We start from the raw sequence: 115,343 nt of genomic DNA, 5'->3' as shown, positions 1-115,343 counted from the left end.
TCATCGGCTCGCAGATGACTGCAGTGCTTGACGAGCTCGAGAAAAAAGGAAATGTGAAGATCGAAAAAGGCGACAACATGTACATGAAGCTCGGTATCGACCAGATCCCCGAGATCATTCTGGACGCCACCGATCGTAACCGTACTTCTCCTTTCGCCTTTACCGGAAATAAATTCGAGTTCAGGGCAGTAGGTGGCAGCGACAACTGCGCCACACCGATGACTGCACTGAATGCGATCGTAGCAGAACAGCTTACACACTTCTACAATGCCGTAAACAAGGAGATCGAAAAAGGCGAAGAAAAACGCCTGGCCATTGTGAACGTGCTGCGTCAATACATTAAAGAATCGAAGGCCATCCGCTTCGAAGGCGATGGATATTCAGAAGAGTGGGTACAGGAAGCTGCCAAGCGTGGGCTGAACAACATCAAGACCACACCGAATGCGCTGAATGCTTACACCACGAAGAAGTCGCTTGATCTTTTCGAAAAGCATGGCATCATGTCGCACAAAGAGACTGAAGCACGCACCGAGATCAGGCTGGAAGCTTACATCAAGCGTGTGCAGATCGAAGCGCGCGTGATGGGCGACCTTGCCATGAACCACATCGTGCCTACGGCCATTGCGTACCAGAACAAGCTGATCACCAACGCCAACGGTCTGAACGGACTGGGCATCGACAACAAAGCGGTGATCCAGACCATCAAGGAGATCTCAGGATACATCGAGATCATCAAAGTGGGGGTACGTGAGATGATCGAAGAACGCAAGCGCATCAACAAGATCACCGACACTCATAAGCGTGCCGTTGCTTACTGCGACGATATCAAGGAGAAGTATTTCGATGCTATCCGCGATGCCGTAGACAAGCTCGAGCTGCTGGTGGACGACGAAGACTGGCCGCTGGTAAAATACCGCGAGCTGCTCTTCCTGCGCTAATTATTGTTTGAACCTAAGTTTTTTTTCTTTAACCTAAACCTGTGACTTAAGCGGTACCTTCCCGGTATCGCTTTTGTTTTTTTAATAGATATGAGACGTGAGATATGAGATTCGAAACTGAGAGCAAAGGTTGGTTCTGGGTCTCCTATCTCAGGTCTCATGTCTCAAATCTAAAGGGAACTAGGAAAGCTCGCTAAATTCCTCTTATTTCAGCGTTCCAAATCTAAATCGTATGCAAAAATGGATTTTTTGCCTCGTGGTTGCCGGGGCGCTGGCCGGCGAAAGGGGATATGCGCAGAAAAAAGGTAATGCCGATCTCAATGAGATGATTACCCGGCCGGAGATCGAAGCGCACCTGTCGTTTCTGGCGGCCGATGAAATGAAAGGAAGAAACGCCGGTTCACCCGAGCTCGACATCGCGGCCAACTATATCCGCACCATGTTCAAGATCCAGGGACTGAGGCCTGCACCAGGAACGAACAATTATTTTCAGCCTGTAGAACAGATCAAGAATTATCCTCCCACAAAAGCTACCGCTCAGGTGGGCAATCAAAGTTTTGCTTTCAAAGACAACCTCCTGGTGTTGGATGGCGATAGCATACAATGGACCGGTGAGATGATCTATGTGGGCTATGGTTCTGTTGAAGACCTTAAGAAGTACGACATCAAAGGCAAAATGGTACTTGCCCTCGCAGGTTCAAAGGACTCCGATAACCTGAACAAGGTCTTTTCAGCGAGCAGCGAAAAAAACAAGTATATGAAACAGGCAGGGGTGCTGGGACTGGTGGAGATCCTCGTGCTGCCGCAGGCACCGTGGCCGGCATTGGTGAATTTTCTTTCACAACCCGTGTGGAGCATCAAGAAAGAAGGGCCGAGCATACCGCACGTGTTGCTGAAACCCGCCGACATCGCTTCGCTGAAATTCCAGGAAGCAGAAAAAGTAAACGGTTCGCTGACCATCGAAGGCAAAAAGAAGATCTTTGTACCCGGTAAAAATGTGGCGGCGATCATTGATGGTACAGATCCCAAGCTGAAGGAAGAATACATTGTTATTACCGCACACTATGACCATGTGGGCGTGCAGCGGTCGAAAGACGGCCAGGACTCCATCTTTAACGGCGCGCGTGACAATGCCATCGGCACTGTGGCGCTGCTGGAGACTGCCAAATACCTGAGCAAAAATCCGCCGAAACATTCCGTGATCCTTGTGGCCCTGACCAGTGAGGAAAAAGGACTGCTGGGCAGCCAGTGGTACACCGAGCATCCGCTGGTGCCGTTGAACAAACACATTCTGAGCATCAACTGCGATGGTGTAGGATACAACGATAAAACGATCATCACCAGCATCAGCTTTGGCAGAACGAGCACCGATGAAACCGTGACCAAAGCAGCGAAGGCATTCGGGCTTGGTGTTGGGGGAGATCCGGATCCGAAGGAAAATTTCTTCGAGCGCTCAGACCAGGTTTCGTTTGCCCGCAAAGGTATCCCCGCCATCAAACTGCAACCCGGCCTTGCGCGTATGGATGACGAGATCAGAAAATATTATCACCGCCAGGCCGATGAGGTTGCCTCCCTGGATCTTGAATACCTGACGCGGTTTTATAAAACATTTGTCTACGCTGTTCAACTGCTTGCCAACGAAAGCAAACGTCCATCCTGGAATGCGGGAGATAAGTTCGAGGAAGCGTCGAAGAAGCTTTATTCGGGATCCTGAGCCCCGTTCGTTTCCCGCAGTCCCGATAGCTATCGGGATCGCGGATTAGCGCAGATAAAACGAGACAAAAAAAATCTGCGTTTATCTGCGTGATCTGCGGGACAATTTATGCCCTTTCTGATTTTGTAACACGCTCCTGGTGAGTGTAATTCCTATCACTTCAATGTGATTTAGAAACCTTCTCAAATCCGGGTTTTAGTCTTTGAACCGTGCCCCGTGCTGGGGGATTTTAAGCTGTTTGGCGCCAATTTTTTCGAACTATTTTTAATAATAGTGTCATAACAACAATTCTTTTTTTTCACGCAAAATGCACGGTTTTTGTCATTATCGGCCAATATTTCGTGTACGTACACAGTGCGTCCGTGTACGTACACGATTTGTTTTTCATCAACCTTGTTTATAACTTCATGTAAAATTAAACGAGGTGATTTGGAAACATCTCGTCCGCTTGTTTTAAACATTTTATGAAAACCCAAAATGCCTATGAAAAAACACTTACGAGTCTTAATGACTTTCCTGTTGCTGGCCTGTTGCAGTTTTGCGATGGCTCAAACCGTGACGGGGAAGGTTACATCATCTGTTGACGGAGCTGGGTTGCCAGGTGTGTCTGTTCTTCTGAAGGGAACCACGGTCGGAACGGCAACGGATGCTGATGGAAATTTCAGCCTGAGTGGTCCCCAGGTTTCCAATGGTACGCTGGTAATTTCCTTTATCGGATATGCGTCGCAGGAAATTCCGGTGCAGAACCAAACTGTAATTAATGTGAGCCTGCAGGAGGATGTCACCACGTTGAATGAAGTTGTGGTTACGGCCTTGAACATTGAAAAAGAGAAGAAGGCCCTGAGCTCGAGCGTTGCCGTAGTGAATGGAGAAGACCTGATGCAGGCAAGGACCAACAACTTCGTGAACGGTCTTGTTGGCCGTGTTGCAGGTTTGAACGTGACAAGCACTGCCACAGGTGCAGCGGGCTCATCGCGGGTGATCATCCGTGGTAACACTTCTATTTCGTCTTCTGACAAGAGCAATAACCAGCCCCTGTATATCGTGGATGGTATTCCCATCGACAACCAGGTTCGCGCTAATGCAGGTGAGTGGGGTGGACGTGATGCCGGCGATGGTATCCAGATGTTGAACCCTGATGAAATTGAAACCATCACCGTTTTGAAAGGTGCCAACGCAGCCGCGCTGTATGGATCACGCGCTTCCAATGGTGTGATCCTGGTTACGACCAAGAAGGGTAAGAAACGCAGTGGTATTGGAATTGAGATCAACTCCAACCTTGTGTTTGAGCAACCCCTTCAGCTTGCCGACTGGCAAACAAAATATGGCCATGGCTCGCTGGGCAACCCGCCTACTACAACTGATCAAGCAGCAACCGGACTTAATTTGAACAGCTGGGGTGGACTGCTGGATGGCCGTATGGTTCCGCAGTTTGATGGTGTTTCACGTCCCTATGTGGCACACCCGGACAACCTGAAAAATTTCTATAACACCGGTACCAATTTCACCAACTCCATTTCCCTGAGTGGAGGTACCGACCAGGTTACTTATAATTTTTCGATGTCTGATCTCGATAATAAGAGCATCGTTCCTAACTCAACCTTACGCAGAAACAGCTTTTCGCTGAACACAGTGCTCAAGCCCATGCCAAAGTTATCTGTGAATGTGAGTGTGCGATACCTGCGCGAGAGAGTGAAGAACCGTCCGAGACTGTCGGATTCACCTGGTAACGCGAACTTTACGATGAACCTGCTTCCCAACAGCATCGATGTGCGCACGTTGAAAGAAAGCATGACCGATGCGCTTGGAAATGAAAGGCCATTCAATGCCAACGTGTTTGTGACGAACCCTTATTGGGCAACTGAAATGTTCAATCAGCACGATGAACGCGACCGTGTGGTTGGCGGCGTTATTGCTAAATATGACCTGACCAAATGGTTATATGTGCGTGGAAAGATCGGTGTGGATGCATATACGCGAACCAATTTTGAATATACGCCGTTCGGAACACGCTACGCGCAGGCCGGCGAGATCAACGATCAGTCTACAAACAAATTCAGTGAGTTCAATGGTGAGTGGTTGGTTGGTGCAAACAAAGAGTTCGGTGCCATAAACCTTGACGCATTTGTTGGTGGCAACATGATGATCCAGCGAGACCAGACGATGAAGTGGTGGGGAAATACGTTCTTCGGCCCTGGATTCTATGATATCACCAACTTACAGAATAAGAACAATGAATTCGCGGTGTACAGACAAAAGATCAATTCAGTTTTCGGTTCTGCTGAATTGTCCTACAAGCGTGTTCTGTACCTGACCGCTACGGCAAGAAATGACTGGTTCTCAACCTTATCACCCGACAACTGGTCCATTCTTTATCCTTCTATTGGTACAAGCTTTATTCTTTCTGATGCCGTTGAGCTTCCGTCTGTTTTCTCATTCGCCAAGATCCTTGGATCGTACGCAAAAGTGGGTGGCAGCCGTGAGCCTTATGGCCTGAGGTTGCCGTACCTGTACAGATTACCGCACGGATCTTCACCGGTCGCTGACATTGACGATGACCCTAACCGGATCCCGAACGCAGAGCTGAAGCCATACCAGACTACAAACTGGGAGGCCGGATTTGAAACAAGATTGCTCGAGAACCGGATCGGTGTGGAGTTCTCCTATTATAAAAGAACTACTACTGACGATATCATCGGTAGCCAGATCTCGAACACCACCGGTTATAAAGAAGTATTGTTGAACGTTGGTGAAGTAACCAATGATGGTATCGAGCTCCTGATCAATGCAACGCCGATCAAATCGAATAATTTTAGCTGGGACGTGTCTTTCAACATGGCCAACAATAAAAACAAGGTTGTGAAGATCTCTGAAGAGCTCAAAACATTCCGTGTTGCTACAGCTGCCGGGTCCAGAAGGGCTTTTGTCGATCACCTCGTAGGAAAACCTTTCGGACAAGTGATGGGCTATGAACCGTTGCGTGATGCCAACGGCCAGTATATACTGAACGCAGGTGTCCTGCAGACTTCGCCTAACCTGACTGCCTACGGAACAGGTGTTCCGCCGTTGACCATGGGTATCATGAATGATTTCCGCTACAAGGGATTTGGCCTGAGCGTGCTCATCGATGGTAAATTCGGAGCCGTGATGTACTCAGGTACCAATGACTTTGCTAAATACAGAGGTGCCCACAAAGAAACCCTTCGTGGAAGAGAGGAAGGCATTATCGAGAACGGTGTTAACGCCGATGGTACGCCGAATACTACTTCTGTTACAAGTCAGACCTACTTCCAGTCAGCGCACTTGAATATTACAGGATTGGACATTTATGATGCTGACTTCATCAAGCTGCGCCAGATCATCCTGAGCTACAGCCTGCCTCAGAACATCATTGCCAAGACGCCGTTCAAGGGAGTATCGCTTTCAGTGGTAGGCCGTAACCTCGGCATCCTGATGAAGCATGTTCCTAACGTTGATCCTGAATCGAGCTATAACAATGGCAGTGGACAGGGCCTGGAGTACTTTGGCGCTCCCACTGTTCGCTCGTACGGGTTTAATGTCAATCTCAAATTATAATTGAACCGGGTTAATAAAAATTTATGAATATGATAAGAAGATATATAAGACTGTATAGCATTACCCTGGTGCTCTTTCTTTTGGCAACTGTAAGCTGTACCAATGGATTCGAGGAGCTCAACGTCAATCCGACAGCCGAGGATGATCCGCCAACCAGCGCGTTGATGACACAAAGCATGATTCTGGCGTCAACCAGCGAATACGAAGCATGGCGTGCGAATTATATCTACAGTGCACTTTTCGTTCAGCAGCTTGCTTCGACGAACTGGCAGGGAGATAAATACTTCTACAATGATGGCTACTCTGCTTCTTACTGGGACCGGAACTATGAAAGGACCGTCAAGGTGATCGTAGACCTGATCAACAGAACGAAAACCGAACCTGCTGAGGTAAACTATAACAGCATTGGACGGATCTTAAAAGTTATTGTTTTTCACCGCATGACCGATCTCTACGGTGATGTTCCCTATCGCCAGGCCGGAATGGGATATATCGGAGGCATATTGATCCCTGAATACGATACTCAGGAGTTCATTTACAACGATATGTTAAGCGAGCTTGAACAGGCTATCAATGCTTTTGATGCGTCAAAACCCATATCGGGTGATATCATGTATGGTGGTGATATTGCACTCTGGAAAAAAGGTGCCTATTCACTCATGTTGCGTCTGGCCATGCGCCTTTCAAAGGCCGCACCCGCCACAGCAGAAACGTGGGCAAAAAAGGCAGTGGCTGGTGGCGTGATCAGCGCGTACACAGAAGCATTTAAAGTAAGTCACACAGAAACCACTGTTTGGGATAACCCGAACAGCCACGTGCTGGGCTCTTACCCTGGTGCGCACCAGGATCAGAAGAACAACAACTTCCGGATCTCGAAAACGTTCATCGACCTGTTAAGGAACAATAACGATCCGCGTTTAGGGATCATTCCGGTACAGACGTATACCGTTAGAGCGCCTGGCGACACCGTTAACATCGATTTCGTTACCACGTACAATGGCACGGCTGATCCCGCAGCTCAGGTGGGCCTGCCGAATGGACGCGATGGCAGCGCCAGCTACCCTCTGCCTTCAGGAAAAACAATAAACCGTTTTTCTATCGTGCGCTCTGAGCTTATCAAGCCTGATGCTCCCAATATACTGGTGTCACACTCCCAGACGTTGTTCCTGCAAGCCGAGGCAGCAGCCCGCGGATGGATCACCGGAGATGCTGAAGCGCTTTTCAGGGCTGGCGTGAAGTCTGCTATCGATCAATACAAACTGTCTGCACCGGCGGCGCTTTTCAACGATGCTGCTATTACAAATTATGCGCAGAATGTGGTTGCGTTTCCCACAGCAGGTACGCTGGATCAAAAACTGGCGGCCATCAATACGCAGTACTACATCGCTTCATTCCTCGATGGTTATGAGTCTTTCGCCAACTGGAGGAGAAGTGGTTATCCTGTGCTTACACCGATCAACTTCCCGGGTAACGTAACGGGCGGCACCATACCGAGAAGACTGAGGTATCCCGCCAGTGAGTCCGGATTAAATGGAGATAATCTCAAGATCGTTGAAGCAAGACAAGGTGCTGATTTATTTACCACCCGTGTGTGGTGGGACAAACCATAACAAGCTTTTTACCATCTGGTGGTCGTAGCATAAACTATGATCACCAGACCTGGTAAAAAAATACCAGTACGGCCTGGGTTAAAGAGGCTGTCTCAAAAGCAATCCGTCATGTTGATCCGCGGCTTACGGGGAATATCTCCGTGTGAGCAGGGCAGGTACATGCCTTTCGAAACAACATGGCGATCACTGAGCAGCTTTTTGGGGCAGCCTTTTTTATTTCTTATAGACCAACAATCCTGCAACCTGACCACCCGATGAAGAGTCTGATGGTCGTTTGGAAACCATGAAGTTCTTTTAAGAAAAAATATTTTTATCGTAGGCATGACAAAACACATTACCATACGGGACATAGCAAAAATGGCGAAGGTTTCGGTTGGAACAGTCGATCGGGTCATCCATAAGCGGGGAGAGGTTGCGGAAGAGAGTTATAAAAAAGTGGTGGCGATCCTTGAGAAGACGGGTTACAAACCGAATTTAATTGCCCGCGCCCTCGTATCCAGCAAAAGTGTCAAGATCGCGGTGTTATTGCCCAATCCTAAACAGGACGAATACTGGAAGCTCTCGGTTGAAGGGATCGATCAGGCCCAGCAGGAATGGGCGCAATATTCCCTGGAGCTGACGCGATATTATTTCGACCTGTACAAAAATGAGTCGTTCAGGTCCATGGCAGAAAAAGTGCTGAAGTCTGCCCCGGATGGCATCATCGCCGCCCCGGTTTTTACCGAAGAATCTGTTGAATTCTTTACCTCCTGCAAGGAACGCAACATTCCCTTTGTACTTGTTAACAGCAACCTGACGTCGCCTTCGCCGCTGAGCTTTATCGGCCAGGACCTTTATCAGAGCGGGATGTTAGGCGCCGAGTTGTTGCATCAGGGCCAGAAAAAGCCAGGCACTTACGCCATCATGCATATTTATGACGACGTTCATGCCTCTAAATATTTGAGCGAAAAAGAAAAAGGGTTCAGGGATTATTTCAAGGAGCAGGGAGACAAAACATACGAAGTGATCTCCATCGACCTCAACCATACCCATACGCGCACTTTGGAACGGGAATTAATGGAGCTTTTTTCGAATCCGAAGCTCAGGGGAATTCTTGTCACCACATCAAAGGGTGCGCAGGTGGTGTCAAAGATGCTGGAGAAAAGAGGGAAGAACGACATCAAACTTGTTGCCTACGACCTGCTTAAAAGTAATATCCGCCATCTGCGGGCGGGTACCATAGATTTTTTGATCAATCAAAACTCCAAACGCCAGACGTTTATCGGGATCAATCAGCTCACCAACCATTTGTTATTCAGAAAAAAAGTAGTTCCAAACTACCTGTTCCCGCTTGAAATAGTGGCCCGCAAAAATTTGCAATCTTACCTGGATTCGGTGGATCATTAAACCAGCCCTTCTTCGATTTGTTTCCCGCAGATTCCGCGGATTGGCGCAGATGAGAAGGTAGCAAATCGTACTTCGTACCCGTCTCCTTCGCTAAAGCTTCGGCGGCCAGGTTTAAATCGCACTTCTTATCCGGATTGCCTCTAACAGCCGGATCTGCGTTTATCTGCGTGATCAGCGGGAGACTTTATCAGCACTCACCATCTTTATCACAGCCTCTCTGATCATCTCAGGATTCGACCAGGGCACAAAGTGGTTCATGTTTTCGTTGATCATAAATTCTACCGGTGCGTTCACCAGCATCTTTTTTGCAAAGTCGATATTCTCAAAGGGTACGAGCTCGTCTTTTTTTCCGTGGATGACGATCACAGGGCAGGTGATGTTTTTCCAGTAGGGAAGCATTTGCTGCAGCTCGGGTTTAAGCTGGTAGATCTCTTCATTCGAGGCGCGGAACGAGCGTGGCAGAATCCAGCTCAGAAAAGGTGTTGCCAGCGGCGCCCTGAACCAGGTTTCGTTCGGCTCGAGGTCCGGATCGACGGAACCTGCAACGATGATGAGGCCGTCTACAAGCTCCGGATACGTCATGGCCATGCGCACGATCAGCGGCCCGCCAAGGGAATGGCCCACCAGCACGATGGGTCTATTGCTCTTGTATTGTTCGAGGATAGGCTTGAGGGCCAGCGCCTGTTTCTCCAGTGAGGGCTCAGCGGTACCGAAGTTTGAATGGCCGAAGCCGGGCCGGTCTGTGCTGATCAGCAAAGCTTTTTTTAGCAGCACCGTGTCGGCAAGAAAACGAATGAACGCGCTTAAAGATCCGGGAGAGCCGTGCACGAAAAGCACCAGCGGTTGCGTTGCATCTCCTGCTTTCACATAATGAATTACCTTTGAACCAACGGTATAGTGGTGCTGTGTGCCTTTTATTTTGTTTTCAGCAAAGAATGCATCCACTTCAGCGGAGCTCATCCGGAAGGAAGGCACGCACGCATGAAGCAGGATCAGGGGCAAAGACAGGACCGTAACAGCAATGGCGATCCGTATCCTCCGCCTGAACAATGACATTTTACTGGATGTTTAGGATCTTCTTGTATTGGGGAGCATTGTGCAGCACATCGATCGCCTTCTTCACTTCCTGGTCGTGTTTGAACCCGGTTTCTATGCCACCTTTTTCAAGGAAATAACGGGATACGATCTCTTCTTCCAGCAGCATCTTGATCTGGTCTTTGTACATGACCAGCTCGTTCTTTTTGCTTTCGGCGATCCTGGCCTGGATCTGCTCGATCTGGTTCTTCAGATCGCTATAGTATTTTTCCTTTTTGGCTTCTTCGCTGAACTGCTGCAGCCCGAATTCCAGGTATGATTTGTACGAATAGTTCTTATCCTTCATCCAGGTGATGAACTGCTGATAGTCTTCGTCGCTGAGGTTGAAGTTGCGCGCGTCTGCGGGCTGCTGGTGCTTGTACACATATTGTGTGGCGAAATCAAAGATGAATCCTTTTTCAAAGAGCACCTGTGTGAGCGGATGTGCTTCCACGGGCTGGATCTTCACGTCGGGCTCAATTCCACCGCCGTCATACACCGTGCGTCCATTGGTGGTTTTGAAGGCCTTCTTTAACGAGTCGGGGATCGAGCCTACACTTCCGTCGTCCCTGCGGTGTCCGTAGTCCAGCACCTGGATGCAGCGGCCGGTAGGTGTGTAGTATTTGGCTGTGGTTACTTTCAGCTGCGAATTGTAAGACAACGGCCTGCTTACCTGCACCAGCCCTTTGCCGTATGACTTCTCGCCCAGCACCACACCGCGATCGTAATCCTGTAAAGTACCGGCAACGATCTCCGATGCTGAAGCGCTTCCGCGATTGATCAGCACAGCCACCGGTATTTCGGTGTCGGTGGGGTTGTTCAGTGTTTCGTAGTTCAGGTTGTTTTCGGGGATCTTGCCCTTGGTGCTTACCACCATCTTTCCTTTGGGCAGGAAGAGGTTGGTGATGTTCACAGCTTCGATCAGCAAACCGCCGGGGTTCCCGCGAAGGTCGAGGATCACGCCTTGTGCTCCCTGCTCCTTGAGGGCCACCAGCGCATTCCGCACTTCCTTGCCTGCATCGGGTGTGAAGTCAGAAAGGTGAATGTAGGCGATGTCTTTGCCCACCATGCCGAAATAAGGCACGTTGTTCACCTTGATCTTTTCGCGTTTGAAATCGAGCTTAATAGGCTGCTCCACACCGATCCGCCGCACTGTAAGGCTCACGGGAGTGCCTACCTGTCCTTTCATCAGCTGGCTCGATTGCTCACGCGATAATTTCGAAAGCTCGAGGTCGTCTATCTTCAGTACTTCGTCGCCGATCTTGAGGCCGCCCTTCTGCGCACCATAACCTTCCATGATCATGGTCACCACGGTGCGGTTGCCGATCTCACGGGTCACCGCGCCGATGCCTCCGTACTGGCCTGTGTTGATGGTGCGGAAATCTTCAACCTCATCTTCAGGAATATAGTTGGTGTAGGGATCGAGCGAGGCAAGCATGGCGTCTATACCCGTACGCACCAGTGTATTGGGGTTCACTTCGTCTACATACAGCGCATTCACTTCCTTGAACAGCGTAGCGAAGATGTCAAGGTTCTTGGCGATCTCGAAGTATCGTTCGGCGGGTCCTGTAAAAGCGAGGCCGACAAGAACAACCACAAGGGCGATGGGATACAGAATTCTCTTTTTCATCAGAATGGAATTTACATATAAAAACGCAATGACGGGCTAAAAAGATTGCGCCTGAAACTGTCTAAAAATAGCGCTTTCAAAAATGATAAACGAGGGGAGAACCGGCTGTGGTCTGCACCATGTAAGGATTTTAAACAAATAATCCGGCAAACGGGCGGCTATTGCTGCCAGGTGTCTGTTTCCTGATGCCTAACTTAATGCCCGGTGCTTATTTCTTCCACGCATTGCGAAGAAATCTGAGCCAGTTTCCATGCATGATCCCTTCGATGTCACTTTGGCTATACCCCCTTTTGGAGAACAGGGCGGGCAATTTCTGAAGATCGGCAATGGTCTCGATGTCGGAAGGGGACTGCTCTTTACCGAAGGCGCCGTCCAGGTCCGAGCCGATGGCAATGTGTTGCGCATTTCCGGCCAGCTGGCAAATGTGATCCATGTGGTCGATCAGCTTCTCGAGGTTGCAGTTCATTCCCTGGGGCGTGGAGATCCCTTTCTGCCATCCGGGTACCATCATCCAGGTATCCATCACTCCGCCGATCACGGCACCCCTTGAGACCAGCTCCCGGATCTGTTCGTCGCTGAACTGCCGGTTGTGGTCTACCAGGGCGCGGCAGTTGTTGTGGCTGGCCCATACGTGCCCGTGAAAATGATCCATTGCTTCCCAGAAGCTATCATCGCAGAGGTGGGTGGCATCGAGAATAACGTTCAGTTGTTCCATAGCCTTCAGCAGCTCGCGTCCTGGCTGGCCTATCCCTCCGGTGGCGTTGGTGCCTTGCGCGTAACGTCCCGGACCGTAATGACCTGGCCCCACGGCGCGAAGGCCATACGCATACGCTTTTTCGAGGTGTGCAACAGTGACCAGGGAATCTGCTCCCTCAAGGCTGAGAATGTAACCGATTGCTTTTTTGGGAGAGGTATTATTTTTCCAAGACGACACATGTTTTTCCAGCGCATCGAGGTTGGTGATGGGGGTGAGCTCGCCGGCGTCTTCCATGGCTTTGTACCAGGCCAGCTGTGCCTGCGTCTGTGCCCAGGCCTGCTCGGGCGAATGCCATCCCGGCAACGGATTGTCTGGCGCTACATACCGCGCGATCTGGGTAGCTACCACAAGCCCGATGTCACCTTTTCTCAGCTCCTCAAACGAAACAACATTGTTACCCCGGTCGGGTTTGTCTTTCATGCCTTTCTCGCGTTCGCGGATCTCGTGAATGGGACGCCTCAGGTCGCGGTTCCATTCCATAGCGTTCATGGCAAGATCAAGGTGTGCGTCGATGGTGAACATGGGAGACTCTGGTTTTAAAAGTTCAAAGGTAAAAATTTAAAGTTGAGGTGACCTATTACTTGTTGCCGGTTGCCAGTTACCGGTTTCAGTTCGGTGCTGAGAACTCATCCCGCGTTTTATGCTCCACGATTTGAAAACCGTCAGGGTGAAGACCGGGTCGGCTCTGGACCGGCCATCCGGTAACCGGCAACTGGCAACCGATTAAAAGTTTAGCTTCCGTTTCCTCGCCGCGGTCGTCCACTGTTCTTTCACTTCGTGGTTCACAACAACACCGGCGGTTTCGTGAAGGGCTACGGTGGGGCAGATGTGGTAGGGCACGCCGTAGAGCACATCGCCAACGTGGTATTGTTTTTCAGGCGTCGATTTAAACACCATATGCTCTTCACTGTGTCCTGTGGGCTCCAGCTCGGGCGCATTCAGAAAGAATACACGGTTCGGCAGCGGGTTTTCAGAGGCGATGGCCTTGTGACCCAGGTCGACACAAATAGTATTGTCAGCGGGAATGGAAACAACGCGGGTGATCACCAAGGCAGCGTGCAGGTAGTGTTGCTCCTGCAAAGTCTGCTCGTATCCCTTATCCCAATAAATGTAAGTTCCCGGGCTGCATTCGATCTCTTCCCTTTTGCTGTGGATGGAAAATGTTGGCGTGCCTCCTGCCACGATCGTGAGCTTTCTGCCGTGCCGTTTCGCAATCTCGTCCTGAAGTTTCACTACCCGCGCAAAGGCCTCGTCACAACGCCGGGTGCGAATGCTGAGGTCGGTGTCCCGCAGGTGCCCGTCATAGGCGTGAAGCCCGGTGACGGTGATGCCTTTCAGCGCAGTGCAGGCTTCGAAGAGCGGCAGCGCATCTTCCGGGGCGATTCCCGTGCGGTTCATGCCAACGTTGAGGTCCATAAAAACGCTGATGGTCTGGCCGCTGTTTTCAAAAACTTCAGCAAGGTGTTTCGCCGAATCAAGGTTGTCAATGAGGCATGCCCAGGCGATGGCAGGGAAACGTTTTGTCAATGCCGCGAGGCGTTGTGCTTTCGGTCCTACGGGCTGGTAGGCGAGCAGTATATCCGGGGCGCCTGCTGTGGCCAGCATCTCTGCTTCGGCAATGGTAGCGCACTTGAATTTTCTAATCCCGGCGTCCAGCATCATCCTGGAAACTTCTGACGACTTGTGTGTCTTGATATGCGGTCTCAGGCGGCTAACGTTGTCGATACTGGCAATGAGCCTTTTAATGTTCTCCGCGATCCTGTCGGGATAAACTACAAAACCAGGCGTGTCGATCGTGTCGATATTCCGGATGGTATACCAGGGCGTGGTGCTCATATCAGGCCAGTTCGAACATCACTTCGATCTCAACGGGAATGTTATCGGGCAGCGAGCCCATGCCCACAGCGCTTCTCACGCCGATGCCATTTTCTTCACCCCATACTTTTGCAAAGAGCTCACTGCAGCCGTTGATCACGTAGGGATGGCGTTCGAATTCCGGCGTGCAGTTCACCATGCCCAGTACCTTGATCACCCTTTTGATGCGGTTGAGGCTTCCGAGGTTCTTCTTCAGTGTTGCGAGTATGGCAAGTCCTACCTGCTGGGCTGCGGCTTTGCCTTCATCCATCGTCATGTCTTTGCCGATCCTTCCGATGATGAGCGTGCCATCTTCTTTCACGGTGCCGTGGCCGGAGACGTAAGCAAATTTGTCGACGATCAGAAAAGGTTTGTATACCCCCAGCGGTTTGGGTGCGGGAGGCAATGTCAGATTCAACTGTTCAAAACGTTGATCAGGAGTTAATGCATTCATGCGTTTATAAAAAAGCGTTCAGGGTCAGCACACCGAATAATCCCACGATGGCCACAATGGTTTCCATCAGTGACCATGAGCGGATGGTGTCTTTGATCCCAAGGTTGAAATATTCCTTGAACAGCCAGAAGCCGGTGTCGTTCACGTGAGAGAACATAAGGCTGCCGGCGCCGATAGACAATACCATGAGGTTAGGGTCTACGTTCATGCTGGGGATAAGCGGGGCCATGATGCCTGCTGCCGTCAGTCCTGCAACGGTGGCTGAGCCTACGCAGACACGGATCACACATGCCATCAGCCAGCCCAGCACCAGCGGATGGGCATCGATGCCGCCTAATAGTGTAGCGATATCGTTGCTTACGCCGCTATCGATCAGGATCTGTTTCAGCGCGCCGGCACCGCTCATGATGAGCAGTACCATGGCGATGTCTTTTACGGCATCACTGTAGATGTCCATGATCTTTTTCATGTTCATGCCTGACCTCAGGCCAAGGCTGTACGTGGCTACCGCCAGCGAAAAGAGGAGCACGATCACAGGGTCTCCCAGGAAGGCACTGATGGTCACTTCAAAGTCATTACCCAAAAATCTGCGGAGCGTGTTGCCAATGTTCAGGAATGGTATCGTCAAAAAGAAATGCGCTATCCTGGTAACAATGCCCGAAGACGTCAATGCGATGAGGATCACGGGCAGCAGTGAAGACAGGATGCTGTTTGCGAGTCCGGGCAGTTTGTCGTCTGCTACGGCGTTGGGCTGGAAAGTTTTCGGAAGGGGCGAATCAATACGTTTTAGTGTTCTGGCAAACACAGGGCCGGCCAGGATCACCGTTGGAATGGCGATCATGGTGCCGTAGAGCAAAGTTTTACCTACATCGGCTTTGAAGATCCCCACCAGGGCATAAGGCGATGGGTGAGGAGGCAGAAAACCGTGCGTGACCGAGAGCGCCGCCAGCATCGGCACAGCGATGTAGACCACTGGAAATTTATACCTGTATGCCACCGAAAAGATCAGCGGTACCACCAGCACAAAACCTACGTTGTAAAAAAGCGGGATGCCGATCACAAAACCGGTGATCATCAGCGCCCAATGAATATACCGCGAACCGAACAAATACATCATGCCGGAGGCGATGCGTTGTGCGGCGCCGCTCTCCGCTACGAGCTTGCCCAGCATGGCGCCACTTACGATCACGATCACCAGGGAGCCCAGCATATCGCCGATGCCCTTCTGAACGGAGGTGGTAAGTTTGGCGACCTCGATGTCGAGCAGGAAGCCTGTGAGGATGGAGACAACGAGAAAAGCGAGAAAAGGATTGATCTTAAAAACCGTGATCAGTACAACCAGGAACGCAATGCAAAGGAGGACGATGAGTATAGACATTGCTTTTTTCCTGGTGTTGGTTTAGAATTTATCTGGGATCTGGATGATCCTAACCACAATTTCGTGAGGATCGCCGTCTTTGTCAATAAGGTTGAAGCGCACCATGGGGTTATCCCTTTTCAGGTGTGTCTCCACCTTGGTGATCTGGTTGTCCTGCAGGTGTTTTTCCAGCTCCTTCTGAAGAATGTAGAGCGCATTCGCAAAATCGACTTCCAGCGGACTTGGATTATAGGTTGAGGTTTTCATTTCTTGTTGCCAGTTACCAGTTTCCAGTTGCCAGTTGGCGCAGTGTAGATCGTTATTCTTCAATTCGAAGCTGCCACGTGAAAACCATGACAACCTTAAACCGGCAACCGGTAACTTGCAACCGGCAACCTTACACCAACTTTAGACCTTAAACATTAAATTTTAAACTCACCACCTTATCAAGGCCGAGGCCCATGTGAACCCGCTGCCAAAGGCGGCAAGGCAAAGTAAATCATTTTCTTTGATTTTACCTTCTGCCCAGGCTTCGCTCATGGCGATGGGGATAGAGGCCGCCGTGGTGTTGCCATACCGCATGATGTTGTTATAGACCTGGTTATCAGAGAGGCCCAGCTTTTCCTGGATGTACTGGCTGATGCGGAGGTTGGCCTGATGGGGCACCAGGAGATCGATATCTTCCTTTTTGAGCTTGTTGGCTTCCAGGGCCTCGTTGATCACTTCCATAAAACGCACCACGGCGTGTTTGAACACCTGGTTGCCATTCATCACCACCTTGAATGTGGAGGTGTCTGTGATCTGTTCAGGCTGGCGCTCTTTGTGCGGGCGACTGCTTCCCGGATCTTTTACATACAACTCCTCCGCGAAACGCCCGTCTGAATGCAGGTGCGTGGAGAGAATTCCCTGTTTGTCTGAAGCCTGGAGGATGACCACGCCGGCTCCGTCGCCGAAGATCACGGCCGTGTTGCGACCCCGTGTAGTGATATCCAGTGCTGTGGACTGGATCTCGCCACCTACCACCAGCACGGTCTTGTACATTCCTGTTTTGATGAACTGGTCCGCCACCGAGAGGGCATAAATGAAACCGGAGCAGGCGTTCCGGATATCGAGCGCGGGAATGCTCTCCAGCCCCAGCTCGCGTTGCAGCAGCACGCCTGAGCCTGGAAAGAAATAGTCCGGGGTAATGGTGGCGAAGACAATAAAGTCGATGTCTTTTTCAGTGAGCTTGGCCCGTTGCAGCGCCATCCGGGTTGCCTTTGCGGCCATGTTCGCCACGGTGTCTTTGGCGGGGTCCATCCACCTGCGTTCCTGGATGCCGGTTCTTTCAATGATCCACTCGTTGTTGGTGTCCATCACGGTGGAGAGATATTGATTGGTGATTACTGTTTCAGGTACATAATGGCCCAGGCCTACGATCTTGGAATGACGCATGCGTGATGGTTTTAATTAAAGGTGCGCTAATTTAAGGAATTAGCATGAAAGGGATGACATCCTTTCAAAGGATGTCATCCCTGAGCCGATCAGGGCTTCCTCACCACACTTTTCGTGTTGTCGCTCGAATGGCGGTCGATCAGCTTGTGCATCGGGTCGATGCCGGCCTTCCTGGGGCGCTGGTCAACCCTGATCGTGAAGGTGTTCTCCTTTTGTGTGATCTTGTGTTTCTGCAGGTAGATGAGCTTGTCTTTCTTTTGTTCGTCTTTTCCGTAAACGCCGATGTCGATCCAGTCGTTGATGGCCACCGGGGTCTCCATGCCGGTGCTGTCGGCCCTGAGCTTCTCTGCGGATACCTTCAGCGTTATTTCAAAATGGGTGCTGTCGAGCTCCTGGTATTCCGCTTCAAGCGTTTTGTTCTCGAAGAGCGTAATGGTCTCGAACATATCGTGAATGACGGATTGCAGACTGTCTGGCGTTACCTGGCGGATGTAGCCGAGCAGGTCAGCCGACGTAGGATAGGGCGCATCTTTGAAACGCCAGGCTTCATTGTATCTTCTGAACGCGGCATTCAGGCTGTCTTCGCCGATGTAATCTTGTAAGGCGAAGAAGATGAGCGAAGCCTTCTGGTAGTGAATGTAGTTCTGACGCTCCACCAGCTCAAGCGGCTGTTCTTTTTTACTTTCCGTAGCGCGTCCCGACAGATAATTGTCAAGCTCGTATTTCAGATAACGTTCAATGGTCTCTGGCGTAAAAGCGTGCTTCATCACCATCAGCGCCGAGTATTGCGACATACTCTCCGATAACATGGCGTTTCCCTTCACATTGGCTTCCATCACCTGGTGGCCCCACCACTGGTGTGCTACCTCGTGTGCCGTTACGTAGTACGGATAGTCTATATCCTCATCAGGGTCGCTGATCCTGGCAATGAAACCGATGCCCTCTGAAAAAGGCACCGTGTTGGCGAACGACTGCGCAAATGAGGCATATCGTGGGAACTCCATGATTCGCATCTGCCTGAACTGGAAGGGACTGAAGTTCTTGCTGTAGTAAGCGAGCGCATCCTTCATGCCCTGCATCATGCGGTCGAGGTTGTACTCGTGGCCCGGGTGGTAATAGATCTCCAGGTTCACGTCGTTCCACTTGTCACGTTTTACGGCATACCGCGCCGACACCACAGAATAGAAGTTGCACATGGGGGCGTCCATCTTGTATTGGAAGTAACGGCGGTCATTTTCCTGCCATTCTTTCTGAAGATATCCGGGAGCGATGGCGATCTGGTCGTTGCTGGTGCTCACGGTCATCTCGAACCGGATGTGGTCCGCGTCGTCACCGAAGAGGCTCATGCCACGGCCGCGCGCATCGTTACGTCCCAGCATCCGCTCTTTTTCTTCGAGATCCTGCTCTTTGCGGTCGTCATCGTCGCCTATCTCATAATCATCCTGGTATCCCAGCGCAGGGAAGAAAGAGGTGTTGTTAAAGAACGTTCCGTTGAAGACCACGTTGGTGTTCGAGTTCTGCTCTTCGAACCCGCGGGTGACGAACGAGAGCTTGAAGCTCATCTTCACACTGTCGCCCGGCTGCAACGGAGCGACCAGCTCGTAGATGTAATAGCGGAAATCTTCATCGTGTTCTTTTACCTTGGCATCGCGATCGAACTTCAAATACGCCACCGTTAGCTGATGATCGTTGCTTTGCTGGATGTGCAGGTCGCGGATGGGTTGTGTGGTCTTGTTTTTCAGATAGTAATATCCTTCTGCCGTAAAATCGCGGTCGTATGGATACAGGTCTACCTTCAGGTTTGTTTCCACGATGCGGGGTTGTGCCAGCGTTTCGTATTTCTTGTACTTCTTTTCGTAGGCGGCCTGCTGTTCCTTCACCCGCTCTGAGGTCTCGAAATTATTAATGATGTTGGTGTTGTAGTAGATGAAGAACCCGGACGAAACAAACAGCACGGCAGCACCCAGCAGCAGCGTGACCATGCTCCGGTTGAGCCTCAGCTTGCCCGCTTTCCAGCGGATGTTCATCACGGATTCAGAACCCCGTACGGAGAAGATGACCGCTACCACGAAGAGGATCACCGAAAAAGCGAACCAGTATGTTTCAAACCATGTGAAAGGTGTGAGGAAATGCCCGTATACATTCATGTCGGAGTACGTGCCGATGTCTGCGGAGCCAAACTGGAAGAGCCCGTGCTCCAGCCCCAGTTCGCCGAGCACGCCGGTAAGAATAAAGAAGGCCACGCACACCGCGTATCCGATGAACTTGTTGTTTACCATCACCTGGATGAAGATGGAGAGAAAAGTATATAGTAACAGGAACGAGAGCGTTTCCGTGAACAGCGTGCTGAGGTAAACAGGCAATTCAAATTTGAAGTACCCATAAGCCACCTGGATCACAATGCCTGAAAGCACCAGCACCAGCAGCAGGCCGATGTAGACCAGCAGCAGCCCGAGGAATTTGGCGATGAGCGTGATAAAGTCGACAATGGGCAATGCATCGATGATCAGGTTCATTTTAACAGACCGCTCGCGCCACACAAGCTCGCCGGTGTAGAACACAACAATGATCAGGAAGAAGAGGTTGAAGCCCTGGATGATGCTCAGCACGTTGTACGTGGTGGGGTAGGCGCTTGTACCAAACAATTCGCTCATGTTGATGGCATTGAGGAACAGGAGCAGCAAGCCGGCGATCACAATGCCAATGAAAGGGATCTCTTTGACAACGGATGTGAAGTAAAGCGACGTGAGCTTGCCCAGTTGCCTGAACCTTGCTTTTGTATCGATCACGGGTTCCACAACAGGAATGGTGGTGGAAACGGATTGGACCTTGCGAAAATTATCGGCGGTGGATTTGCGCCTGATGAGTGCGTTGCGTACCACGTTGAAGCTGAAGCCGAAATACGTTACGGCCAGTGCCAGGATGCCAGCGCCCATCCAGATGAGCCTGTTGTAAAGGACGTAGCCCGAGAATGGTACCAGCTGAGTATTGCGTTCGGCCGGTGTCCAGTACTGTGTTTCATAGGCAAAAGCACGCAAACCGAAAGGGTCTACCATTGCGGCAAGTTCTTTCTGTTCCAGGTTCCGCAGCATAGTCTGGCTGGCGATGTACAGCACCAGCAAAAGAATGCCCTGGGTGTAGATAACGATTGTTTTGCGGCTGAGGGTACCACTCATAAAGAGGAGTGCCCCAGTAAAGAAACAGTTAGGTACTACAAAGACCAGGAAAGGCTGAATGAAGCTCCAGAAATTAAAAGGGAGCAATTTTTCTGCTTCTCGTCCTGGCCAGAAATCACCAATTAGAAACGCGATGCTGATGCCGGAGCCGATGAAAAGCAGCACCGCGAACGATCCCCAGAATCTTCCCATCAGGTAAGAAAACTTGCCCATCGGCGTGCTGAACATGATGGCCTCGGTGTTGTGCTCGAAGTCGCGCAGCACAGCCACACCCATGACGGCTGATGTAACGAGGGTTAAGAATAGAGTCATGATCACAGTCATGCGAGCGATCACAAACGGTGCATTCTCCTTTATCTGCCCGGCGGCGCCACCGATCTGCACGATGTCAGTAGTTACTGCCAGCAGACACATTACGAAGAAGATACCGAAGTAAATGTATGTGGCCGGCCTCTTCTTCCTGTATTTGAGCTCGAAACGGAATATTTCTTTAAACATAGAATAATGTTTGTGTGTCTAAACTGCGACCGCTTCTTTCTGTGTGCTGAAGATATGTGTGAAGTACACGTCTTCCAGGTCTGCCTCTACGGCCTCGAAGCTGGAGTCGGGTTGGGTGGTGCTGAACACACGGATCTCAGGTTTGCCGGAGATCAACCTTTCGGAGATCACCTGGTGATTCTGCTTGTGCGCCTCAAGCTCTGATTTGGTGATGCGTTTTTTCCAGACCTTGCCGTTAACATCAGCGATGGCATCGAGGGGATTTCCCTTGTACAATACCTCACCTTTGTTGATGATGGCCATATCGGTGCAAAGCTCTTTTACATCATCTACAATGTGCGTAGAAAGGATCACGATGGTATTTTCACCCAGCTCCGAAAGCAGGTTCAGAAAACGGTTCCTTTCAGCGGGATCGAGGCCCGCAGTGGGCTCGTCGACAATGATCAGCTTCGGATTTGCCAGCAGGGCCTGCGCGATGCCGAAACGTTGCTTCATACCACCGGAGTACCCACCTAGGTTCTTGTTGCGTGCACCCCAGAGGTTGGTCTTGTGAAGCAGGGTCTCCACAAGCTCCTTGCGTTGTTTGGCATTGCCAATCCCTTTGAGCACGGCAAGGTGATCGAGCAGAGTGATCGCATCAATCTTAGGATAGAGGCCGAACTCCTGGGGAAGGTACCCAAGGACCTTGCGCACTTCTTCTTTCTGTTTCAGCACGTCGATGGTGCCCAGGGTAACGCTGCCGCTGTCTGCCTCCTGTAAGGTTGCAATGGTACGCATGAGGGACGATTTGCCGGCGCCGTTAGGACCGAGCAATCCGAACATGCCCTGGCTGATGGTAAGACTCACATCTTTGAGTGCCTGCACTCCGTTGGAGTATGTTTTACTGAGATTCCTGATATCGAGAATCATGACTGATAGGGGTTAGATCCGTGAAGGATTAGTGTAGTGGAAGGGGAAAATAATTACAAAAGGCGGGGAAAACAATAAGAATCTTGAAGGAAGGAATCCCTTTTTAAGGAGTCCGTCATCCTGAATGGTGACAAGTGTAGGAGGGTGCGCGAGTGAAGGATCCCCGGATCAGATACTGCCAGCTTAAATCGGGCAGCGATGCTATGCGTTCGCACGTTGTTATCAGGGGATCCTTCGCTTCGCTCAGGATGGCGGTGTTAGTGAAAGCGGGTACTAAAGCACCACGTTCACGATCTTGCCGGGTACGATGATCACCTTTTTCGGAGGTTTGCCTTCGGTCCATTTCTGCACCATCTCTGAAGCTACCACCAGCTTCTCGATGTCTTCTTTTGGCATGTCGAGCGCGAACTCCATTTTGGCGCGCACCTTGCCGTTGATGGAGATGGGATACTCGAACGAGTTCTCTTTCAGGTACGCTTCGTTGTAGGCGGGGAACGACGCCTTGAGGATCGTTTCTTTGTGGCCCAGCTTTTCCCACAGCTCTTCGGCAATGTGCGGAGCGTAAGGTGCCAGCGCAATGGTGAGCGGTTCCAGCACGCTGCGCTTGTGGCACTTCAGCGACCCCAGCTCGTTCACGCAGATCATGAACTCGCTGACGGAAGTATTGAACGAAAAATTCTCGATGTCCTGCTCCACCTTGCGGATGGTTTTATGCAGGGCTTTCAGCTCCTCTTTTGAAGCGGCTTCATCGCTGATGCTGACGTTGCCGTTTGCATCGTGGAAGAGGTTCCAGAACTTGCGTAGGAATTTGAAAACACCGTCGATGCCATTGGTGTTCCAGGGTTTGGACGCCTCCAGCGGTCCCAGGAACATCTCGTACATGCGCAGCGTATCGGCACCGTAGCTCTCGATGATGTCATCGGGATTCACCACGTTGAAGTACGACTTGCTCATCTTCTCGATGGCAGCGCCGCAGATGTATTTTCCATCTTCGAGGATGAACTCGGCTTTCGCAAAATCAGGCTTCCATTTTTTGAAAGCTTCGGTATCGAGCTCCAGGCCGTTGACAATGTTCACGTCCACGTGCAGCTCGTCGGTCTCGTATTGTTTTTTCAATCCGGCAGAAACAAACTTGTGCGTACCCCTGATCCGGTACACGAAACGGGAGTCGCCGGTGATCTTGCCCTGGTTGATCAGTTTTTTGAACGGCTCCTGGAAGTTCAGGTAGCCAAGATCGTACAATACTTTCACCCAAAGGCGTGAATACAACAAGTGGGCTACTGCGTGCTCCGAGCCACCAATGTACACGTCAACCTGGTTCCAGTAGTCCAGCGCCTTGCGACCTGCAAACTCTTTGTCGTTGTGCGGGTCTGTGAAGCGCAGGAAATACCAGGCTGCACCCGCGTGGGTGGGCATGGTGTTGCTGTCGCGCTTCTCACGGTCGTTGATATGGATCCAGTCGCTCAGGTTGGCCAGTGGTCCTTCACCGGTGCCCGAGGGTTTGAAATTATCAGAAGGCGGTAACTCCAGCGGAAGATCTTTTTCGCTCATGGCGTACGGCATCATCTCGCGGTACACCACGGGGAAAGGCTCGCCCCAATAACGTTGCCTGCTCCAGCCGGCGTCGCGCATCTTATAGTTCACCTGGCGCTGCCCGATGCCGAGCTGCTCAACCTTCTTCACCACGATGTCGATGGCTTCTGACATCACGATGCCGTTCAGGAACTCTGAATTTTCCAGGATGGCATCTTTCGTAGGATTGGCCTCTTCGCCATTGTAATGCGAACCGATGATGTTGGTGATGGGCAGTTTGAAATGTTTGGCAAACTTGTGATCCCTTTCATCGCCGCAAGGCACACCCATGATGGCGCCGGTACCATAACCTGCCAGCACATATTCGCTGATCCACACAGGTATCTGGCGTCCGTTGAACGGGTTCACGGCAAACGCCCCGGTAAACGCACCCGTGATCTTCTTCACTTCGGCCATACGCTCTACTTCCGAGCGGCTCTCCACGTACTTCAGGTAATCATCAACCTCTTTTTGCTGTGCTTCGCTCACAATAGACTTCACCAGCTCATGCTCAGGGGCCAGCACCATGAAGTCTACACCGAAGATCGTATCAGGACGAGTGGTGAAGACTGTCAACGACAGATCCTTGGCGCGTTCAGCCACCAGGTTGAAGTTGATCTTTGCGCCCACGCTCTTGCCGATCCAGTTGCGCTGGATCTCTTTCATCGAGTCGCTGAAATCTATTTCGTCAAGCCCTTGGAGCAGGCGCTCGGCGTATTCCGTGATGCGCAGACTCCACTGGCGCATTTGCCTTTTCACCACGGGGAATCCGCCACGGTAGCTCACGCCGTTGATCACCTCGTCGTTGGCCAGCACCGTGCCCAGGGCCTCGCACCAGTTTACATCGGTGTAAGCCAGGTAGGCCAGGCGGTATTGCATGAAGATATCCTGACGCAGTTTCTCATCGAATGATTTCCAGTCGCCGGGAGTGAAAACGGTCTTCCCGGAGGGCAGTGTATACTTACCGTTGGGGAAGGGATGAGCGCTGTTGCCCTCGGTCTCGAAGATCTTTACGAGGTCGGCGATCCGTTCGGCCTTTTGCTTTTTGCGGTTATACCAGCTGTCGAACAATTGCAGGAAGATCCACTGCGTCCATTTATAATATTTCGGGTCGCAGGTCCTTACTTCACGGCTCCAGTCGTATGAAAATCCGATCTTATCGAGCTGTCTCCTGAAGTTCCGGATGTTCTGCTCGGTCGATACCGCAGGGTGGATACCGTGTTCGATGGCGTATTGCTCGGCGGGAAGTCCGAAGGCATCAAAGCCCATGGGATGAAGCACATTGAAGCCCTTCAGCCTTTTGTAACGGGCTACAATATCGGAAGCAATGTAACCGAGCGGGTGGCCCACATGCAGTCCCGCCCCGGATGGGTAGGGAAACATGTCGAGCGCATAGTATTTGGGCTTATCAGACTGGTTTTCAACCTTGTAAACCTGTCTTTTCTCCCATTCCTTACGCCACTTTTCCTCGATACGTTTGATCTCGTCCTTGCTGTAATCGGCCATTTTAATAGAATTCTGTCGTTGAAACGGCAAAAATAACCAATCTGCGGAAAAGCCCATCTTCCGATCCTGACAACTCATCCGTTTTCTTCAACAGTCCGGAAACTCAGATTCCGCGAAGTGAAGCGCCCGGCTCACCTTTACCGTGTAATCGCCAAAAAACACACCTATGAAAACACTGGCTACCATTTTTCTTTCCGCCTTGCAAACACTGGCATTCTCGCAGGCCACCATCTCCGGGCAGGTAACCGATGCTGCGGGAAATGCAGTTCCACTGGCCAATGTCTACCTCCTGGATACGTATGACGGTACCAGCGCAGATGACCAGGGAAAGTTCAGCTTTACCACCAACGAAACCGGTACGCAGGTGCTGGTGGCCAAATTCATCGGCTACCGGGAGTTCAGGCAGCCCCTGACCCTTTCGGGGAAGGATATCACGCTCGAAGTGAGATTGCAGGAAGAGGTCAGCGAGCTCAACGCGGTCACGATTTCGGCAGGCGCATTTACGGCCAGCGATGAATCGCGCAGAACCGTTTTCCGCGCTGTAGACATTGCCACCACGGCCGGCGCCACGGCAGACATTGCAGGTGCCCTCAACACGTTGCCCGGCACCCAGAAGGTGGGCGAGAGTGGAAGGCTCTTTGTGCGGGGTGGTGACAGCAACGAGGCCCGCACGTTCATCGATGGTATGCTGGTGCTGGATGCTTACAGTCCTGCGGCGCCCAACACACCTTCACGTGGCAGGTTCCTGCCCTTCATGTTCAAGGGCACAAGCTTCAGCACCGGCGGCTACTCGGCTGAGTATGGCCAGGCGCTCTCGTCGGCCCTGGCGCTCGACTCGAAAGACGAGTCGGAGATCACACGAACGGATATCGGTATCCTTTCCGTGGGAGGAGATCTTACGCATACCCAGGCTTGGGAAGGAGGTTCCGCTGCCGCCAAAGTGCAGTACACCAACCTGCGCCCATACATGGGGTTGATCAACCAGGAGATCGACTGGAAAACGCCGCCGGCATCGGTGCAGGGCATGGGCGCCTTTCGCCAGCGCGTGGGCAAGCAGGGCATGGTGAAAGCTTACGGTAATTTCTCACACTCCGATTTTTCACTGTACAACCACGACATCGACAATTACAACAACAAAGCGCAGTACGACCTTGCCAATGATTACCGGTATCTCAATGGATTCTATAAGACCGCGCTCAACGATAACTGGATGGTACGCGGCGGGTTGTCATACACCTACATGAATAACGACGTCACGCTCATGCAGGATAACACCCGTGAGACGGAAAAAGGTGTACATGCCAAGGCTGTTGCCGAAGGATCTTTATCCGATCAGGTGGAATTGAGAACGGGCGTTGAAGTGATCAACAGGTCGTATGAGCAGGTCATGCTTCCATTCGGTGGCACCGGTACAAGCCTGGGCTTCGATGAGACCATCACCGCGGCTTTCGCCGAAACGGATGTGTATGCCAGCAACAAGTTTGTGACACGCCTCGGTGCGAGGGTTGAGCACAACAACCTCACGGATAAGCTGAGTGTTGATCCACGCGCATCGCTCTCTTACAAGGCAGGTTCTACGGGCCAGGTGTCGCTGGCGTATGGCAGGTTCAGACAGTCACCCAAGAATCAATACCTGCAATACCTGAACACGCTCGGCCCCGAGCAGGCGCAGCACTTCATCCTGAACTATCAGCGGGTGGAGAATAACAGGACGTTCAGGATCGAAACGTATTATAAAAAATATGAGAATCTGGTGAAGACCGTCGATGCGCAGCTCACCAACCTCGGTTCGGGTTATGCGCGTGGTGTAGAATTGTTCCTGCGCGACAACGAGTCCGTTGACAAACTCGACTACTGGATCTCATACTCATACCTCGATACCAAACGCGACTACCTGGACTTTCCTGTGAAGGCCGTGCCCACGTTCGCTTCGAAGCACAATTTTTCCATCGTCGCAAAATATTTCGTGCAGAAGCTCAAGAGTCAACTGGGTGCCACTTATTCGTATGCCAGCGGAAGACCTTACAACGATCCCAACAGCGCGGTATTTAATGGTGGCAAAACGCCCGACTATCAGGACCTGAGCTTCAACTGGAGCTATTTGCCCAAACCTTATTTGATCGTGTACCTGTCATGCACCAACCTGCCCGGACGTAACAACATCTTCGGCTACGAATACAGCACGCAGATGAATGAGCAAGGTGTGTACAACGGAAGGCCCATCCGCCAGCCCGCCCCCCGGTTCCTGTTCATCGGCATCTTTATTACGCTTTCGAAAAACAAATCCGTGAATCAACTCCCTACGCTCTGAGAGTTTAAAGTTTAAAGTTCAAAGTTTAAAGTTGCTCGAAACAACTCCAGGCCTCGACGAACTTTAAACCTCAAACCTCAAACTTCAAACTTCAAACATTAAACTTTAAACATTAAACTTTTAACTTCTTTATTATGAAAACATTCAACATCCTCCCCGTACTCCTGGCCGCGCTGATCTTCGCCCTGGCCAGTTCTGCTTTCGCCGACGACGGCAAATATGAAGCTGCGATGAAAAAGAACATTCAGGCCGTTTACCAGGCAAAGTCCATGGACGAATATCAGCAGGCTGTCAATGCCTTCGACCGCATTGCTTTGGCAGAGAAAACAAAATGGGAGCCGCACTATTATAGCGCCTTCGGTTGCATCATGATGGCCGCCCAGGAAAAAGATGCGGCGAAGAAAGACGCGTACCTTGACCAGGCCGTGACCGCCATCGGAAAAGCCAAGGCCATTGCAGCCCAGGAATCAGAAGTGATCGCGCTGGAAGGGTTTGCGCACATGATCCGCGTTACCGTCGATCCCGCGTCGCGTGGCGCACAACTTTCGCCCCTGGCCATGCAGGCTTTTGGCAAGGCTTCTGCGCTGAACCCTGAAAACCCGAGAGCGCTTGTACTGTCGGCACAGATGCAGTTTGGCACAGCCCAGTTCTTCGGTTCGTCCACTACTGAAGCCTGCGCGGTCGTTACCCGCTCGCTGGAAAAATTCAACACCTATAAGTCAGACAACCCGCTGGCGCCGCAGTGGGGAAGGAGCATGGCGGAGAAGCTTAAAGCACAGTGTCAATAACAGATGTGAGGTTTGAAATACGAAATACGAGGTACGAAGTACGTGAGCATCGTACCTCGTATTTCGTACCTCGTACCTATTACTCGCAAACTAATTTGTAACTTTAAACTTCAAATTTTAAACTTTAAACTTCTAACTGAAGATGGACGCCTGTGACCGAAGAATGATCCTGAACGAAGCGCGGGATATCGTGCTGCTGATCATGGCAGGACTTGTGATGACGTTCACGGGGCTCGGCTGCAGGGATTGTGCGTTCAACTCCAAAATATTCTGGATCATTTCGTCCTTCAGCTCGCTGATCTGGGTAGTGCTCTGGAAAGGTAACGACTATATCGGCAGCTACATCTCCAGGAAGATCTCGTGGCTGCACTACCCGGTGAAGCGGTTCTTTATCGGTATGGTAGTCACCATTGGCTTTAGTTTGCTGGCCATCTATCTGCTGAGCACGACCTATAACGCGATCTTTGACATCAACATATCGCAGAACGTGTATTTCCCCATGATCATCACCATCATCATTTCGCTGTTCCTGCATGGCCGCGCTTTCCTCATGAACTGGCGGAAGACGTCTGTTGATGCGGAGAAACTTCAGAAAGAAAATATCATGGCCAAATACGAGAGCTTGAAGAACCAGGTGAATCCACATTTTCTTTTCAACAGCCTCAACGCGCTCACCAACCTGGTGTATGAAGACCAGGATAAAGCAGTGAAATTCATCAAGCAGCTGTCTGAGGTTTACCGTTATGTGCTCGACACGCGCGAAAAGGAAGTTGTACCGCTGGAGGAAGAGCTCAGGTTTCTGCGGGCATACCTTTTCCTTCAGCAGATCAGGTTTGGCAACAAGCTGGTGGTGGAAATCGATATTCAGAACGATAGCGAGATCCGGATCGCACCCCTGGCCTTGCAGATGCTGCTGGAGAATGCCATTAAGCATAACGTAGTCTCCGAAGACGATCCGCTGCTGATCAGGGTCTATACCAACAGTCATTACATCATCGTTGAGAACAACATCCAGAAGAAGGCCATGCTTGGAGAGCCTTCTTTGGGTGTGGGGCTCGAGAACATTCGCAAGCGTTACGAATTCCTGAGCACCACCAGGGTGGAGGTGAACGAGGACCAGTCGCGCTTCCAGGTAAAACTTCCTGTACTGACAGGTGCCGCCGCATGAACATACTCATCATTGAAGACGAAATACAGGCAGCCCAGCGCCTTGAGAAGCTGGTGCGTGAGCTCATTCCCGGCGCGCAGATCGTAGCCACTATCGACACGGTAAAAAAAGCCGTGCAGTGGATGAATACCAACCCTGCCCCGGAGCTTGCGCTGATGGACATACAACTTGCCGACGGCATCAGCTTTCAGATCTTCGAACAATGCGAAGTGAAATGTCCTGTGATCTTCACCACCGCCTACGATGAATACGCGCTCAAGGCCTTCAAGGTGAACAGCATCGACTATATTCTGAAACCGGTAGACAAAGACGAGCTGCAGGCTGCCCTGAAAAAATTCAATGGACTCACCCGCAGCGAATCTGGCACCCGGCAGATCCTCGACAACATCGGCCAGGCGGTGCAGATGCTGATGAAAAAATACAAGACACGTTTTGTGATCAAGGTGGGCGAGCACCTGAAGACCATCGAGGTGGGAGCCGTGCGCTATTTTTATAGTCAGGACAAGACCACGTTCTGTGTTACAGACGAGAACAGGAATTTTGTGCTCGACTACACCCTCGAGCAGCTGGAAGAAATGCTGGACCCCGCAGATTTTTTCAGGATCAACCGTAAATACCTGGTGCGGTCAGGCGCCATCCAGGACATCATCAGCTACACCAACAGCAGGCTGAGGCTTGTATTAAAGGGCTGCCAGGATAACGACATTATTGTGGCAAGGGAGAGGGTGCAGGAGTTTAAAACTTGGTTAGACAAGTGAGGAGGAGCCTGGACTAGGAGTAAGGAGTCAGAAGTAAGGAGCCAGGAGGGGGACGTCTTCGATTGGAGACTCGGTATCATACATCCCGTTCTGAACTCATATCCGAGAGGAGTGAACAGTTAGGCGATTAGGGAGTCATGCTAATCAGATTTATAACACTGTAACTGTGAAAAGCTCACGGTACTAAAACCGGCAACTTGCAACCGGCAACTGGTAACTAATTCGAGCCGTTCATCACTGGTGGTTGCCTGTTGGCGGCGAGTTTGCGCTGAAGCTCTTCGATGTCGGCCTGTTTCAGGGGTTTGGTAATGAACTGGATCACGCTCTTGTTCTCGAATACCTGCTCGCGGTCTTTCATGCTGTTGGAGCTGGTGAGCACCACGATCCGGGATTTCGTTTTGATCTTGTCAGGAAGGGTATCGAAGCTTTTCAGGAAGCCGAAGCCATCAACCTCTGGCATATTCAGGTCAAGGAAAATAATGTCAGGCGGCGTTTCGCCGTTACTGTTCCTGAGCCAGTTCAGGGCTTCAACGGCCGACTTATACGAGATCAGCTGATCTGAAAAATTGTAAACCTCAAGAAACCTGCGCTGTATAAACAGGTCAATGTCACTATCATCGATCAGCACGGTTTTGTTTACCATTTTAGCCATAGTCGCCAGGTTCCTCCGGGTTCATCTAAACTTAACCAAAAAGTAGGCAAAAACCAGAAAATTCGGCCAAAAATATAGCTACTCGTTTTATACGAGTAAAAAATGTATTAAAATTGAATCTTCTAAACCTATGATACGACCATGAACTTAAAGCAACCCATTTATTTCTTTCTTTGTGCTCTTCTCGCTGCGGGTTTGGCCTCGTGTGCGTCTTCCAGTGAAGATAAGAACAAGAATTCTGACGAATTTGATGAGGCAGGAGAGTCCCTGAAGCAACAAATTGAAGAAGTAGTCTATAACATACCCTCGCCTTCCGAAATCCCGTATTTATTGCAGGCTACAGGGGCTGAGTTCAACCAAACCCTGGTGAACCCGAGGCAAAAAGTAGATTCTTACACTACGCTCAATCACAAAGCGGCTTTAAACCTGGGTGTGTATGTTGCCGATATCGGTTATCTCACTTCATACGATAAAACACAGGAAGCGATCGACTACCTGAGCTCGTGCAAAACGCTGGCTGACAACCTCGGCCTGATCGGCACTTTTGATTCGGAGCTCGGAAAACAATTTGAGAAGAACATCTCCAACAAAGATTCGCTGGCACAACTGCTGGATAAAACCATCAAGCAGGCCGAAGCATTCCTGATCGATGACAACCGTAACAAGCTTTCATCGCTGGTGGTTACCGGAAGCTTTATCGAAGGTCTTTACATCTCTACAGGTCTTATCAAATCGTATCCCAAGAACATTTTACCCGAAGACAGCCGCAACCTGGTGCTCACGCCGCTGATGCGCGTGGTGCTGGAACAGAAAAAAGCTGTTAGCGAATTGTTAAAAATGCTTAAAACTGTTGACCAGAGCGAGCCCATCGCCTCTATTTCAGCAGATATCAAAACCCTGGAAGAAACCTACGAGAAGCTCAATATCGAAGAGCAGATCAAGAACAACCGGGCCGACCTGGTGCTCAGCGACAAGAACCTCGAGGGTATCACTACCATCGTAGAAAAGATCAGAAAAGAAATCACAGAATAATACGCTGTGAAGGCAAAGAAAAAGGGAACTGGCTCAATACCGGTTCCCTTTTTTTTATGACAGAATTTACATCTTTCACTATCTTTAAAGCTTAACCTTTACCCCATGAGTGAAGCATTGCTCAAAGCTATTCTGCGTCTGTTTGCCGTTGTGGCCAAGGAAGGAGATGTTACCAAGCAGGAACGAGACCAGATCAGGGTCTTCCTCAATGATCACCTGAGCCAGTCGGCCGTAGATGGCTACCTGAAGCTTTTTGACGAATACACGAAAACGATTTCGGAGACGGGTGCCGATGCCAGTGCTATCGAGAAGCTTTGTGCGGAGATCAATCCGCATCTTACCCAGAAACAGAAGATCGTGATCGTGCTCGAGCTGATCAGCATTATCCAGGCTGATGGCACCATTTCGGAGCACGAGGAGAAACTGGTGTCAACGATCGGTGAATGCTTCAAGATCAGCGCCCGGGAGATCGAGGCTATCCAGGTATTCGTGCTGGGTAACCAACCATCAGAGCTCGACCACGATCACCTGCTCATCGTAGATGCATCGCCCACGGCCACTTTTGCCAACGCCCGCCATATGGTGCGCGATCACCTCAACGGCTTCATCGCCATTCTGCATGTGGAGCAGAACGACCTGTACTTCCTGAAATACCTCGGCAAAACCGATGTTTACCTGAACGGCGTTCCGGTGAAGTCTGGCAAGATCAGTGTGCTGGCGGTGGGAAGCCTCCTGCGTTGGGATAAGGACGAGCCTGTGTACTATGGCCAGATCCTGAGCCAGTTCATGAAACCGGGTACCCACAGCCGCACTTCGTTCGAAGCCAAAGGCATCACTTTCAAGTTCAAGAACGGAAGACTGGGGCTGCGCAATGTGAATCTCTCCGAGGAATCGGGTAACCTGATCGCGCTGATGGGTGCGAGCGGCGCGGGAAAATCGACGCTGCTGCACGTGCTCAACGGCTCCGAAAAACCCTCCGGCGGCCAGGTGCTGATCAACGATATCGACATCCACCAGGCGCCTGACAAGATCGAAGGTGTGATCGGGTTTGTTCCGCAAGACGACCTGCTCATCGAAGACCTTACCGTTTACCAGAACCTGTACTTCGCCGCCAAGCTGTGCTTCAGCCAGAAGAACGAGGAGGAGATTGACCTGCTCGTGATGAAAGTGCTCGAAGACCTGGGCCTTGCAGAGATCAAAGATCTGAAAGTAGGCTCACCGTTGCGCAAGACCATCAGCGGCGGGCAGCGCAAACGCCTCAACATCGGGCTGGAGCTGCTGCGCGAGCCGGCAGTACTCTTTTGTGACGAGCCCACCAGTGGTCTGTCGTCACGCGATTCTGAAAATATCATCGACCTGCTCAAAGAGCTCTCGCTGAAAGGCAAGCTCGTTTTTGCCGTGATCCACCAGCCGTCGTCAGACATCTTTAAAATGTTCGACAAGCTGCTGATCCTCGATACGGGAGGCTACCAGATCTACTATGGCAACCCCGTGGATGCCATCGTTTATTTCAAGAAGAGCATCAACCTGGTGAATAGCGATGAGGGCGAATGCCACGAATGCGGCAACGTGAACCCCGAGCAGATCTTCAACATCATCGAAACCAAGGTGATCAATGAATACGGGCATTTCACCAACGAGCGTAAGATGACCGCACAGCAATGGCACGAGATCTACGAGAAGAACTACAAGCCTTTTTCCGTGAAGACGTCAAACGATGAGCCGCACTCAACGCTGAACATCCCTTCACGGTTCCGGCAGGCGCACCTGTTCTCCATGCGCGATATCCAGGCCAAGATCCACAACAGGCAGTACATGATCATCAACCTGCTGGAGGCACCGGTGCTGGCATTTATCCTCGCTTTCATTGTACGCTATTACAACATAGACGACAAGCTCACCACAGGGTATGTGTTCAGCAAAAACCTGAACCTGCCTGCGTATCTTTTTATGAGCGTGATCGTAGCGCTGTTCATGGGACTTACCGTGAGCGCCGAAGAGATCATCCGCGACCGCAAGATCCTGAAACGTGAGGCGTTCCTTCACCTGAGCCGCAGCAGTTATATCCTTTCGAAGATCTCCATTCTTTTTATACTCTCGGCCATTCAAACGTTGATGTTCGTGATCGTAGGATCATACATTCTCGAGATCAAGGGACTGTTCTTCGAACACTGGTTCATCCTTTTCACGGTGTCTTGTTTTGCAAACCTGCTGGGGTTGAACATCTCATCAGCGTTCAACTCTGCCGTTACCATTTACATCCTCATACCGCTGCTGCTGATCCCGCAGCTGATCCTGAGTGGCGTGGTGGTGAAATTCGACAAACTCAATCCTGCTATCGGAAATACAGCTACAGTTCCCTTTGTGGGCGATCTCATGGCCTCGCGATGGGCTTTCGAAGCAGCCATGGTCACACAGTTCAAGGACAACCGCTTTTCGAAAGAGTTCTACATGTATGACAAGGTGATGGCCAACGCTGACTTTATGAAAGTGTACCTGATCCCCGAGCTGGAAACCAGGATCCAGTATTGCATCAACAACTATCGTTCGCCCGACCCGGAAGTGAAAGAAACAATGCAGAAGAACCTGGCCCTCATCCGCAGGGAGATCGGCCAGGAATTGAACCTGGTGGGCGCGGATAAGTTCAAACACATGGATAACCTTGTGCCGGCGCGCTTCGATTCAACCGTATACCAGGACCTTACGGTATTTCTTGATCAGCTGAAGACATTTTACATCCGCCGGTACAATGTGGCTGACCAGAAAAAAGAAGCGAAGATCCGCGAGATGACCAGTACGCCCGAAAAAGAAAAAGCGCTCGAAGACCTGCGCGAGCAATACAACAACGAGTCGATCATGGAACTGGTGAAGAACCTGTCAGAGACGCACCGAATCATCGAGCAGGATGGCAAGCTCATCCAGAAGATCTACCCGATCTACAAAGATCCGGAGCCTGACCACATGGTTGATTTTAATGCGCAGTTCTACATGCCGACCAAACATTTCCTGAGAAGCAACGTCGATACATTTTATTTCAATACGGGGGTGATCTGGTCTATGACGTTGGTGCTGGCCTTGCTGCTGTATTTTGATGTGCTGCGCAGGATCATCGATGGCATTGGCAGTCTCTCGAACCCGTTGCACAGAAGGAAATAGAAACCAGCCTGCGGTAGCGTATGTTTTTTGTCCTTTCCAAAACACTGACCTACCTGGTGATGCCGCTCACGCTGATCTGCATCTGCCTGCTGGCTTCGGTGGTGATCAGGAATGTGCGTTGGAAAAAAAGGATGCTCTGGTCAGGCCTGGTGATGTTGCTCTTTTTCAGCAACGATTTTATTGCGAACGAATGCATGCGCGCCTGGGAGCTTCCGCCCACGCCGATCAGCGATTTGCAGCCCTATGAATTGGGCATTGTACTTACCGGCTCGACCTTGTCACTCAGTCCGAATGACCGTGTGTACTTTCAACGAGGCGCCGACCGGGTAACACACACCGTTCAGCTTTACAAAGCAGGACTTCTGGAGAAAATACTCATCAGCGGTGGCAGCGGGCGTTTAACGGGCGAGCCTGAACCGGAAGCAAACCTGTTCAAAAAAGCAATGGTGATGATGGGCGTTCCTGACAGTGCCATCATCATTGAAAATGAAACACGGAATACCTACGAGTCGGCCGTCCAGGTAAAGCAGATGCTGGAAGATCAGGGATACAAAGGGGCGGATTGCCTGTTGATCACCTCCGCTTTTCACATGCGCCGTTCGCTGGCATGTTATCGCAAGGCAGGGGTGCAGCTCGATCACTTCACCACTGATTTCTATTCACATTCCCGTGAATTTTATCCAGATACCCTGATCATTCCGCAGCTGAATGCGCTGATCGTTTGGCACAAGCTTGTCCGCGAATGGGTGGGATTTTTAGCATATAAGCTGGCTGGTTATATTTGAGGTATGAAAAGCATCATCACATTTCTCCTGGTTGTAGCGGCTACGGGTTGTTTTGCTCAATCTGCTGTGGAAGACCTGTCACCCGCGGCATTTAAATCGAAGATGGATTCTCTGTCAGGCGAGGTGCTCCTTGACCTGCGAACGTCTGATGAGATGGCCAGGGGCGTGATCCCGGGCGCTGATCAGCTCGACTATTTTAGAAAGGATTTTGAATCTGCGGTAGGCAAGCTTGACAGGAACAAAACCTATTTTATTTATTGCGCAGTGGGCGGCAGAAGCAGGGAGACGGCCGACCTGATGGCCCGCCTGGGATTCAAGCACGTTTATAACCTCGCAGAAGGATTTACGGCCTGGAAAAAACAGAAGCTGCCGATATCCAGGGCAAAGTGATCATTTTAGCTGCTGCATTTTTTTGATCACATCATCGATGTACGGATCTATTCCTGTGGTATGGTCCTTTCCTGGCAGCGGAATGAATTTCAAAGTCTCAGCAGACGTTCCATTGGCGATCAGTTTCTGATAGGTGGTAACACTGTTCTCGTAAGGAACGGTGGTGTCTTGCTGTCCGTGGTACATATACATGGGAATTGACGGTGCCCAGTCCGTTAACGAATTCTCGGCAAAAGCATTGCGGATGTAGGCATACCGGGTGTCGGTGTCGAGGTTCAGCCTCAGGTCTTCCCTGATCAGCTCACCCATCCGGTTAGAAAGCTGTACATTGATATTTCCCGCGCTGGTAATTCCGTCGAACAGGTTCGGGATGCGCGAGACATAGGGCTCGTTAAAAAAATCTGCAAGAAGGCCACTCTTCTCATAGTACAGTTGGTAGCTCCTTGCCACGTAAGCGAGGTAATAAGGCTGCGGATATTGATCCTGGTTGAAAATGTAGTGCTGCATGGCCTGGATATCGTAGCCTCCGGCAGCGGGAAACGACGCGACCAGGTCGATGTCTTTTATAGGCTCCGCTTCAATCGCTTTGTGCGCCGCCATCGTGGCGTAACCACCCTCAGAGTAGCCCGCCAGGAAAAGCCTGTTGTTGAAGCTCACGTCGTCATCTTCCGCCAGCTCAGCGGCCGCCCTGACATTGTCTACGATCGCCTGGGCAATGGCTTCCTCCACGTAATAGGGGTGGAAGATGTTCTTGGATTGCCCGAAGCCGATCATGTCCGGCACCACTACTATAAAACCTGATGATGCCATGGCGGCATACACCACCAGGTCAAAGCTGCCCGCCCCTTGCGCAGAGGGTGCGTCGGTCTGCTGTACAATGGTGCCGTGCTGAACGCTCACCATGCCGACTTGATCCGTAGTAAAGGGCAGGGCGATCACGCCCGAAGCAACGATCTCATCACCTTTATAAGTGGTCTTGTAAGTAACGCGATACGTATTCACGTTATATTTCATAATGGAAGGATCGATATCCCTCCCCGAGAACTGAACAAGCGTTTTCAGTTGCTGCGCTGTCCTTGATTCTATCTTGACTGACTCTACCAGTACTTTCTCCACCACGGGCGGTGGATTGTTGTCATCAGAACAGGCAATCACAAACCAAGTGATGCTGAAAAAAAGCAGCCGGGTGATGGAGGGTGTCTTGATCATGATTAACAGGATTTCAGGATTACTGGATTTACTTACTCGCTTGCATTGGCTTGAGCCGACAGGCACAGATACTTTAACAGTGAAGGAGAAAAAAAAAGTGCTCACGAAGAGCACTTTTTTTCTGTGATGAAGATCGTTTATTGAATAGGCAGTGCCGTAGCGCTGTATTTAGCCAGGTTCACTTTAGGAACGCTTGCCCCGAATTTAGCGTTGATGGCATCGATAAAAACGTTCGCAATAAAGGCGTAACCCCTGCTGTTAGGATGTGCGCCATCTTCCGAATAAATACCTGTAGGCGGATTGATGTTGGGCGTAACTGTGATGTTGTTGGCAACGGCCGCTCTGGCAGTTACAAACGATGTGAGCGCCGCATTCACATCAGCCAATGCGAGCCTTGTGCTAAAAGCAGCAACCGTGTTGGCCACCACGGCATTGTACGCAGCACGGGCAGTTTCGATCTGAGCGATCTCTGAAGGAATGAGAACATATTGATCAGCCAGCGGAACAGTAACACCGTTCACCATGGTAGCGTTTCCGCCAACCGTAGTGCCCAGCACTGTGCCTGCACTCAGCGGAATAATGTCGGTTGGTGTGGTTTGCCTCACACGCTGATAGGGAACAAGCGCCGTCCTTTGAGCATCGTTAATGGCGCCGGCATTCTTCAATCCGTCGAAGTAAGGTCCGAGATCTGTGAGGGTCTCATCAATGATCAGGATCTTGTTGTTGCAACCCGCGCTGAAGCTCACTTTCCTGGTAGCAATTTCTGCTTTCAGCGCATCGTTGATACCAAACGCTGCAGCGTTGGCGATCAGGCCATCGAGCGCTGCGTTGTAGCCTGCAAAACCTGTGCTAACGGCTGCGGCAGTGGTCGCATCCAGTGGAATGGGATTATAAGTAACGGATGTAAAGTGCGGCATCGCGAAGATGTTCGGGAAATTTCCCACAACACCTTTAAGATTAGCGTTTGATGCCATCAGCGATCCAATGGCTGCAGCGTACTGGCCATCGAAACCATTGGGAAGTCCACCGCTGGCGGGTGTTAGGGGTGCCCTGGCAGGATCTCCTCCAAAAGCTGCATAGAGGAAGAAGTCATCCAGTCCGAGCCAGAAGAGGAAGAAGGTACCTTGTGCGGCGGCAGCATCTCCGATGATGGTTGAAGATCCTGTGCCGGGATATGCCAGTCGGCCATAGAAAGGATTGAACCTCGGGTCTGAGTTGGCACCTGCCCACGCGCCTGTCTGCGGGATCAGCGATTGCCCCAATACAACGGCAGGTACGCCGAAGTTGTTGAGCGTTGCCTTGCCGCCTGTATAAATAAATCCGGGGTTTACCGCGGGATTAGGAACGGCTTCGACGTTTGACGGCGCATAGGCCTGGGGTGTCGGCCTGGGTGACGCTGCACCGGTAGCGCAATCAATGTTGGTGCCGTATTGCAGCAGCATCCGTCCAAGCGCAGGCTTCGTCGGGTCTGTGAGCTTCGGCTGTGTTATGAACAGGTTCCATCCAAGTGTTGCGTTGATAGAAGGCTGAACAAAGTTGGCGGGAGCACCTACGCACTCGAATTGTTTGTTCAGGATAGCGGGCAGTGAATTGTTCTGGCCTGCCGTGAACAAAGCGCCGCCCTGGACACCCGCTACAAAGGAGTTTCCGATCGCGATAAATTTCCCGAAGTTCGCCGATCCTGCGCTGGCGCCGGCGCACTGATCCACTTCCTGCTGAGGACAAATAATGGTAGGATCGTCAGAGGGACAAGGGCTGGCCGAATTATCAACAAGCTCCTGCTCACACGAAACTCCGGTTACCAGAAGCGCGATGATATAGGAATATATTTTCAGCTTTTTCATAGATCTTTTTAATTAAAGAATTCGTCAAAAGTTAAAGAGAGGTAATACTGCTGGCCTACGAACGGTCCGCCGAGATTGGTCCTGTAATCGTTTCCGAAGATATTAGACCCGCCCAGCTTCACAATGGTTTTGATAGAAGGCACTTTGTAGCTCACCTGTGCATCGAAGACACCGAACTCAGGTACATTCCATGAACCGAAGTCCGATTGCCACAGGAACTCTTCCTGCCAGCGGTAGTTCAGGTTGAAGCCGAAGTTCTTTGTCACCTTACGATTACCGATGCTTACATTGAACTTGTTGTTGGGCGTATTGAATCCTGCCCTGAACTGGCTGTTCGCCTCGCTGTTATCATCGAACGCTGCATAGTTATAGTTACCGGAAAGCGTGTAGCCCCTGGGTAAATTATAGGTCAGTCCCAGGCCAACACCATACGACTCAACATCTTCAGGGAAGTTCACATAAAGGGAATATACTGTGCCGGCAGGTACCTTATCGCCCTGATGGGTAGTGGGGCTTTTTAACACATAATCATCGCCACCGATAAAGTCAGTATACGTGGTGTAGTAAGCGTTGAGGTCAACCAGGAACTTTCCGCCGAAGATACCTTTGTAACCCACTTCAAAAGACTTGAGCTGCTCAGGCCCAACGTAAGGAACGTACGCGTCAACCAGCAGCGCAGGATTGCCACCGGAAGGGCCGGAGTCTGTGAGTGTTCCGCCGGAGGCCAGGTAAGCATTGTAAGAGTCGATGGTATAAGCGCCGCCCTCATGTACACCATATCTCTGTGCATTGGCTTTTGTGCTGCCCAGCAGCGTGTTCGTTCCTACAGGGAAGTAGATGAACTGAGCCTGGGTATCGGGGTTCCTGAAACCGGTCTGGAACGAAGCCCTCACGTTGTGGGTTTCGCTGAAGGTATACACGGCAGAGATCCGTGGTGTCACGCGTCCGTCGAAGTTCTCATTCTTGTCAAAACGAAGCGAACCTGTCAGCTTGAGTGCGTCTGCTACGGTTTTGGATAACTGGGTATAGAATCCGAATTCGTCAATGTCAATGCGTTGGAAATTGGTGCCGTCATCGGGAGCTTCGTTGAAGATGGTTCCGTCAGAGAACAGGCTGTACCTTCTCACGTTACCGCCAAGCTGGATCTCGGCAAACTTGATCTTATCGCCGAAGTTGTAGTTGAACTCACCGTGATACAGTCGTGAGTTATCAATGAACTTGGCACCGGAAGGGTCGCGCTGAAAATAATCATTGCGCACAGCTTCCAGCAGTTGTTTGAACTCGGCAGAACCAACGGCAGGCCTGCTTGCATCTGCCTGTGCCCTTGCAAACTTGTGCGCTTCATCCGGATTGCCAGCCGGAACGCCAGGGGCATATCCCTGCATAGCCAACACATAGGATTGACCGTAAGTAGGGGCCCACTGTGATGCGGTGGGACTGATGCGTTCATTCAAAAGGCCGCCCAACGCTGCCATGTTATAAGAATCGCCTGCGTCCGTAGCGGTTACATAGCCGCGTACGAAGAATGATTTAGAGCGCAGCTCAAGCTTGTGGAATTGCTGTGTAAAATCCCGGAGCGCATACTTCTGGGAGCCCTGGTATACGGAGCTACCGCCACCATACCGGTAGTTGTAAAGCACTTCCAGGTTATCGTTGATCCTGTAATGCAGCGCGGCATCACCTTTGATACTTTTGGCATCATAGTTATCGATCAGGTCCTGTTCTCTCCATCCGGTCCTTCTCAGGTCGAAGGGGCCGATGCTGGGAACAGGAACGGTAAAGTTGATGCGGGTTTCATCACCATACGTGTTCACACCATCGAAGTTCGGCTGGCCTGTGAGGTTAGCCGGATAGTCGGGGCGGTTCACATCGGTTGTATAGTCGGTGCTGTGCCAGTCTTCGGCATCGAAAATGGAAAAATTCACTTTGAAGGCGAACTTGTTCTTGAACGCTTTGGCGTAACGGAGGCCGAAGTTGTAGAACGGGAAAGATTCACCCTGTGCGTCAGAGGTAGTGATACCACCCTTGAGCTGAGCGCTGAGGCCCTGGTACTCGAAGGGACTTTTGCTTCTCATGAGCAGCACGCCGTTAAAGGCATTGGGTCCGTAGAGGGCAGAAGCCGTTCCGGGAAGGAGCTCCATACTTTCTGCATCGAGCTCGCCGAGGCCCACGATATTTCCGGTGGGGAAGTTCAGCAGGGGAGCCTGGGTATCGATACCGTCAACCATCTGCACAAACCGAACGTTGGCAATGGTGGCGAAACCCCGTGTATTGATCTGCGGAAAGTTCAAACTGCTGGAGGTAAATTGCACACCCTTTACGTTGGCAAGCGCGTCGTAGAATTCAGGCGCCGCAGTTTGTTTGATGTCGAGCAGGTCTATTTTTTCTACCGTTACCGGCGATTTGAGGATACTCTCCTCCACACGGGAAGCAGCGATAACCACTTCTTCACCCAGCACGGTTTGTTCTTCAAGTTTCACCTCAACGTTGGTGGTACTGGCATCGGAGATCGCCATTTCATAGGTCTTGAACCCTACGAATGAGAATACCAGCGTGAGGGGAGGGGAGTCGCTTACCTGGAGTGAGAACGCTCCATTGGTATCTGTGATCGTACCGATCACCTTGCCTTTTACAACAATGTTAACCCCCGCAAGGGATTCCCCGGAGGCAGAATCCACCACCTTTCCGGAGATACTGGTTTGGGCATACAATGCTGCAACGGACAGCAGGAGCGCAAAGCATGTCGCCACAGAGCCTTTGTAAAGATTAGTCATAGGTCTTCGCTAAATAAGTTGGTTTTTGTAATTGGGTAGTTGCCCAGATATTCTGCATACCGAGCATTTTGTACGGTAAAGTACAAATTTTTAGCTAAAAACAAACGTTTGAAGGACTTAAATAGTCCACAGTCCACGGTCCACAGACCACGGTCAGGTTGGAGAAGATTACGCTGGTAAGTCTTACGTAATAAGAACTTTGCTTTAAAAGTCCGCCAGCGAAAAGCAACACTTCGCGGCCGTGGACCGTCGACCGTGGGCCGTCGACTATTCCTCTTTCTGTGACTGAATGTGTTTCACGAGCCGTTCACACAAGGCGTTGGTCTCATTGGCCATCACCTCGTCGCCGGTGGCGGTAAGCATACTTTGAGCAAGGCCTCCAAGGCAGTCGATGTAGAACCGTTTCATTTCATTCACAGGCATATCTTTGGTCCACAGGTCGATGCGGAGTGTATTCTTCTGACGTTCGTCCCACAGGGCAATGCTGATGGATTTCGTCTCAGACATATTCGGATCCGGCTTGTCGGTGGCGTCCCAGAAGATCTTGTCCGGTATATTATTCTGATCGAGCTGAACAGTGAAATTGATCGTTGATTTTTTCATGGGCGCAAGTTAAGAAAAGTCCATGGTCCATTGTCCATAGTCCATGGTTAGATTAGGGCTCTCATGTGATTGTTAAACGGCACGGCCATGGACCATCGACCACGATCTATCGACTGCTTTTTGCAAGCGCAATAAAAAACTCCATCGACCCCGGATTTTTCAGGGCACCGGCATTGACCACTTCGGCGGGGTCTTTGCCCATGAGCACCTTCTTTACGGGCGTCTCTGTCTTTTTGCCGCTGATGGTATAAGGTACGTCAGGCACGGCAATGATCTCGTCGGGTACGTGGCGCGGACTGTATTCACTCCTGATGGTGGTGTTGATCTTTTTCCTGATGTCTTCGCTCAAAGTTTCCCCTTCGTGCATCACCACGAACAGGGGCATCCAGAATTCGCCGCCTTCTTTTTCAATGCACAGGATCAGGCTGTCTTTCACTTCTTTCACTTTGTCTACTGCGCGGTAGATCTCGCTTGTTCCGATGCGTACGCCGCCGCGGTTCAAGGTGGCATCCGATCTTCCGTAGATGATCACGCCCTGACGCGGTGTGATCGTGATCCAGTCGCCATGGCGCCATACACCGGCATACATCTCGAAGTAGCTTTCATGGTAACGTTTGAACGCCGGATCGTTCCAGAAATATACAGGCATGGAAGGCATGGGAGCGGAGATCACCATTTCGCCTACCTCACCGGTAACAGGCTTACCTTGTTCATCAAAGGCTTCAAGCTTGCATCCCAGCGCCCGGCACTGGATCTCTCCCGCATACACTGGCCACAGGGGGGTGCCCCCAACAAAAGCGCTGCACACATCGGTGCCACCGCTCATGGAGGCGAGCCAGAGATCTTCCTTCACATGGCGATACACCCAGTCAAAACCTTCCGGTGGCAACGTGCTGCCGGTTGAGCCGATGGATCGCAGCGCTGAAAGATCGAACTGCGCCGAAGGTTCGATGTTGGCCTTCAGGTTTGCCAGTATAAAACCTGCGCTGGTGCCGAAGTGATGGATGCCGGCATCCTGGGTGAATTTCCAGAGTCCGTTCAGGTCCGGGTAGGCGGGACTTCCATCGTAAAGCACCATGGTTCCGCCGGCCAGCAGGCTTCCGTGAATATAGTTCCACATCATCCAGCCCGTGGTGGTGTACCAGAAGCAGCGCTCGCCTGGTTTGAAGTCATTGTGAAACGTACCGTATTTAAGTTGTTCGAGCAGGATGCCTCCTTGTGAATGGGTGATCGCTTTCGGCAGGCCGGTGGTGCCAGAAGAATACAACACCCAGATGGGATGATCGAAGGGTACGCGCACGAATTCCAGTATATGACCCTTTTCTTGTATGATGCTCTCCCAACGGATCGACCGCTTATCAGAGAATGTCAGATCTTTGTCTGAAACGACGATGACACATTCCAACGAAGGCATGGCTTTGACGAGCTCACGCACCACGTCGGTTTTGTCAAACACTTTTCCGCCGTAGCGGTATTGATCAACCGCGATCAATACCTTGGGCTCGATCTGTGCGAAACGATCGATCACCGCGTTCACACCAAAATCCGGCGAGCAGCTCGACCACACAGCACCCAACGATGCCGATGCCAGTAGCGCAACCGATGCTTCCGGAATGCAGGGCATATACGCCACAATACGGTCTCCCGCCTGCACACCCTGCCGCCTCAGAAAATGCTGAAGTGCCGCCACCTGCTGCCGCAGCTCCTGCCACGAGATCTCCTGTATCGGCGAATCTTCATTCTTGAAAACAATGGCCGGCCCTCGCCCATGTTGGTGTTCGTGCTGTCGCCGTTGTTGGTGTTCTTCACCAACAACACCATCCATTCTGAAAACATGCTCCGCATAATTCAACCGTGTTCCGCTGAACCACTGCGTATGGGGCATGGGATCGGCGCTGCACACCTGCTGGTAGCTTCCGTCATGGATGATGTTGAAATATCGCCAGAGACTTTCCCAGAAAGCCGGAAGATCGTTTACAGACCAGTTCCAGAGCTCGTGATAGTCGTTGAATGAAAGATCATTGTTGTCCCTGAGCCACTGCAGGTAGTGATGAAGGTTGGATTCGGTTTTGAACCTGGTGGTGGGACTCCAGAGCAATCGCGGTGATTCCATACCTGAAAGATTTGATGGCTAAGGTAGATTTTTTAAGATCGCCAGGGAAGCCTGTTGGTCAAGGTGCAGTTGATTTTTCAAGGCTTCGAGGTCGCTGAACTTGGCATCGCCGCGGATGAGCTTGTGAATGTAAATGGTCAGCGACTCACCGTAAATGTCTTTATTGAAATCGAAGATGTTGACCTCGATGTTTTGTTTCGTGCCGTTGATGGTGGGGCGGTTGCCGATGTAAAGCATGCCTCCGTACGTGGTGTGCTCATGTTGTACGGTGACGGCATAGATACCATCCATGGGAATGAGCTTGTATTTGGTGTCGATCTCGATGTTGGCGGTGGGGTAGCCCATCAGGCGGCCCAGCTTGTCGCCGGCAACAACGCGGCCGGTGAGGCTGTAAGGTTTGCCCAAAAAATGGGTGGCCGTTTCAATATCGCCTTCTTCGAGTGCTTTTCTGATCTTGGTGGAGCTTACGCCGACATGGTCAACGTCCTGCCTGGGGATCTCTTCCACTTCGAACCCATACTTGGGCGCGTTTTGTTTCAGTTGTTCGAAGCTGCCTTCCCTGTTTTTGCCGAAGTGATGGTCGTAGCCGATCACCAGTTTTTTGGTGCCGATAGTCTCCACCAGGATCTGGCGGATAAATTGTTCAGAGGTGAGCTGCGAGAACTCCTTGGTGAACGGGATCCTGATAAGGTGGTCGATGCCCTGGTCTTTCAGGAACGCGGCTTTTTCTTCGAAGGTGTTGAGCAGCTTCAGCGACTCGTCTTCGGGATGCAGCACCAGCCTGGGGTGAGGCCAGAACGTGAGCACTACAGTCTCTCCCTGGTGGCGCCGGGCGATCTCTCTCAGTCTGGCAAAGATCTTCTGATGGCCCACGTGCACACCATCGAAGGTGCCGCTGGTGACCACTGCAAAATTCAGCTTGCTGAAATCATCAATACCGTGATAGATCTTCATACCGATACTTCTTCAATCGTGATGGCGTTAGACAGCAAATAAGGCCCGATCCGGGTACGGCAAAGATGTGAAAGATAGGCGCCCACTCCAAGTGCGTCGCCAAAGTCACGTGCAATGCTGCGGATATAGGTACCTTTTGAACAGACTATGCGGAAGCTTATTTCCGGCGGCTTTATGTCGGTGATCTCGAAGGAGCTGATCTCCACCTGCCGTGGCTGCAGCGCTACTTCCTTTCCTTTGCGCGCAAACTGGTAGGCGCGTTTACCGCCGATCTTGATGGCAGAGTGCATTGGAGGGAGCTGGCTGATGACGCCGGTGAAGGTGCGGGCCGTCTCTTGGATCATCGTTTCGGTTATTCCCGAGATATCGGTGGCAGCGCTTACTTGCGTTTCAAGATCGTGCGACGGTGTTGTCTGGCCGATCACAAATTTGCCGGTGTACTCTTTCTCCAGCCCCATGAATTCTTCGATGCGCTTCGTCATTTTTCCGGTGCAGATGATCAGCAGTCCGGTAGCCAGCGGGTCGAGTGTTCCTGCGTGGCCGATCTTTTTTATCTTCAGCTTATAGCGAAGCTTATTTACAACGTCGAATGAGGTCCATTCGTACGGTTTGTCGATGAGCAAAACACGACCTTCGTCTGTGGGTGCGTGATCCATCACACTATGGAAAGGTCAACACCAAGGTAATAAAGAACGAGGATGATGATGCCCACGATGATGCGGTAATATCCGAAAATGGCGAACCCGTGGCGTGTTAAGAAAGTGATAAACGATTTGATGGCGAGCATGGCAACAACGAATGCCACCACATTGCCAAGTGCCAGGGCGGTCAGTTCCTCTTTGCCGAATGATCCACCGTCCCAGTAGAATTTGAAGATCGTGAGTGCAGTGGCGGCGAACATAGTGGGTACCGCCAGGAAAAATGAGAACTCTGCCGCGGCCTTCCTTGTAAGCTTTTGTGAAAGTCCGCCGATGATGGTGGCGGCTGAACGCGAAACACCCGGGATCATGGAGATCACCTGGAAACAGCCGATCTTAAGAGCCTTTGGATAAGTGACCTTTTCTTCCGTCTGCTGTTCCGGTTTGAAGATCTTGTCCATCACCAGGAAGAAGATACCTCCCAGCAACAGCGTGAAACCTACAACATCAACCCTTTCGAGCAGTGCATCGATCTTGTCTTTGAACAATAGTCCAGCAATGGCTGCGGGAATAAAGGCCACCAGGATCTTATAATAGAAGTCGAGCGACTGAAAAAAACGTTTCCAGTAAAGCACTACCACAGAGAGGATAGCACCGAACTGGATCGATACAGTAAACATCTTGGTGAACGGATCGTCAGCAATGCCCATCACCGATGAACCGATGATCATGTGCCCCGTGGAAGATATGGGCAGAAACTCCGTTATCCCTTCGATAATGGCCAGTACAATCGACTCGAATATTGACATGCGGGAAAGTTTAAAGTTAGAAGTTTCAAGTTTAAAGTTCGTCGAGGCCTGGAGTAACTTTGAAGAACTTTAAACTTTAAATTTTGAACTTTTAACTATTTGTCAGTGGGTTTGTGCAGGATGGCGTAGATCTCTATGATGAAGCCCGACATCACAATGATGGGACCGAGGGTGAGGCCAAGGAAACCAAAGCCATGGGGTTTCTGATCAAGCGACATCACGGTGAAACCAACAATGAGCGTAACGATGCCGATGATCATCCATTGATAGTTCTTTCTGCCAAAAGGAAGTTTATCCATAGTATTCTTATTTCAGTACAATTGATCGAGTGACATTTTCAGGTATTTGCGGATGGAAAAGAACGTGCTCAGTACAGCAACGAGCATTCCCAGCAGCAGCAACGTTCCCAGCAAGATAAAGAACTGGTCTTCCCGGTGCAACAGGTTCAGGTCTGTGATCCGGGTGCGGGCATAGTCGGTCAGGAGCCACATCAGGGCGGCGGCAATAACGCCACTGAGCAGCCCGTATCCGGCGGCGCGCAGAATGAACGGCCGCTGAATGAACCAGTTCCTGGCGCCCACCAGCTGCATGCTTCTGATGAGGAAGCGTTGCGAGAACATGGCCAGCCTTAATGTATTGTTGATGAGCAGGATCACGGTGATCAGCAGGATCAGGATCAGGGCTCCGAGGAACAAACCGATCTTCATCACGTTGTCGTTCACGGATTCTATGAGGCCCTCCACGTAAAAGACCTGGAACACGCCGCTCATTTTCTGGATGTCGGCCTTGATCTTTTCCATCTGCTGCGGCGTATGGTAAGAAGGGTCGATGTTGACGAGGTAAGCGTCTTTCAGGGGATTCTCACCGATGAATTTTGTAAAGTCTTCACCCGTTTCGGCGATGAATTTTTTGGCAGCCTCGTCTTTGGAAATGAAGGTGACCGCCTTGCCTTTTTCTTTCGCAGTGAATTGTTGTGACAGGAGTTTGTTCTCGATCTGGAGGCGCTGGTTTTCGGTGAGGTTCGATTTCAGGTACACCTGCATGCGGATGTTCTGACGTACCTGTTCTTCCAGCTGACGTGAGTAGATGATGAGCAGGCCAAACAGGCCCACAACAAACAGGGCCAGCGTTACGCTAACCACAACGCCCGCGGCGGGGTAACCTCCCAGCTTCTTTTTTCGATACGATCTCTCCATGAAGGGAGCAAAGGTAGGAAAAAATCCGGTTCGCGGTAGTCGTCTGACCACTGCCGGCGCCAGGGCCTGTGCGCAGTGGTCTGAAGATTAATTTCGGTATTCCCTGAGCTTTTTCAGCAGCGCCGGATCGGTGATCGCTGTGAGGGGCTTCGGTTTTGTGTGCTCTTCCCGGAGCAGGAAATACTGGTCCTTATAAAACAGGAAGATGGTGCGTTTGTCGTCGGTGAAGAACTCCATGATCTCGTACAGGTTCTTTTCGAAAGGACCGTACAGGAACAGCTTGCCATCCTTGAAGTTATAATGGAAGTTATACTTCTTGTTCGAGGCATCGATCTCCACGGCAATCGAAGTGCGGTTGGCCTCTTTGGCTGCTTCTTCGTTCTGCTGTTGGGTGCGGTCACCTTCAACGGCGTCCTCGGTAGGATCGTAAACTTCTATGGAAGGCTCTTTGGTAGCACTGTCAGCACCCGCTTTGGGTTTTTTAACAGCCTTGGGTGCTTGGGCCGGTGTATGTTCCGTGGTAACCGGTTCTTCCGAATAGGGCTCTTCCTCGGTGACCTGAGCCGGGTTCTCGGCAGGTTTCTGCGCCTGCGATTCGGGTTGTGATTGTGGTGTTACCGGTGTGGTGTTATCCTGTTGTTTTGCCGGTGTTTCGGTCAGATCCTCTTTCTGCTGGTCCTGGTTCAGGTACAGGTAAATGCCTGTTCCCACAACGCCTACCACGGCAGTGAAGAGGGCTATCTTGGTTCCGATGGCGGCACCCTTGGGAGGCGCTGGTACGGCTACATTGCCGAGCATTGCCTTCAATTCGGCAACGCGTGCTTTTTGAATGCCGCTGACCAGCTGCCGCTGTAATTCGTATTCAGTTTTAAGACCGGGGTCTGAGTTTAATTGCTGTTCGAATGCACGCCGGCCTTGCTCATCAAGGCGGTTTGCCAGGTAGTCGTCCAGTAATTCCAAGTCGCGTTCTGCTGCCATTGTTTCAATCTAAAAAGTCCTGCTCAGAATACTGAGCTTTCACTAACTCATCCAGCTTTTTCTTGCACTTATATTTTTTGGTCTTGGCGGTATCGGTGTTGGCGAAGCCGAGCTTCTCAGCGATATCCTGCATCGACATTTCCTCAAAATAATAGTACATCAAAACCTTCTTACATGTTTCCCCCAGCTGTTCCATGCAGCGGGCGATGATCTTTTCCTTTTCAGCGGTTTCGGTGTCGAGGGTTACAGAAGAATCTTTCTCCTCATTGGAGAGCCGCTTCTTCCGGTCTAGCTCCTTTCTCCACAGGTTCTGACAAATACTGTAGATGTAGGTGCTGATCTTCGAGGTAAGGACCAGGTTGCCGGAAGTAGCCTTCTGCCAGAAAACAATCAGGGCATCCTGATAAATATCCCGTGCCTCCTCCTCTGTTCCACTGTTGGTGATGACCAGCTTGGTCATCATCCGATAGTACTTTTTATACAAGAACTCAAGCGCCTTTTCGTCACCCTTCTGGATGCGTTCGAAAATCTCTTTTTCGTTCATGGATGAGCTCGACCTGTATACCATTGTTGCGGTGCTTTGTAACCTCTTGCGTTACGATTAAATGGACCGTTTATCGACTAAAAATAACGTTCGTCTGATTTATAAGACTCTTTTCCATGTCTGCGTCCTGAAAAAAGGTCCCCAGTATCCCCGTACCTTCAAATTACCTCCTTCGATCCAAAGTTTACAGCGGTAAACTTTGCCAATCTCAGGGTCCAGGATATCCCCATCAGCGTACTCATCGCCTGATTTTTTCAGGTCGCGGATAATTTCCATGCCGATGATCTTCTTATTGTGCCGGGTGTCATCCGCCGGGCAATCTTTGCATACCGGATCCGGATCGTCTCCGGGTTTTACAAAGATCTTGACCACTTTCCCATAAAATTTGCCGCCTCTTTCCGCGATCTCCACGATGGATTTTTCTTCACCAGAATCATCATCTATGGTTGTCCAGCGGCCGGTGATAGACTGGCAGTTTCCCGCAATGGATATGATGATAAACACAAACGGTAAAAACTTCATAGACTATGGTGTAAACCATCAAAAATAAAAAAAGCCCCGTAAAGGGGCCTTCTTTTATGGCATTATTTGGCTGCCGGTGCTAGTTTTCTGCTGAAACCTGGCTTACGGCTTCAATTTTCGGTTTTGCTACCTCGTTCTTTTCCGCGCTGGCGTGTTCCTTTTCAGAAATGTGCGGAGCAATGATCAGCGCCACGATAGAGGTCAGTTTGATGAGAATGTTCATGGAAGGACCTGACGTATCCTTGAAAGGATCGCCTACAGTATCTCCGGTTACCGATGCCTTGTGAGGCTCTGATTTCTTGTAGAAGGTCTGGCCGTTGATCTGCACACCTTTCTCGAAAGATTTCTTGGCGTTATCCCAGGCGCCGCCGGCGTTGGACTGGAACATACCCATGAGCACACCTGAAACGGTTACACCGGCCAGCATACCACCCAGCACTTCAGGACCAAAGATGAATCCTACTACGACAGGGGTGATGAGGGCAATGGCGCCGGGAGCGATCATTTCGCGGATAGATGCTTTGGTAGAAATGGCAACACACTTCTCGTACTCCGGCTTCGATTTATATTCCATGATGCCAGGGATCTCCTTGAACTGGCGTCTTACTTCGTTTACCATGTCCATGGCAGCGCGACCTACTGCAGCGATGGCGAGTGAAGAGAAAATGAAAGGGATCATTCCACCTACGAACAGGCCGGCCAGTACAGGCGCCTTGTAGATGTCGATGGCGGTGATGCCCGAGATGCCTACGAAGGCAGCGAACAGCGCCAGTGACGTGAGCGCGGCAGAGGCGATGGCAAATCCTTTTCCGGTAGCTGCGGTGGTGTTTCCAACAGCATCGAGGTTATCGGTACGGTGACGTACTTCTGCAGGTAACTGGCTCATCTCTGCGATACCTCCGGCGTTGTCAGCAATGGGACCGAACGCGTCGATCGCCAGCTGCATGGCGGTGGTGGCCATCATACCGGCAGCGGCAATGGCAACACCATACAGTCCTGCGAAATAATAAGAAGCGATGATACCACCGGCCAGCACAATGATGGGCAATACAGTAGATTCCATACCTACCGAGAGACCACCGATGATGTTCGTGGCATGACCTGTACCGGATTGTTTGATAATTGAGAGCACAGGGCGTTTGCCCATAGCGGTATAGTACTCGGTGATCATGCTCATGAGCGTTCCTACAACGAGACCGACGATGATGGCCATGTAAACGTTCGTAGACGTGAAGGTCACACCGCGGTGTACAAGGGTTTCAGGCAACAGGTACTGAACGGCGAAATAAGAAGCGATGGCTGTAAGAACGATAGACGACCAGTTACCAATATTGAGTGCGCGCTGCACGCTGTCGGTTTCATTTTTGATCCTCACGAACCAGGTTCCTACAATGGAGAAGATAAGTCCGAGGCCGGCGATCAGCATGGGCAGCAGGATGGGGGACATGCCTCCGAAGTTATCTGAAGAAGCGTCGATCTCCTGTCCTAATACCATGGTGGCCAGGATGGTGGCAACGTAAGATCCGAAAAGGTCAGCGCCCATACCGGCAACGTCTCCCACATTGTCGCCTACGTTATCGGCAATGGTAGCGGGATTTCTCACGTCATCTTCAGGGATACCTGCTTCCACTTTACCAACAAGGTCAGCACCCACATCGGCAGCTTTTGTATAGATGCCACCACCTACGCGGGCGAACAGAGCGATGGATTCGGCACCCAGTGAAAAACCGGCGAGCACTTCGATGGCGCGTTTCATTTCAACGCCTGTGATGGCGGCACCTTCGGGAACAAAAAAGTTGAAGAAGACGATGAACAGACCGCCCAGACCCAGCACGGCAAGGCCTGCCACACCGATGCCCATTACAGAGCCTCCGGTAAAGGAGACCTTGAGGGCTTGTGCGAGGCTTGTTCTGGCGGCGTGTGTGGTGCGCACATTGGCTTTGGTGGCGATCTTCATGCCGATGTAACCGGCGAACGCAGACAATACCGCGCCGATAAGGAAGGCCACAGCTATAATGGGATGTGAATCTTCAACGAGGGTACCAGACCAGCCCAGTAAAATGGCGGCGATCACGGCAAAATAAGCCAGTATTTTCCATTCCGCTCTTAAAAAGGCCATCGCACCATTGGCGATATACCCGGCAAGCTCCTGCATGTTGGCTTCCCCTGCATCCTGTTTGTTTACCCAGGCCGATTTAATGGCCATGGCAACTAACCCAACAATACCTAGTGCGGGAATGAGATATAAAATACTGTTCATGTTTAAAATATTTGGAGTCTGGTTTATCGTTAAAAAAACCATCCGGATGGTCTGGATGGCTCTAAAATTTGCGCAAAGATAGAATAAGTACTAGAACGGCCAAACACTGTGAGGCTTAAGTCTTTGGCGCCGGGGTCACACCCCGAACATGGTTTTGAGCGCCAGCCAGAGGTTTTTCTTTCGAACATCATCCAGTGCAGACAGGTCATCGGCCCTGATCACCGTAAAACCTTGTGCCTGGATCGTCTCGTACGACTTCATGCCTTCGCTTTGTGCCCCGAACACCAGCACTTTTGACGGCGCATAGGCAGCCAGCGACGCCAGCGCCAACACTGGCTGGGTAACGATCTGAACGGAAGCAAGACCGAGCCTGACAGAAGCCAGGATCTTGGCCAGCAGCGCCCGCTCGTCAGTGGAGTAAGTTTCCCACGGTTTGGCGGTTACCACCACAACCCGGGGCGGCAGCTGATAAAGGGTTTCCTGAAAGAGGTGAGTGAATGCGGATTGACTCAAGCTTGTGTTTCTTTAATATCAAAGATGGATCTCAGTTCATTGGCTTCCTGCGGTTTCATACGTCCCGCCAGGATCAGGCGCAGCTGTCTTCTGCGCAGCGCGCCTTCGTACATCGCCTTTTCTTCTTCGGTCTCCGGTTCAACTTCCGGAACATCGATGGGCCTGCCCGACTGGTCAACGGCCACAAAGGTAAAGTATGCGCTGTTGCTTTCCATTTTTTTCCCGGAAGGAATGTCTTCTGCGTCTACATCGATGCGAACTTCAATGGACGAGCTGAACGCGCGTGTCACCTTCGCCTTGAGGGTAACCACATTGCCCAGCTGAATGGGATGCCTGAACGAAATGTTATCGACGGAGGCGGTGACCACAATGCGGTTGGAATGTTTCTGCGCAGCGATGGCAGAAACGATGTCCATCCAGTGCATCAGCCTCCCACCCATGAGGTTGTTCAGTGTATTGGTGTCGTTGGGAAGCACAAGCTCTGTCATGCTCACAAACGATTCGCGGGGATATTTCTTTTTCTTGGGCATGCGCTCAATTTAGTTGCCAGTTACCGGTTGCCAGTTACCGGTTGAGGCGGTGTTATGATTCTAAGTTTGGTGTACTCCCACAAAAGTGAAATCAATATTTGTGTCAATAACACTCATTCCTAACTGGCTATCCGGCAACAGGCAACTGGCAACCAACTCCGGTAACGTTTGCAATCAGCTAATAACCGTTAGTTCGCACAAAAATCACAAAAAATACTTTGCAAACAACTCGATCATTTCATTATTTCGAATCAGTAATCATGAACGCAGGCAAAAACATATCGTGCAACAGCTCATCTTCCCGGATGACACATACTGCCTGCACCTTCCCTACCATTATTACCACAACTACCATCATTACGGGGTGACCCGTATGTGCATTTCTACCCAACCCCCGTGCGATTATGCCATTTCCAGGAAGTGGACTGTTTAATCGTCAACCATTCGAAAATCAAAAACTTTTAACACTACAAATACATTTACATGAAGATCTTGAAGTTTGGGGGCTCCTCGGTAGCTACGCCTGCACGCATACAATCAGTGATAGAGATCACCAAACCTTACCTGGGCAGTGACGTTGCGATTGTCTTTTCCGCTTTCGGAGGCGTTACCGACCAGCTCATCCAGATCAGCACGCTTGCGCTGGAAGGCAACCTGGAATACAAACAAAAACTGGAACAACTGCAGAAGCGCCACCTCGATGCTGTGCGCGAACTGATCGGCGTACAAAAGCAGAGCGGCATCCTCGCGCAGGTCAAGATCAAGATCAACGAGCTTGAAGACGTACTGCATGGTGTGTACCTCGTAAAAGAGCGGACGGCCCGCACGCTGGACTACATCATGAGCTTCGGTGAGCGGCTCTCTGCCTACATCATCGCTGAAGTGATGAAAGACCAGGGCATCGCCGCCGAATACCTCGATGCACGCACCGTTATCAGAACGGACAATCAATATGGTTATGCCAAGGTGGATTTCGAGACCACCAACAAGCAGATCATCGATCATTTCAAACATCACCAGGACGTGCAGATCATCACCGGTTTCATCGCCACCTCTGAAAGCGGTGAGACCACTACACTGGGCAGGAGCGGATCCGATTATACTGCCGCGATCTTTGCCGGCGCGCTGCATGCTTCAGACCTGGAGATCTGGACCGACGTAGACGGCATGATGACGGCCGACCCGCGGTTGGTGAAGAAAGCATTCACTGTACCGCAGATGAGCTACGAGGAAGCCATGGAGCTTTCGCACTTCGGCGCCAAGGTGATCTTCCCGGCCACGATGCAGCCTGCCATGATCAACCACATTCCCATCTGGATCAAAAATACCTTTAACCCCGGCTTCGTGGGCACGGTGATCCATGCCGAGTCAAGCAATGGCAAGCTCATCAAAGGCATCTCGTCCATGAACAACGTCAGCCTGCTCAACGTGCAGGGTAGTGGCTTGCTGGGCGTGGTGGGTGTCTCCATGCGCTTGTTCGCCACGCTCGCCCGTGAGAAGGTCAGCGTGATCCTCATCAGCCAGGCTTCTTCCGAGCACTCCATCTGTATCGCTATAGAAAGTCAATATGCGCGTGTTGCTAAAACCGCCATCGAAAAGGAATTTGTGAACGAGATCAGGAACGAAGAGATCGACGAGGTGCAGGTCGAGGGTGAGCTTTCGATCGTAGCCGTGGTAGGTGATGGCATGAAGCACAGTCCCGGCACCAGCGGACGTATGTTTGCCGCCCTTGGAAAGAACGGCATCAACGTGGCGGCCATTGCGCAGGGGTCGTCTGAACGGAATATCTCAGCTGTGGTGAAACAGGCCGACGTAGCCAAGGCACTCAACGCGCTGCACGAAGCTTTCTTCCTGTCAGACAGAAAGGTGCTGAACCTCTTCCTGGTGGGCACCGGTCTCATCGGCACGGCCCTCATCAACATGATCGAGGAGCAGTTCGCCAAGCTGGCATCGGAAAACCTGCTGGAAGTGAATGTAGTGGCGGTGGCCAACAGCAAAAAGATGCTGTTCGATGAGAACGGGTTGTCGTTGAAGAAAAGCATCAACGACATGAAGGAGAAGGGCGAGGCGATGAACATGTATTCATTCATGGCCAAGATGTTCTCCCTGAACCTGCCCAACAGTATTTTTGTGGATTGCACTTCGAGCCAGGAAGTGACTGATTTTTACGAGGCGATCCTGACGGCCAATATCTCCATCGTTACACCCAACAAAAAAGCGAACTCAGGCTCGCACGAAAAATACCGCCTGCTGCGTTCAACGGCTTTCAAACGCGGCGCCAAGTTCTTTTACGAGACCAACGTAGGCGCTGGCCTGCCCGTGATCAACACGCTGAACGACCTGCTGCTGAGCGGCGACAAGGTGATCAGCATCGAAGGTGTGCTCAGCGGAACGTTGAACTATATCTTCAGCACTTTTACCGAAGGAAAAAAATTCAGCGAGGTGGTGAAGGAAGCGAAAGCCAAAGGATATACGGAGCCCGATCCGCGCGACGACCTCAGTGGTCTGGACGTTGCCCGCAAGATCCTCATCCTTTCGCGTGAAGCAGGACTGTCGTTGGAGCTGGCGGACATCCACATCCAGAACCTTGTGCCCGCAGACTGCCAGGGCGATATGAGCGGAGACCAGTTCTTCTCAGCGCTGCAGAAGCATGACGCCGAGTTCGAAAAACTGCGCGCGCAGGCTGCCGCCAAAAAAGAAAAGCTCCGCTACAAAGCTGTGCTGTGTGATGGCAAGGTGAAAGTCGAGCTCGGCTCGGTTACGGAACAACATCCGTTCTATTCCCTTTCGGGAAGTGATAACATCATTCTGCTGACCACCGAGCGTTACCAGGAGCGCCCCATGGTGATCAGGGGCCCCGGTGCTGGCGCGGCGGTGACGGCTGCGGGCGTATTTGCAGACATTATACGGATCGGTCATTATACCAAATAAGATGAAAACCATAAAAGCTTTTGCCCCCGCCACTGTTGCCAATGTGAGTTGCGGGTTCGATGTGTTCGGGTTTGCCGTTGAGCAGCCCGGAGACGAGGTCACGCTCACGCTGAAGAAAGAACCCGGTGTTGTTGTAAAAAAGATCGAAGGTGATGGCGGGCGTCTTCCACTGGCTCCGGAGAAAAATACAGCGAGTGTTGCCGTGCTGGCCTTCCTCGAGGCAATAGACAGGAAAGATGAGGGGGTGGAGATTTACCTGAAAAAGAACCTGCCGCTGGGAAGTGGTATGGGGTCGAGCGCTGCGAGTGCCGCGGCTGCCCTGGTAGGTATCAACCACTTGCTCGGCGAGCCCCTGCAACGCAAGGAGCTGCTTCCGTTTGCCATGGAAGCCGAAAGGGTTGCCTGTGGCTCGGCCCATGCCGATAACGTTGCGCCGTCACTGCTCGGTGGCTTTGTGCTGATCCGTGGCTACGATCCGCTGGATGTAGTGGGCATTCCCACACCCGAAGACCTGTACTGTACGCTGGTGCATCCGCACCTCGAGCTGAAGACCGAAGACTCCCGGCAGGTGCTGCGGACATCGATACCGTTGAAAGATGCCATCACGCAATGGGGTAACATCGCAGGGCTCGTTGCCGGCCTGATGAAACCTGACTTCGGGCTCATCGGCAGGTCGCTGAAAGATGTGATCGCCGAGCCCGTACGCGCGCTGCTGATCCCCGGCTTTGATGAGATCAAGGAGAAAGCCGTAGAGACAGGCGCACTGGGATGTGGCATCTCCGGATCAGGCCCTACCATCTTTGCACTGAGCACCGAACGTGAGCTCGCAAGCCGCACCGGGAAGGTGATCCAACAGCAGTTCCAGAAGCTGAAGCTGGAGAGCGAAGTGTATGTGTCGAAGATAAACACCAGGGGAGCGAAGGTGGTTTGAAGGAAAAAGAAGCCAGGAGTAAGGAGCCAGGAGGCCTCCGTTTGAAGATCGGCTTCGTACTTTGTGGACCATACTTCATACTTGAGCGGGTACTGCCGAAATCGGACCTTGTACCTTGCAAGGAAGAACATAGTTAAAAGAAGAACCAAGAACAGAAACAATGAAATTTTACAGTACTAACAATAAAGATCACAAGGTAGGATTGCGTGAGGCGGTGGTGAGGGGGTTGGCGCCGGATAATGGTTTGTATATGCCGGAGCGGATCGGGGCGTTGCCGAAGGAATTTATCGAATCACTTCACAAGCAGTCGTTCAGGGATATTGCGTTCACGGTTGCCAGGCATCTGCTGGGAGATGAAGTTCCGGAGCAGGAGCTGAGGCGCATCACCGATCAGACGATCCAGTTCGAAGCGCCCCTGGTGGAAGTAGAAGATAATGTGTATGCGCTGGAGTTGTTCCATGGCCCTACGCTGGCCTTTAAAGACTTCGGCGCCAGGTTCATGTCGCAGCTGCTGGGGTATTTCGCACGGCAGCAGGACAAAGAGATCGTGATCCTGGTGGCAACTTCTGGCGATACAGGAAGCGCGGTGGCGAACGGTTTCCTCGGCGTGAAGGGAACCCGTGTGGTGGTGCTGTATCCCTCGGGCAAAGTAAGCGAGGTGCAGGAAAAACAATTCACTACCCTGGGTGAGAACATCACAGCATTAGAGGTGGATGGTACGTTCGACGATTGTCAGCGGCTGGTGAAGCTGGCGTTCCAGGATGAGGAGCTGCGTTCTGAATTCTTCCTGACGTCTGCCAATTCCATCAACATTGCGAGGCTTATTCCCCAGTCGTTCTATTACTTCCAGACTTTCGCGCAACTGAAAGACAGGTCGAGGCCCGTAGTATTCTCGGTGCCCAGCGGTAATTTCGGCAACGTCACGGGCGGGCTGCTGGCCAAACGCATGGGACTTCCCATTCAGCACTTCATCGTATCCACCAACATCAACGACGTTGTACCTGAATACCTGCGCACACGGTCATTCGAACCCAGGCCATCAAAGCAAACCATCAGCAATGCCATGGACGTGGGCAATCCCAGCAACTTCGCACGCATGATAGACCTCTACGGCCACAGCTACGAGGCGCTGGCGAAAGACGTCAGCGGATATGCTTTCACGGATGCAGAAACCCGCGAGGCCATGCAGCAGGTATATGCAAAAAGAAAATATGTGCTCGACCCGCATGGAGCGGTAGGGTACCTGGGGCTGAAGAAATATCTCCAGGAACAAAAGAATGGTGTTGGTGTATTCCTGGAAACAGCGCATCCCGGAAAATTCCTGGAGGTGGTAGAGCAGGTGCTGGACAAAAAGATCACGCTGCCTCCGGCCCTGGAAAAATTCCTCGGCGGCACAAAACGTACAGTGCCCCTGACGAACAGCTTCGAAGCCTTCAAGAGCACCCTGCGGCGGATCTAGGCTTTCCAGCCCTGCTCGCCCAGAAGCGGCACAAAAGCGAAATTGGCAAATTCTTCTTTGAACAGGCGGCCGTCCCTTTTGCGGATCCTTACCATTTTCTGCGATTCACGGTCGCCCACCGGGATGATCAGGATTCCGCCTTCCGCCAGCTGGTCGGTGAGGGCGGAGGGAATGATCGGGGCACCGGCTGTAACAATGATCTTATTAAAAGGAGCCTTGGCGGGAAGGCCTTTTGAGCCATCGCCATGGAAAAAATAGGGTCTGAACCCGATCAGCGGCAAAAAGTCACGGGTGGTCTCGTAAAGCTTCCGGTTGTACTCTATAGTATAGACTCGGGCCCCCATGGCCAAAAGAATGCACGCCTGGTATCCTGAACCGGTGCCGATCTCCAAAACCTTGTCTCCCGGCCTGATTTCGAGCTTTTCACTTTGAAACGCTACGGTATATGGTTGAGAAATCGTCTGACCTTCCCCAATTGGGAAAGCCTTATCCTGATAAGCATGTTCCAGGAGGGCATTTTCGAAAAAAAAGTGCCTGGGAACCTTCCCGATCGCATCCAAAACCACGGGGTCTGAAATGCCCTTTTTTTGAAGGTTTTTCACCAGTTTATTGCGCAATCCGCGCTGCTTATAATTGTCTTCCAACATGCTATTTTGACACAAAAAAGCCATTTTTTCAGGCTTCACAAAGTTTCTAAAATTCTTTAGGAAAATTCATCGCTATGCCCTTACTTTAAAGTCCTTCCACACAGTGAATAAAGCTTTTTGCCATAGCGTTTTCCTGTGTAACCTGCTCCTGACAGTAGCGTGGAGAAATCCATAAACTACTGCAAGGGCAGGTATAGGAGGGGAGTTTCTCCTCTCCTTTTAAAATCATAAAATTTATTCCCCTGTCAGACCTAGTTTTTTGCAGCGCGTACGCGTGTTGTAAATGCATTCTGAGGATTTCTGCGTACCAATTGTTCGATCTCGTCCGCTGTAAAGCCCTGCTGTGCGAGCGCAGGGATCAGTTTCTTAAAAAGTGTTGTATAACCCCTGACGTTTCCGCCGCCAGGTTTGCCAGGATCGTACCATCCGGCATCATGCGATACAAGAGTCTGCGACAACCACTTTTCATCGCGGAGAAAAGACAACCGCCTGGTGTAGTCCGCCACATTGTTGTCACTGAGTCCATCGAGGCTTACCCACGCGCCTGCCTGTGCGGCGCTGATGTAATAAGTGAGATCTGTTTCATTCTGTGCATGAACCCAAATGAACGCGCTGGCGTCAACACCTTCTGAGCGAAGCAGCGCGATCTGCTCGAGCGCCGGCACTGCAGGGCCTGTGTGTGAAGCAATGGTAAGTCCTGTTTGCAGATGTGTGAGCGCAGCGGCCCTGATGAGCTTCTTCGAGATCTCTGACAACGCTGCCGGGTTCACGCTTATTTTGATGAAGCCTGGCCTTACAGTCGTACCATCGATGCCTTCCTTCCATTCTCCCACCCACCGCGCAGCCAGCGCCTGAGCTGTCTCGGTGAAAGCATGGGCAGGCAGGTACTTGTGGTCAGAGCCTCCGTAGTAGCCTGTATTGGTGATGATGTTCAGTCCGCTGAGCTCAGCAAGCCGCCGGAGCAGCACAACATCCCTGCCGAGGTAATTGGGTGTGCAGTCGATGAATGTACGGCAGCCTGCATCTTTCACTTCCTTCAGGTGAGGCAACACTTTCGCGATCACTTCTTCCTGTTGCCACCGGTTTGGGTTGATCTGTTCAGCTCCTATGAAGTCTACAAGAATGTGCTCGTGAGTAAGCGTGTTGCCGATCGCTCCGGCGTGCACAGGGCCTGCTACCGTCATGATCTCCGGTTGATGCGCCTGTGGAAGCGCTGCGGAGGCGAGGCTGTCTGCAATGATCAGCATGCCTGGGAGCGATTGTAGGAATTTTCGTCTGGTGGATGTCATGATGGCATTCGTATCTGATGACGTTAGAACAACCGGCATTTTATTTCTGCGGCAACGTTGCTATCTTTGTAACGATGTCGGCCAAAAAGATCAAAGCAGTTCAACGGATCGCAAAGAGCGTCACCATGATCGTTCTGATCTCGGTCTATGCGCTTTTTTCTGTCGGCATCATCAAAGCTACTCATTTTTGCATGGGTCGTGAGGCTTCTGTGGTCTTCTTCTCGGCAGACGCAAAGAAATGTCCCTGCAGCCTGTTCTCAGGAGCGCGCGACAGTTGCTGTGACGATGCGCACGAGCTTGTGAAGATCGAAGATGACCAACAGCCTGTTCCAGTGCTTTCAGTTGTACTTCCGGTATGGTTTGAACTTGAAAAGTTATACACCGAGCAACTGGTGGCGGCCGCGACCCCTTCGGCAAGGCCGTCTTTCAAGATCACGGACCCTGCACCACCCAAGGTGCCACGTTTCAAGATCTACTGCAGTTTTGTTTTTTATGATGGATTAATGGCCTGATCTGTTTTACTGGTATTCCGGACATTAACTTCATTTCATCTTATTTCTTAAACACATATCCATCATGAAAACGAATCTGATCTGTTTATTCATATTTACTTTCCTGTCTTTTGTATCCACGGAGCTGTTCGCGCAGGCAAAAACCGCCAAAGCTTCCATTAAAGTTTATGGCAACTGCGGCATGTGCAAACAGCGCATCGAGACCGCGCTTGACCAGACCGGTATCAAGCTGGCAACCTGGGATAGCAAGAGCAAAAACCTGGAGGTGGTCTACAACCCGAAGAAGATCAGCGAGCAGAAAATACACGAGCTGGTTGCCGCCGCGGGTCACGATACCGACAAGGTGAAAGCCAGCAACGAAGTGTACGCCAAACTTCCTTTCTGCTGCCTCTACCGCGACCATGACCACAGCGGTATCAAAGACGACAACAAGCACGAAGGTCATCATTGATCTATATGAGCGTTTTTGCAAAAGGTATTGCTGCGGCCACCGTAGTGGTTGTTGCGTGCGTCAATGTGGCGCTGTCGCAGCAGCTGATGGGGCTGGTGACCAGCAGAAATGAGCAGGGACTGGAGGAGGCGCTGGCGGGTGCCAACGTGCGCTGGCTGGGAACGACAACAGGAACCGCCACCGGTGAGAACGGCATCTTCATGATCAACCGCGTGGCGGGCGCAGACAAGCTGGTGATCAGTTTTACAGGATTCATATCCGATACGCTTACCATCACCTATCAAACAAATGTGAAGGTTGAGCTGCGATCGCTGCAGCAGCTGAAAGAAGTAACGGTTGAAGGTTGGAAGCCGACTGCAGGAATGGATCATTCAAAAGCCATCAGCACGGTGGTGATGCAGGAGAAAGAGCTGTTCAAGGCTGCATGCTGCAATCTTTCCGAGAGCTTTGAGACCAATCCCGCGGTTGATGTGGCATTCACTGACGCCATCACAGGTACCCGCCAGATCCAGATGCTGGGACTGTCAGGACCCAACACGCTGATCTCCATTGAGAATATGCCGGGCGTACGGGGCCTTGCTTCGAGCCAGGGCATCCAGTTTATCCCGGGCACATGGATCAACTCCATTGAAGTAACCAAAGGTGTGGGACCGGTGGTGAACGGTTATGAGAGCATTGCCGGGCAGCTCAATGTGGAGCTGAAGAAACCGCAGGAGAGCGACAAACTATACATCAACGGTTATCTGAATCAGTCGGGCAGAAGCGAGGCCAACCTGAACTACACGGCGATGGCCGGAAAAAAATGGGCTACAACGTTCCTGCTGCATGGCAGTATCCGGCCGTGGATGATGGACCAGAACGACGATGGCTTCCTCGACTTCCCCACCGGCTCGCAGCTCAATGCCATCAACCGCTGGGTCTTCAACAGCGGCAAGGGCTGGCTCGGACAGTTCGGGATCAAGGTGCTGAAGGATGACAAAATGGGCGGTCAGAAGGATTTTGAGCCAGCGATGGATAAGTTCTCCACCAATCGCTATGGCTTCGAGATCAACACACAACGTACGGAGGTCTGGGGCAAGCTGGGATACCAGTTCCCGGCCAAACCTTACAAGAGTATTGGCCTTCAGCTTTCAAACATCCGGCACCAGCACGACAGCTACTATGGATTTAATGTGCACAACGCGACTGAACGATCAGGGTATGCCAATCTTATTTATCAATCCATCATCGGGTCTACCCATCACAAGTTTAAAACCGGACTCAGCTTTCTCTTCGATTCTTATGACGAACGATTGCTTACGTTGGCGGATATGAAAGTGATCAGCAACGGCACCGAATCGCTGGTGAACATTCTGAACTTCGACCGGCTGGAGCGGGTGCCAGGAGCTTTCGTGGAGTACACCTACGATCACCTGGACAAGATCAGCATCGTTGCCGGTGTGCGGGTAGACCGGCACAACTTGTTCGGAACGTTGTTCACGCCACGACTGCATGCCCGTTTCAACCTGTCAGAAACTTCAGCGCTGAGACTTTCCGCAGGTAAGGGTACACGCGTAGCCAACGTGTTGATCGAGAACAGCGGCATACTGGTATCGTCACGACAGCTCGTGTTCTCAGGGCTTCAGTCTGACAAGGCTTACGGATTCAAACCCGATGTGGCCTGGAACTACGGCCTCAACTTCTCGCAGGACTTTACACTCAACTACCGCCCGGGCACCATCACCCTCGATTACTTCTATACGGATTTTAAAAACCAGGTGGTGCTCGATATGGATAAGTCAGTGCGTGAGGCAAACTTTTATGGTCTTGAGGGAAAGTCGTTCTCGCACAGCCTGCAATTTCAGGTTGACTATCAGCTCATGCGCCGGTTCGATGTGCGCATGGCCTACCGTTGGCTGGATGTGAAAACGGATTATGCTACGGGACTATTGGCGCGACCGCTGATCGCAGGGCACAGGGCTTTTATGAATCTGGCATATGAGACCAAAAGCAAATGGAAGTTCGATTATACCCTCCAGTGGCTCGGAAAACAACGGATCCCCGATACGGCTCCAAACCCGGAGGCATACCGCCTCAGCGCATACTCACCAGGTTATGTGCTGATGAATGCACAGGTTACGAAAGATCTGAAAGAGCGTTGGAGTGTTTATGCCGGGGTTGAGAACATCGGCAACTATAGGCTGCAGAATCCGATTGTGAGCGCTGCAAAGCCCTTCAGCCCTTACTTCGATTCATCCATGGTATGGGGACCGATCTTCGGAAGAATGGCGTACGCGGGATTTAGATATCGGGTGAAATAGTCCACGGACAACGTCGCCGTGGTTACTTCTGTGCGACCTCCAATGTGATTTTATAGGTGGACTTTTTGACGTCGCCCGGCGGAGGATCAGGTGTAACTGCTTTGAGGGTGAAAACAAAAAGCTGTTGATTCACCTCGAACTCCAGGGGTGCGCCGACGCCTATCGTAAACGAGTTGATCACTTCTTCATCGTTCATAATGTCAAACTTGATCCGTACTTCGCCCGCCCAGATGCAATACACATCTTTCGGACATCTTGAGTCAATTACGTCGCTGAAGCGGATGCTGGTTCCGGTAATGGGATCGCAGATCGCCTCTGCGAATGACATGTCAACGGAGGTTTTTTCCTCACCCCAAAGTCCGCTGACGGACCTGCAAGGCAAATTATGATCGGCACAGGCGGCCAATAAAACGATGAAAAGGATTGGGAGCACTAATCTCATAAGAGCTTTTCAGATTAGACACGGCTCGCGGCGGTACGGTTGGAAGAACGGTCCACGGTGGACTACTCAGGTTCCACTTCCAGCGTGATCGTGTAATTCTCTTTCCGGCCTTCAGTGGAACGGGTGTCAGGTGTTACCGCGCTGAATGTAAAAATAAAGGATTGTTGATTTACAAAAGATTCTATCTGCTCGCCGGAGCTGATTGTAAACGAGCTGATCACTTTTTCATTACGAATGATATCGAGGTGGGCCTGCACTTTTCCGGGTAAGAGACAGGTTATGTCCTGAGGGCATCTTGAGTCGGTCACATCGCTGAAGCGGATACCGGTTCCTGTCAGCGGATCGCGCACGGTTTCAGAAAATGACATTTCCAGCGAAATTTTTTCATTACCCCAAAGGCCTTGTACGGGCCTGCCAGACTGTTCATCATGATCGGCACAACCGGACATCAAAGCCATCGTGATCATGGCTAAAAACGCTGCTATTTTCATAAATTTTGCTGATGGAAATGGTCCACGGTCCACAGACGACAGTCCATGGCCGTGCGGGGTTCATATTACTTGCGATGTTAACGTTAATTGATCGCCTGGGTTTCATTTCTCCAGGTAAATGAAGGTAACCCCTCGGGAGGAAGGAAAATAATTACTTAAGAAACCACTTTGAAATGGCCGCTTGGCTGTTTGTGAAAGAAAGACGTTTATATCAAAACCCAATCAATATAAACGGAGCCCAGTAATACGGTGCTGCATACGTTTCATTCTTCATCAGGGTGAGCTTGGCTTCTCGCAGAGTGTTGCTGTATCCTGCTGAAGGAGCTGCGAGCATGCGTTCATAGAAGGTTTTCATCAACGCTGACGTGGATTCATCGGCAACGCTCCAGAACGAAACGATGATGTTGCGGGCGCCGGCGTACACGAGCGCTCTTGACAATCCGATGACACCTTCTCCTTTAGAGATCTTGCCAAGTCCTGTTTCACAAGCCGAGAGCGTTACGAGGTTGGCATCCATTTCAAGGTTGTAGATCTCCCCGGCAAACAGGTGACCATCTTCAGCGTCGGATGTGCTCTGCAGAAAGATCCGGGAGAGCTCCGGTGCATTTTCGTCCACTACACCGTGCGTTGCGAAGTGGAGCAGGCTGTAGTTTTTCAGGCCACTGCTTTTTACCAGGTGCTCGGTTGCTTGCTGTCCTGTGAAAAGTGTGTTGCCGATCTTTTTCGAAGCAAACAATTGCGCGATCTCTTTCACTTCAGATTCTGTGGCAGGGAGCTCACTCAGATTGTCTTTGGCCGGGAACGAGATAGGGGCGCAGAGAAAAATGGAGGGAGCTTTTGCTTCGGCCTGTTTCGATTTCTGGAGCAGGAGGCCCGCCGAAAATTCGTAACGAACTGTATACCGGTTGAGCAGGTAAGGCAAGGTCTGATAATTTTTAGGCTCATTCACTGTGCCGGTCAGCAGCGCTTCGAAGGGTACGATGCTCAATCTCCCTGTTGGCAGTACCACGAGGTCTTTGATGCTGCCGGGAATACCGGGAATGAGCAGCTTCTCCAGCTTACGTGCAGTGGAGGCATAGGCGCCGATCACATTAAAGTATAAGGCATTTCGAAGACCGGTGATGTACTTGTCGAATTCCGCGGGCAGCGTATGGTCAATAACCTTGTATGAGCGTGAGGTGATGAGAAAGATGTACAGTTTGTTGTTCTTATCGTCAATGAAATAGCTCAGCAGGGCTGTGTGGCGATCCAGTCGCTGCTGCAATTGTTCAATGGAAGGGGAGGCTGCATTGAACTTCAGGTTGAAATATCCGGGAAATTCGCTTTCGAGTTTTTTGACAAAGGCCGCATAACTGCGGTTGAGGTTGAACGAAGTTTCGCGCAGGTATTTTTCTTCTTCGGCCGAGGGCTTCTGCGCAAGCTTTTGTGCGGTGAGGGCAATGGCCGACTTCAGGCTCTTTTCTTCTTCGAGCAGGGGCGTCGGAATGCCTGCAAAAGATTTGGCTTCAGATTCTGAAATAGCTTCCAGCAGCACCGCCGATTTGCTTTTTTCCGCAAAATAAAATGCGAGCTCCAGGTAAGGCTTTTTACGCAACGCTACGGCAGCAGCCTCGTGTGCCATGCGTACTCCGTCGGCATACACTTCGCTGGCGATCACTCCGAGCGAGATCTTGTCACTTTCATTGGTGCTCTGCTGGCGAAGCTTGTCGATCAGCGTATCGCAGCGCTGAAGGGTATTCAGGCCAAGCGTGAGGTCTGAAAACTTCAGTGACTTTCCGAAGTGGCGTGCTTCCAGTGCCTGGGCTTTCAGCAGGAGGGAGTAGAGCAGCACATTGCCATGGTAAAAATCCTGCAGTCCGGGGTTTGCCGTTTCGTCAGCGCTGTTGAAGCTGTGAACATTGGCAACAAGTGCCTGCTGATAATGTTGCAGGGCATCGTCAAACAGCCGGGCCGTTGTTTCAAGGTTGCCGATAGCGTTCAGCACTCGGGAGATGTCCGGGTGTTTTTCACCGTAGCTGCTCCTGTACAGGGTCAGGGCGCGGTCATAATATCCGCGGGCAGCTTTGGAGTCACCCATTTTCAAATACGTTTCGCCGAGATTGAACAGCACAAACGCCTTCGCGGGATGCGGCTGGGTGTACACTTTCTCCCAGATCTTCAGGGCGGTTTCGAAATTGTTCACGGCATCGCCATACAGCTCCAGGTCGCGGTAGACGAAACCGATGTTGGTGCTCGCAATGGCGATCTTGGGATGCTCCCTGCCGTGAAGCTTTTCGTAGATGGCCAGCGCTTTTTCATAATAGTCCAGTGCTTTGTCGTTGTCAACGCCGAGGTATACCAGTCCCAGGTCATTATAGGAGGCAGCGATGAGCTCATGATCCGGTTTCAGCAGATTTTGCCTGATGCTGAGGGCCATCAAAAGTTGCTCCTCCGCCTGTGCGCTCTTGCCTGTCGAATTGTAGACGAGGCCGAGGTAGGTGATGGCTTGCGCGGCTTCCAGGCTCTTCGCCTTATTCTCTTTTTCAAAATACTCCAACGCCTGCTGCAGGGCTTCGAGCGCGAGGTCGTTTCTTCCCTGGTTGAGGTACAGTAATCCAAGGTTTGTTCTGGTGACGCCCTGCAGAAACAGGGGACGTGTGTTTTCTGTTGTAAGGTTCTTCAGGATCTTCTCCGCCTCTTCAAGCTTACCAAGACGGGTGAGGGCTTCGGCTTTTTTATTGTCGACCAGGTATATCAGCACCGGGTCACTGGCGTTCCGGCGCTGATCGAGTACCGCGAGCGCTTTGTCGTACGCAGCATTCAGCAGCAACGAGTCTGCCGTGGCGATCACCTGTTGCGCAGATGATCTTATGCTGCAAAGCAAAACAGCGATGAACAGGAAGTATTTTTTCATGGGGATCAGAAACGGTAATAGTAGCTGATGGACGATACCAGTTCACGGGTGAGCCCGTCGGGATTGATGTCGCGCTGCACGATCTTGTGACCGAGCAGAAGCTTTACACCCGACCGCACATCAAAATTGTAACCTGCCGTGAAGATGCCGGAAAGCGCCAGGCCCCTGGCAACAGGATGTATGATCCTTGTTTCGGCCGAGCCGGCATCCTTGCCGGAGCGGTTGAATTCGTCACGTGTGATCCTATAGATCGGCAGAAGCCCGAGTGAAAAATTAAGTCGTGAGAAACGGAAGTTCCTTTCCACGCGCAGCATCACATCGGTGCCACGTTTCAGATCCTTGGCCTGGTTGTACCGGTCAACGTAAGCTTTTTCGTCGCTGCCGTCCCATGCAGACCAGATAAAGCCATTGTCGTTTTTATTGAGCGGCACCTGTATGCCCGTAGCGAAAAGCCACTGGCGTGTGATGAGCGAAAGTCCAGCGATGGCATCATAGGTGCCGAGACTGGTTTGATAATACATGGGCAACGGCAACCCGTTTACATCTTTGTCAGAATGGTTGGTGGGAATTTTGGCACCCAGTGAAACATTGATATCGAAACGCTCGCGGGTAAGCACATTGCGTGTGAGGCATAACGAGATGTCGCCCATGCCTGAAGTGTTTGCAAGCCTTCCCCTGACTGCCTGGTAAGGAAGCTTTACCTGGAAAGAAGTTTTTGTGTTCAGGCTGAAGTTCAGATCAGCGGTGGCCACATAGATCACGGGTGTGAGGGTTGTTGTTCCCCTGTAAAAGCTGAGCTCCATGGAACGCAGCCTGAGCTCGATCTTTTTATTGAAGGGCTGGTCCGGTTTCATGGCGCCCATGGTGCAGAACCCGGCATCGCTGCAGCCCTGCGAAAAAACATTACCGGAGACCAACAAAAGAAAAGTGTAAATAATTGCGAGACACTTTTTCATGCCTGAGGGGTTATTCAGGCGAAGATAGAAAAATGTTAGGAGAGTCCACGGTCGACAGTCCACAGTCCACGGACAAACGGTGTTTAAAGAATGGGACGTGCTCCGTATTTCCCGGCAGCCAATACCTGTCTGAACACCTCACTGCTGTGGTCTGTCGACTGTGGATCGTGGACTCCTAAGGTCTACGCCAGCAGAATAACGAGCAGCACGATCAGTATGATGGCGCCAACGCTCAGATAGACTCCTCCGCTGATGTCTGCCATTTCCTTTTTGATCGCTCTCACTTCTTTACGAAGGGCTTTCTTTTCAGTTCTTGACAGATCATCCATGTCCATGGCTTTGATCTCTTCAAGCCTGTTCTGTAATACGGTGGCGCGCGCAGCATCCGCTTCAGAAGGTGTGGTTGCAGCAGGTGTTGCCGAAACTGCGGGGGATACCAGTGCAAGCATCAGCAGCAGTGATATGCTTTTAAAAAAATAACGTGTTTTCATGACTATCCAAAATTTTTCTGTTGTAGCAGCGTACAGGCAGGTAGGATAGTAATGATAAAAAAGTATGCCGTTGGAGGGAACGAGGTACGATCCCGATAGCTATCCGGAATGAGGTAACGATTTCGGTGAAGTTGTCAGACCACTGCTGGCGCGCATGCTATTGCGCAGTGGTCTGACGACTAGTTCTTCTGGGAAGAGATCTCTGTGTGGACGCCATTGCCGTTACTGTTGTTGTTCGCTTTTTCTTTTTGCTGGCGCGGCAGCACAATGATGAACGTGGCACCATAGCCCTCCCGGCTTTCGGCGCGGATAAAACCATGGTGGTTATCAACGATCTTTTTACAGATGGCAAGGCCGATACCCGTTCCCTGGTAGTGGTTGTTGTGCAGTCGCTGAAAGATACCGAAAATCTTGTCTCTGTAACGATCGTCGAAGCCGATGCCATTGTCTTCAACACAGATGCCGAGGTAGTCGGCGGGGTCGATGTTGTATTGTCTTGCTTCTTCCGCCGTGACCTTGCGTTCGCTGATCCTGATTACCGGCCGCTCACTTTCGTTGAATTTGAGCGCATTGCTGATGAGGTTCTGGAACAGTTGGTGCATCTGGCCCGGAACAGCTTCTACCGATGACAGCTTGCCCAGCATGATCTGGGTTCCTTTTTCTCGTATGGTGATCTCGAGATCGTCTACGATGTGTTTCACTACAGCATAGAGATCGGTCTTGGCGAAAGGAATATCCGTGTTCGAGAGCTTCGACAACGTGAGCACATCTTCGATGAGTGTTTGCATGCGGTGCGACGAGTTCACGATCTTGTCGAGATAATTCTTTTCTGCGGGCTCCATCTTGTTTTCGATCTTCGAATAAAGCAGGTTCCCGAAGGTCTGGATCTTGCGCAGGGGTTCTTTCAGGTCGTGTGAGGCCACGGATGCGAACTGCAGAAGGTCCATGTTGGATTGCTCGAGCCTGAAGTTGGTTTCCTGGAGCCTTGAAGACGTTTCTTTGAGGTCTTCGTAATTTTTGGCGATGAGGTCTGCGGCGTTCTTCTTTTGCGTGATGTCGCTGAAAGTGGTAACGAGTCCGTCGCGCATTTTTACGGCGACAACTTCATACCACCGGTTGTATACCGGATTGAAGAATTCAAAATGATCGGTTTCTCCTGTGTTAACCACGGCAGCGTAACGCCGGAAGAACTGCTCGTCATGCGCTGACAACCTGACAATGTTCTTCTTGTAAGAATCGCCGTTCTTGATGCCGAGCAACGTCTCCGCAGAACGGTTGGCGGCGATGTACTGAAAATCCACGATCTCGTCGCGTTCGTTGCGGACGGCCTTTTTGGCTGCGATGGCGCTGGTCGTGCTGTTGAAAACACCTTCGATGATGCCGCTGAGATTTTTGACCTCCGTAATGTCTATGAAAGTGACCACTACGCCGTCTATTGTTTTATCGAGACGCTGGTAGGGTGTAATGCGCATCAGGAAGACCTTATCATTGGCGAGACTCACTTCTTTCTCGCGCAGCTCGTTGGTGCGCATCACCTCCCTGATACTGCCCACCAGGTCTACGCCCTGGAGATTGTTGGTAATATCTACCAGCGGCCTGCCGATATCGGTCTCGATCAGGTTGATCTGTTGTGCGATGGCAGGACTGAACTTGCGCACGATCAGGTTCCTGTCGATGAGGATCTGGCCGATCTCACTGTTCCTGAAATAATTGTTGAGATCGTCATTGAGCTCGATCAGCTCTTTGATCTTGAGCTGGTGCTCTGAGCTCACGGTATGCAGCTCTTCGTTGAGCGACTGCAGCTCTTCATTGGTGCTTTGAAGCTCCTCGTTGGCCGAGATCATTTCTTCATTGCTGGTGAGCAGCTCTTCGTTGCTCGACTCCAGCTCTTCGATCACGCTTTGCAGGTTCTCTTTGGTTTCGCGCAGCTCTTTTTCCAGGTCTTCGATGCGTTGTACATCGTGCTCGATCTTTTTCCGCGACGGGATCCTTTTGATCCGCTTATGTTTCTCCTGCTCCTGGATAATGACGAACAGGAACGCCTGCTGATACTCCTGTTGCTGCAGGTAAGGTTTCACCAGGATGTTCACACTGCGCTCGAGGTTGCCGTCTACGATCCTCACATTACGCATCACGGTTTTTTCCTGTTCATGAATAGCCCTGCGAATGCTCATGCCCAGCGCTACAGACAGGTCTGGCGAAACGAGCTTCAGCAGGTTGAACGTAAGGTTGTTTTCCGGAAAATGGAGAAAATCCCTGAAGTGACCGATGGCCTGTTTTACTTCCATGTTCTCATCGATCAGGATGCCCGCATACCGGCTTTCTTCCAGCAATGTATCCTTAAAAATATCGGCCATGTAGCTCGCTGCATTCTTTGGCTTGTTGCTGTTGCGCTGGATGATGGTTGCGGATGCCGGCGGAGTCATCATATGGTCGTTGTCTACCAGCCGGCCTTTGCCTACGCACTTGTAAATTTTCCATTTTTTGCTCACCTCTTTCATGGCGTCTTTCAGCACGCCGATGTTCTCGCTGGAGCCGAGCATCAGGTGTGCAGACGGGTTGAGCGCAAACAGGAAAGTTTTGAGCACGTGGATCTGCAACCTGTTGTTCATGTAGATCAGCATGTTGCGGCAGGTGATCAGGTCAAGCTTGCTGAACGGCGGATCTTTGATGATATCGTGGTAAGCGAAAACCACCATCTTTCGGATAGACGGCAGGATCCTGTACTGGTTTCCCTCGCGGGTGAAGTATTTGTTCAGCCGCTCGTGGCTCACTTCAGTGGCTATGGATTCGGGATACAAACCCACGGATGCCGTTTGCAGCGCGTCCTTGTCTATATCGGTAGCAAAGATCTTGATGTTGTAGTCGTTGTTGCGGATGCTCTCCATGTATTCCTGGAGTACAATGGCGATGCTGTAGGCTTCTTCGCCACTGCTGCAGGCCACTACCCAGATCTTGATGAGGTCATGTGGCTTCTTGGAAGAGAAAACCGAAGGAATGATCTTGGAACGGAGCTCTTCAAAAGCTTCGGTGTCGCGGAAGAACCTGGTAACGTTGATCAGAAACTCCTTGGCCAGGGTTGGGGCTTCGTCTGGCTGCTGCGTCAGGTATTCGTAATAGTTGCGAATATTTGTATACCCTTTTTCCGTCATACGCTTGGCAAGCCTGCGTGTGATGGTGGGCGTTTTATACAACGTAAAATCGTGGCCTGTGCTTGCCTTGACTTGAGCGAGAATCTCCTGAACCACGGACTCCTCTTCCTTGGTGAATTTGCCGAGCGTTTTGGCGAAGGGCGATTCTTTGAGATACTCGATCATCTCTTCGGCGATCAGCTCTGGGGGCAGGATGAGGTCTACGTTGCCCGTCTGGATGGCGCTGGCAGGCATACCGTCGAAGTCTGCTGTGACGGGATCCTGTACGATCACAAGGCCACCATTTTTCTTAATGGCCTCAATCCCTTTTGTTCCGTCTGTTCCGGTGCCGGACAGGATGATGCCCACGGCGTTCTTTCCTTTCTCAACGGCCAGGGATTCAAAGAATATATCGATGGCGTTATTGGGCACCTGGTGCCGGTCTTTGTCGTGCAGTTTCAGCAGCCCGTTAGACAAGGTCATCACCTTACGGCTGGGGATCAGGTGAATGCAGTTGGGGATCAGCTGCATGTTGTCTTCAGCCTCCACGATCTTCATGGAGGTATGTTTGGCCAGAAGCTCGCCCATCAGGCTTTTATGGTCGGGAGAGAGGTGCTGGATGATCACAAAAGAAAAATTTGTGTTGTCCGGCATGTTATCGAACAATTCATGAATGGGCTCGAGCCCTCCGGCAGAGGCACCGGCGGCAATGATATAATGTTCTGCTTCCGTCAAAGATGTGTTTCCGTTCGTTTTCACTATAATTAACCTGTTAGAAAATATTGATTACATTTGACACGCTAACTGCAAACCGGGGCATGGGAAAGATCAGGATACTGCTTATAGAAGACGATGCTGATGACATTGAACTTTTAAAAGACGCTTTTGAGCAAAACAGGATCGACTGCCGGATCGACGTTATCACTGAAGGCGACAAAGCCCTCCCATACCTCGAAAGCAACGACCCGCCTGATGTGATCGTCATGGATTTTAACCTTCCCAAGCTGCACGGCCGGGAGATTCTCTCCCTGATCAGGGCATCTGAAAATTTGAGCGAGATACCGCTGATGGTGCTCACCACCTCGGCTTCACAGGATGATATGCGATATGCGTTTTCCATGGGGGCTGACAAATTTGTTACTAAACCAAACACCATCCAGGGTTTCAATACCACAGTTGAGGCGATCATATCTTTGGCGCAGTAAAATTTGTTCCTATAACTACCCCGACCGTTTTTTTACACAGTTGTACACTTCTATTCCACGAAAGTCCCCACGGTTCCTGTTGATACCATCTTATGCATGAATGAGGAATGTGCTACCGATGTACGGCATGTCAGGGTTTTCTGAGGTGTCATAAACTCAGTTTTTTCTGTTAGTAAAAAATCGTGCCATGCGCGTTTTTTTAACGTCATGGAAATATTGCCACAATTGAATTTACATGTTCGAACAGACATACGGCATCGATGCGTTTTTTTTGACGGTGAGATCGGGGCAGTTAACAGATGGTAACGGATTCTTTTTCTTTCTGGAAGAAGAGGGTGAGGGTATCTGTAAGCTCTTTCAGGCTGAAGGGCTTCGTAATGAAACCGGCAGCACCCAGCTTCAGGGTGTCTTCCATATCGGCCTTCGAAGAGGAAGTGGTGTAGATGATCACCGGGATATTTTGCAGTCGCTCGTTCTTTTTGAGCTCTTTCAGGCATTCCTTGCCATTCATACGCGGCATATTGAGATCGAGAAAAATATAGTCGGGAAGAACGGACTCTCGCTTCAGCTTCTGCAGTGCTTCATTGCCATTGTTGGCAACGGTGCAATGGAATTGCATGTCGAGCTGGTCCAGGGCCATGATGAAGATCTCCTGGTCATCCACATCGTCATCTATCAGGAAGCACGTTTTCTTCAATGGTGTCATCTCGGGAAAAATCAAATGGCCTTGTCGCATCAAGATAACCTTATTGTTGCCGTGTCCCCAAATTTTTTTCGATGAATGATCAAGAAAAATTGTATCAGCGTGGGTAAGCGACAGCAGGAGATAACACTAAAAAAGCATGCCACCGGCTGTGACTCATTTAGCGTCGAGGCGCAAGCATCTGATGATCGTGTAAATGTTATCATATAAGAGAGAAAAAGTTATCATATATGGCGGAACATATTCATCATGCAGCTACCAGGTAAATGTTGAACGTTGCGCCCTTGCCAGGTTCAGAAGCGGCTGTGATCATACCATGATGATTCTCGGCGATCTTCCGGCACAGCGCCAGGCCGATGCCTGTTCCGGAGTAAGCGCTGCGACCATTGAGTCGTTGGAAAATGGTGAAGATTTGTTCTGCGTATTGCTGGTCGAAGCCAATGCCGTTGTCGGAGAAAGACAGCTTGATGTAGGAGAGCGATGGATCCAGCTTGGGCTGCGCGGTGAGCTCGGTCGACGGCACCCGGTGCGCTGTGATGGTGATCACCGGATCTTTTTCATTGAACTTGAGCGAATTGCTCATGAGGTTAGCGAACAGCTGGTTCAATTGAAGCGGGATGCCCTTGACTGTGGGAAGCCCTGAAGTTCTGACAATGGCGTTCCGCTGGTGAATCAGCAGATCAAAATCTGTCATCACATTTTTCAATACATTATCCAGGCTGACCACCGAAAATTCTTCGTTCGATTTAGCGATGCGCGAATAGTCAAGCACATCTTTGATGAGGGCCGTCATTCTTTTGGTGGAAGAAACGATCTTGTTGAAATACACGCGCGAGTCGTCATCGATGTTTTTGAGTCTTTCTTCCAGCAGGGAGGAAAAAGTAACGATCTTCCGCAAGGGCTCCTGCAGGTCGTGACTGGCAATGTAGGCAAACTGTTCGAGCTCATGGTTGCTGATGTTGAGCTCGTTCACTTTTTCTTCAAGCTTCTTTTGATATTCCACGAGCTGCTTCTGTGTTTCTTTGAGCTCTGCATTGTCTTTGAAAGTTTCCTCCGCCAGTTTTTGTGTGTGGATATCCACAAAAAAACCGATCCACTGCTGCGGAATGTTCGCCTCGCCTTTCACGGGGATGACAGAGATGAGATGCCAGTAGTGGTTGTTGTCTCTCCGGTTCTTCAACCTGCCTTGTGTGCTGAAGGTGAGTTTTTTCCGAAAGCTGTGGTTCCATTCGCCCGAGACCCTGGAGTAGTCGTCGGGGTGCAGCAGCATCTGCCACGTCATGGTGTCGAGCATGGAAAAATGCTGACCCAGGTATTCTCTCAGCCACTGGTTAGTGTAAACGATCGCGCCCGTGGGATTCAGGGAAAACATCATCAGGGGCAACGTGTCTGCCAGCATGCGATACTGGGTTTCACTTTCGCGCAGCCTGTCTGACAATTCGAGCAGCTGAATGTTCTTTCTCCTGATCTCATCGTAAGCAGACAACGGCGGCTCATTCTTGAAATAATCCAGGAACGATTGGATCTTATTATCGGTGAACAACGCTCCGAAACGGATGCCGTAGTTCAGACGGATATCGAACTTGTTTCCATTTTTGACAATGGCAACCTCGGTGACCAGGCGCCTGGCCAAGTTGAGCGCTTCTGTGTTGGCGCAGCTCTCAACGGTATTGCAGATAGCCGCCGTGAGCTGCCTCGTATTGTCTTTGGCCGTGCCAATGCCCAGTGACAGGTGCGCATCTTTACTATGAAACAACGCGCACCGTGCAATTTCTGAAACTGCGGTAGCCAATGTAGTCTGCACGGTGAGCGAGAGCCCACAAAGCTCGGCAAGTTTCATGGCACGTTTATGCGCCAGGATGAGGTCCATTTCATTCTCCAGATTTACCCTTACAACCTGTTTCATCTTTTTATGTTCTGCAGATTAATATCGACATGTCGTCATTTTTGCGTGCGTTGTCTTTATAGATCGCTGCTGCCAGCACCAGCGGATCGTACCGGAGGATCGAAGGAAACTGTGAAAGCTCCCAGCGTGTGCGCAGTCCGTCTGAGGTCATGATGATGCATTGGTGTTTCCCCATATCCACTTCATGGCTTTTCAGCGTGGTCGGTATGTTGAGGCCGATGATGCCGTTGTAGCTGATATAGTTCCTGGGGATCAGCCCATCGTACAATCTTGTGGAGATGTTGCCAATGCCACAGATCTTCCACTTCTTTTCGCCGTGGTCTGCGATCACTACGGTACCTACCAGCCCGCGGGTCTTTTTCACCTGGTGGTGAATGGTGCGCAACACTTCTACGGGATCGGCGTCGCGATTTCGTTTGAACGCTTCGATGGCGCTGTTCGCGGCAGCATGCGCTTCCGGGCCGTGACCCAGGCCGTCACCCAGCAGGATCCTTGCTTCTCTCCGGTTCATCATAATGTGGCAGCCATCTCCGCTGACGGTTTCACCGGGCTTGGATACGTTCAGCACTTTGAACTGGAGTCCATCGCTGACGTTTGCCGGGCTTTCCGGTTTGGCTGCAATGCGGCAGTAGCTCACCGTTCCCCACGACGGAATTGAATAAAGCTGGAAGATGTCACTCAATCTTTCCATTGCACCCAACCCCTGTCCCAGGGTTTTTGTGGTGGATACACCATCTTTCATGGAGTGCGTGATATCCCGGATGCCCGGTCCGTTGTCAAGGGCCAGGATCTCCAGCACCGGTACGTTGTTTTCTTTCGTGAACCTGTATAAGAGCTCTCCGCTTCCGGCATGTTTTACCTGGTTAGAGGTGAGCTCAGAGACAACGATATCGATGGCGCCAACTTTTGTTTCCGGAAAACCTGCCTGCACCGCCCCATGGTGAAGCTCGCGTTTGATAAAGGCAATGAAGCTTCTTTCCTGCACCTCATAGCTGGCAAAGGTCACGTTATCCATTTTTCCATTTAATGATGGTCACCGTTGTGCCTTTTCCAACCTGTGATTGAATATCGAATTCGCTGACAAGTCTTTTGGCGCCGGGTAGGCCGAGGCCAAGACTTTTGCCGCTGGAGTATCCGTCTTTTAAAGCAAGTTTAATGTCGGCGATGCCCGGCCCTTTGTCGGCAAAGGTGAGCCTGATGCCATTCTCTCTTCCCCTGCTTACCACTTCAATCAAGGCTATTCCACCTTTTGCATAGAGCAGCATGTTGCGCACAAGCTCACTGGCGGCTGTAATGAGTTTTGTCTGGTTGACGATGCCCATACCTGTTTTCACTGCATACTCCTTCACGCGGTTCCGGAAAGGAACCACATCCTGCTCTTTCAGGATAGACATCGAATCTTTACTCAATACTATGATAGATGTCGTCATCCTGGCTTTCTCCATCTTGAAGTGCGATTTTTGAACGTAACAGTTCCATGCCTCGCTCCACATTCAGGGCACTGTGTACGCCCTTCAGCGGTAAGCCAAGTTCAATTAATGTAATAGCAACCGCGGGCTGCATACCTACCACCACCGTTTCTGCATCGAGCACTTTGGTCATCATGGCAATGTTGCCGAGGATGCGCCCCATGAAAGAATCGATAATAGAAACAGCAGAGATATCGATGAGCACGCCACGGGCGCCTGTTTTTCTGACCATGTGTACAAGGTCTGATTCGAGATTTTCTGCCAGCCGATCATAGAGATCCACCTGAATGGTGACGAGCAAGAAACGCCCCATTCTGAGAATTGGAATCTTTTCCATAAAAAATTCTAATTATTGACAACCATGTTATTTTGTCTTTGCCTTTTTACAACCTCCAGTTGCTGCATGGCGAATGCCGCTTTTAATGCGCTGGCCAGTGTGGATTTGGTGATGATGTTGGTGAGGTCGATGCCCAGGTGCACAACGGTTTGGGCGATCTCAGGACGGATGCCACTGATGATGCATTCCGCACCCATCAGGCGTGTTGCGCTCACCGTTTTGATCAGGTGCTGCGCTACAAGTGAATCTACTGTGGGTACGCCCGAAATATCGAGGATCGCGATATTGCTGCCTGTTTCCACAATTTCCTGCAGCAAACTTTCCATCACCACCTGCGTGCGGGCGCTGTCGAGCGTACCGATAATGGGCAGTGCTACGATGTTGTCCCAAACCCTGATCACCGGCGTGGAGATCTCAGAGATCTCGTCTGTCTGGCGAAGGATCACTTCTTCACGTCCTTTGATAAAGGTCTCAAATGTTTCGATGCTGAAGCTGTCGATGATCTTGCTGATCTTCTGGCTCTGATCGTACAGCACGGCAACGTCTTTGATCTCGTCGCGGAGCACCTGCTGCAATGCATCTTTCAGGCTCAGCACAAAAATGCCAGTTTCACGGGGAGAGTATCCTTGTTTGGCCCTTGAAATGGAAATACCACTGAGAATATCGAGCACTTTTTCGAATGCTGTGGCCCGCCCGTCGTTGATGGTGACATCATCCAAGGTGTCGATGAAGGCGCTCACCAACTCTTCCGATTGTGCCCGCAGGTCTTCGTTGCTCATCAGGTCTTCGCGCAGCCCCTGGTCGGCCAGTTGGTTGGTCATCCAAAGCTCAAGGATATTTTTCTTCTTTCGCTGGAAAACTTTAATGGATTCATTTTTCATAATGTATTGATTAGGATGGTGCGATATAGATTGTATGTTGAAATGATTATTTTCAAATGGCGCCGGTTTATGCTATCCGTCTGAACACCTCGTGCAATTTTTCTGACAGATCTGAGATGTGGCAGGGTTTGGTAATAAATGCGCTTGCGCCGAGCGCGTGGGTTTCCATCATGTCACGTTGATTCGACGATGTAGTGTAAATGATGATGGGGGTGTTTCTCAAGTGCTCCAGGTCTTTTATTTTCAACAGGCATTCAATGCCATTCATTCCGGGCATGTTGAGGTCCATGAAGATGTAATCGGGTAAAAAGCTCGCCTGTCCCAGTTTTTGCAATGCATCCAGGCCATTGTCCGCGGTAACGCACAGAATAGAGCCACTTACCTGCTTGAGGGCAAGTGTAAAAATCAACTGGTCGTCGTGATCATCGTCAATAAGAAGGCAGGTCTTTGATGCCATCATATAAGCGCTAGTGGTACATTTCTTTACCCGGGTCGGGGTTGGGCACAAGACATTTACGGATAAAAAAAGCATGCCACCCATGTCTGTTTTGACGACATGGCAGAAAAAAAATTAAAATTTCATCACACGTGATCCATCATAAATGTTGGAACTGATGGATCCGGATACAATTCCAAAAATTTCTGTTTGTCAATTGATCCCCGATAGCTTCCGGGATCAATTGACAACTATTTTACTTCGCGTCTTTGAAGTCCTCCAGCGAATCTACATCGGCGCCACGTGGGTCGGTAAACTTCTTTTCTTTTTTATGCGGTACCGGTGCGGATTTGCGTTCCTGAGTGACGGCCTCTTCCTGTTTATCGGGGCGTGTGTCGCCATCCATGATGGGAGCTCTTTCCGCTTCGTTTTTCTTCTTATGCTTCTCGTTTTTCATACCTGTGCGAGTTCTTTGTATTGATCTTCACCCACGGCCTCATGATTGGTTGATCCGTTTTTGATCCATAGGGCTACCGTTACGGCGCGCCTTGCCTGATGCAGCACGGCCTCTTTGACATTCTCTTTCATATTTCCCGTGTCATCTACCGTGACGCTGGCACCGTAGGGATTTCCCCCGGTGGTGTAGAGAACAGGGTTCGTATATCCTGGTGTTACCACAATAGCACCCCAGTGATACATGGTGGTGTACAGGTTGAGGATGGTGGCCTCCTGTCCGCCGTGAACGTTCTGAGCGCTCGACATTGCCGTGACCACCTTGTTGACAAGCTTTCCGCTGATCCACAGAGACCCGGCTGAGTCGAGGAATTGTTTCATCTGGGCCGGAAGGTTCCCGTATCTTGTAGGCGCGCTGAAGATGAGCACATCTGCCCATTCAAGGTCGTGCAGCTCCGCTGTTTCAATGTTTCGTGTAGCGTCTGCATGTTTCTTCCAGGCTGCGTTGGTGGCGATGGCTGATTCGGGCGCAAGCTCGGCAACCTTTCTGATCCTTGTTTCGGCACCTGCCTGTCCGGCGCCCTCGGCAGCCCATTGTGCCAGCTGATAGTTGGCACCTGTGGAGCTGTAGTAAATTATGGCTGCTTTGATCTTATCCATGATTTTTTTCGGATCGTTCAAAAAAGTTTATGCCCCGGCCGTTTTTGCAGTGGTATAACTTCCACACAATATTTTCAGGAAACGTTGGCAGTTTTACTTAAAAGGCAATAATTGTTTGTTGATCGAGTTGTAATTTTGTGCTGAACCAAATTATGCTTGGTTCGCATCTTTATTTTCACAACCCACTGGCAGCTATGGAGAACCGAGTGATAGAGATCTTACTGATCGAAGACGATCATGATGACGCGGAGATGACCGTCCATGCCCTGAAAAAGCACAACCTTGTGAACAACCTGCTCCACATCGATGAAGGGGAGAAGGCGCTTGATTTTTTGTATACGGAGGAGAACGACGCTCCCAAACTTATTCTGCTCGACCTGAAAATGCCCCGTGTGGATGGCATTCAGATCCTGCGAAAGCTCAAAGGCGATCCCGCCAAACGTGATATCCCCGTTATCGCGCTGGTATCTTCCAAAGAGGGAAAGAGCTATGTAGAATCTTTTCAACTCAAGGCCGATGCCTACATGGTGAAACCTGTTGACTTCAAAAAATTCTTTACCGCTATCTCCGATATAGGTCTTACCTGGAAGATCGTGGATTCACCCGTTCATTACTAAGCCAAAATAATTTACCGGGCAGGCAAAATTAGGCTCTGCGCCAGCAGCATATAAAGGCCGGAATTATATAATATTGTACTGTTGTCAACCCGGTAAAAAATATGAACCGCACTATCTTAATGCTCGAACACGATGACGATGACCGGTACATCACGCAGGCTGTGTTCGATGAAGGTAACGTTGATGTAAGCCTCGAGTTTGTTACCAACAGCCAGGATCTGTTGAATCATTTACAAGCTTCCAAAGCCCGAAGAACAGCTTTGCCTTCGCTGATCCTGCTGAATTATCACACCTACCCGCTCAGCGCTTCCGAGGTACTGAAGACCCTGAAGGCAGATCCGGCGCTCGGCCATATTCCAGTAGTGGTGCTGAGTGGAAGCGTTCGTCCTGACATTGTTCAGGAATGTTACGCGTCAGGTGCCAGCTCGTTTATTCAGAAACCTTCCTCGAGTGGCGAGACCAACGCCAAGATCACGAACTTTATCCGGTACTGGTTCGAGACGGTGGAGCTCGCTTAGGGAGGTACGAGATACGAAGTACGAGGTACGAGTTTGAGGTTTGAAGTTTAAAGTTTGAGGTTTAAAGTTGCTGCTGCATCGGTAAATTCAGCATTGCCCTTTTGCCTACTGTTCATTTGCCTACTGCCTACTATTTGCCCGGGTACTTCTTCTTTAAGAAGTCGACCGAATGCTCGATCAGCTTCCGGAGCACGTCTTCGTTTATATCTTCCAGCTTTTTGATGTAGAGGCAGCCTTTTCCGGCCTTGTGCTTTCCTAAATTTTTCAGCAGGTCTGGGTGCTGGGTAAAACCAGGCATCACATATAACGTGATGTTTTGCTTGCGGGGAGAAAAACCTGTGAGGCATGCATCACCTTCGTGGCCGCTGTCATATTTGTAGTGGTACTTGCCGAAGCCGACGATGCTGGGGCCCCACATCCTGGGTGCCGATCCTGTTACTTTCTTCATCAGCTTGGCGATGGCGAAACAATCATCGCGCGTTTGCTCGTCGGTAATGTTGCTGAGAAAATTTTCGACAGATTGTTCTGTGGGTTTTGTTTTTTGTTCAGGCATGGGAGGAGGTTTAAAGTTTCAGGTTTCAAGTTTAAAGTTAGGTTGAGTTTAAGGTTTAAAGTTTGAGGTTTAAAGTTTAGGTTGCCGGTTGCCAGTTACCGGTTGCCGGTTGGTCACGCTGTCATTCGAAGTTACGAAGCCAAAACTTAAGATCGGAGCCCTTCTGACTCCTGGCTTCTGACTTCTGGCTCCTAGTCCTGGCTCCTCATCCTTACTCTTAATGCTTGCTTCCTTGTCCGCCGTAGCTTACGTGGCCTCCGTGCGATGACAGCGAAGGAGGGTTACTAAACAGATTCAAGTAACTCATTTCTGTAACGGCTCAAGATACTGGACTTGGAGACGAAGCCGATGTAGCGGTCGTTGTCTACCACGGGAAGATTCCACAGGCGGGTCTTGTCGAACTTCTGAAGCACGCTGTGGAGATTTTCGGTGGTCTGGATGGTGGCTGCGGGTGGACTCATCAGCTCCCTGACGGTGGTGTGCCCGTGATTCACAGGGTCGAATATGAGACCGCGAACATCATCCATGTGAACGATGCCCACAAGCTTTTGATGGTCGTCTACCACGGGAAACAAATTGCGTTTCGAAGAGGAGATGATCCGGGTCAGCGCCGTGAGTGTTGTTTCAGGGTGAACAACAGCAAAATTTGTTTCGATGAGCTCGGTGAGGTCGATCTTGCTCAACAGGAACTTGTCGCGGTTCTCCACCGACACATTCATCCGTGCCGAAAGCTTGCGGCCTTCCATCGATAATGGCTCGAAGATGTGCACCATGATGATGCTCAGTGAGGCGACGATCATCAGGGGGATCATGAGCTCATATCCGCCGGTGATCTCGGCAATGAGGAATATGGATGTGAGCGGGGCATGGAAAACTCCGCTGAGGATGCCGGCCATGGCCACGATCGTAAAATTGCTTTCAGGCACCTTTGCCAGGCCCAAGAGGTTTACGAGCCTTGAGAACACAAAACCGAGGTAAGCACCTACGAACAGGGAAGGAGCGAAGTTACCGCCGTTGCCGCCACTGCCCAGGGTGATGGCGGCTGCAATGGTCTTCATAAATATCAGCAGGCCGAGAAAGATGAGCAGGCGGCCCTCGTTGCTGACCAGGTTATGGAGTATACTCGACCGGGTGAGCGTGGAAGGTTGCAGGTCTGCCAGCGATTTGATGGTCTCGTAACCTTCGCCAAAAAGGGGAGGGAACAGCAGAAGCAAAATAAAAAGCAATATCCCGCCCGTGAGCGCCCTGATCCACGGGTTTCCGATGCGTATCATTCTAATTTCTGTCCAGTGAAAGGCGCGGGCATAATAGAGCGATACCAAACCTGCAAGAATGCCCAATACCATATAGTAAGGAACATTGTGATAGTCGAAGGGCTGTTGCAGCGAAAAGGACAGTACGACACCTTCTTCCAGGATCATCTTTGACAGCAGGGCGCCAGTGGCCGCGGAGATGATCAGGGGAATGAAGGCGGAGGCGCTCACATCGGTGAGTAACACCTCAACAGCGAAAAGCACGCCCGCGATCGGCGCATTGAAGGCTGCAGCAATACCCGCCGCCGCCCCGCATGCCAGCAAAATGGTTCTGTCTTTATAGGACAGCTTGTATACACGTCCATACGAAGAGCCGATGGCCGCCCCGGTACTCACCATCGGAGACTCAAGGCCCATGGAGCCGCCGAACCCCACAGTCAGCGCGCTGGTGATGAGGTGCGCGTACGTCTCGCGTGGCGGGATCACACTCGATTTTTTGACAATGCTGTAGACGATCTCGGCGCTGCCCTTCTTTAACTTATTGTCGAGGAAGAACCTGACAAAGAACACGGTGAGCAGGATGCCGATCAGCGGAAAGAGCGCGAAGTGAAGAAATTCTTCATAGTTAATGGAATAGAAGCTTACCAGGAGCTCAAGGGAGTGCACCACATATTTCAGCAATACCGCCGCAAGTCCCGAGGTCAGTCCCACAATAATGCTTGACAATATGAAGAACTGGCGATCGGAAAGCTTCTGCCTGAGAAACGATATCGGCTTGAGAATAATGCTGTTGTAAAGTTCTACCATCATAACTTGTGATGGAAAGATAAGCATTGGATTTGAAAAGTCCACAGTCGACGGTCCACAGACGAGCCGTGTGAGGCAACGTCGTGCTTGCATCTCGTTATTACTTCGGTGGTCTAAGTTTCGTCTTAGTACCTCACGGCCATGGACAGTGGACTGTCGACTGCGGACTCTTAAATTTTGATCTGTGCACGCAACGTTGTGGTTCCTAAAAAATTTTGCTACGAAGATATTTTTCTTTTGAATCAAAAATATTCCAACGTTGTCTTAGATGTTGGTGTCTAGTGGGGAGGCACTAATGTTTGTAATTATTCGTTTACTTAAAAAAATCAATCAACCATGATGAAGTATAATGTTGCAGAATTTTTGAAAAGAAGGGCAGTGATCGTGTTATGCTGCACCGCGCTGGTCGTTTTTCTTTCGGCCTGTCTTGATGACAATGATAGAAATATAGAACCGGTACCCCTGGGATATGTGTCGATTTATCACGCTTCTCCCGATGCGCCTCCGCTGGATATTTCCGTTGATGACAGGCGCGTGAACAGTCAGCCGTTCGGCTATAGTGACTACTCCGGCTATCTTAATTTTTACACCGGCAGCAGGAAGATGAAGTTCAGCTCTGTGAACGCCACCAATGCCCTGATCGATACGGTATTCGATATTGCTGACGGCAAGGCCTATTCGATCTTTGTGATCAACCGGCTGGCAAACATCGAGACCCTTGTGGTTCAGGACAGTGCCGCCTCACCCGCCACTGGCAAAGCAATGATCAGGTTTGTTCAGCTTTCGCCCGATGCACCGGCTGTGGACGTAGCTGATGCAAATGGCTCCTTGTTCACCAACACGGCATTCAAGCAGGCTACACCGTTTAAAGAGGTGGATGCCAAAACGTATTCGTTTGATGTGAAATCGGCCGCTACAGGCGAAGTGCTGTTGACTGCCAAAGACGTGAACATCCGTGAAGGCGGGTTCTATACCATTGTTACCCGCGGATTTGCCACACCACCTGCCGGCAATACGAATGTGTTCAGTGTAGAAGTGCTTTAAGCGCAGGTGATTGTTAAAAAAAATCGTTTATGCTGCCTCGCGCAGGATAAACGATTTTTAATTTAAATCGTAGTCTCGTCAGTGACCTCCGTTTCCGATTCGCCCAGCAGCTTGGGCTTTTCTTCGTTTCCCTGTCCTGGTTTTTTCTGCTCCGGTTTATCTTTCTGCCTCTTCCCGGCCGGTTCACGGTCTTGCTTCCGGTTCTCTATCGGCTCGTCTCTTTCACCTCTTTCCTTGCGCAGGCTCGGGTCGATGTCCTGAGGAGGACTGGGTGTGTGCGCAGGGTCATAAGGTTCTTTTATTTTGTTTTTGTCGTCTTTCATGGTCGGTGTGTTTATGTTGACTGGTGAAAAAACTGTGCCTTTGGTAAGAGTCCACGGTCGACAGTCCACTGTCCACGGCAGGTTCGTTTAATGTCAAGGCGGGCTTCGTTTAACACGTTTTTATGATCCGTCAACTTGCCGCGCACGCAGCCGGGCTTCGTGACGTACTGCTGTGGACTGTCGACCGTGGACCGTGGACTCTTCGGGCACGATATTGTTTCCTGCAAAGACTACCTTGAGAAGCATGGATACAATAAACAACTCTTCGCACCGCCAGGTGATGATCATCGTATGGGTCTTTATCATTATCAATGCAGTGTTCCTGTTCAGTGTATCCCTGCTGCCTTTTATAGACCTTCCCAACCATCTTGCAGAAGCAACCATTTTCAAATACCACGGTACCGCTGGCAATCGGCTTTCACAATTCTATACACCGGCGCCATGGTATTTTCCCAATACCTTTCATACGGTATTCTGTAGCCTGTTCCCTTCCGTGGAGGTGGGCAATGTGATCTTTCACATTCTCTGCATCGCCCTGTTGCCTGTATCGCTGTTCCTGGTGATCAGAGAGCTCAATGGCAATCTGTGGTACAGCCTGCTTGGGTTGCTGTTTACGTATAACTACAACGTTACGTATGGCTTCGTCGGCTTCGCCATCTCCATTCCCACCATCATCATTCTTTTTTACGTCACCCTGCGCGACTTCCGCGAAGACAGGCTTTGGCTCAAGATCATGATCGCTTTCCTGCTGGTGATGCTGTTCCTGATGCATGCGCAGAATGCCCTGTTTGGTTTGCTGCTCTATGGCATCATGATATTGTACAGGTATGGAAGGTCATTTAAAAAATTGGTGACACGCGCCGTGTTCGTTCCGCTTCCGCTGATCTTGCTGATCTTTGCGTGGTGGTTTACACGCCCCGCCGTGAACGAGGAAAGTACCGCGGGCTACCTGTTGGATTATTATTCTTCGGAGTATTTCAGCAAATTCTTTTTGCGATTTGGAATTGTTGTGTTCGACAATTTTCAGTTACGCGCAGGACTTCAGGGTGTTGTGGTGGCAGCGGTCATCTTCGCACTGATCTTCATTCCCCTCATCACACTGAAACCCTGGAAGTCGAAACCGGTACGTTCGCTGATCTCCGGAAACACGTTGTACCCGCTCATACTTTTCCTGGTGAGCTTCGGGTGTTACCTCTTTCTTCCCGATAAGCTGCCGGGCCAGACGCCATTGTTCCAGCGGTTCACTACCATGGTGCTGCTTTCTTTTATCATTCTTGTGAGTGTGTGGATCGGGCCCGTACGCGTACCGTGGCTCCGGTATTTCTCCGTGAGCGCGGCGGCAGTTTACATGATGCTGTGGTTCGAGTACATTTATACTTTCAACCGGGAGAACAGCGACTTTACCCAAAAACTGTTTACGGAAGTGAACAATCAATCGCGGCTCGCCGGACTCATCTACGACAACAAGTACCGCGGACGGCTGGTGTACATCCATTATCCCAATTACTTTCTCGTCTGGAAACACGGCATATCCGCTTCCAAGATCATTGATTACCGGTTTGGAATCGTGAGGAGGGCAGCCCTCGAATCGGAGATCCCTTTTTACAATGAGCTCATCGGCGAAGGCTACCGTCCGTTGCCAGAATATGCAGCGCTTGAATACATACTGGTGCGGGGAGAAGCGCCGGTGAAACCGGATGTGAACCTCGCCAATTTTTCGCTGCTGACTCGTGCAGGTGCCTGGCAGCTTTATCAGCATAAAAAATTACAGACGGCTGTTAACGGCGTGAAACACTGAAGCCTTATTGCAGCTGCAGTTCATGCCATAGGGAGCTGATGATCCACAACTTTGATCTGGAACAAAATTTTATCATCAAGGTTCAGGAAAACAGTCATTGCATGAGTGAAGTAGCGGCATCCAATCCAGAGTTCTTTCAGACTGAAACGCAAAAGCAACCCGCCACTGCAAAGGATTATTTTGCAATGACCCGGCCTGACTACTGGCTGAAGAACATTTTCATTTTACCCGGCATGCTGTTCGCACTGGCCGTGTATCACACACCGCTCGACTTTTCACTGATCGCAAAGATCGTGCTGGGCATCGTCAGCACATGCCTTATTGCTTCCGCCAACTATGTGATCAATGAGTACCTCGACGCAGAGTTTGATAAGTATCATCCCCTGAAACACATGAGGACGTCTGTGGTGAGGGTTGTAAATCCCTGGATCGTGTATACGCAGTATGCTGCGCTGGCCATTATCGGGCTCGCGCTCGGTTACCTGATCTCTTCGAAATTTTTCTTCGCAGGGGCGTTCCTGCTTTTTATGGGCGTGATGTACAATGTTCGCCCGTTCCGCAGCAAAGAACGGGTTTACCTCGATGTGTTGTCTGAATCGATCAACAATCCCATCCGGTTTGCCCTGGGATGGTTCATGGTAACGCCTGCGGTGGGACTGCACATGGACAACCGCTGGGACCTTGAATTTTTTGATTCGATGCCTCCGCTGAGCATCATCATCGCGTATTGGATGGGCGGCGCTTTTCTCATGGCCACCAAACGTTTTGCAGAATACAGGCTCATCGGCAACCGCGAGCTGGCCGGACTTTACCGCAGGTCATTCAAGTATTACACAGAAAATTCGCTGCTGATCTCCATGTTCTTTTATGCGCTTACCTGCGCTTTTTTCCTTGGCATATTTCTAGTGAAGAACCGGATCGAGATGCTGCTCAGCTTCCCTTTCTTTGCGCTTTTGTTCGCATGGTATCTCAAGATAGGCCTGCTGAAGAACTCACCGGTACAGGGCTCAGAAAAGCTCTGGACCCGTAAATGGTTCATGACCTACCTCGTGCTCTTTACCATTCTCGTCTGCACCCTCATGTTCGTAGACATCCCATGGCTAAGGTGGTTCCTGATTAAAACGAGGAATTAGTTGCCGGTTGCCGGACAGCCGGTTGGCGGCCACACCGAAAGAATCATTGTTCTATTTCAACGTTTCGCGCTAGTTACGCTTTCAATCGAAAGACCCGCCCATATTTCCAGACACTGCACGAAACTGGCAACCGGTAACCGGTAACTGGCAACCATTTCACCGGGTATACTTTTTTAACCGCTGGTTATAGCCTGAACGAGCGGCCTTCTTTTACAGCCCATCTTTTATGAAAATAGTAAGCTTGCATCGTCTTGCAGCAAGATTTTTGCAGACAAGGATTCTGACCTTGCGGCTGGAGGCTTTGACCGAACGAGAGAGCCTGGCTCGAGTTGGGGAAAGCGTTTCCACATCCACTTCTGTTGACCGTCAGTTTGAGATCTTTTCGGCGCTGTGGGCGATCGCTACGCTGTTTCATATGGCGCATTCGGGGATCTTTGATTCACGGTTGAATTATGCGTTGCTTACATTGGCCGCCCTCTACGTCGTCTTCAGGCCATCGCTCGCAGGTTTCATATTATTGATCTCTCTGCAGCTGTTCGACGCGGTTTACAGGATGCCACTGACCACCAATCACTGGATCTTTACAGCTTTTGTCAACCTGACCATCCTTCAGACCATTGTTTACCTGGTGGTCAGGAACCGGTCCTTCGACCTGAGTGGTGGCGACTTGCTGAAGACCTTTGCTCCCGTGGTTCGGGCCGAGGTGATCATCCTCTATTTCTTTACGTTCTTTCATAAGCTGAATGCGGGATTCTTTTCGCCGGCCACAAGCTGTGCCACAGACCTGCTCAAGGCGCAGCACATCGACACCATTATTCCGATGAACGACACGCTGATCGCCTTCAATGCACACTTCACCATCGTCATAGAATTTCTCATTCCCCTCTTTCTTTGTTTCAGACGAACGCGTCATGCCGGCATTCTCGCGGGCCTGTTCTTTCATGCCGTGCTTTCTTACAGTTCCTACAACGCCTTCTATGATTTTTCATCGATGATGTTTGCCCTTTACTTTCTTTTTGCGGGTGACGGCTTCAGCCAGTCGATCGTTCAAACGTTTGGCTCCCTGCGCTCGATGGCGAGGCGTGTGCTGAAGCCCAGGCATTACAGTATGGGAAAACTGGTGTTCACGGCCTGCAGCTTCCTCGTGGCACTGGCGGTTGTTTACTGGCTCACCACCAGGCTCGCGGGCTTCAAAAGTTTTCACCTTTACTTTTTCTGGACGATCTACAGCTCGCTGTTCGTGTATTGCTTCGTGATGTTCATGTTGTCCGGATCACGGACCACGCGTCAAATCCCTGCATTTATGCTGCCGCACCGTTCGTTTCTGATCCTTCCCTGCATCGTTTTCCTGAACGGCGCCTCGCCTTACCTGGGACTGAAAACAGAGAACTCGTTTGCCATGTTCTCAAATCTCCGCACAGAAGGTGGCGTCTCCAATCATTACGTTGTTCCCGCAGGCCTCCAGATCTTTTCGTATCAGAAAGATGTTGTCGAGATCATCTCCTCTTCCGATCCTTACCTGCAACAGCTGGCCGACCAGCAAAAGTTGTTGGTGCTGTTTGAGTTCTGCAATTATGTGCATAACCGTAATCCCACGGAAGTGGTGTATTTACTGAATGGCGAAAGGAAAATATTCCGTCGTGGGATGGCTGCCACAGCGCTTCCCAAAAATTCTTATTTGCTTGCCAAGCTGATGAAGTTCAGAGCTTTCAGCAAACATGAGCCACAGCCGTGCTCCCATTAAAGTAGCTGTAAGCTTTTGAGCCGCGAGCTTCGAGAAGGTACCCGTCCCGCGGCTCGCAGCCATAAGCTCGAAACTCTTCTTCTGGGGAATGGCCACCCCAGATGAGCGAAGGGGTATTGCCCAGTCTCAGGGAATTGCTTTTGCTTGAATCGATGACAAAGCGACAAGCATGCGTGATCATTACGATCTGATTGTGGTAGGGACCGGTTTTGCTTCCACATTTTTCCTTAAGAAGTACCTGGAAAAAACCGGCAGCAGCACAAAGGTATTGGTACTGGAACGAGGGTTCCTTTATCCTCATGGCGAAAGGTTGAAAGACCTGCGTGGTGAGAACACCTCGTTTGCCAAACTGAATCCCGATCACGCTTCGACATTCATCAACCGCAACCCTGACAAGCACTGGCCCTTCACGGTGGGCTTTGGAGGAAGCTCCAACTGCTGGTATGGCTGCACGCCACGTTTTATGCCGTCAGACTTCAAAATGAAGAGTCTGTATGGCGTGGCCCGCGACTGGCCCATTACCTATGAAGAACTGGACCCTTACTATACGGAAGTTGAAAACCTGATGGGCATTTCAGGGCCGGAAGAGACTCCCTTTCCGAAAACAACTTCGTATCCGCTTCCGCCACACGCATTCTCAACGGTTGACAAAGTTATGCACAAGGAATACGGCAACCTGTACATCAGCCAGCCTACAGCGCGTGCCAGCCGGCCTGTGAACGGGAGGAATGCCTGTTGTGTGAGCGCTATGTGTTCGGTTTGCCCCGTTAATGCGAAGTTCACCATCGAGAACTCCAGGCTGGGAGTGTATGAAGATGAGCGCATAGAGCTTGTTTTCGGCGCGCAGGTTTCCAGCCTCGACCTGCAGCAGGGCATCGCAAAAAAAGTGAATTTCATCAAAGACGGGCGCGATCATCAGGTAGGGGGCGATGTCATTGCGCTCGGCGCCAACGCTATCTTCAACGCGGCGATCCTGCTCAACTCCGGAGACTCGAATCCACTGACAGGTAAATACCTGGGTGAACAGCTCGGCCTCGACGCCGTGGTTTACCTGAAAGACCTGGCCAACGTAGGAGGCAGCACCTGGGTGAGCGCCAATGGGTATATGCTTTATGACGGTGAGCACAGGAAGGAACGCGCTGCCTGCCTCATGGAGGCCAACAATGCGCTCTACCTTCGCCTCGAAAGCGGCAAATGGCGCAATCTCGTCACTTTCCGGATGATCTTCGAAGACCTTCCGCAGCAGGAGAATTATGTGGCCATGGGCAAGGAGCCACTCAAGCCCGAAGTGCATTTCAAAAAAGCATCAGACTATACCATGAAGGCTGTGGCTTACATGAAAGAAAAACTGCCGGAGGTGCTGGCATGCCTGCCGGTGGAAAACATCAAATACCTGGAACCTTATAAGACCGAAGCGCACATCCTTGGCACCACCAGCATGAGCCACGACGCAGCTACGGGCGTTATTGACAAACACCTGATCCATCACAACTACAGAAACCTGTTTGTGCTGGGCAGTGGCAGCTTTACAACCTTCTCGCCCAATAATCCAACGCTTACGCTGTCGGCCCTGTCACTGCATGCGGCTGACCGATCATTCTAAAATCCACGAAAATGAAAAGACGAACATTTCTAACGATAGCCGGCGCGGGAGGTGCAGCAGCGATCCTCTCTTTTGGTTTTGTACGGTCATCCTTTGAAGAGGCGGCAGCCGGAGTGATCTATAAAGAGCTCAGCTTTCTAAAATTGGATCCGGAAGGAGTAACGAAATTTGTCAGTGATTTTTCGAAGAATAAGGAGATATCGTACCGCCTCACCGTGAAGGGCTACGCGCTGCTGGGAATAAGCTCATCACGGTCAGGAAAAGTGAACCAGCTGGTGAGCAGCTATTTGCTTTCCACCGATTTTTTTGCCAACGGAATGGATGAGCGCAACACCGTGCGGTACGTGGGCCTTTACAATCCCTACACACGGCCCTGCACACATCCCTTCTCGCATGTTCACTACCCGGCTTGAATGCAGTTTCCCGCTGATCACGCAGATTATCGCAGATTCTATGTGCGCATTTTCTCTGCGGTCATCTGCGCAATCTGCGGGAAAGGTATTCATCGACCTTCTACCAGTTTTTTTATCTCTACCAGTATCGGGTTCCAGCCTTCGCCGTTGTTGTATGAATCCTGGTATCGTCTTTCACCTTCGGCCACGGTTGCGTAGTCGCCCTGCGTAACAGTTAACGTGGTCTGCCCGTCTTTTTCGGTGAGGTCGTAAGTAACTTTGAGATAATTCTCCGACGTGTCGTCGATGTTCGAGTTGGGATCGATGGTAGTGTATACCAGGAGCTTGCCAGGTTTGAGGTCCAGGATGTCGCCTTTGACATGAACGATCTCTTTGCCTTCATACGGCCCTTTCCACAACAGTGGACTTCCGATCTTCCAGTCCGACACGGTTTCACAGCCGAACATGTATTTCTTTGTCTGCTCCGGGTTGGTCAGCGCATCCCACACTTTGGAGGCCGGCGCATTGATGGTGATGCTGTTCTTAATGATCAGTGATTTTGTCATGACTTTTTGAATCTTTAACCTGCTGCAATATCAGGCCGAAGCTGCAAACCAGGATTGCGTTTTACGGATTATTTCTAACGGAATACGGAGTGATGCCGAATTTTTTTTTGAACGCGTTATTGAAATGCTGGGGGGTGGCATATCCCAATTCCAGGGCGATCTGGGCCGCCGTTTTTTGGGTGTCGCGCAGATACCGGTGGGCGAGGTGGAGGCGCTGCTCGGTCAGGTATCCGAAAACGGTGGTGTTGAATGTTTCCTTAAAGCCGCGTTTCAGCTTGTACTCGTTGAGTCCCACTGTTTTTGCGATCTCGCTGAGGTTTGGCGGAGCGCTCACGCGTTCGTTGATCAGGTCTCTCACGGCAATGATCTTCTCCTTGTCTGTGCTGCTCTTAATGATTGTGTCCTTCTGGTTTACGGGAGTACGGTACGCATCGGCGGAGAGCACCAGCAGCTCGATGCTCTTCGAAAGCAGGAACAGCTTTTTGAGATCGCCATTGTACCGGCAATGAATGATCTGCTGGATCACCTGGTCGATACCCGGATCGATGGCCGCCCAGCGTTCGGAGAACAGGCTGCTTCTGCCATTGACGATGTCTTCGGTGAAACGTTTGAGCTGATCGCTGGCGTGCTGGGTGTACTGAATGAACAGGTCTTTGGGAAACTGGATGCCGAAGGTCTCTATTTCGAGCGTTTTATTTTGCATTACCATGTCGAAGCCGTTAGACCACATGATGTTGTGGTGACTTCCGATAAGATCGAAAGAACGGTTGAGCTGCCGGTATGAAAAGCTGTAGTTGCCTTTCATGCCGAAGTGAAGCCGTATGACATCGGTGGGACTGCTGGCCGGAAAATCGACATAGTCCGTGAACGTTGAAATGGAATGGCCCAGCAGAATATTGTCACAGTTCCACCGGGTGAACTTCATCACACCGTGCTCGTGCTTCACCTGTTGCTGCTGTTCCATGGGGAGGGCAAATTTCTGGATTTTAGGGGCAACCTGCAACCGGCGTTGCTACACTTCTTCCGGGGCGCCACCGGAGTAATCGATCACTTTAAGGTTCAGCGCTTTGGAGATCGGGTGAAGTCTGGCGATCAGATCTTTCTTGTTGTCTTTCGTGACCAGGTGAACCTTTTCATTTTCAGAGAATTTGATGTATCCATCATAGACTTCTTTTCTGATGGTGGTCGATGCAGCCTTGAGGTTCATGGTCTGGCTGACATTATTTGTTTTGATGAACAGGTATTCGATCCGTTCGAATTTTTTCTTTTCGCCGCTCCTGAATCCCAGGACCCATAGGTGATCATAGAACACCTTGTGCTCGAGGTCTATGGCGAGACGGTAGTGCGTGGTGAAGATGATCACACTTACCAGCAGCATGATCAGCCCGGCAATGACGTTCATAAAAATGACCGGTACAGCTACGATGCAGAGGATCACGGCCGTAAAAATGAAGGTTCCGGGAAAGTATCCCGAGGTTTTGAAGTCGAGGGGTTTCATGATTGGTCTTTTTTATTCAGTTTCTAATCTCCGCCCGTGTTGGTGTGCCGATTGGTGTGCCGATGTTGGTGTTCTTCACCAACATCCCATCCCATCCCCATCCCATCCCATCTCATTCCATTCCATCCCATCTCATTCCATTCCATTCCGCTCACTTCCTCGCGAGCGCCACCCTGTAAAACTCATATCCCTTTTCGCTTCTGCCAGGGATGTATTTCTTCCTATAGTCCGTAGCGCCCAGGTCTTCTCGCAAGGTAAGGCCGAATTTCTGGAGGTAATCCGGAACTTGTTCAGGCGTGAGGCCGAAGGTCCAGCGCTCTTCGATGTTGTTCAGGTCGCTCATCAGTTTTTCGCCGCCTTCGAACAGGGCCGGATTGTCCAGTACATCCTGGTGAACATACGTGAAGATCACATGGCTGCCTTTCGGGAACCTGGCGATGAATGAGAACGTGAGGTTCACCGCCTCTTCCGTCAGGTAATTGGTAACACCTTCCCAGATGACGGTGGTTGGTTTTGTGAAGTCGAAGTGATGCTGCCTTGCCAGGCCGTCAAGACTTTGTTTGTTGAAGTCGATCTGGCAGCACAGGATGTTTTCGGGTAAGCTGCCGAGTCTCTTTTTGTAAGTGGCGATCTTGAGTCGTGCCGTATCCGGATGGTCGATCTCGATCACCGGCACCGATCTCAGGAAGTCGAGTCTAACGGCCCGGGTGTCGAACCCTGCACCCAGGATCACTACCTGCTTACTGCCATCGGTAATGGTCTTTCGCAGCAGGTCGTCTATGTATCGTGTGCGCGCGAGGCCCGATGAAAACGCACCCGGTATTCTCTTCTGTATCGTGCGGCCAATAAACCTCCAGACAAAAGGGATCGCTGACGCCCGTGTGGCAAGCTTCAATCCACTGTCTAAAAAATGGATGGCATAAGGATCGGTGAAAAGCCTGTCTTCAGGATCGCGGGTTGTTTCCAGGGCCCTGAACAAAGCCATGTATTGGGCCGTTTTGCTTGCTTTCCCCGTCTTCATAATTTTAAAATTTCGGATTTTAATTTACGATTTAAGATCTCCGGTACTCCCTAAATCGCGCATTGTAAATCTTAATTCGTAAGCGTAAAATATCTAATGTACGAATTTTACACCTTAATATTCTTAAAAGGAGAAAGGATTAATCTCAAATTATCCTTTCTTTAATTCCGGTATCTGGAATAAAAAAAATTGCCCCGATCGTATACATTTACCTGATCATCAAAAATCATTTATGGATTCACGCAGGGATTTTCTTAAAAAGGCGGCACTGCTCTCTGGTGCAGCAGGCGTTGGCAGCATTCTTCCCCCTTCTATTCAGCGCGCATTTGCCATCGACCCTGAAAAAGGCACCACCTACCTCGATGCCGAGCACGTGGTGATCCTCATGCAGGAGAACCGCTCGTTCGATCACTGTTACGGGGCCTTGCGCGGTGTGCGGGGCTTCAACGATCCCCGCGCCATCAGGCTGCCCAACCTCAATCCGGTGTGGCTTCAGACCAACGCGAAAGGAGAGACCTACACACCTTTCCGCCTCAACATCAAAGACACCAACGCCACCTGGATGGGCTCCCTTCCGCATGGATGGACCGACCAGGTAGATGCCCGCAATGGAGGGAAATACGACCAATGGCTCATCGCCAAAAAAGCGGGACGAAAAGAGTACAGCCATATGCCGCTCACCCTCGGCTATTATAACCGTGAAGACCTTCCGTTCTATTATTCGCTGGCGGATGCGTTTACCGTCTGCGATCAGAATTTCTGCTCGTCGCTCACCGGTACCACCCCCAACCGCCTTTACCTGTGGACGGGAACCATCCGTGAAGACGTGGCCTCGCAAGCCCGCGTCCGAAACGAGGAGCTGGATTACGATGTGCCCGCGCAGTGGAAAACATTTCCCGAGCGCCTGGAAGAGAACAACATCTCGTGGAAGATCTACCAGAACGAGCTCAGCGTGGGCGTTGGTTTGGAAGGGGAAGAAGACGCCTGGCTGGCGAACTTCACCGACAATCCCATCGAATGGTTCAGCCAGTATCACGTCAAGTTCCATGCACCTTACATGGCCTGGCTGCCGAAGAAGATCGAATGGCTGAAACGTGAGATCGCTGCCGCGGAAGAAAAGCTCGGCACGCTTCCGGAGAACGGAGAAGAATTTTTGCGACTGAAAAGAAGGTTGGAACGTGGCAGAAAAGAGCTGGAGATCTCCCTGGAAGATCAGAAGCTTTATACCCCTGAGAATTTCGCCAAACTTTCGGCGCGTGAGAAATCACTGCACGCCAAAGCTTTCACCACCAACGTCAATGACCCCGACTATCATAAGCTTACAACCCTGAAGTACCGCGATGGTAACACCGAACGTGAGATGAAGGTGCCGAAAGGAGATGTGCTCCACCAGTTCCGTGAAGATGTGAAGAATGGAAAGCTGCCCATGGTTTCATGGCTGGTGGCGCCCGAGAACTTTTCGGATCACCCCGGTGCACCGTGGTATGGCGCCTGGTACCTTTCCGAAGCGATGGACATCCTGACACAGAATCCTGAAGTGTGGAAGAAAACCATCTTCATCCTCTGCTACGACGAGAACGACGGTTACTTCGATCACGTGCCACCCTTTGTTCCACCGGTGCCTGGTAAACCCGAGACCGGATCCACATCCAAAAGTATCGATACTGCTATTGAATATGTTTCACTGGAGCAGGATCTCAAGCGCAAGCCACTGAACCAGGCGCGGGAAAGCTCCATCGGTCTGGGCTACCGTGTGCCGCTGGTGATCGCCTCTCCCTGGAGCCGCGGCGGTTCCGTATGTTCGCAGGTATTCGACCATACATCCATTTTACAGTTCCTGGAGAAATTCGTCAGTCATAAAGCCGGCAAGAAAATAGAAGAGACAAACATCAGTGCCTGGCGCAGGGCTGTGTGCGGCGACCTCACGTCTGTGTTTAAACCGTATAATGGCGAAAAGATAGCACTGCCCGAGCCGGTGCAGAAAGATTTTGTGGAAAGCATTCACAAGGCCCAGTTCATGAAAGAGCCTTCCGACTTCCGGGCACTGACGCCGGATGAGATCGCTGATGCCCGGCGCACTCCCGCAGCTTCGCCGATCGGCAGGCAGGAGAAAGGAACACGTGTATCCTGCGCGTTGCCTTATGAGCTGTATGCCACGGGAAAGGTCAATGACGACAAAAAAAACTTTAGTATCGCTCTCGAGGCACGCAAGGAGACCTTCGGTGCCAGGGCAGCGGGTTCACCTTTTCAGGTATACGCCTGGGGTAAGGAATGGAACACGCGATCATACGCTGTTGCCGCCGGCGATGCAATCACAGACCAGTGGCCGTTGAGCGACTTCGAGAACGGCAACTACCATTTTCAGGTCTACGGTCCGAACGGCTTCTTCCGCGAATTTAAAGGTAACATTGGCGATCCGGTGATCGTGACCTGCGAATATGAGCGCAGCAAAAAACAGCTTACAGGAAATGTGCGGTTAACGCTCACTAACAAAACAACGAAAGCCCTTTCGGTTGAGATCGCGGATAATGCTTACAAGCTCCCTGCACAATCAAAACAGATCGCTGCCAGCGCCAGTGCAACCGTTGTGCTGGACCTTTCCAAAAGTTTTGGCTGGTACGATATAGCTGTACGCATTCCAGGTAACGACCTGTTCGAAAGCAGGTTCGCGGGGCGTGTGGAGACGGGGAAAGAAGGAGTTAGTGATCCGGCGATGGGGTAAATAAAAAGAAGTCAGGAGTCAGAAGTCAGGAGAAGGAGTAAGGAGTAAGGAGTAAGGAGTAAGGAGTAAGGAGCCAGCCTTGCATATCAAGATAAGGTTGAATAGCTTTATATTTTTAGCAGCTTATGAAAACCATCGCTGTCCTTGTCCTTCAATTAAGTGTAGCCGCAACGTTGTTCGCGCAGGCGCCTGCTGGAAAGGATATAAAATCAACGAATTTTATCGACCTGATCGGGAAGAATTTCGATGCTTTCAATTTTGATCAGAGGACGTATTCCATTGAAGTGAACGCAGAATGGCGGGCGGAGCGAGGCTGGACGGTGGAGGCCACGGATGGAAGTTTTGAGATGAGCCTGGATACTGTGAGAACAATAAAGACGATCTGGTTGCATCCCGTCAACGGAAAATTCAGGCACGGCGATTATTCAACCAACACAACCCGGAAACAGATCCGGGAAAAACACGGCAAGCCAACCACTCAGGGCGATAACGTTAAGGCTTTCGTAACAAAAGATGCAGTTTCGTGGGACCGTTATGATTCAGATCCTATCGCCATACATTTTGAATATGCAGGGAAGGACCTGAAGCTGCGCATGATCACGTTGATGACGCTGAAAGATGCGCCGTGATGTTCAGGAGGTCTTTTTATTGGTCTGAAGATTTCTTATTTTCATGAATATGCTTACACAGCACCCATGAAATTCTACTTGATAGTTATCCTTTGCCTGATCATACCGTTCCGGTACAAGACATTTGCTCACCCTGATTTGTACACTCAGGCTCCACATGGCAAAGCCGACCTGAAACAACCCCAGAGATCGGGACACAGCGATAGTATTGGAATGCCTGTAGCATTAAGCAGCGATCAGGTATTACTGGAATATGTTAAAGTGTTGAAAGAAGATACGGAAAAGCACCGGCTCTATGTTGAGGAGTACTATGATCGTTTCTTTTATACTGTAACCGCATTGGTAACGGTCGCCGGGGGGATACTCGTGTTTTTTGGAGTCCGGACACTCAAAGAAACTCAATCCAGATTCGAAGAACTTTTTGCCCGCCAGAGTAAAACCAGATTGGAAAAGCTCTGGAACGAAAAATCAGGTGCGATGGATAAGAAGATCGATGAATTTATAACCGAAGTACAGAACAAGTTCGTGCAGCTGAATATCGAACTGAATGAGAAACGTAGTCGCGACGAAGCGCAAAGTGAAGAAATTGCAGAATTGAATGTTGCTGTCGTAGGGCTAAAGAAGATGAGCACATTACGGGTCAAGAAGAGCTATACCCTGCTTGAATATGAGGCGCCGGATGGAAATCGGGTGATGTATGTAACAACACAGGAAGTTGTATGCACTTCAGACGAGCCGGTCAGGGAGATCGTGGAGAAGATCAAGGTGGACGAACCGGGGATTGTTGAACTAATACACTGGAATCAGAGCGATAACATTGATCCCCAGATCCAGATGGAGAAAAGTAAGTGTGAGGTTAAGCTGCTGTTTAAAAATCCACTGATGCGAACCGATCCTCCTTTTGAGAAGGTAATCAAGGCCCGCCTGAAGAATGCTTTTTCTAAAGTGCATGAATCGTGGACGATCTCGCCATCCTATGTAAGTGATGAAGAATTGCTGGAACTACGGCTTCCGGCAGCACGTCACTGCAAAGAGATCTCGGTTGAAAAGGTCGATTATGACGGAGCGGAAAAGATCTATTGTAAGATCTCCAAATTGAATGACGGAGGAAATCACAACCGTTACCTCATTCACCTGCCTTCAGGGGAGATAACATCGCGCTATGTCATTCATTGGGTTTTTGAGGAACCAATTACTTAATAACGATGGTTGTGCCACCACCGCAACTGAAATTTGATACCATAGGGTTAGCCTTTATCATAATTCTCAAATTTAAAGGATTTCAGCCCAAATTTATGCTTTACATGCTATAAATTCAGCTAATACCGATCTGAGAACGCCTGGAAATGCCATTAGGTTTCACCTGGTACATGGTTTAAGCAGCTGTAAACAAAGTGATTGCCCTCTTTCCCCGGATTCCTGGCCCTTTTTACCCGATGATTTGGGAATCTTGAGGTAAGAACTACAGCGCCATCAGCACCCCACTCTTCGCCACTTTCTCCTCCACCGCCGCGGCAAGCCCTGGAACCTTGGTCAAATCCGTACCCCAAAGCTCTGTATTCGAAAGCACTTGCTGCACTACGGCCGAAGTATTTTCACTGCTCCAGGCTTTTTTAAAAAATGCCAGCACAGCAGGCGTATCGTTCAGCGGAATGGGTTGGCCCTGCGCTTCACCTTTGTAGAAGCAAATTAACGCAGCCAGTGATTGAAGCAAACGTTCGGGAAGTTTGCCGGTGCGCTTGATGTATTCGAGCACAGAGGGCAGCACACGTACCTGATATTTTGAAACGGAGTTCAGGGCGATGGAGATCAGCTCATGACGGATGAATGGATTCTGAAAACGCTCCATCACATCGTCGGCAAACTGCTTCAGCTCTTCTCTGGAAAGGTCGAGCGTGGGAATGATCTCTTCGTGCACGGCGCGTTTGATGAAATCGCCGACAAAGGCATCTTCTACTGCTTCACGTACGGTACGCAGTCCGTGGAGGTAAGCCACAGGCACCATGGCGGTGTGGGCACCATTTAGGATACGGACTTTACGGGTGCGGTAGGGCGTGAGGTCGTTCACAAACTTCACCTGGAGGCCGGCCTGGTCTACCGGGAATGATCGCTGCACGGTTTCGGTGGTAACACCTTCGGCCTTGCAGGGTTCGATCACCCACAGGTGGAAAGTCTCCGCAGTCACCACCAGGTTGTCTTCATAACCGATCTCCTGCTGGATCTCGCGGATGGTATCTTTCGGGAAGCCTGGCACAATGCGGTCTACCAGCGTGTTGCAGAATACAGTGTGCTTCGAGATCCATGTCCTGAACCCGTCTTCGAGGTTCCAGTGCTGGATGTAACGAAGGATTGTATCGCGCAGGGTGTCGCCGTTCTTTTCGATGAGCTCGCACGGCATGATGGTGAGCGCTTTGTCGGACGCGCCTTTGAAATGTTTATAACGGTGATACAGCAGCACGGTCAGTTTACCGGGGAAGCTATCAGGCAGTGCGTTGGGGTTGGTGTCTTTGGCATCGAACGTGATGCCTGCTTCGGTGGTGTTAGAGATCACGAATTTCAGGTCGGCGTTCTCCGCTGCCTTCAGGTATGCCTGAAAGTCTTCGAACGGGTTGATGACGCCGGCGACACTGGTGACCATGCGGATCTCACGCACGGGTTTGCCTTGCCGAATGCCGTTGAGCACTACATGATAGAGGCCGTCCTGCGCGTTCACCATGGCACCCATACCATGGGCGATGGGTTGAACTACCTGGACAGCGCCATTGAAATCCGTTTTTTCGTTCATGAGGTCGATCATCCAGTCGACAAAGGCGCGCAGGAAATTTCCTTCTCCGAATTGTAATACTTTCACGGGCCTGTTCTGCGGCCTTGATGCTGTGCTGCGGTTAAGTTTCTGTAACATGATCACTTGACTGGTTGATGACTGAAATTGAAATAATTCTTCGCGTTGTGGTAGCAGACGTCTGAAACGATCTTGCTCAGCCACGACTCATCCCATGGCAGCTCGCCATTGGCTACGTCCTGGCCGATCACATTGCAGAGGATCCTCCTGAAGTATTCGTGGCGCGGGTAGGAGAGGAAGCTCCGCGAATCGGTGAGCATACCGATGAAACAGCTGAGCAGCCCGAGGTTCGAGAGGGCGTTGATCTGTTTCTCCATGCCGTCTTTCTGGTCGAGGAACCACCATGCCGAGCCGAACTGGATCTTGCCCTTGATGGATCCGTCGTTGAAGTTGCCGATCATGGTACCCATCACTTCGTTGTCGCCAGGGTTGAGGTTATACAGGATCGTTTTTGCGAGCTGGTCGCTGCTGTCGAGCTCGTTGAGGAAACGCGCGAGGGCAACGGCCTGAGAAAAATCGCCGATCGAATCAAAACCGGTGTCGGGCCCGAGCACCCGAAGCATACGCTCATTGGTATTGCGCAGCGCCCCGAGGTGAAACTGTTGGGTCCATCCCCTGGCGTGATACATTTTTCCAAGCGCCGTGAGCACAGCGTATTTGAAATGCTCACGTTCCGCCCGCGACAAAACTTCTCCCTGCAGCACTTTTTTGAACAGGTTGTCTGCGGAATACGCTTTTCCGTTTTCCGGGAAATACAATTGTTCAAGGCCGTGGTCGGAGAGTCTGCAGCCAAGGCTGTGAAAGAATTCTACCCTGTTCTTCAGCGCGTCCAGCAGCGTATCGAAGCTGGTGATCTTTACGCCAGACGCCGCCGATAATTTTTCAACATATGTTTTATAGGCAGCAGCATTTTCTACCGCATAGGCTTTGTCTGGTCTGAACGTTGGCAGAATGGCGATGTCGAATCTGTCTTTTTTAATTTGTTGGTGATACTCCAGCGTATCGGCGGGATCGTCTGTGGTGCAGATCGTTTCCACTTTCATTCTCTTCAGGAGGCTGCGTGTGGAGAACTCAGCCCTTTTCAGCTGGTCGGTGGCGCCGGCATAGATCTCTTTTCCCGTTTGGGGAGTCAGCAGCTTTTCGATGCCGAAATATCTTTTGAGCTCCAGGTGCGTCCAGTGATAGAGCGGGTTGCGCATGGTGTAAGGCACCGCATAGGCCCATTGCTCGAACTTTTCAGTATCGGAACCGTTGCCCGTAATATACTTTTCGTTAACGCCCAGTGTGCGCATAGCCCGCCATTTGTAATGGTCGCCTTCGAGCCAGATGCGGGTTAGGTTGTCGAACTGCCTGTTAATGGCAATGTCGTGAGGAGAAAGATGACAATGATAATCGATGATGGGAAGGTGTTCGGCATACTGGTGATACAGGCGTTTGGCGTATTCGCTCTGCAGCAGAAAATCTTCAGTGAGAAAAGAGGTCATGTTGGCGCTGTCGTTTTTTTATGATTCGTTGGGTTTTCGGAGTGATGAGGCGCGGACGATGAGTTCGGGCTTGAGCACGATCTTTTGCGGAATGAATTTTTCATTCTCGGAGGTGACCTCTTCCAGGAAGATCTGCGCCGCGGCATTGCCCATGCGCATGCTGTGCTGATCTACGGTAGAGAGTGCAGGGTCAGTGAACGATGTGAAGGGCTCGTTACTGAAGGCCACCAAAGCTACCTGTTCTGGTACGCTGATCTTTTTTTCTTTCAGCACCTGGAGTGCCCCCATGGCGCCATAAGCACTGGCGGAGAAAACGGCATCGGGTATCACCTTCAGTTTCAAAAGCTGCTCCATGCTGTTGCGGCCATCGTCAAGCTGCAGGTTGCTTTCAACCACCAGCTCTTCGCTGAAGGGCAGTCCGTAGTTCAGCAACGCTTCCCGGTATCCCCTCAGTCGTTCTTTGTAGATGGAGATCTTGCGGGCGTTGGTGAAGTGGGCGATGCGCCGGCAGCCCTGCTGGATGAGGTGCTCCGTGGCTTTGTATCCGCCAAGGTAGTCGTCGATCACCACGTGGCTCACTTCCAGCTCGTCGTTGGAGCGATCGAACAGGATCAGGGGGATGCCACGTTCTTTCACCTTGCGGAAATGATCGAAGTTCAGGGTCTCCTTGCCGTGTGAGGCGATGATGCCATCCACGCGTGCATTCAGCAGCGCCTCTACAGTAGCTACTTCCTTCTCGTAGTTATCGTAGGTCTGGCAGATCATCACGTGGTAGCGCGACTGGTTGGCGATCTCTTCAATGCCCCGCACCACTGACGAGAAGAAGCTCCGGTCAGCGGTGGGCACAATGATGCCGATGATGTTGCTGCGCCCCACGCGAAGGGCGGCTGCAATGTGGTTCGGCTGGTAGTTCAGCTTCTGCGCTACTTTGAGAACAGCCTTTTTTGTTTCCATGCTGATGCGTGGATGATCTTTCAGCGCGCGTGATACCGTGGACGCTGTGATGTTCAGCTTCCTGGCAATGTCGTGGATCGTTGTTTTTTCTTTTTTCATCAGCCCTGGTTGTTTAAGTACTGACTACACCTCGTTCGAAGGTTTGCCAATGGTAGCCAGTATGCCACCATCGACATAAATGATCTGCCCGTTAACAAAATCGCTGGCACCGGAAGCCAGGAACACGATGGTGCCGGCCAGGTCATCGGGATTGCCCCAGCGGCCCGCGGGCGTCCTGTTAATAATGAACTCGTTGAAGGGATGGCCATCCACTCTGATCGGTGCGGTTTGGTCCGTGGCGAAATACCCTGGGCCGATACCGTTCACCTGAATGTTGTGCTTCGCCCATTCCGTTGCCATGTTCTTGGTGAGCATCTTCAGTCCTCCTTTCGCGGCAGCGTAGGCCGTTACTGTGTTGCGACCAAGCTCGCTCATCATCGAGCAGATGTTGATGATCTTTCCCGCTTTACGTTGTACCATGTGGCGGCCAACGTGTTTCGATACAATGAACGGCGCCACCAGGTCTACGTCTATCACTTCCCTGAAATCGGTCACGTCCATATCGAGGATCGGGATCCGTTTGATGATACCCGCATTGTTCACCAGGATGTCGATGGGGCCGATCTCTTTTTCTATTTTATCGACCGATGCTTTTACTTCTGCATCGTTGGTAACATTGAACAGAGCGCTGCTCACGTTCAGCCCTTCACGTTTGTATTCTGCAAGGGCGTTTTCCATACGGCCTTCGGAGTGGCCGTTGATGATCAGTTGTGCTCCAGCCTTGCCGAGACCTTTCGCCATGGCCATACCGAGACCGTGGGTGCCGCCGGTGATGAGCGCGCGTTTTCCTTTGAGGTTGAACAGGTCAGTCATCTACTTGAGGTCTCCGAGTTTAAGTCCGTCCATGTCGCTATAGTCAAGGTTCTCGCCTGCCATGCCCCAGATGAAGCAATAGTTGCTGGTGCCGGCGCCGCAGTGAATAGACCACGGAGGAGAGAGCACAGCCTGGTTGTTCTTCATCCAGATGTGGCGTGTCTCCTGCGGCTGACCGAGGAAGTGGCACACCATATGATTCTCCGGAACTTCGAAATAGAAGTATGCTTCCATACGACGGTCATGGGTATGGGGCGGCATGGTATTCCATACGCTGCCGGTCTTCAATTCTGTAAGGCCCATTTGCACCTGGCAGGTAGGGATCACGCTGTTGACGATCAGCTTGCGGATGGTTCTGTGGTTGGAAGACTCCAGTGCGCCCAGCTCTACCGTTTCTGCATCGGCATGGGTGACCACGCGTGTAGGGTAGGTGGTGTGGGCGGGGGCGCTGTTGAAATAGAACAATGCCTTTCCGTCTTTGGAAGGATGGAAGACTACTTTTTTGGTGTCTCTTCCAATGTAGAGGGCTTCTTTGTATTTTAACGAATAATCTTTGCCGTCGGCGGTGATGGTGCCGGCCGATCCGACATTGATGATGCCGATCTCACGGCGCTGAAGATAAAATTCTGCTTTCAGCTGGTCGATGGGTTCCAGTGTCACGGGTTTTGTCACCGGCTTTACGCCACCTACAATGAGGCGATCGTAGTGGGTGTAATGATGCGTGATGCTGTCATCTATAAAAAGATTGTCCAGCAGACACGACTCTCGCACACGGGCGGTGTCGTAATGTTTAAAATCGTCGGGATGTACTGCGTATCGCGTTGTAACCATAAATAATAAAGATGTGTAATCGGTTGCGCAATATAAGGGAAAAAATTAAATAGAAATGCAGCGCGCTGTGTCCTGCTCCATCCTGCCCGCCAAAAATATTTCCTCTTATTTATAATAGAGAATCAGCGCTTTTGTGAAATAAAAATCAGTTTGTGATTGACAAAGTGCGCCCAGCTCACTAAAATGCAATCGATTGCCCATTTTAGGCGAAAATGATCTTATTTCAACGTTCCTGATGCTTCCGGAATAATGACGTAAACAAGACGCGTATCGGCCTGAAATGTTCTTAAAAAATAACACACATGCTCAAATATTTTTTGTTGTTCCTGCTTGTTTCCGGTCATGCCGTGGCCCAGCAGCTTCCCGTGATCCAGGAAGTAAAATTCAAAAAGGATACGTTCAACATCGTGCGCTATGGTGGCAAGGCTGATGGCATCACGTTGAACACGATGTTCATCCAGCAGGCTATCGATGCATGTAACAAGAGCGGTGGAGGCACCGTGCTCATCCCCGCAGGCCTTTGGGTCACGGGTCCGCTGATGCTCAAAAGTAATGTGAACCTTCACGTTGCCACTGGCGCCGTGCTCCAGTTCAGCAACAACCCCGATGATTACCCGCTGGTGAAAACCAATTGGGAGGGACTGGATGCTATCCGCGCACATTCGCCTATCTATGCCGTTGATGCAGAGAATATCGCTATTACCGGAAAAGGACTGCTTGATGGTGCGGGTGAGGCCTGGAGGCCGGTGAAGAAAAATAAACTGACACCTCCGGAATGGAATGCCCTTGTTTCGTCAGGCGGATTCCTGAACGAAAGCAAAGATACGTGGTATCCCACCGCCCGGGCGTTGAAAGGATCGCTGGAGAAAAGGCCTGGTGTGATCGCGGAAGGTTATGATCTTCAGAAAGCGGAGACCATCAAAGAATTTTTACGTCCCAATATGGTGAACATCGTTCGCTGCAAGCGTGTGTTGTTCGAGGGCGTTACGTTTCAGAACTCACCTGCCTGGTGCCTGCATCCGCTGTTGACCCAGCACCTTACCTTAAGAGACATCACGGTGCGCAATCCCTGGAATGCACAGAATGGCGATGGTGTTGACATCGAGTCGTGCCGTTATGTTTTGGTGGAGAACAGCAGCTTCGATGTAGGTGACGATGGCATTTGTATCAAGTCGGGCCGTGATGAAGAAGGCAGGAAACGTGGTGTTCCCACCGAAGATGTGATCGTGCGCAACTGCACGGTGTTTCATGGCCACGGCGGTTTTGTGGTGGGCAGCGAGATGTCTGGCGGCGCCCGCAATCTTTTTGTATACGACTGCAATTTCCTGGGAACCGATATCGGAATCCGTTTCAAGACCACCCGCGGAAGAGGCGGTGTGGTGGAAAAAGTTTACATTCGTAATATCCGCATGAACAACATTGGCGGCGCTGCCATTCTCTTTGACATGTATTATATGGCGAAAGATCCGCTGACGATGTTTGCCGGCGCTGATGCACCCTCCATCGCTTTTGAGCCCGTGACCGATGCCACGCCGCAGTTCCGCGATATACATATTAAGAACGTGGCCTGCAAAGCAGCGGAGACGGCGATCTTCGTGCGCGGCCTTCCTGAAATGAATATCCAGGGGATTGAGATGGAAAACATCAGCATCCGCAGCAAAAAAGGTTTTGTGTGCATTGAAGGAGACAACATCACGCTGAAAAATGCCACGTTGCACTGCGACGAAAAAACGGTGGTGAACGTGCAGAACAGCAGGAACCTGGTGCTCGACAAGATCCGGTTCAACCCCAGCGATGTGTTCATCAACGTAACGGGGGAACGGTCGCAGAACATCAGGCTGCTGAACACTGATGTAAAGAATGCCGTGAAGGAATCGGTGCTGGGGGCGAATGTGCCGAAGGATGTGGTGCGGAAGTAGTAGACAGTAGACAAACCCGATAATCATCGGGACAGTTGACAACGGGAAGAGCCAGGTCTCACAAGTTTGTTCCAAATTCGAATGTAAATACTATTGAAAACAAATAATATATGAAGAACCTTCTGATCGCATGCCTCACCATTGGGCTGTGCACACTCGGCGCTGATATTTTCTCTCAGGACCTGAAGAAGGAATTTCCGCTTTCTTTCACGGTCACTGTTTCCAATCCGCTGAAGACGGAAAGAGAGAACGAGCTGGTGTTTGTGTCTGCGGAGAAGATCAGGGAGCTGGTGCCGGATTTTAACCCCAAAGCATTTGTGGTGCTGGACCAGGGGAAGGAGATCCCGAGTCAATATAATACGCGTGACTCACAACGCCCTGGTCTGGTGTTCGTACTGGAAAAGCTCAATGGCAGTGCTGCCCGTGTGCTGGCGGTCCGTTACCAGAAAAAAGGTGAGTCGCCCAGGAGCTATACCAAACGTACGCAGGCCGAGCTCTCGCACAAGACTGGTGGCGAGTGGGTAAAGCGCGAATACATCGGAGGTACTTTCAAAAATGTGGATTACCTGCGCGTGCCGCCTGAGCATAAAGACCATTCATGGTTCATCCGTTATGAAGGACCGGGCTGGGAGTCCGACAAGGTTGGTTATCGTTTTTATCTCGATCAGCGCAATGCTGCGGATGTGTTTGGCAAGAAGACCACCAACATGGTGCTGCAGCATGTGGGGCAGGATGGTTTCGACTCCTATCATAATATGCAGCCCTGGGGCATGGATGTGGCGAAGGTGGGTAAGTCGCTCGGCGTAGGCTCCATTGGTGCCTGGCAGAATGGATCGGTAACCCGTATAGAAAAGACCGATAGTGTTACCTGTCGCATTGAAGAGAACGGTGATGTATACTCTTCTATATTAACATCGTACTATGGCTGGAAGGTGGGCCGCAATAAATATGATGTGAAATCGCAGATCGCCATCCATGCCGGAACGAGGCTTACGTTTGAGACGATCGAGATCAATAAAGCATCAGACAGCCTGTGCACTGGTATTATTAAAGACAAGCTGGCGCAGCTCATCACCAGCAAGGGTGACGGCTCGCATCTCGGCTATATCGCCACCTACGGAAAACAAAGTCTTAACAACGACGAGCTGGGTCTTGCCGTGTTCTTCCGGCCGGCCGATGTTGTGAGCTTCGGTGAAGACGAGAACAGCCACGTTGTAACGCTGAAGACCTCCGGAAAACTTCAATATTATTTTCTCGCTGCCTGGGCAGGCGAACCTGGCGGCATCAAAACCGAAGCAGATTTCAAAAAATACCTCGACGCCGTATCGGCGAGCCTGGCCACACCATTGAAGGTGAGTGTTAGGAAGAATACCGGGAAATAATAGGCAGCAGGCAAAATCACGATAGCTGCGCTATTGTGACAGTAGGCAAAAGTGTTCCAAGGGTCAGTGCGGTCGTTTCAATTTGAATTGAAACAATGCCGCGTTGTCTATACCCGTCTATTGCCTACTGCCTTTTTGCCTACTGCCTACTCCCACCAAGGACAATGGATTGCACAAGCTGTTACACAGGCTGGAATCGTTCCCACATGGCCCTGCAATCGATCCCTTTCATAAAATTTTCTACAAGAATGTTGATAAAATGGTCATAAAAGCGCTATATTGTGCAATCGATTGCGCATTGTTTACGGCTTTTAAACTATGAAAGGACTGTTTATCACTATACCTGAAGCTGCATGGATAGCCCCGCCTGGTGTTGCCGGTCTCCCTATTAATCAATCAAACCCTATATCCTAATCAATCAATCTGTCCTATGACAAGAAGTTTACACTTTACGAGATGGCTGAAGGTAACTGCGCTTACCCTCATGCTGGCGGTGCAATTTGTGGCACATGCCCAGGTCCGCAACATCACGGGCATTGTGAAATCTGACGACGGATCACCGCTACCAGGTGCTTCCATCGTGGAGAAAGGAACCAGTAACGGAACCGTTACAGACACGGACGGCGTATACAAGCTTACCGTATCCAGTAGCGATGCCGTGATCGTCGTGTCCTTCATCGGTATGACACCCAAGGAAGTCACGGTAGGAAATCAGTCCTCCATCAACGTGCAGATGGAAGCAGACCTCACCACCCTGAACGAAGTGGTGGTAGTGGATTTCGGTTACGGCACGGTGAAGAAGTCAGACCTCACGGGTGCAGTGGCGTCACTCTCCGGCAAGGACATCGAGCGCCTGCCTATTTCAAGCACAGCCCAGGCGTTGACAGGCCGCTTACCCGGCGTGAACGTACTCACCACCGATGGCTCGCCCGATGCAGAGATCGTGATCCGTGTACGTGGTGGCGGATCCATCACACAAGACAACTCTCCATTATATGTGGTGGATGGATTTATTATGAACAGCATCCGGGACATTCCCCCCTCTGACATCGAGAGCATCAACGTGCTCAAGGATGCTTCTGCTACCGCGATCTATGGTGCACGCGCCGCCAATGGTGTAGTGGTGATCACCACCAAAAAACCTGTGGCGGGAAAGACCGTGATCTCCTACAGCGGATTTTTGCAGTCCAAGTCGCTTCCAAAAGACAGGAAATATGAAGTGCTCTCGCCCTATGAATATGTGATGGCCAATTACGAATATGCCAAGCTCAGGTCGCAAACGGATGTGGATAACTTTGAAAAGTACTTTGGCAAGTACGACGACCTCGAGCTCTATAAAAATAAGAAACCCACTGACTGGCAGGAGGAGCTCTTTGGCGATCCCAAAATGTCCCAGTACCATAACCTGAACATCAGCGGTGGCACCGACAAAACAAAGCTCATGCTGAGCCTCACCAACAACACTGATGAGGGTTTGATGCTGAACTCAGCTTATACACGGAATGTGATCAACTTCAAGTTCGATCATCAGCTGTCTAAACGATTGAAACTGGAGGCGGGTACCAGGATCACCAACACGGTGGTAGATGGAGCTGGTACATCGGGCAACGCTCAGGTGAACATCAAAGACGCGGTACAGACAAGACCTGTCAATGGTATTGCAGATGATTTGGATATAGACATCACGCAGATAGATACCGACGATGATTTCCAGTCTTTCCTGTTAAGCCTTGTCAACCCTACCAAGCTTGCCGAACAGGACTGGCGCAAGAGAACCACCAATGCCTACGTGCTGAACACAGCATTGAACTGGTCGATCATCGATAATCTCGATTTCAAAAGCATGTTCACAACCTCGCGTACGTTTGACGAGAACCTGCGGTATTACGGTCCGCTTACCAGTGAATCGTTCAACAACGGAAGCAGCCTGCCCATCGGTGAAAAAACAGATAACAATGATTTCTCTTACCGCTGGTTCAATACACTCTCGTATCGCCTGAAGAATCAGGGACGTCATGCATTGACCTTTTTGCTGGGACAGGAAATATCCTCAGAAGGGGGCAAGAGCAGTTTTATCCGGAACGAGAACTTCAGGGTAGACATTACACCGAAGGAGCTCTTTGCCAATATGCAGTTGTCGAATAAGAACACCGACATCCAGATCAGAACTACGGAAAAAATAAATACCAACAGGCAGTCGTTCTTCGGAAGGGCCGACTATCAGTTCAATGAGAAATACCTCGCTACAGCCACATTCCGTACGGATATCTCCAGTGCCTTTGCACAAGGGAATCGTACGGGTTACTTCCCGGCTTTGTCGTTGGGCTGGAAATTGTCGAGCGAGCCTTTCATGCAAGCCACAAAAGGTCTTGTTGACGATATTAAACTGCGCGTAAGTTACGGTACCACGGGTAACGACCGTGTTGATGCGGGTGCCACACAATTTCTCTTTTCTCCCGGCACAGACCGTGGTCCGGGATGGGGCAACGTTCCCAATGTGTATTACTCGCCCAGCAGCACTGTATTGTATAACCCTTTGATCAAATGGGAAACAACGATCGACAGGAATGCCGGCGTCGACTTCTCTCTTGTAAATGGAAGGATCAACGGTAGCCTCGATTTTTATTACAAGACCACCAAAGACCTGCTCTTGCAAACAGCGATCCCTCAGAACACTGGTTTTGCATTTCAGTGGGATAACATGGGAAGCACCTCCAACAGGGGTGTTGAGCTCGGCCTCAACGCTTATATCATAGAGAAGAATGACTTCACCGTGTCTGCCAACTTTAACATTGGTATGAACCGGGCGAGGATCGAAGAGCTCGATGGTTCAAAGGACAGGTTCTACCAATCAGGCTGGGCCAGCACAGACCTCAACAATATCAATGACTTTTATATCAGGGTAGGCGGACGGATCGGCGATATCTACGGTTATGAGACAGCAGGTTATTACACGGTGGATGATTTCGAAGGTTATGATCCGGCTACGAAGAAATACATCCTGAAAGAAGGCATTGCCAACGCAGGCACTACTGTAGGTAACCCGAACATACGCCCCGGTTTCCTGAAGCTGGTTGATCAGCCAACGGTTGATACGGACGGTGATGGTATCCCTGACAGCGGCGACGGCATCATAGACTCCAACGACAGAAAGGTGATCGGTAATACATTGCCCAAGTTCCAGGGTGGATTTGGCGTGAATGTTACCTGGAAAGGATTTGACCTCCAGGCGTTCTTCAACTATCAGTATGGTAACGATGTGTATAACACCGGCAAGATCCAGTACAACCAGTTCAGAAGAACAACGTACGGCAACCTGCTGAATACAATGAATTCCAGCAACCGTTTCACTTACATCGATGTGGATGGTTCTTACACCGGAACCCCCGGAGAAGTTGTTACCGACCTCGAGCAGCTTCGTGTCATGAACGAAGGCAAGACCATGTGGTCGCACAGCAGCCATGGCATTGCTGGTGCTGTGATCCACTCGTGGGCTGTGGAAGACGGATCATTCATCCGCCTCAACAATCTTTCCCTGGGTTATGCGGTGCCTTCGAACATTATCTCCAAGCTCGGTATGACAAGGCTGAGGTTGTATGCCACCGGTAACAACCTGCACCTCTGGACCAAGTATTCGGGCTATGACCCTGAGGTGAGCACTACCCGCAACGCCAACCGCGCCATCACACCGGGTGTTGATTACTCGTCATTCCCCCGGAGCCGTTCTTATACTGTCGGAATTGATATTACTTTTTAAGCCATTCATAATTCAAGCGATATGAAATTAAGAAACATATTCACGGTCATAGCAGCGCTTGCCACAGTCACGGCCTGCGACGATTTTCTTGACCCCAAGTCGTTATCGACGTTTGACACGAACTATGTGTTCTCCAACGTTGAGGACGCCCGGAAAACGGTAAGCGGTATCTATACACATTTCAGCCAGGATGCCTTCACGTCAAGGTTGTCTAATAACATGGCAGGCAACACCGATATCGAACATTCAGGCGGCTGGAATGGCAGCGGTGCACGTTACGAGATCTGGGACCTCAACGCCACTTCCGCCAATGCCGATCTCTCTATATTGTGGACGTTCGCATACAGGGCTATCCGCGATGCCAATATCTGCATCGAAGGCATCAAGGCAAGTTCAGCACTCAACTCCTCGAATGCGGCCACTTCACGTGAAATGTATCATTTGCTGGGCGAGGCATATACCCTTCGCGCGTACTGGTACAGCATGCTGATCTATTACTTCGGTGACGTGCCGTTTATCAAGGACGCGCCTAAGGCAGGCAATGATTTTAGTCTTCCCAAAGAAGACCGGAACGTTATTCTTTCTGCTGTCATTCAGGATATGATCGACATCGAAGAGAAAATGATGTGGGCTGACCAGGTAACCTATGGCATCGAGCAGGTGAACCGCGAATATACACTCGGCATGATCGCCCGCCTGGCGCTGCAACGCGGTGGCTATTACCTGAAGCCTGATATGACAATGGCTCGTGAAGGTGACTACCTGGACTATTATCAGATCGCGAGGACGTATACGGCAAAACTGATGAGCCTGAAGGACCGCGCGCTCACAGATTTCAAAACCGTGTTCATGAACCAGAACAAGTTCATTTCGCCCACAAACAGTGACATTCTTTTCGAAATACCTTTTTCACTGGGCAGGGGCGACGTGGGTTGGAATATCGGTATTACTGTGGTAGCCGGTAATCACAACTATGGTGGAGGCAACAACTACATGGCTATTCCTCCAACCTATTTTTATTCTTTCGATACACTGGATGTGCGCAGGGATGTTACCTGTGCCTTATACAGGGTTAATAAGGATTTCCAGGAGGAGTTTGTTGGCATGGGCGGCGCTGCCACTGATTATACCAACATCTCGCAGGGCAAGTGGAGCCGTTATTTCCTGGATACACCTCCCGGACCTTCCACCGCGAAAGGTACTGGCATCAACTGGCCGATGCTGCGTTATGCCGACGTGATCCTGATGTTTGCTGAAGCCGAGAATGAGATCAACGGACCTACTGGTGAAGCGCAAAGTGCATTGAAAAGAGTTCGCCAGCGTGCGTTCCCTTCTTCTGCATGGCCTGCGCAGGTAGATGCTTATGTTGCTTCGGTTTCGGGTGGTAAGGACGCCTTCTTCAAAGCCATTGTGAACGAACGCGCTTGGGAATTTGGCGGCGAGATGATCAGGAAATATGAGCTCATCCGCTGGGGTATCTATTCGGATAAGATGAACGAAACCGTGCAGGGACTGAAGGCCATGGCCGACAGGGCTTATGCGATCGATCAGGGCGCGGCGGTTACAACCTCCGATCGTCCGCACTACATTTTCTGGAAGCGTAACGCCAGTGGAAAGTTCACAGTGCTGAATGTCAATAAAGCCATACCAAACTCACAACATGCCGCGCTGGAGGCAGCAGGCTGGACAAAGACCTCGTTCCTGCTTTCTATGCATGACAATACGCTGACCTATAAAGAGTGGATCACCCGTGACTGGGCAAAGTACACCAATGGAACAGTGCGTTACATCTTTCCCATACCGGCAGCAGAGATCGCTACAGGTGTGTTGAGTAACGATGGTTATGGATTTGGCGGTTAATAGATAGTTATAAAGAAATTTTATCGAGATATGATAACCAGGAAATTTAAGATCTGCTCATCTATAGCGATAGCGGTCTCATGTATAATCTTGTTTTTTGCCTGTGACGACGAAAAAGTGTATCCCCAGACAAGGCTTTTCAGGCCGGTGCTGAACAAAGACCTTTCGGCAGATAAAAATACGATCATCGTTAACATGGCAAAAATGAAAGGTGTAGTGTCTTACACCATTGAAG

Annotated in this window: 93 protein-coding genes (2 of these 93 running past the window's edge); 36 read left to right on the top strand and 57 right to left on the bottom strand. The window is 50.9% G+C overall.

Annotated elements, in window-relative coordinates; genetic code table 11:
- The 5 genes from KK083_RS02815 to KK083_RS02795 all read left to right on the top strand — a co-directional run.
- Positions 1–938: the end of a glutamine synthetase III family protein gene (locus KK083_RS02815; RefSeq protein ID WP_254160472.1), read on the top strand. 1,225 nt of this gene lie to the left of the window's left edge; only the last 938 of its 2,163 coding nucleotides appear in the window; the start codon falls outside the window, past its left edge; its stop codon occupies positions 936–938.
- Between the two features lie 232 nt (positions 939–1,170).
- The gene (locus KK083_RS02810; protein WP_254160471.1) at positions 1,171–2,652 is read left to right on the top strand and encodes a M28 family peptidase; all 1,482 of its coding nucleotides are present in this window, start codon (positions 1,171–1,173) and stop codon (positions 2,650–2,652) included.
- Between the two features lie 483 nt (positions 2,653–3,135).
- A complete protein-coding gene (locus KK083_RS02805) occupies positions 3,136–6,228 on the top strand; it encodes a SusC/RagA family TonB-linked outer membrane protein (RefSeq protein WP_254160470.1) in 3,093 nt (1,030 codons plus the stop codon).
- Between the two features lie 29 nt (positions 6,229–6,257).
- Complete coding sequence (locus KK083_RS02800) at positions 6,258–7,838, top strand: SusD/RagB family nutrient-binding outer membrane lipoprotein (RefSeq protein WP_254160469.1); 1,581 nt, start codon at positions 6,258–6,260, stop codon at positions 7,836–7,838.
- Between the two features lie 321 nt (positions 7,839–8,159).
- A complete protein-coding gene (locus KK083_RS02795; protein WP_254160468.1) occupies positions 8,160–9,224 on the top strand; it encodes a substrate-binding domain-containing protein in 1,065 nt (354 codons plus the stop codon).
- Between the two features lie 171 nt (positions 9,225–9,395).
- Here KK083_RS02795 and KK083_RS02790 read toward each other — a convergent pair whose 3' ends face one another.
- The 11 genes from KK083_RS02790 to leuS form a co-directional block, all read right to left on the bottom strand.
- Positions 9,396–10,280: an alpha/beta fold hydrolase gene (locus tag KK083_RS02790; RefSeq protein WP_254160467.1), complete on the bottom strand. Its 885-nt coding sequence runs from the start codon at positions 10,278–10,280 to the stop codon at positions 9,396–9,398.
- Between the two features lies 1 nt (position 10,281).
- Entirely contained in the window at positions 10,282–11,928 is a 1,647-nt protein-coding gene (locus KK083_RS02785) for a S41 family peptidase (protein ID WP_254160466.1), read from the bottom strand.
- 208 nt (positions 11,929–12,136) lie between these two features.
- Positions 12,137–13,207 (bottom strand): dipeptidase, encoded by a 1,071-nt coding sequence (locus KK083_RS02780; protein WP_254160465.1) that lies wholly within the window; start codon positions 13,205–13,207, stop codon positions 12,137–12,139.
- 201 nt (positions 13,208–13,408) lie between these two features.
- Positions 13,409–14,521: a D-TA family PLP-dependent enzyme gene (locus tag KK083_RS02775; protein ID WP_254160464.1), complete on the bottom strand. Its 1,113-nt coding sequence runs from the start codon at positions 14,519–14,521 to the stop codon at positions 13,409–13,411.
- Position 14,522: 1 nt separating this feature from the next.
- Complete coding sequence (locus tag KK083_RS02770; protein WP_254160463.1) at positions 14,523–14,993, bottom strand: RidA family protein; 471 nt, start codon at positions 14,991–14,993, stop codon at positions 14,523–14,525.
- 4 nt (positions 14,994–14,997) lie between these two features.
- Complete coding sequence (locus KK083_RS02765; protein ID WP_254160462.1) at positions 14,998–16,371, bottom strand: gluconate:H+ symporter; 1,374 nt, start codon at positions 16,369–16,371, stop codon at positions 14,998–15,000.
- Positions 16,372–16,392: 21 nt separating this feature from the next.
- On the bottom strand, positions 16,393–16,617 hold the full coding sequence (locus KK083_RS02760) for a hypothetical protein (protein ID WP_254160461.1): 225 nt from the start codon (positions 16,615–16,617) through the stop codon (positions 16,393–16,395).
- Between the two features lie 168 nt (positions 16,618–16,785).
- Complete coding sequence (locus KK083_RS02755; protein WP_254160460.1) at positions 16,786–17,784, bottom strand: 3-oxoacyl-ACP synthase III family protein; 999 nt, start codon at positions 17,782–17,784, stop codon at positions 16,786–16,788.
- 89 nt (positions 17,785–17,873) lie between these two features.
- Positions 17,874–21,458, bottom strand: coding sequence for a M1 family aminopeptidase (locus KK083_RS02750; RefSeq protein ID WP_254160459.1), 3,585 nt, complete (start codon positions 21,456–21,458; stop codon positions 17,874–17,876).
- An 18-nt stretch (positions 21,459–21,476) separates the two neighbouring features.
- Positions 21,477–22,367, bottom strand: coding sequence for an ABC transporter ATP-binding protein (locus KK083_RS02745; RefSeq protein ID WP_254160458.1), 891 nt, complete (start codon positions 22,365–22,367; stop codon positions 21,477–21,479).
- Positions 22,368–22,640: 273 nt separating this feature from the next.
- Positions 22,641–25,445, bottom strand: a complete 2,805-nt coding sequence (gene leuS / locus KK083_RS02740) for a leucine--tRNA ligase (RefSeq protein ID WP_254160457.1) — start codon at positions 25,443–25,445, stop codon at positions 22,641–22,643.
- Positions 25,446–25,611: 166 nt separating this feature from the next.
- Here leuS and KK083_RS02735 point away from each other — a divergent pair, with 166 nt between their 5' ends.
- The 4 genes from KK083_RS02735 (at position 25,612) to KK083_RS02720 (ending at position 30,470) form a co-directional block, all read left to right on the top strand.
- Complete coding sequence (locus tag KK083_RS02735; RefSeq protein ID WP_254160456.1) at positions 25,612–27,756, top strand: TonB-dependent receptor; 2,145 nt, start codon at positions 25,612–25,614, stop codon at positions 27,754–27,756.
- A gap of 134 nt (positions 27,757–27,890) precedes the next feature.
- Positions 27,891–28,544: a hypothetical protein gene (locus tag KK083_RS02730; RefSeq protein WP_254160455.1), complete on the top strand. Its 654-nt coding sequence runs from the start codon at positions 27,891–27,893 to the stop codon at positions 28,542–28,544.
- Between the two features lie 142 nt (positions 28,545–28,686).
- The gene (locus tag KK083_RS02725) at positions 28,687–29,712 is read left to right on the top strand and encodes a sensor histidine kinase (RefSeq protein WP_254160454.1); all 1,026 of its coding nucleotides are present in this window, start codon (positions 28,687–28,689) and stop codon (positions 29,710–29,712) included.
- Positions 29,709–30,470, top strand: a complete 762-nt coding sequence (locus KK083_RS02720) for a LytR/AlgR family response regulator transcription factor (RefSeq protein ID WP_254160453.1) — start codon at positions 29,709–29,711, stop codon at positions 30,468–30,470. Before KK083_RS02725 ends, KK083_RS02720 begins: the two co-directional genes overlap by 4 nt.
- Positions 30,471–30,687: 217 nt before the next feature.
- On the opposite strand, the gene KK083_RS02715 is transcribed toward KK083_RS02720, so the two are convergent.
- Positions 30,688–31,122, bottom strand: a complete 435-nt coding sequence (locus KK083_RS02715) for a response regulator (RefSeq protein WP_254160452.1) — start codon at positions 31,120–31,122, stop codon at positions 30,688–30,690.
- Between the two features lie 141 nt (positions 31,123–31,263).
- On the opposite strand from KK083_RS02715, the gene KK083_RS02710 reads away from it, so the two are divergent.
- The 4 genes from KK083_RS02710 (at position 31,264) to KK083_RS02695 (ending at position 36,485) form a co-directional block, all read left to right on the top strand.
- Positions 31,264–32,154 carry a hypothetical protein gene (locus KK083_RS02710; RefSeq protein WP_254160451.1) on the top strand — a complete coding sequence of 297 codons (891 nt, stop codon included), beginning with the start codon at positions 31,264–31,266 and terminating at the stop codon, positions 32,152–32,154.
- A 105-nt stretch (positions 32,155–32,259) separates the two neighbouring features.
- Entirely contained in the window at positions 32,260–35,310 is a 3,051-nt protein-coding gene (locus tag KK083_RS02705; protein ID WP_254160450.1) for an ATP-binding cassette domain-containing protein, read from the top strand.
- Between the two features lie 20 nt (positions 35,311–35,330).
- Positions 35,331–36,095 (top strand): YdcF family protein, encoded by a 765-nt coding sequence (locus KK083_RS02700; protein ID WP_254160449.1) that lies wholly within the window; start codon positions 35,331–35,333, stop codon positions 36,093–36,095.
- 3 nt (positions 36,096–36,098) lie between these two features.
- A complete protein-coding gene (locus KK083_RS02695; protein WP_254160448.1) occupies positions 36,099–36,485 on the top strand; it encodes a rhodanese-like domain-containing protein in 387 nt (128 codons plus the stop codon).
- On the opposite strand, the gene KK083_RS02690 is transcribed toward KK083_RS02695, so the two are convergent.
- The 16 genes from KK083_RS02690 to KK083_RS02615 all read right to left on the bottom strand — a co-directional run bounded on the left by KK083_RS02690 (position 36,486) and on the right by KK083_RS02615 (position 53,972).
- Positions 36,486–37,694 (bottom strand): alpha/beta hydrolase family protein, encoded by a 1,209-nt coding sequence (locus tag KK083_RS02690; protein WP_254160446.1) that lies wholly within the window; start codon positions 37,692–37,694, stop codon positions 36,486–36,488.
- 137 nt (positions 37,695–37,831) lie between these two features.
- Positions 37,832–39,538, bottom strand: a complete 1,707-nt coding sequence (locus KK083_RS02685) for an SGNH/GDSL hydrolase family protein (protein WP_254160444.1) — start codon at positions 39,536–39,538, stop codon at positions 37,832–37,834.
- 8 nt (positions 39,539–39,546) lie between these two features.
- Positions 39,547–42,312: a TonB-dependent receptor gene (locus tag KK083_RS02680; protein ID WP_254160442.1), complete on the bottom strand. Its 2,766-nt coding sequence runs from the start codon at positions 42,310–42,312 to the stop codon at positions 39,547–39,549.
- Positions 42,313–42,579: 267 nt separating this feature from the next.
- Positions 42,580–42,915, bottom strand: coding sequence for a gliding motility protein GldC (gldC, locus tag KK083_RS02675; RefSeq protein ID WP_254160440.1), 336 nt, complete (start codon positions 42,913–42,915; stop codon positions 42,580–42,582).
- A gap of 106 nt (positions 42,916–43,021) precedes the next feature.
- Positions 43,022–45,028: an acetoacetate--CoA ligase gene (locus tag KK083_RS02670; RefSeq protein WP_254160438.1), complete on the bottom strand. Its 2,007-nt coding sequence runs from the start codon at positions 45,026–45,028 to the stop codon at positions 43,022–43,024.
- 18 nt (positions 45,029–45,046) lie between these two features.
- Positions 45,047–45,982, bottom strand: coding sequence for a bifunctional riboflavin kinase/FAD synthetase (locus KK083_RS02665; RefSeq protein ID WP_254160436.1), 936 nt, complete (start codon positions 45,980–45,982; stop codon positions 45,047–45,049).
- On the bottom strand, positions 45,979–46,638 hold the full coding sequence (gene truB / locus KK083_RS02660) for a tRNA pseudouridine(55) synthase TruB (RefSeq protein WP_254160723.1): 660 nt from the start codon (positions 46,636–46,638) through the stop codon (positions 45,979–45,981). Before truB ends, KK083_RS02665 begins: the two co-directional genes overlap by 4 nt.
- Complete coding sequence (locus KK083_RS02655; RefSeq protein ID WP_254160434.1) at positions 46,638–47,429, bottom strand: undecaprenyl-diphosphate phosphatase; 792 nt, start codon at positions 47,427–47,429, stop codon at positions 46,638–46,640. The genes truB and KK083_RS02655 overlap by 1 nt, the downstream gene beginning before the upstream one ends.
- 95 nt (positions 47,430–47,524) lie before the next feature.
- Complete coding sequence (locus KK083_RS02650) at positions 47,525–47,728, bottom strand: DUF3098 domain-containing protein (protein WP_254160432.1); 204 nt, start codon at positions 47,726–47,728, stop codon at positions 47,525–47,527.
- A gap of 12 nt (positions 47,729–47,740) precedes the next feature.
- A complete protein-coding gene (locus tag KK083_RS02645; protein WP_254160430.1) occupies positions 47,741–48,625 on the bottom strand; it encodes a cell division protein FtsX in 885 nt (294 codons plus the stop codon).
- Positions 48,626–48,712: 87 nt separating this feature from the next.
- Complete coding sequence (locus KK083_RS02640; protein WP_254160428.1) at positions 48,713–49,603, bottom strand: dihydrolipoyllysine-residue succinyltransferase component of 2-oxoglutarate dehydrogenase complex; 891 nt, start codon at positions 49,601–49,603, stop codon at positions 48,713–48,715.
- Between the two features lie 4 nt (positions 49,604–49,607).
- On the bottom strand, positions 49,608–50,171 hold the full coding sequence (locus KK083_RS02635; protein ID WP_317195206.1) for an RNA polymerase sigma factor: 564 nt from the start codon (positions 50,169–50,171) through the stop codon (positions 49,608–49,610).
- Positions 50,172–50,246: 75 nt separating this feature from the next.
- The gene (locus KK083_RS02630; protein ID WP_254160426.1) at positions 50,247–50,669 is read right to left on the bottom strand and encodes a DUF2147 domain-containing protein; all 423 of its coding nucleotides are present in this window, start codon (positions 50,667–50,669) and stop codon (positions 50,247–50,249) included.
- Positions 50,670–50,748: 79 nt separating this feature from the next.
- A complete protein-coding gene (locus KK083_RS02625) occupies positions 50,749–52,929 on the bottom strand; it encodes a sodium-translocating pyrophosphatase (RefSeq protein WP_254160424.1) in 2,181 nt (726 codons plus the stop codon).
- 135 nt (positions 52,930–53,064) lie between these two features.
- Entirely contained in the window at positions 53,065–53,442 is a 378-nt protein-coding gene (locus KK083_RS02620; RefSeq protein WP_254160422.1) for a hypothetical protein, read from the bottom strand.
- Positions 53,439–53,972: an acyl-CoA thioesterase gene (locus KK083_RS02615; protein ID WP_254160421.1), complete on the bottom strand. Its 534-nt coding sequence runs from the start codon at positions 53,970–53,972 to the stop codon at positions 53,439–53,441. The genes KK083_RS02620 and KK083_RS02615 overlap by 4 nt, the downstream gene beginning before the upstream one ends.
- 483 nt (positions 53,973–54,455) lie before the next feature.
- On the opposite strand from KK083_RS02615, the gene thrA reads away from it, so the two are divergent.
- The 3 genes from thrA to thrC all read left to right on the top strand — a co-directional run bounded on the left by thrA (position 54,456) and on the right by thrC (position 59,293).
- Positions 54,456–56,903: a bifunctional aspartate kinase/homoserine dehydrogenase I gene (gene thrA, locus KK083_RS02610; RefSeq protein ID WP_254160419.1), complete on the top strand. Its 2,448-nt coding sequence runs from the start codon at positions 54,456–54,458 to the stop codon at positions 56,901–56,903.
- Position 56,904: 1 nt separating this feature from the next.
- Complete coding sequence (locus tag KK083_RS02605) at positions 56,905–57,834, top strand: homoserine kinase (protein WP_254160417.1); 930 nt, start codon at positions 56,905–56,907, stop codon at positions 57,832–57,834.
- A 160-nt stretch (positions 57,835–57,994) separates the two neighbouring features.
- Positions 57,995–59,293 (top strand): threonine synthase, encoded by a 1,299-nt coding sequence (gene thrC / locus KK083_RS02600; protein WP_254160415.1) that lies wholly within the window; start codon positions 57,995–57,997, stop codon positions 59,291–59,293.
- Here the strand turns inward: thrC and KK083_RS02595 are convergent.
- Positions 59,290–59,940, bottom strand: coding sequence for a protein-L-isoaspartate(D-aspartate) O-methyltransferase (locus tag KK083_RS02595; RefSeq protein ID WP_254160413.1), 651 nt, complete (start codon positions 59,938–59,940; stop codon positions 59,290–59,292). The two genes, thrC and KK083_RS02595, sit on opposite strands and share 4 nt — an antisense overlap.
- Before the next feature lie 251 nt (positions 59,941–60,191).
- Positions 60,192–61,187 (bottom strand): phosphotriesterase family protein, encoded by a 996-nt coding sequence (locus tag KK083_RS02590; protein WP_254160411.1) that lies wholly within the window; start codon positions 61,185–61,187, stop codon positions 60,192–60,194.
- 59 nt (positions 61,188–61,246) lie between these two features.
- On the opposite strand from KK083_RS02590, the gene KK083_RS02585 reads away from it, so the two are divergent.
- The 3 genes from KK083_RS02585 (at position 61,247) to KK083_RS02575 (ending at position 64,492) form a co-directional block, all read left to right on the top strand.
- The gene (locus KK083_RS02585; RefSeq protein ID WP_254160409.1) at positions 61,247–61,741 is read left to right on the top strand and encodes an HYC_CC_PP family protein; all 495 of its coding nucleotides are present in this window, start codon (positions 61,247–61,249) and stop codon (positions 61,739–61,741) included.
- A gap of 64 nt (positions 61,742–61,805) precedes the next feature.
- A complete protein-coding gene (locus KK083_RS02580; protein ID WP_254160407.1) occupies positions 61,806–62,192 on the top strand; it encodes a heavy-metal-associated domain-containing protein in 387 nt (128 codons plus the stop codon).
- Positions 62,193–62,197: 5 nt separating this feature from the next.
- Complete coding sequence (locus KK083_RS02575) at positions 62,198–64,492, top strand: TonB-dependent receptor (protein WP_254160405.1); 2,295 nt, start codon at positions 62,198–62,200, stop codon at positions 64,490–64,492.
- Positions 64,493–64,514: 22 nt separating this feature from the next.
- On the opposite strand, the gene KK083_RS02570 is transcribed toward KK083_RS02575, so the two are convergent.
- The 6 genes from KK083_RS02570 to KK083_RS02545 all read right to left on the bottom strand — a co-directional run bounded on the left by KK083_RS02570 (position 64,515) and on the right by KK083_RS02545 (position 73,655).
- Positions 64,515–64,820 carry a hypothetical protein gene (locus KK083_RS02570; protein ID WP_254160403.1) on the bottom strand — a complete coding sequence of 102 codons (306 nt, stop codon included), beginning with the start codon at positions 64,818–64,820 and terminating at the stop codon, positions 64,515–64,517.
- Positions 64,821–64,996: 176 nt separating this feature from the next.
- Positions 64,997–65,425 (bottom strand): hypothetical protein, encoded by a 429-nt coding sequence (locus tag KK083_RS02565; RefSeq protein WP_254160401.1) that lies wholly within the window; start codon positions 65,423–65,425, stop codon positions 64,997–64,999.
- Positions 65,426–65,636: 211 nt separating this feature from the next.
- The gene (locus KK083_RS02560) at positions 65,637–68,318 is read right to left on the bottom strand and encodes a CHAT domain-containing tetratricopeptide repeat protein (RefSeq protein ID WP_254160399.1); all 2,682 of its coding nucleotides are present in this window, start codon (positions 68,316–68,318) and stop codon (positions 65,637–65,639) included.
- A gap of 5 nt (positions 68,319–68,323) precedes the next feature.
- Positions 68,324–69,274 (bottom strand): hypothetical protein, encoded by a 951-nt coding sequence (locus KK083_RS02555; protein WP_254160397.1) that lies wholly within the window; start codon positions 69,272–69,274, stop codon positions 68,324–68,326.
- A gap of 182 nt (positions 69,275–69,456) precedes the next feature.
- Positions 69,457–69,765, bottom strand: coding sequence for a hypothetical protein (locus tag KK083_RS02550; protein ID WP_254160395.1), 309 nt, complete (start codon positions 69,763–69,765; stop codon positions 69,457–69,459).
- A 179-nt stretch (positions 69,766–69,944) separates the two neighbouring features.
- The gene (locus KK083_RS02545; RefSeq protein ID WP_254160393.1) at positions 69,945–73,655 is read right to left on the bottom strand and encodes a CheR family methyltransferase; all 3,711 of its coding nucleotides are present in this window, start codon (positions 73,653–73,655) and stop codon (positions 69,945–69,947) included.
- 59 nt (positions 73,656–73,714) lie between these two features.
- Here KK083_RS02545 and KK083_RS02540 point away from each other — a divergent pair, with 59 nt between their 5' ends.
- The gene (locus tag KK083_RS02540; protein WP_254160391.1) at positions 73,715–74,101 is read left to right on the top strand and encodes a response regulator; all 387 of its coding nucleotides are present in this window, start codon (positions 73,715–73,717) and stop codon (positions 74,099–74,101) included.
- 292 nt (positions 74,102–74,393) lie between these two features.
- On the opposite strand, the gene KK083_RS02535 is transcribed toward KK083_RS02540, so the two are convergent.
- From KK083_RS02535 to wrbA, 9 genes are all read right to left on the bottom strand, one after another.
- Positions 74,394–74,807: a response regulator gene (locus tag KK083_RS02535; RefSeq protein ID WP_254160389.1), complete on the bottom strand. Its 414-nt coding sequence runs from the start codon at positions 74,805–74,807 to the stop codon at positions 74,394–74,396.
- A gap of 244 nt (positions 74,808–75,051) precedes the next feature.
- On the bottom strand, positions 75,052–76,710 hold the full coding sequence (locus tag KK083_RS02530) for an ATP-binding protein (RefSeq protein ID WP_254160387.1): 1,659 nt from the start codon (positions 76,708–76,710) through the stop codon (positions 75,052–75,054).
- A 4-nt stretch (positions 76,711–76,714) separates the two neighbouring features.
- Entirely contained in the window at positions 76,715–77,725 is a 1,011-nt protein-coding gene (locus KK083_RS02525; protein WP_254160385.1) for an ATP-binding SpoIIE family protein phosphatase, read from the bottom strand.
- Positions 77,718–78,104 (bottom strand): anti-sigma regulatory factor, encoded by a 387-nt coding sequence (locus KK083_RS02520; protein WP_254160383.1) that lies wholly within the window; start codon positions 78,102–78,104, stop codon positions 77,718–77,720. The genes KK083_RS02525 and KK083_RS02520 overlap by 8 nt, the downstream gene beginning before the upstream one ends.
- A gap of 7 nt (positions 78,105–78,111) precedes the next feature.
- On the bottom strand, positions 78,112–78,516 hold the full coding sequence (locus KK083_RS02515; protein ID WP_254160381.1) for an STAS domain-containing protein: 405 nt from the start codon (positions 78,514–78,516) through the stop codon (positions 78,112–78,114).
- 8 nt (positions 78,517–78,524) lie between these two features.
- Positions 78,525–79,397, bottom strand: a complete 873-nt coding sequence (locus tag KK083_RS02510; protein ID WP_254160379.1) for an STAS domain-containing protein — start codon at positions 79,395–79,397, stop codon at positions 78,525–78,527.
- Between the two features lie 67 nt (positions 79,398–79,464).
- Positions 79,465–79,857 (bottom strand): response regulator, encoded by a 393-nt coding sequence (locus KK083_RS02505; RefSeq protein ID WP_254160377.1) that lies wholly within the window; start codon positions 79,855–79,857, stop codon positions 79,465–79,467.
- A gap of 232 nt (positions 79,858–80,089) precedes the next feature.
- Positions 80,090–80,290 carry a hypothetical protein gene (locus KK083_RS02500; RefSeq protein ID WP_254160375.1) on the bottom strand — a complete coding sequence of 67 codons (201 nt, stop codon included), beginning with the start codon at positions 80,288–80,290 and terminating at the stop codon, positions 80,090–80,092.
- Complete coding sequence (gene wrbA / locus KK083_RS02495) at positions 80,287–80,946, bottom strand: NAD(P)H:quinone oxidoreductase (protein ID WP_254160373.1); 660 nt, start codon at positions 80,944–80,946, stop codon at positions 80,287–80,289. Before wrbA ends, KK083_RS02500 begins: the two co-directional genes overlap by 4 nt.
- Positions 80,947–81,140: 194 nt before the next feature.
- Between wrbA and KK083_RS02490 the strand changes: the two genes are divergently transcribed.
- On the top strand, positions 81,141–81,563 hold the full coding sequence (locus tag KK083_RS02490; protein ID WP_254160371.1) for a response regulator: 423 nt from the start codon (positions 81,141–81,143) through the stop codon (positions 81,561–81,563).
- Positions 81,564–81,664: 101 nt separating this feature from the next.
- Complete coding sequence (locus KK083_RS02485) at positions 81,665–82,081, top strand: response regulator (protein ID WP_254160369.1); 417 nt, start codon at positions 81,665–81,667, stop codon at positions 82,079–82,081.
- Between the two features lie 130 nt (positions 82,082–82,211).
- Here KK083_RS02485 and KK083_RS02480 read toward each other — a convergent pair whose 3' ends face one another.
- A complete protein-coding gene (locus tag KK083_RS02480; protein WP_254160367.1) occupies positions 82,212–82,634 on the bottom strand; it encodes a DUF1801 domain-containing protein in 423 nt (140 codons plus the stop codon).
- Positions 82,635–82,918: 284 nt separating this feature from the next.
- Positions 82,919–84,697, bottom strand: a complete 1,779-nt coding sequence (locus KK083_RS02475; protein ID WP_254160365.1) for a chloride channel protein — start codon at positions 84,695–84,697, stop codon at positions 82,919–82,921.
- A 333-nt stretch (positions 84,698–85,030) separates the two neighbouring features.
- Here KK083_RS02475 and KK083_RS02470 point away from each other — a divergent pair, with 333 nt between their 5' ends.
- Positions 85,031–85,738, top strand: a complete 708-nt coding sequence (locus KK083_RS02470) for a DUF4397 domain-containing protein (protein WP_254160363.1) — start codon at positions 85,031–85,033, stop codon at positions 85,736–85,738.
- A gap of 62 nt (positions 85,739–85,800) precedes the next feature.
- Here KK083_RS02470 and KK083_RS02465 read toward each other — a convergent pair whose 3' ends face one another.
- Positions 85,801–86,061 (bottom strand): hypothetical protein, encoded by a 261-nt coding sequence (locus KK083_RS02465; RefSeq protein ID WP_254160355.1) that lies wholly within the window; start codon positions 86,059–86,061, stop codon positions 85,801–85,803.
- A 244-nt stretch (positions 86,062–86,305) separates the two neighbouring features.
- Between KK083_RS02465 and KK083_RS02460 the strand changes: the two genes are divergently transcribed.
- From KK083_RS02460 to KK083_RS02440, 5 genes are all read left to right on the top strand, one after another.
- A complete protein-coding gene (locus tag KK083_RS02460; protein WP_254160353.1) occupies positions 86,306–87,859 on the top strand; it encodes a putative glycosyltransferase family protein in 1,554 nt (517 codons plus the stop codon).
- A gap of 101 nt (positions 87,860–87,960) precedes the next feature.
- Positions 87,961–88,992, top strand: coding sequence for a UbiA family prenyltransferase (locus KK083_RS02455; protein WP_254160351.1), 1,032 nt, complete (start codon positions 87,961–87,963; stop codon positions 88,990–88,992).
- 301 nt (positions 88,993–89,293) lie between these two features.
- Positions 89,294–90,736 carry a hypothetical protein gene (locus KK083_RS02450; protein WP_254160349.1) on the top strand — a complete coding sequence of 481 codons (1,443 nt, stop codon included), beginning with the start codon at positions 89,294–89,296 and terminating at the stop codon, positions 90,734–90,736.
- Between the two features lie 169 nt (positions 90,737–90,905).
- Positions 90,906–92,339 (top strand): GMC oxidoreductase, encoded by a 1,434-nt coding sequence (locus KK083_RS02445; RefSeq protein WP_254160347.1) that lies wholly within the window; start codon positions 90,906–90,908, stop codon positions 92,337–92,339.
- An 11-nt stretch (positions 92,340–92,350) separates the two neighbouring features.
- Positions 92,351–92,752, top strand: a complete 402-nt coding sequence (locus tag KK083_RS02440; RefSeq protein WP_254160345.1) for a hypothetical protein — start codon at positions 92,351–92,353, stop codon at positions 92,750–92,752.
- An 89-nt stretch (positions 92,753–92,841) separates the two neighbouring features.
- Here the strand turns inward: KK083_RS02440 and KK083_RS02435 are convergent, their stop codons facing one another.
- From KK083_RS02435 to KK083_RS02420, 4 genes are all read right to left on the bottom strand, one after another.
- Positions 92,842–93,297 carry an SRPBCC domain-containing protein gene (locus tag KK083_RS02435; protein WP_254160343.1) on the bottom strand — a complete coding sequence of 152 codons (456 nt, stop codon included), beginning with the start codon at positions 93,295–93,297 and terminating at the stop codon, positions 92,842–92,844.
- Positions 93,298–93,358: 61 nt separating this feature from the next.
- The gene (locus KK083_RS02430) at positions 93,359–94,261 is read right to left on the bottom strand and encodes a helix-turn-helix domain-containing protein (protein WP_254160341.1); all 903 of its coding nucleotides are present in this window, start codon (positions 94,259–94,261) and stop codon (positions 93,359–93,361) included.
- Between the two features lie 48 nt (positions 94,262–94,309).
- On the bottom strand, positions 94,310–94,795 hold the full coding sequence (locus KK083_RS02425; RefSeq protein ID WP_254160339.1) for a hypothetical protein: 486 nt from the start codon (positions 94,793–94,795) through the stop codon (positions 94,310–94,312).
- Between the two features lie 151 nt (positions 94,796–94,946).
- Positions 94,947–95,816, bottom strand: coding sequence for a class I SAM-dependent methyltransferase (locus KK083_RS02420; RefSeq protein ID WP_254160337.1), 870 nt, complete (start codon positions 95,814–95,816; stop codon positions 94,947–94,949).
- 232 nt (positions 95,817–96,048) lie between these two features.
- Between KK083_RS02420 and KK083_RS02415 the strand changes: the two genes are divergently transcribed.
- The 3 genes from KK083_RS02415 (at position 96,049) to KK083_RS02405 (ending at position 100,367) form a co-directional block, all read left to right on the top strand.
- Complete coding sequence (locus KK083_RS02415; RefSeq protein ID WP_254160335.1) at positions 96,049–98,538, top strand: phosphocholine-specific phospholipase C; 2,490 nt, start codon at positions 96,049–96,051, stop codon at positions 98,536–98,538.
- Between the two features lie 125 nt (positions 98,539–98,663).
- Complete coding sequence (locus KK083_RS02410) at positions 98,664–99,167, top strand: DUF6392 family protein (RefSeq protein WP_254160333.1); 504 nt, start codon at positions 98,664–98,666, stop codon at positions 99,165–99,167.
- 66 nt (positions 99,168–99,233) lie between these two features.
- Positions 99,234–100,367, top strand: a complete 1,134-nt coding sequence (locus KK083_RS02405; protein WP_254160331.1) for a hypothetical protein — start codon at positions 99,234–99,236, stop codon at positions 100,365–100,367.
- A 262-nt stretch (positions 100,368–100,629) separates the two neighbouring features.
- Here KK083_RS02405 and KK083_RS02400 read toward each other — a convergent pair whose 3' ends face one another.
- The 5 genes from KK083_RS02400 to kduI are packed head-to-tail and all read right to left on the bottom strand — an operon-like array spanning position 100,630 to position 106,190.
- Positions 100,630–102,069 carry a tagaturonate reductase gene (locus tag KK083_RS02400; protein ID WP_254160329.1) on the bottom strand — a complete coding sequence of 480 codons (1,440 nt, stop codon included), beginning with the start codon at positions 102,067–102,069 and terminating at the stop codon, positions 100,630–100,632.
- Positions 102,070–102,071: 2 nt separating this feature from the next.
- Complete coding sequence (gene uxaC, locus KK083_RS02395; protein ID WP_254160327.1) at positions 102,072–103,493, bottom strand: glucuronate isomerase; 1,422 nt, start codon at positions 103,491–103,493, stop codon at positions 102,072–102,074.
- Positions 103,494–103,511: 18 nt separating this feature from the next.
- Positions 103,512–104,546 carry a LacI family DNA-binding transcriptional regulator gene (locus KK083_RS02390; protein WP_254160325.1) on the bottom strand — a complete coding sequence of 345 codons (1,035 nt, stop codon included), beginning with the start codon at positions 104,544–104,546 and terminating at the stop codon, positions 103,512–103,514.
- Between the two features lie 24 nt (positions 104,547–104,570).
- Positions 104,571–105,359 (bottom strand): gluconate 5-dehydrogenase, encoded by a 789-nt coding sequence (locus KK083_RS02385; protein ID WP_254160322.1) that lies wholly within the window; start codon positions 105,357–105,359, stop codon positions 104,571–104,573.
- The gene (gene kduI / locus KK083_RS02380; protein ID WP_254160320.1) at positions 105,360–106,190 is read right to left on the bottom strand and encodes a 5-dehydro-4-deoxy-D-glucuronate isomerase; all 831 of its coding nucleotides are present in this window, start codon (positions 106,188–106,190) and stop codon (positions 105,360–105,362) included.
- 302 nt (positions 106,191–106,492) lie between these two features.
- Here kduI and KK083_RS02375 point away from each other — a divergent pair, with 302 nt between their 5' ends.
- From KK083_RS02375 to KK083_RS02355, 5 genes are all read left to right on the top strand, one after another.
- Complete coding sequence (locus KK083_RS02375) at positions 106,493–108,109, top strand: glycoside hydrolase family 28 protein (protein WP_254160318.1); 1,617 nt, start codon at positions 106,493–106,495, stop codon at positions 108,107–108,109.
- A 110-nt stretch (positions 108,110–108,219) separates the two neighbouring features.
- Positions 108,220–109,491, top strand: a complete 1,272-nt coding sequence (locus KK083_RS02370) for a DUF4861 domain-containing protein (protein ID WP_254160316.1) — start codon at positions 108,220–108,222, stop codon at positions 109,489–109,491.
- A 430-nt stretch (positions 109,492–109,921) separates the two neighbouring features.
- Positions 109,922–113,248, top strand: coding sequence for a SusC/RagA family TonB-linked outer membrane protein (locus KK083_RS02365; protein ID WP_254160314.1), 3,327 nt, complete (start codon positions 109,922–109,924; stop codon positions 113,246–113,248).
- Between the two features lie 21 nt (positions 113,249–113,269).
- Positions 113,270–115,108: a RagB/SusD family nutrient uptake outer membrane protein gene (locus KK083_RS02360; protein ID WP_254160312.1), complete on the top strand. Its 1,839-nt coding sequence runs from the start codon at positions 113,270–113,272 to the stop codon at positions 115,106–115,108.
- Between the two features lie 90 nt (positions 115,109–115,198).
- Positions 115,199–115,343, top strand: partial view of a DUF4957 domain-containing protein gene (locus tag KK083_RS02355; protein WP_254160310.1) — the 5' portion only. It continues 1,475 nt past the right edge of the window; the window shows 145 of its 1,620 coding nt (coding positions 1–145); its start codon is at positions 115,199–115,201; the stop codon falls past the right edge of the window.

Origin of the sequence: Chryseosolibacter histidinae (genome assembly GCF_018598225.1) — a bacterium.
In the GTDB taxonomy this organism is placed as follows: Bacteria; Bacteroidota; Bacteroidia; order Cytophagales; family Cyclobacteriaceae; genus Chryseosolibacter; species Chryseosolibacter histidini.
This window is presented reverse-complemented; position numbering and strand designations above follow the sequence as displayed.

Coding starts and splice junctions, on each gene's coding strand:
- KK083_RS02810 (WP_254160471.1), top strand. CDS start 1,171: ATGCAAAAATGGATTTTTTGCCTCGTGGTTGCCGGGGCGCTGGCCGGC.
- KK083_RS02805 (WP_254160470.1), top strand. CDS start 3,136: ATGAAAAAACACTTACGAGTCTTAATGACTTTCCTGTTGCTGGCCTGT.
- KK083_RS02800 (WP_254160469.1), top strand. CDS start 6,258: ATGATAAGAAGATATATAAGACTGTATAGCATTACCCTGGTGCTCTTT.
- KK083_RS02795 (WP_254160468.1), top strand. CDS start 8,160: ATGACAAAACACATTACCATACGGGACATAGCAAAAATGGCGAAGGTT.
- KK083_RS02790 (WP_254160467.1), bottom strand. CDS start 10,280: ATGTCATTGTTCAGGCGGAGGATACGGATCGCCATTGCTGTTACGGTC.
- KK083_RS02785 (WP_254160466.1), bottom strand. CDS start 11,928: ATGAAAAAGAGAATTCTGTATCCCATCGCCCTTGTGGTTGTTCTTGTC.
- KK083_RS02780 (WP_254160465.1), bottom strand. CDS start 13,207: ATGTTCACCATCGACGCACACCTTGATCTTGCCATGAACGCTATGGAA.
- KK083_RS02775 (WP_254160464.1), bottom strand. CDS start 14,521: ATGAGCACCACGCCCTGGTATACCATCCGGAATATCGACACGATCGAC.
- KK083_RS02770 (WP_254160463.1), bottom strand. CDS start 14,993: ATGAATGCATTAACTCCTGATCAACGTTTTGAACAGTTGAATCTGACA.
- KK083_RS02765 (WP_254160462.1), bottom strand. CDS start 16,371: ATGTCTATACTCATCGTCCTCCTTTGCATTGCGTTCCTGGTTGTACTG.
- KK083_RS02760 (WP_254160461.1), bottom strand. CDS start 16,617: ATGAAAACCTCAACCTATAATCCAAGTCCGCTGGAAGTCGATTTTGCG.
- KK083_RS02755 (WP_254160460.1), bottom strand. CDS start 17,784: ATGCGTCATTCCAAGATCGTAGGCCTGGGCCATTATGTACCTGAAACA.
- KK083_RS02750 (WP_254160459.1), bottom strand. CDS start 21,458: ATGTTTAAAGAAATATTCCGTTTCGAGCTCAAATACAGGAAGAAGAGG.
- KK083_RS02745 (WP_254160458.1), bottom strand. CDS start 22,367: ATGATTCTCGATATCAGGAATCTCAGTAAAACATACTCCAACGGAGTG.
- leuS (WP_254160457.1), bottom strand. CDS start 25,445: ATGGCCGATTACAGCAAGGACGAGATCAAACGTATCGAGGAAAAGTGG.
- KK083_RS02735 (WP_254160456.1), top strand. CDS start 25,612: ATGAAAACACTGGCTACCATTTTTCTTTCCGCCTTGCAAACACTGGCA.
- KK083_RS02730 (WP_254160455.1), top strand. CDS start 27,891: ATGAAAACATTCAACATCCTCCCCGTACTCCTGGCCGCGCTGATCTTC.
- KK083_RS02725 (WP_254160454.1), top strand. CDS start 28,687: ATGGACGCCTGTGACCGAAGAATGATCCTGAACGAAGCGCGGGATATC.
- KK083_RS02720 (WP_254160453.1), top strand. CDS start 29,709: ATGAACATACTCATCATTGAAGACGAAATACAGGCAGCCCAGCGCCTT.
- KK083_RS02715 (WP_254160452.1), bottom strand. CDS start 31,122: ATGGCTAAAATGGTAAACAAAACCGTGCTGATCGATGATAGTGACATT.
- KK083_RS02710 (WP_254160451.1), top strand. CDS start 31,264: ATGAACTTAAAGCAACCCATTTATTTCTTTCTTTGTGCTCTTCTCGCT.
- KK083_RS02705 (WP_254160450.1), top strand. CDS start 32,260: ATGAGTGAAGCATTGCTCAAAGCTATTCTGCGTCTGTTTGCCGTTGTG.
- KK083_RS02700 (WP_254160449.1), top strand. CDS start 35,331: ATGTTTTTTGTCCTTTCCAAAACACTGACCTACCTGGTGATGCCGCTC.
- KK083_RS02695 (WP_254160448.1), top strand. CDS start 36,099: ATGAAAAGCATCATCACATTTCTCCTGGTTGTAGCGGCTACGGGTTGT.
- KK083_RS02690 (WP_254160446.1), bottom strand. CDS start 37,694: ATGATCAAGACACCCTCCATCACCCGGCTGCTTTTTTTCAGCATCACT.
- KK083_RS02685 (WP_254160444.1), bottom strand. CDS start 39,538: ATGAAAAAGCTGAAAATATATTCCTATATCATCGCGCTTCTGGTAACC.
- KK083_RS02680 (WP_254160442.1), bottom strand. CDS start 42,312: ATGACTAATCTTTACAAAGGCTCTGTGGCGACATGCTTTGCGCTCCTG.
- gldC (WP_254160440.1), bottom strand. CDS start 42,915: ATGAAAAAATCAACGATCAATTTCACTGTTCAGCTCGATCAGAATAAT.
- KK083_RS02670 (WP_254160438.1), bottom strand. CDS start 45,028: ATGGAATCACCGCGATTGCTCTGGAGTCCCACCACCAGGTTCAAAACC.
- KK083_RS02665 (WP_254160436.1), bottom strand. CDS start 45,982: ATGAAGATCTATCACGGTATTGATGATTTCAGCAAGCTGAATTTTGCA.
- truB (WP_254160723.1), bottom strand. CDS start 46,638: ATGGATCACGCACCCACAGACGAAGGTCGTGTTTTGCTCATCGACAAA.
- KK083_RS02655 (WP_254160434.1), bottom strand. CDS start 47,429: ATGTCAATATTCGAGTCGATTGTACTGGCCATTATCGAAGGGATAACG.
- KK083_RS02650 (WP_254160432.1), bottom strand. CDS start 47,728: ATGGATAAACTTCCTTTTGGCAGAAAGAACTATCAATGGATGATCATC.
- KK083_RS02645 (WP_254160430.1), bottom strand. CDS start 48,625: ATGGAGAGATCGTATCGAAAAAAGAAGCTGGGAGGTTACCCCGCCGCG.
- KK083_RS02640 (WP_254160428.1), bottom strand. CDS start 49,603: ATGGCAGCAGAACGCGACTTGGAATTACTGGACGACTACCTGGCAAAC.
- KK083_RS02635 (WP_317195206.1), bottom strand. CDS start 50,171: ATGGTATACAGGTCGAGCTCATCCATGAACGAAAAAGAGATTTTCGAA.
- KK083_RS02630 (WP_254160426.1), bottom strand. CDS start 50,669: ATGAAGTTTTTACCGTTTGTGTTTATCATCATATCCATTGCGGGAAAC.
- KK083_RS02625 (WP_254160424.1), bottom strand. CDS start 52,929: ATGAACAGTATTTTATATCTCATTCCCGCACTAGGTATTGTTGGGTTA.
- KK083_RS02615 (WP_254160421.1), bottom strand. CDS start 53,972: ATGCCCAAGAAAAAGAAATATCCCCGCGAATCGTTTGTGAGCATGACA.
- thrA (WP_254160419.1), top strand. CDS start 54,456: ATGAAGATCTTGAAGTTTGGGGGCTCCTCGGTAGCTACGCCTGCACGC.
- KK083_RS02605 (WP_254160417.1), top strand. CDS start 56,905: ATGAAAACCATAAAAGCTTTTGCCCCCGCCACTGTTGCCAATGTGAGT.
- thrC (WP_254160415.1), top strand. CDS start 57,995: ATGAAATTTTACAGTACTAACAATAAAGATCACAAGGTAGGATTGCGT.
- KK083_RS02595 (WP_254160413.1), bottom strand. CDS start 59,940: ATGTTGGAAGACAATTATAAGCAGCGCGGATTGCGCAATAAACTGGTG.
- KK083_RS02590 (WP_254160411.1), bottom strand. CDS start 61,187: ATGCTGATCATTGCAGACAGCCTCGCCTCCGCAGCGCTTCCACAGGCG.
- KK083_RS02585 (WP_254160409.1), top strand. CDS start 61,247: ATGACGTTAGAACAACCGGCATTTTATTTCTGCGGCAACGTTGCTATC.
- KK083_RS02580 (WP_254160407.1), top strand. CDS start 61,806: ATGAAAACGAATCTGATCTGTTTATTCATATTTACTTTCCTGTCTTTT.
- KK083_RS02575 (WP_254160405.1), top strand. CDS start 62,198: ATGAGCGTTTTTGCAAAAGGTATTGCTGCGGCCACCGTAGTGGTTGTT.
- KK083_RS02570 (WP_254160403.1), bottom strand. CDS start 64,820: ATGTCATTCGCAGAGGCGATCTGCGATCCCATTACCGGAACCAGCATC.
- KK083_RS02565 (WP_254160401.1), bottom strand. CDS start 65,425: ATGAAAATAGCAGCGTTTTTAGCCATGATCACGATGGCTTTGATGTCC.
- KK083_RS02560 (WP_254160399.1), bottom strand. CDS start 68,318: ATGAAAAAATACTTCCTGTTCATCGCTGTTTTGCTTTGCAGCATAAGA.
- KK083_RS02555 (WP_254160397.1), bottom strand. CDS start 69,274: ATGAAAAAGTGTCTCGCAATTATTTACACTTTTCTTTTGTTGGTCTCC.
- KK083_RS02550 (WP_254160395.1), bottom strand. CDS start 69,765: ATGAAAACACGTTATTTTTTTAAAAGCATATCACTGCTGCTGATGCTT.
- KK083_RS02540 (WP_254160391.1), top strand. CDS start 73,715: ATGGGAAAGATCAGGATACTGCTTATAGAAGACGATGCTGATGACATT.
- KK083_RS02535 (WP_254160389.1), bottom strand. CDS start 74,807: ATGACACCATTGAAGAAAACGTGCTTCCTGATAGATGACGATGTGGAT.
- KK083_RS02530 (WP_254160387.1), bottom strand. CDS start 76,710: ATGAAACAGGTTGTAAGGGTAAATCTGGAGAATGAAATGGACCTCATC.
- KK083_RS02525 (WP_254160385.1), bottom strand. CDS start 77,725: ATGGATAACGTGACCTTTGCCAGCTATGAGGTGCAGGAAAGAAGCTTC.
- KK083_RS02520 (WP_254160383.1), bottom strand. CDS start 78,104: ATGTCTATCCTGAAAGAGCAGGATGTGGTTCCTTTCCGGAACCGCGTG.
- KK083_RS02515 (WP_254160381.1), bottom strand. CDS start 78,516: ATGGAAAAGATTCCAATTCTCAGAATGGGGCGTTTCTTGCTCGTCACC.
- KK083_RS02510 (WP_254160379.1), bottom strand. CDS start 79,397: ATGAAAAATGAATCCATTAAAGTTTTCCAGCGAAAGAAGAAAAATATC.
- KK083_RS02505 (WP_254160377.1), bottom strand. CDS start 79,857: ATGATGGCATCAAAGACCTGCCTTCTTATTGACGATGATCACGACGAC.
- KK083_RS02500 (WP_254160375.1), bottom strand. CDS start 80,290: ATGAAAAACGAGAAGCATAAGAAGAAAAACGAAGCGGAAAGAGCTCCC.
- wrbA (WP_254160373.1), bottom strand. CDS start 80,946: ATGGATAAGATCAAAGCAGCCATAATTTACTACAGCTCCACAGGTGCC.
- KK083_RS02490 (WP_254160371.1), top strand. CDS start 81,141: ATGGAGAACCGAGTGATAGAGATCTTACTGATCGAAGACGATCATGAT.
- KK083_RS02485 (WP_254160369.1), top strand. CDS start 81,665: ATGAACCGCACTATCTTAATGCTCGAACACGATGACGATGACCGGTAC.
- KK083_RS02480 (WP_254160367.1), bottom strand. CDS start 82,634: ATGCCTGAACAAAAAACAAAACCCACAGAACAATCTGTCGAAAATTTT.
- KK083_RS02475 (WP_254160365.1), bottom strand. CDS start 84,697: ATGATGGTAGAACTTTACAACAGCATTATTCTCAAGCCGATATCGTTT.
- KK083_RS02470 (WP_254160363.1), top strand. CDS start 85,031: ATGATGAAGTATAATGTTGCAGAATTTTTGAAAAGAAGGGCAGTGATC.
- KK083_RS02465 (WP_254160355.1), bottom strand. CDS start 86,061: ATGAAAGACGACAAAAACAAAATAAAAGAACCTTATGACCCTGCGCAC.
- KK083_RS02460 (WP_254160353.1), top strand. CDS start 86,306: ATGGATACAATAAACAACTCTTCGCACCGCCAGGTGATGATCATCGTA.
- KK083_RS02455 (WP_254160351.1), top strand. CDS start 87,961: ATGAGTGAAGTAGCGGCATCCAATCCAGAGTTCTTTCAGACTGAAACG.
- KK083_RS02445 (WP_254160347.1), top strand. CDS start 90,906: ATGCGTGATCATTACGATCTGATTGTGGTAGGGACCGGTTTTGCTTCC.
- KK083_RS02440 (WP_254160345.1), top strand. CDS start 92,351: ATGAAAAGACGAACATTTCTAACGATAGCCGGCGCGGGAGGTGCAGCA.
- KK083_RS02435 (WP_254160343.1), bottom strand. CDS start 93,297: ATGACAAAATCACTGATCATTAAGAACAGCATCACCATCAATGCGCCG.
- KK083_RS02430 (WP_254160341.1), bottom strand. CDS start 94,261: ATGGAACAGCAGCAACAGGTGAAGCACGAGCACGGTGTGATGAAGTTC.
- KK083_RS02425 (WP_254160339.1), bottom strand. CDS start 94,795: ATGAAACCCCTCGACTTCAAAACCTCGGGATACTTTCCCGGAACCTTC.
- KK083_RS02420 (WP_254160337.1), bottom strand. CDS start 95,816: ATGAAGACGGGGAAAGCAAGCAAAACGGCCCAATACATGGCTTTGTTC.
- KK083_RS02415 (WP_254160335.1), top strand. CDS start 96,049: ATGGATTCACGCAGGGATTTTCTTAAAAAGGCGGCACTGCTCTCTGGT.
- KK083_RS02410 (WP_254160333.1), top strand. CDS start 98,664: ATGAAAACCATCGCTGTCCTTGTCCTTCAATTAAGTGTAGCCGCAACG.
- KK083_RS02405 (WP_254160331.1), top strand. CDS start 99,234: ATGAAATTCTACTTGATAGTTATCCTTTGCCTGATCATACCGTTCCGG.
- KK083_RS02400 (WP_254160329.1), bottom strand. CDS start 102,069: ATGTTACAGAAACTTAACCGCAGCACAGCATCAAGGCCGCAGAACAGG.
- uxaC (WP_254160327.1), bottom strand. CDS start 103,493: ATGACCTCTTTTCTCACTGAAGATTTTCTGCTGCAGAGCGAATACGCC.
- KK083_RS02390 (WP_254160325.1), bottom strand. CDS start 104,546: ATGAAAAAAGAAAAAACAACGATCCACGACATTGCCAGGAAGCTGAAC.
- KK083_RS02385 (WP_254160322.1), bottom strand. CDS start 105,359: ATGACTGACCTGTTCAACCTCAAAGGAAAACGCGCGCTCATCACCGGC.
- kduI (WP_254160320.1), bottom strand. CDS start 106,190: ATGGTTACAACGCGATACGCAGTACATCCCGACGATTTTAAACATTAC.
- KK083_RS02375 (WP_254160318.1), top strand. CDS start 106,493: ATGCTCAAATATTTTTTGTTGTTCCTGCTTGTTTCCGGTCATGCCGTG.
- KK083_RS02370 (WP_254160316.1), top strand. CDS start 108,220: ATGAAGAACCTTCTGATCGCATGCCTCACCATTGGGCTGTGCACACTC.
- KK083_RS02365 (WP_254160314.1), top strand. CDS start 109,922: ATGACAAGAAGTTTACACTTTACGAGATGGCTGAAGGTAACTGCGCTT.
- KK083_RS02360 (WP_254160312.1), top strand. CDS start 113,270: ATGAAATTAAGAAACATATTCACGGTCATAGCAGCGCTTGCCACAGTC.